Annotated in this window: 104 protein-coding genes, 1 tRNA gene and 2 pseudogenes (1 of these 107 running past the window's edge); 52 read left to right on the top strand and 55 right to left on the bottom strand. The window is 61.7% G+C overall.

Annotated elements, in window-relative coordinates; all coding sequences use genetic code 11:
* Positions 1–173, top strand: partial view of a M16 family metallopeptidase gene (locus tag FLO80_RS13600; protein ID WP_246156683.1) — the 3' portion only. Its footprint begins 1,201 nt before the window's first position; the window shows 173 of its 1,374 coding nt (coding positions 1,202–1,374); its start codon lies beyond the left edge, outside the window; the stop codon is at positions 171–173.
* A complete protein-coding gene (locus tag FLO80_RS13595) occupies positions 170–1,477 on the top strand; it encodes a M16 family metallopeptidase (protein ID WP_111368747.1) in 1,308 nt (435 codons plus the stop codon). Before FLO80_RS13600 ends, FLO80_RS13595 begins: the two co-directional genes overlap by 4 nt.
* Positions 1,478–1,808: 331 nt before the next feature.
* Here the strand turns inward: FLO80_RS13595 and FLO80_RS13590 are convergent, their stop codons facing one another.
* Positions 1,809–4,154 (bottom strand): aldehyde dehydrogenase family protein, encoded by a 2,346-nt coding sequence (locus FLO80_RS13590; RefSeq protein WP_111368746.1) that lies wholly within the window; start codon positions 4,152–4,154, stop codon positions 1,809–1,811.
* A gap of 5 nt (positions 4,155–4,159) precedes the next feature.
* Positions 4,160–5,149, bottom strand: coding sequence for a deoxyribose-phosphate aldolase (gene deoC / locus FLO80_RS13585; protein ID WP_111368745.1), 990 nt, complete (start codon positions 5,147–5,149; stop codon positions 4,160–4,162).
* Between the two features lie 174 nt (positions 5,150–5,323).
* Here deoC and FLO80_RS13580 point away from each other — a divergent pair, with 174 nt between their 5' ends.
* Genes FLO80_RS13580 through FLO80_RS13565 form a run of 4 tightly spaced genes read left to right on the top strand, consistent with a single transcriptional unit; the run spans position 5,324 to position 9,194 of the window.
* Positions 5,324–6,286 carry a metal ABC transporter solute-binding protein, Zn/Mn family gene (locus FLO80_RS13580; protein WP_111368744.1) on the top strand — a complete coding sequence of 321 codons (963 nt, stop codon included), beginning with the start codon at positions 5,324–5,326 and terminating at the stop codon, positions 6,284–6,286.
* Between the two features lie 13 nt (positions 6,287–6,299).
* Complete coding sequence (locus FLO80_RS13575; protein ID WP_111368743.1) at positions 6,300–7,097, top strand: metal ABC transporter ATP-binding protein; 798 nt, start codon at positions 6,300–6,302, stop codon at positions 7,095–7,097.
* A 1-nt stretch (position 7,098) separates the two neighbouring features.
* Positions 7,099–8,280, top strand: a complete 1,182-nt coding sequence (locus tag FLO80_RS13570) for a metal ABC transporter permease (protein ID WP_111368791.1) — start codon at positions 7,099–7,101, stop codon at positions 8,278–8,280.
* Positions 8,277–9,194, top strand: coding sequence for a metal ABC transporter permease (locus FLO80_RS13565; protein WP_111368742.1), 918 nt, complete (start codon positions 8,277–8,279; stop codon positions 9,192–9,194). The genes FLO80_RS13570 and FLO80_RS13565 overlap by 4 nt, the downstream gene beginning before the upstream one ends.
* Here FLO80_RS13565 and FLO80_RS13560 read toward each other — a convergent pair.
* On the bottom strand, positions 9,191–9,718 hold the full coding sequence (locus FLO80_RS13560; RefSeq protein ID WP_188078294.1) for a 2-dehydro-3-deoxygalactonokinase: 528 nt from the start codon (positions 9,716–9,718) through the stop codon (positions 9,191–9,193). The two genes, FLO80_RS13565 and FLO80_RS13560, sit on opposite strands and share 4 nt — an antisense overlap.
* Positions 9,719–9,764: 46 nt before the next feature.
* Complete coding sequence (locus FLO80_RS13555) at positions 9,765–10,688, bottom strand: DMT family transporter (protein WP_111368740.1); 924 nt, start codon at positions 10,686–10,688, stop codon at positions 9,765–9,767.
* A gap of 121 nt (positions 10,689–10,809) precedes the next feature.
* Here FLO80_RS13555 and FLO80_RS13550 point away from each other — a divergent pair, with 121 nt between their 5' ends.
* Positions 10,810–12,312, top strand: a complete 1,503-nt coding sequence (locus tag FLO80_RS13550; RefSeq protein ID WP_111368739.1) for a malonate--CoA ligase — start codon at positions 10,810–10,812, stop codon at positions 12,310–12,312.
* A 7-nt stretch (positions 12,313–12,319) separates the two neighbouring features.
* Here the strand turns inward: FLO80_RS13550 and FLO80_RS13545 are convergent, their stop codons facing one another.
* Together FLO80_RS13545 and FLO80_RS13540 are read right to left on the bottom strand one after the other, a co-directional pair.
* Entirely contained in the window at positions 12,320–13,021 is a 702-nt protein-coding gene (locus tag FLO80_RS13545; RefSeq protein ID WP_111368738.1) for a response regulator, read from the bottom strand.
* Positions 13,018–13,515 (bottom strand): MarR family winged helix-turn-helix transcriptional regulator, encoded by a 498-nt coding sequence (locus tag FLO80_RS13540; protein ID WP_111368737.1) that lies wholly within the window; start codon positions 13,513–13,515, stop codon positions 13,018–13,020. The genes FLO80_RS13545 and FLO80_RS13540 overlap by 4 nt, the downstream gene beginning before the upstream one ends.
* Before the next feature lie 170 nt (positions 13,516–13,685).
* Between FLO80_RS13540 and FLO80_RS13535 the strand changes: the two genes are divergently transcribed.
* Positions 13,686–14,552 carry a branched-chain amino acid aminotransferase gene (locus FLO80_RS13535; protein ID WP_111368736.1) on the top strand — a complete coding sequence of 289 codons (867 nt, stop codon included), beginning with the start codon at positions 13,686–13,688 and terminating at the stop codon, positions 14,550–14,552.
* Between the two features lie 198 nt (positions 14,553–14,750).
* On the opposite strand, the gene FLO80_RS13530 is transcribed toward FLO80_RS13535, so the two are convergent.
* The 5 genes from FLO80_RS13530 to FLO80_RS13510 all read right to left on the bottom strand — a co-directional run bounded on the left by FLO80_RS13530 (position 14,751) and on the right by FLO80_RS13510 (position 20,505).
* Complete coding sequence (locus tag FLO80_RS13530) at positions 14,751–15,545, bottom strand: SDR family NAD(P)-dependent oxidoreductase (protein WP_111368735.1); 795 nt, start codon at positions 15,543–15,545, stop codon at positions 14,751–14,753.
* Between the two features lie 16 nt (positions 15,546–15,561).
* Positions 15,562–16,476: an ABC transporter permease gene (locus tag FLO80_RS13525; protein WP_246156684.1), complete on the bottom strand. Its 915-nt coding sequence runs from the start codon at positions 16,474–16,476 to the stop codon at positions 15,562–15,564.
* A 356-nt stretch (positions 16,477–16,832) separates the two neighbouring features.
* On the bottom strand, positions 16,833–18,122 hold the full coding sequence (locus FLO80_RS13520) for an ABC transporter permease (protein WP_111368734.1): 1,290 nt from the start codon (positions 18,120–18,122) through the stop codon (positions 16,833–16,835).
* A 93-nt stretch (positions 18,123–18,215) separates the two neighbouring features.
* Positions 18,216–19,289, bottom strand: coding sequence for an ABC transporter substrate-binding protein (locus tag FLO80_RS13515; RefSeq protein ID WP_111368733.1), 1,074 nt, complete (start codon positions 19,287–19,289; stop codon positions 18,216–18,218).
* A 115-nt stretch (positions 19,290–19,404) separates the two neighbouring features.
* The gene (locus FLO80_RS13510; RefSeq protein WP_111368732.1) at positions 19,405–20,505 is read right to left on the bottom strand and encodes an ABC transporter ATP-binding protein; all 1,101 of its coding nucleotides are present in this window, start codon (positions 20,503–20,505) and stop codon (positions 19,405–19,407) included.
* A 261-nt stretch (positions 20,506–20,766) separates the two neighbouring features.
* On the opposite strand from FLO80_RS13510, the gene FLO80_RS13505 reads away from it, so the two are divergent.
* The gene (locus tag FLO80_RS13505; protein ID WP_246156682.1) at positions 20,767–21,951 is read left to right on the top strand and encodes a M24 family metallopeptidase; all 1,185 of its coding nucleotides are present in this window, start codon (positions 20,767–20,769) and stop codon (positions 21,949–21,951) included.
* A complete protein-coding gene (argE, locus tag FLO80_RS13500; protein ID WP_111368731.1) occupies positions 21,948–23,108 on the top strand; it encodes an acetylornithine deacetylase in 1,161 nt (386 codons plus the stop codon). The genes FLO80_RS13505 and argE overlap by 4 nt, the downstream gene beginning before the upstream one ends.
* Here the strand turns inward: argE and FLO80_RS13495 are convergent.
* The 3 genes from FLO80_RS13495 to FLO80_RS13485 form a co-directional block, all read right to left on the bottom strand.
* Positions 23,105–24,661 (bottom strand): class I adenylate-forming enzyme family protein, encoded by a 1,557-nt coding sequence (locus FLO80_RS13495; RefSeq protein ID WP_111368730.1) that lies wholly within the window; start codon positions 24,659–24,661, stop codon positions 23,105–23,107. The genes argE and FLO80_RS13495 overlap by 4 nt on opposite strands.
* A gap of 82 nt (positions 24,662–24,743) precedes the next feature.
* Entirely contained in the window at positions 24,744–26,141 is a 1,398-nt protein-coding gene (locus tag FLO80_RS13490; RefSeq protein WP_111368729.1) for an aspartate aminotransferase family protein, read from the bottom strand.
* Between the two features lie 75 nt (positions 26,142–26,216).
* Positions 26,217–26,942, bottom strand: a complete 726-nt coding sequence (locus tag FLO80_RS13485) for a GntR family transcriptional regulator (protein WP_111368784.1) — start codon at positions 26,940–26,942, stop codon at positions 26,217–26,219.
* A 144-nt stretch (positions 26,943–27,086) separates the two neighbouring features.
* On the opposite strand from FLO80_RS13485, the gene FLO80_RS13480 reads away from it, so the two are divergent.
* From FLO80_RS13480 to FLO80_RS13460, 5 genes are read left to right on the top strand one after another with little or no spacing between them, the layout of a single operon-like run.
* The gene (locus tag FLO80_RS13480; protein WP_111368728.1) at positions 27,087–28,172 is read left to right on the top strand and encodes a polyamine ABC transporter substrate-binding protein; all 1,086 of its coding nucleotides are present in this window, start codon (positions 27,087–27,089) and stop codon (positions 28,170–28,172) included.
* A 58-nt stretch (positions 28,173–28,230) separates the two neighbouring features.
* Complete coding sequence (locus FLO80_RS13475; RefSeq protein WP_111368727.1) at positions 28,231–29,355, top strand: ABC transporter ATP-binding protein; 1,125 nt, start codon at positions 28,231–28,233, stop codon at positions 29,353–29,355.
* 1 nt (position 29,356) lies between these two features.
* Positions 29,357–30,247 carry an ABC transporter permease subunit gene (locus FLO80_RS13470; RefSeq protein ID WP_111368726.1) on the top strand — a complete coding sequence of 297 codons (891 nt, stop codon included), beginning with the start codon at positions 29,357–29,359 and terminating at the stop codon, positions 30,245–30,247.
* Positions 30,244–31,059: an ABC transporter permease gene (locus tag FLO80_RS13465; RefSeq protein WP_111368725.1), complete on the top strand. Its 816-nt coding sequence runs from the start codon at positions 30,244–30,246 to the stop codon at positions 31,057–31,059. The genes FLO80_RS13470 and FLO80_RS13465 overlap by 4 nt, the downstream gene beginning before the upstream one ends.
* Positions 31,060–31,061: 2 nt before the next feature.
* Complete coding sequence (locus tag FLO80_RS13460; RefSeq protein ID WP_111368724.1) at positions 31,062–32,399, top strand: NAD(P)/FAD-dependent oxidoreductase; 1,338 nt, start codon at positions 31,062–31,064, stop codon at positions 32,397–32,399.
* Here the strand turns inward: FLO80_RS13460 and FLO80_RS13455 are convergent.
* Together FLO80_RS13455 and FLO80_RS13450 are read right to left on the bottom strand one after the other, a co-directional pair.
* On the bottom strand, positions 32,396–33,748 hold the full coding sequence (locus FLO80_RS13455) for an aminotransferase class III-fold pyridoxal phosphate-dependent enzyme (protein WP_111368723.1): 1,353 nt from the start codon (positions 33,746–33,748) through the stop codon (positions 32,396–32,398). The genes FLO80_RS13460 and FLO80_RS13455 overlap by 4 nt on opposite strands.
* A gap of 97 nt (positions 33,749–33,845) precedes the next feature.
* Complete coding sequence (locus tag FLO80_RS13450; protein ID WP_111368722.1) at positions 33,846–34,586, bottom strand: glutamine amidotransferase; 741 nt, start codon at positions 34,584–34,586, stop codon at positions 33,846–33,848.
* A gap of 250 nt (positions 34,587–34,836) precedes the next feature.
* On the opposite strand from FLO80_RS13450, the gene FLO80_RS13445 reads away from it, so the two are divergent.
* Both FLO80_RS13445 and lpxK read left to right on the top strand, forming a co-directional pair.
* Positions 34,837–36,024, top strand: coding sequence for a 3-deoxy-D-manno-octulosonic acid transferase (locus FLO80_RS13445; RefSeq protein ID WP_111368721.1), 1,188 nt, complete (start codon positions 34,837–34,839; stop codon positions 36,022–36,024).
* Positions 36,024–37,061: a tetraacyldisaccharide 4'-kinase gene (gene lpxK, locus FLO80_RS13440; protein ID WP_111368720.1), complete on the top strand. Its 1,038-nt coding sequence runs from the start codon at positions 36,024–36,026 to the stop codon at positions 37,059–37,061. Before FLO80_RS13445 ends, lpxK begins: the two co-directional genes overlap by 1 nt.
* 134 nt (positions 37,062–37,195) lie before the next feature.
* On the opposite strand, the gene FLO80_RS13435 is transcribed toward lpxK, so the two are convergent.
* From FLO80_RS13435 to FLO80_RS13425, 3 genes are read right to left on the bottom strand one after another with little or no spacing between them, the layout of a single operon-like run.
* Positions 37,196–38,311 (bottom strand): CaiB/BaiF CoA transferase family protein, encoded by a 1,116-nt coding sequence (locus FLO80_RS13435; protein ID WP_111368719.1) that lies wholly within the window; start codon positions 38,309–38,311, stop codon positions 37,196–37,198.
* Complete coding sequence (locus tag FLO80_RS13430; RefSeq protein WP_111368718.1) at positions 38,308–38,916, bottom strand: DsbA family protein; 609 nt, start codon at positions 38,914–38,916, stop codon at positions 38,308–38,310. The genes FLO80_RS13435 and FLO80_RS13430 overlap by 4 nt, the downstream gene beginning before the upstream one ends.
* Entirely contained in the window at positions 38,913–39,443 is a 531-nt protein-coding gene (locus FLO80_RS13425; RefSeq protein ID WP_111368717.1) for a DUF721 domain-containing protein, read from the bottom strand. Before FLO80_RS13425 ends, FLO80_RS13430 begins: the two co-directional genes overlap by 4 nt.
* An 81-nt stretch (positions 39,444–39,524) precedes the next feature.
* Here FLO80_RS13425 and FLO80_RS13420 point away from each other — a divergent pair, with 81 nt between their 5' ends.
* Positions 39,525–40,577, top strand: a complete 1,053-nt coding sequence (locus FLO80_RS13420; RefSeq protein WP_111368716.1) for an A/G-specific adenine glycosylase — start codon at positions 39,525–39,527, stop codon at positions 40,575–40,577.
* An 18-nt stretch (positions 40,578–40,595) separates the two neighbouring features.
* Positions 40,596–41,729 carry an alkane 1-monooxygenase gene (locus FLO80_RS13415; RefSeq protein WP_111368715.1) on the top strand — a complete coding sequence of 378 codons (1,134 nt, stop codon included), beginning with the start codon at positions 40,596–40,598 and terminating at the stop codon, positions 41,727–41,729.
* Between the two features lie 114 nt (positions 41,730–41,843).
* On the opposite strand, the gene FLO80_RS13410 is transcribed toward FLO80_RS13415, so the two are convergent.
* From FLO80_RS13410 to FLO80_RS13380, 7 genes are all read right to left on the bottom strand, one after another.
* Positions 41,844–43,010 carry a nucleotide sugar dehydrogenase gene (locus FLO80_RS13410; protein WP_111368781.1) on the bottom strand — a complete coding sequence of 389 codons (1,167 nt, stop codon included), beginning with the start codon at positions 43,008–43,010 and terminating at the stop codon, positions 41,844–41,846.
* 149 nt (positions 43,011–43,159) lie between these two features.
* A complete protein-coding gene (locus FLO80_RS13405; RefSeq protein ID WP_111368714.1) occupies positions 43,160–43,585 on the bottom strand; it encodes a DUF4376 domain-containing protein in 426 nt (141 codons plus the stop codon).
* Positions 43,582–43,902, bottom strand: coding sequence for a hypothetical protein (locus FLO80_RS13400; RefSeq protein ID WP_111368713.1), 321 nt, complete (start codon positions 43,900–43,902; stop codon positions 43,582–43,584). The genes FLO80_RS13405 and FLO80_RS13400 overlap by 4 nt, the downstream gene beginning before the upstream one ends.
* 13 nt (positions 43,903–43,915) lie before the next feature.
* Positions 43,916–45,001, bottom strand: a complete 1,086-nt coding sequence (locus FLO80_RS13395; protein ID WP_111368712.1) for a DUF2793 domain-containing protein — start codon at positions 44,999–45,001, stop codon at positions 43,916–43,918.
* 159 nt (positions 45,002–45,160) lie between these two features.
* Positions 45,161–46,639 (bottom strand): heme biosynthesis protein HemY, encoded by a 1,479-nt coding sequence (locus FLO80_RS13390; protein ID WP_111368711.1) that lies wholly within the window; start codon positions 46,637–46,639, stop codon positions 45,161–45,163.
* A gap of 4 nt (positions 46,640–46,643) precedes the next feature.
* Positions 46,644–47,948 (bottom strand): COG4223 family protein, encoded by a 1,305-nt coding sequence (locus FLO80_RS13385; protein WP_111368710.1) that lies wholly within the window; start codon positions 47,946–47,948, stop codon positions 46,644–46,646.
* 56 nt (positions 47,949–48,004) lie between these two features.
* Positions 48,005–48,736: a uroporphyrinogen-III synthase gene (locus tag FLO80_RS13380; RefSeq protein ID WP_111368709.1), complete on the bottom strand. Its 732-nt coding sequence runs from the start codon at positions 48,734–48,736 to the stop codon at positions 48,005–48,007.
* Between the two features lie 80 nt (positions 48,737–48,816).
* Here FLO80_RS13380 and tsaD point away from each other — a divergent pair, with 80 nt between their 5' ends.
* Genes tsaD through FLO80_RS13360 form a run of 4 tightly spaced genes read left to right on the top strand, consistent with a single transcriptional unit; the run spans position 48,817 to position 51,559 of the window.
* Positions 48,817–49,911, top strand: coding sequence for a tRNA (adenosine(37)-N6)-threonylcarbamoyltransferase complex transferase subunit TsaD (tsaD, locus tag FLO80_RS13375; RefSeq protein ID WP_111368708.1), 1,095 nt, complete (start codon positions 48,817–48,819; stop codon positions 49,909–49,911).
* A complete protein-coding gene (locus FLO80_RS13370; protein WP_111368707.1) occupies positions 49,908–50,870 on the top strand; it encodes an NAD(P)H-dependent glycerol-3-phosphate dehydrogenase in 963 nt (320 codons plus the stop codon). The genes tsaD and FLO80_RS13370 overlap by 4 nt, the downstream gene beginning before the upstream one ends.
* Positions 50,871–51,140 carry a YciI family protein gene (locus tag FLO80_RS13365; protein ID WP_111368706.1) on the top strand — a complete coding sequence of 90 codons (270 nt, stop codon included), beginning with the start codon at positions 50,871–50,873 and terminating at the stop codon, positions 51,138–51,140.
* Entirely contained in the window at positions 51,140–51,559 is a 420-nt protein-coding gene (locus FLO80_RS13360; protein WP_111368705.1) for an EVE domain-containing protein, read from the top strand. The genes FLO80_RS13365 and FLO80_RS13360 overlap by 1 nt, the downstream gene beginning before the upstream one ends.
* A 340-nt stretch (positions 51,560–51,899) precedes the next feature.
* Here the strand turns inward: FLO80_RS13360 and FLO80_RS13355 are convergent, their stop codons facing one another.
* From FLO80_RS13355 to FLO80_RS13340, 4 genes are all read right to left on the bottom strand, one after another.
* Positions 51,900–52,241, bottom strand: coding sequence for a DUF2853 family protein (locus FLO80_RS13355; protein WP_111368704.1), 342 nt, complete (start codon positions 52,239–52,241; stop codon positions 51,900–51,902).
* A gap of 160 nt (positions 52,242–52,401) precedes the next feature.
* The gene (locus FLO80_RS13350) at positions 52,402–53,367 is read right to left on the bottom strand and encodes a ketopantoate reductase family protein (protein ID WP_111368703.1); all 966 of its coding nucleotides are present in this window, start codon (positions 53,365–53,367) and stop codon (positions 52,402–52,404) included.
* A 67-nt stretch (positions 53,368–53,434) separates the two neighbouring features.
* Positions 53,435–54,829, bottom strand: a complete 1,395-nt coding sequence (gene ahcY / locus FLO80_RS13345; protein ID WP_149187079.1) for an adenosylhomocysteinase — start codon at positions 54,827–54,829, stop codon at positions 53,435–53,437.
* A 186-nt stretch (positions 54,830–55,015) separates the two neighbouring features.
* Positions 55,016–56,071: a hypothetical protein gene (locus FLO80_RS13340; protein WP_111368702.1), complete on the bottom strand. Its 1,056-nt coding sequence runs from the start codon at positions 56,069–56,071 to the stop codon at positions 55,016–55,018.
* Between the two features lie 170 nt (positions 56,072–56,241).
* Between FLO80_RS13340 and FLO80_RS13335 the strand changes: the two are divergent.
* Positions 56,242–56,607, top strand: a pseudogene (locus FLO80_RS13335) (hypothetical protein).
* Between the two features lie 25 nt (positions 56,608–56,632).
* Here the strand turns inward: FLO80_RS13335 and FLO80_RS13330 are convergent.
* Entirely contained in the window at positions 56,633–56,947 is a 315-nt protein-coding gene (locus FLO80_RS13330; RefSeq protein ID WP_111368701.1) for a hypothetical protein, read from the bottom strand.
* 297 nt (positions 56,948–57,244) lie between these two features.
* Entirely contained in the window at positions 57,245–57,580 is a 336-nt protein-coding gene (locus FLO80_RS13325; protein WP_111368700.1) for a hypothetical protein, read from the bottom strand.
* A 212-nt stretch (positions 57,581–57,792) separates the two neighbouring features.
* Here FLO80_RS13325 and FLO80_RS13320 point away from each other — a divergent pair, with 212 nt between their 5' ends.
* Positions 57,793–58,401: an HD domain-containing protein gene (locus FLO80_RS13320; protein WP_111368699.1), complete on the top strand. Its 609-nt coding sequence runs from the start codon at positions 57,793–57,795 to the stop codon at positions 58,399–58,401.
* Between the two features lie 352 nt (positions 58,402–58,753).
* On the opposite strand, the gene FLO80_RS13315 is transcribed toward FLO80_RS13320, so the two are convergent.
* A complete protein-coding gene (locus tag FLO80_RS13315) occupies positions 58,754–59,305 on the bottom strand; it encodes an ActR/PrrA/RegA family redox response regulator transcription factor (protein ID WP_111368698.1) in 552 nt (183 codons plus the stop codon).
* Positions 59,306–59,395: 90 nt separating this feature from the next.
* Complete coding sequence (locus FLO80_RS13310) at positions 59,396–60,025, bottom strand: SCO family protein (protein ID WP_111368778.1); 630 nt, start codon at positions 60,023–60,025, stop codon at positions 59,396–59,398.
* A gap of 98 nt (positions 60,026–60,123) precedes the next feature.
* On the opposite strand from FLO80_RS13310, the gene regB reads away from it, so the two are divergent.
* The 8 genes from regB to trxA all read left to right on the top strand — a co-directional run bounded on the left by regB (position 60,124) and on the right by trxA (position 72,107).
* Entirely contained in the window at positions 60,124–61,521 is a 1,398-nt protein-coding gene (gene regB, locus FLO80_RS13305) for a sensor histidine kinase RegB (protein ID WP_111368775.1), read from the top strand.
* A gap of 108 nt (positions 61,522–61,629) precedes the next feature.
* The gene (locus tag FLO80_RS13300) at positions 61,630–63,219 is read left to right on the top strand and encodes a PAS-domain containing protein (RefSeq protein ID WP_111368697.1); all 1,590 of its coding nucleotides are present in this window, start codon (positions 61,630–61,632) and stop codon (positions 63,217–63,219) included.
* A 41-nt stretch (positions 63,220–63,260) separates the two neighbouring features.
* A complete protein-coding gene (gene tsaE, locus FLO80_RS13295) occupies positions 63,261–63,743 on the top strand; it encodes a tRNA (adenosine(37)-N6)-threonylcarbamoyltransferase complex ATPase subunit type 1 TsaE (protein ID WP_111368696.1) in 483 nt (160 codons plus the stop codon).
* Positions 63,730–64,752 (top strand): aminoglycoside phosphotransferase family protein, encoded by a 1,023-nt coding sequence (locus FLO80_RS13290; RefSeq protein WP_111368695.1) that lies wholly within the window; start codon positions 63,730–63,732, stop codon positions 64,750–64,752. The genes tsaE and FLO80_RS13290 overlap by 14 nt, the downstream gene beginning before the upstream one ends.
* The gene (locus tag FLO80_RS13285; RefSeq protein ID WP_111368694.1) at positions 64,728–65,420 is read left to right on the top strand and encodes a nucleotidyltransferase family protein; all 693 of its coding nucleotides are present in this window, start codon (positions 64,728–64,730) and stop codon (positions 65,418–65,420) included. Before FLO80_RS13290 ends, FLO80_RS13285 begins: the two co-directional genes overlap by 25 nt.
* A complete protein-coding gene (gene addB, locus FLO80_RS13280) occupies positions 65,413–68,349 on the top strand; it encodes a double-strand break repair protein AddB (RefSeq protein WP_111368693.1) in 2,937 nt (978 codons plus the stop codon). Before FLO80_RS13285 ends, addB begins: the two co-directional genes overlap by 8 nt.
* Positions 68,346–71,726: a double-strand break repair helicase AddA gene (gene addA / locus FLO80_RS13275; protein WP_111368692.1), complete on the top strand. Its 3,381-nt coding sequence runs from the start codon at positions 68,346–68,348 to the stop codon at positions 71,724–71,726. Before addB ends, addA begins: the two co-directional genes overlap by 4 nt.
* A gap of 60 nt (positions 71,727–71,786) precedes the next feature.
* Positions 71,787–72,107 carry a thioredoxin gene (gene trxA, locus FLO80_RS13270; protein ID WP_111368691.1) on the top strand — a complete coding sequence of 107 codons (321 nt, stop codon included), beginning with the start codon at positions 71,787–71,789 and terminating at the stop codon, positions 72,105–72,107.
* A 202-nt stretch (positions 72,108–72,309) separates the two neighbouring features.
* Here trxA and FLO80_RS13265 read toward each other — a convergent pair whose 3' ends face one another.
* Positions 72,310–73,224, bottom strand: a complete 915-nt coding sequence (locus FLO80_RS13265; RefSeq protein WP_111368690.1) for a capsular polysaccharide export protein, LipB/KpsS family — start codon at positions 73,222–73,224, stop codon at positions 72,310–72,312.
* 99 nt (positions 73,225–73,323) lie between these two features.
* On the opposite strand from FLO80_RS13265, the gene hslV reads away from it, so the two are divergent.
* The 3 genes from hslV to FLO80_RS13250 are packed head-to-tail and all read left to right on the top strand — an operon-like array spanning position 73,324 to position 76,453.
* Positions 73,324–73,881: an ATP-dependent protease subunit HslV gene (gene hslV / locus FLO80_RS13260; protein WP_111368689.1), complete on the top strand. Its 558-nt coding sequence runs from the start codon at positions 73,324–73,326 to the stop codon at positions 73,879–73,881.
* Positions 73,878–75,185, top strand: a complete 1,308-nt coding sequence (hslU, locus tag FLO80_RS13255; protein WP_111368688.1) for an ATP-dependent protease ATPase subunit HslU — start codon at positions 73,878–73,880, stop codon at positions 75,183–75,185. The genes hslV and hslU overlap by 4 nt, the downstream gene beginning before the upstream one ends.
* A gap of 44 nt (positions 75,186–75,229) precedes the next feature.
* Positions 75,230–76,453: an MFS transporter gene (locus tag FLO80_RS13250; RefSeq protein WP_111368687.1), complete on the top strand. Its 1,224-nt coding sequence runs from the start codon at positions 75,230–75,232 to the stop codon at positions 76,451–76,453.
* Here FLO80_RS13250 and FLO80_RS13245 read toward each other — a convergent pair.
* From FLO80_RS13245 to FLO80_RS13235, 3 genes are read right to left on the bottom strand one after another with little or no spacing between them, the layout of a single operon-like run.
* A complete protein-coding gene (locus FLO80_RS13245; protein WP_111368686.1) occupies positions 76,436–77,011 on the bottom strand; it encodes a Smr/MutS family protein in 576 nt (191 codons plus the stop codon). The genes FLO80_RS13250 and FLO80_RS13245 overlap by 18 nt on opposite strands.
* Positions 77,008–78,042: a murein transglycosylase A gene (gene mltA, locus FLO80_RS13240; protein ID WP_111368685.1), complete on the bottom strand. Its 1,035-nt coding sequence runs from the start codon at positions 78,040–78,042 to the stop codon at positions 77,008–77,010. The genes FLO80_RS13245 and mltA overlap by 4 nt, the downstream gene beginning before the upstream one ends.
* Entirely contained in the window at positions 78,039–78,698 is a 660-nt protein-coding gene (locus FLO80_RS13235; protein WP_111368684.1) for a Tim44/TimA family putative adaptor protein, read from the bottom strand. Before FLO80_RS13235 ends, mltA begins: the two co-directional genes overlap by 4 nt.
* A 108-nt stretch (positions 78,699–78,806) precedes the next feature.
* Between FLO80_RS13235 and FLO80_RS13230 the strand changes: the two genes are divergently transcribed.
* Together FLO80_RS13230 and secB are read left to right on the top strand one after the other, a co-directional pair.
* The gene (locus FLO80_RS13230; RefSeq protein WP_111368683.1) at positions 78,807–79,292 is read left to right on the top strand and encodes an FxsA family protein; all 486 of its coding nucleotides are present in this window, start codon (positions 78,807–78,809) and stop codon (positions 79,290–79,292) included.
* A gap of 60 nt (positions 79,293–79,352) precedes the next feature.
* Positions 79,353–79,856 (top strand): protein-export chaperone SecB, encoded by a 504-nt coding sequence (gene secB, locus FLO80_RS13225; protein ID WP_111368682.1) that lies wholly within the window; start codon positions 79,353–79,355, stop codon positions 79,854–79,856.
* Between the two features lie 3 nt (positions 79,857–79,859).
* Here the strand turns inward: secB and dnaQ are convergent, their stop codons facing one another.
* Genes dnaQ through FLO80_RS13205 form a run of 4 tightly spaced genes read right to left on the bottom strand, consistent with a single transcriptional unit; the run spans position 79,860 to position 82,570 of the window.
* Complete coding sequence (gene dnaQ, locus FLO80_RS13220; protein ID WP_111368681.1) at positions 79,860–80,558, bottom strand: DNA polymerase III subunit epsilon; 699 nt, start codon at positions 80,556–80,558, stop codon at positions 79,860–79,862.
* Positions 80,551–81,144 carry a dephospho-CoA kinase gene (coaE, locus tag FLO80_RS13215; RefSeq protein ID WP_111368680.1) on the bottom strand — a complete coding sequence of 198 codons (594 nt, stop codon included), beginning with the start codon at positions 81,142–81,144 and terminating at the stop codon, positions 80,551–80,553. Before coaE ends, dnaQ begins: the two co-directional genes overlap by 8 nt.
* Positions 81,141–81,974: a shikimate dehydrogenase gene (locus FLO80_RS13210; RefSeq protein WP_111368679.1), complete on the bottom strand. Its 834-nt coding sequence runs from the start codon at positions 81,972–81,974 to the stop codon at positions 81,141–81,143. Before FLO80_RS13210 ends, coaE begins: the two co-directional genes overlap by 4 nt.
* Positions 81,971–82,570 carry a Maf family protein gene (locus tag FLO80_RS13205; protein WP_111368678.1) on the bottom strand — a complete coding sequence of 200 codons (600 nt, stop codon included), beginning with the start codon at positions 82,568–82,570 and terminating at the stop codon, positions 81,971–81,973. The genes FLO80_RS13210 and FLO80_RS13205 overlap by 4 nt, the downstream gene beginning before the upstream one ends.
* A 554-nt stretch (positions 82,571–83,124) precedes the next feature.
* On the opposite strand from FLO80_RS13205, the gene rho reads away from it, so the two are divergent.
* The 6 genes from rho to FLO80_RS13175 are packed head-to-tail and all read left to right on the top strand — an operon-like array spanning position 83,125 to position 89,929.
* Complete coding sequence (gene rho / locus FLO80_RS13200) at positions 83,125–84,396, top strand: transcription termination factor Rho (RefSeq protein WP_111368677.1); 1,272 nt, start codon at positions 83,125–83,127, stop codon at positions 84,394–84,396.
* A gap of 28 nt (positions 84,397–84,424) precedes the next feature.
* On the top strand, positions 84,425–85,720 hold the full coding sequence (gene mnmE / locus FLO80_RS13195) for a tRNA uridine-5-carboxymethylaminomethyl(34) synthesis GTPase MnmE (protein WP_111368676.1): 1,296 nt from the start codon (positions 84,425–84,427) through the stop codon (positions 85,718–85,720).
* 17 nt (positions 85,721–85,737) lie between these two features.
* Entirely contained in the window at positions 85,738–87,612 is a 1,875-nt protein-coding gene (gene mnmG / locus FLO80_RS13190; protein ID WP_111368773.1) for a tRNA uridine-5-carboxymethylaminomethyl(34) synthesis enzyme MnmG, read from the top strand.
* Complete coding sequence (rsmG, locus tag FLO80_RS13185; RefSeq protein ID WP_111368675.1) at positions 87,609–88,223, top strand: 16S rRNA (guanine(527)-N(7))-methyltransferase RsmG; 615 nt, start codon at positions 87,609–87,611, stop codon at positions 88,221–88,223. The genes mnmG and rsmG overlap by 4 nt, the downstream gene beginning before the upstream one ends.
* Positions 88,216–89,025, top strand: a complete 810-nt coding sequence (locus FLO80_RS13180; RefSeq protein ID WP_111368674.1) for a ParA family protein — start codon at positions 88,216–88,218, stop codon at positions 89,023–89,025. Before rsmG ends, FLO80_RS13180 begins: the two co-directional genes overlap by 8 nt.
* A 16-nt stretch (positions 89,026–89,041) precedes the next feature.
* Positions 89,042–89,929 carry a ParB/RepB/Spo0J family partition protein gene (locus FLO80_RS13175; protein WP_111368673.1) on the top strand — a complete coding sequence of 296 codons (888 nt, stop codon included), beginning with the start codon at positions 89,042–89,044 and terminating at the stop codon, positions 89,927–89,929.
* Here FLO80_RS13175 and FLO80_RS13170 read toward each other — a convergent pair.
* The 4 genes from FLO80_RS13170 to rph are packed head-to-tail and all read right to left on the bottom strand — an operon-like array spanning position 89,924 to position 92,748.
* Positions 89,924–90,277, bottom strand: a complete 354-nt coding sequence (locus tag FLO80_RS13170) for a YbaN family protein (protein WP_111368672.1) — start codon at positions 90,275–90,277, stop codon at positions 89,924–89,926. The two genes, FLO80_RS13175 and FLO80_RS13170, sit on opposite strands and share 6 nt — an antisense overlap.
* Before the next feature lie 3 nt (positions 90,278–90,280).
* On the bottom strand, positions 90,281–91,468 hold the full coding sequence (gene hemW, locus FLO80_RS13165) for a radical SAM family heme chaperone HemW (protein WP_111368671.1): 1,188 nt from the start codon (positions 91,466–91,468) through the stop codon (positions 90,281–90,283).
* Positions 91,431–92,039, bottom strand: coding sequence for an RdgB/HAM1 family non-canonical purine NTP pyrophosphatase (gene rdgB / locus FLO80_RS13160; protein WP_111368670.1), 609 nt, complete (start codon positions 92,037–92,039; stop codon positions 91,431–91,433). The genes hemW and rdgB overlap by 38 nt, the downstream gene beginning before the upstream one ends.
* Positions 92,032–92,748, bottom strand: coding sequence for a ribonuclease PH (gene rph, locus FLO80_RS13155; protein WP_111368771.1), 717 nt, complete (start codon positions 92,746–92,748; stop codon positions 92,032–92,034). The genes rdgB and rph overlap by 8 nt, the downstream gene beginning before the upstream one ends.
* Before the next feature lie 117 nt (positions 92,749–92,865).
* On the opposite strand from rph, the gene hrcA reads away from it, so the two are divergent.
* Together hrcA and FLO80_RS13145 are read left to right on the top strand one after the other, a co-directional pair.
* Complete coding sequence (gene hrcA, locus FLO80_RS13150; protein ID WP_111368669.1) at positions 92,866–93,936, top strand: heat-inducible transcriptional repressor HrcA; 1,071 nt, start codon at positions 92,866–92,868, stop codon at positions 93,934–93,936.
* Positions 93,937–93,944: 8 nt separating this feature from the next.
* Positions 93,945–94,508, top strand: coding sequence for a nucleotide exchange factor GrpE (locus FLO80_RS13145; RefSeq protein ID WP_111368668.1), 564 nt, complete (start codon positions 93,945–93,947; stop codon positions 94,506–94,508).
* Here the strand turns inward: FLO80_RS13145 and FLO80_RS13140 are convergent, their stop codons facing one another.
* The 6 genes from FLO80_RS13140 to FLO80_RS13115 all read right to left on the bottom strand — a co-directional run bounded on the left by FLO80_RS13140 (position 94,509) and on the right by FLO80_RS13115 (position 104,150).
* Positions 94,509–96,503: a hydantoinase/oxoprolinase N-terminal domain-containing protein gene (locus FLO80_RS13140; RefSeq protein WP_111368667.1), complete on the bottom strand. Its 1,995-nt coding sequence runs from the start codon at positions 96,501–96,503 to the stop codon at positions 94,509–94,511.
* Positions 96,500–97,525: a tRNA epoxyqueuosine(34) reductase QueG gene (queG, locus tag FLO80_RS13135; protein ID WP_111368666.1), complete on the bottom strand. Its 1,026-nt coding sequence runs from the start codon at positions 97,523–97,525 to the stop codon at positions 96,500–96,502. Before queG ends, FLO80_RS13140 begins: the two co-directional genes overlap by 4 nt.
* A 65-nt stretch (positions 97,526–97,590) precedes the next feature.
* Positions 97,591–98,256 (bottom strand): FtsZ-binding protein FzlA, encoded by a 666-nt coding sequence (gene fzlA / locus FLO80_RS13130; protein WP_111368665.1) that lies wholly within the window; start codon positions 98,254–98,256, stop codon positions 97,591–97,593.
* 56 nt (positions 98,257–98,312) lie between these two features.
* Positions 98,313–99,107, bottom strand: coding sequence for a monofunctional biosynthetic peptidoglycan transglycosylase (gene mtgA, locus FLO80_RS13125; protein WP_111368664.1), 795 nt, complete (start codon positions 99,105–99,107; stop codon positions 98,313–98,315).
* Between the two features lie 66 nt (positions 99,108–99,173).
* The gene (gene gltB / locus FLO80_RS13120; protein WP_111368663.1) at positions 99,174–103,712 is read right to left on the bottom strand and encodes a glutamate synthase large subunit; all 4,539 of its coding nucleotides are present in this window, start codon (positions 103,710–103,712) and stop codon (positions 99,174–99,176) included.
* Between the two features lie 3 nt (positions 103,713–103,715).
* The gene (locus FLO80_RS13115) at positions 103,716–104,150 is read right to left on the bottom strand and encodes a GFA family protein (protein WP_111368662.1); all 435 of its coding nucleotides are present in this window, start codon (positions 104,148–104,150) and stop codon (positions 103,716–103,718) included.
* Here FLO80_RS13115 and FLO80_RS23525 point away from each other — a divergent pair.
* Entirely contained in the window at positions 104,053–104,292 is a 240-nt protein-coding gene (locus FLO80_RS23525; RefSeq protein WP_439328721.1) for a hypothetical protein, read from the top strand. The two genes, FLO80_RS13115 and FLO80_RS23525, sit on opposite strands and share 98 nt — an antisense overlap.
* Here FLO80_RS23525 and FLO80_RS13110 read toward each other — a convergent pair.
* The gene (locus tag FLO80_RS13110) at positions 104,270–105,703 is read right to left on the bottom strand and encodes an NAD(P)-dependent oxidoreductase (protein WP_111368768.1); all 1,434 of its coding nucleotides are present in this window, start codon (positions 105,701–105,703) and stop codon (positions 104,270–104,272) included. The two genes, FLO80_RS23525 and FLO80_RS13110, sit on opposite strands and share 23 nt — an antisense overlap.
* A gap of 220 nt (positions 105,704–105,923) precedes the next feature.
* Between FLO80_RS13110 and FLO80_RS13105 the strand changes: the two genes are divergently transcribed.
* On the top strand, positions 105,924–106,730 hold the full coding sequence (locus FLO80_RS13105; protein WP_111368661.1) for an undecaprenyl-diphosphate phosphatase: 807 nt from the start codon (positions 105,924–105,926) through the stop codon (positions 106,728–106,730).
* Here the strand turns inward: FLO80_RS13105 and FLO80_RS13100 are convergent.
* A complete protein-coding gene (locus tag FLO80_RS13100; RefSeq protein ID WP_111368660.1) occupies positions 106,727–107,707 on the bottom strand; it encodes a complex I NDUFA9 subunit family protein in 981 nt (326 codons plus the stop codon). The two genes, FLO80_RS13105 and FLO80_RS13100, sit on opposite strands and share 4 nt — an antisense overlap.
* Before the next feature lie 143 nt (positions 107,708–107,850).
* On the opposite strand from FLO80_RS13100, the gene FLO80_RS13095 reads away from it, so the two are divergent.
* From FLO80_RS13095 to FLO80_RS13080, 4 genes are all read left to right on the top strand, one after another.
* A tRNA-Leu gene (locus FLO80_RS13095) sits at positions 107,851–107,937 on the top strand.
* A gap of 166 nt (positions 107,938–108,103) precedes the next feature.
* Entirely contained in the window at positions 108,104–109,294 is a 1,191-nt protein-coding gene (locus tag FLO80_RS13090) for a tyrosine-type recombinase/integrase (protein ID WP_111368659.1), read from the top strand.
* An 883-nt stretch (positions 109,295–110,177) separates the two neighbouring features.
* Complete coding sequence (locus FLO80_RS13085) at positions 110,178–111,653, top strand: hypothetical protein (protein ID WP_146611073.1); 1,476 nt, start codon at positions 110,178–110,180, stop codon at positions 111,651–111,653.
* A gap of 543 nt (positions 111,654–112,196) precedes the next feature.
* The gene (locus tag FLO80_RS13080; RefSeq protein ID WP_246156681.1) at positions 112,197–112,676 is read left to right on the top strand and encodes a toll/interleukin-1 receptor domain-containing protein; all 480 of its coding nucleotides are present in this window, start codon (positions 112,197–112,199) and stop codon (positions 112,674–112,676) included.
* On the opposite strand, the pseudogene FLO80_RS23520 reads toward FLO80_RS13080, so the two are convergent.
* Positions 112,673–113,080: pseudogene (locus FLO80_RS23520) on the bottom strand (poly-gamma-glutamate hydrolase family protein); the annotation flags it as partial. The gene FLO80_RS13080 and the pseudogene FLO80_RS23520 sit on opposite strands and share 4 nt — an antisense overlap.
* Between the last annotated feature and the right edge of the window lie 244 nt (positions 113,081–113,324).

The raw sequence follows: 113,324 nt of genomic DNA, 5'->3' as shown, positions 1-113,324 counted from the left end.
CGATGACACAGGGCCTGACCCTCGCGGATGTGCAGGCCTGGCCCGACATCCTGCAATCCGTCACCGAAGACGACATCCTTGCCGCCGCGCAAGAGGTGTTCGACCGCCGCCGCGCCGTCACCGGCTGGCTCGCCGCGCCATCCGATCCAGCGCAAGAGGAGATGATCCAGTGATCCGTTTCGCCATTGCCCTTGCCGCCACGCTTCTCCTTGCCCTTCCCGCCCGCGCCGGGGTGGAGATCAAGGAGGTCACATCGCCCGGCGGCATCACCGCCTGGCTGGTCGAGGAGCCGTCGATTCCCTTCGTCGCGCTCGAACTGCGCTTTCGCGGCGGCGGATCGCTCGACGCGCCAGACAAACGCGGCGCGACAAGCCTCATGACCGGCCTGCTCGAAGAGGGGGCGGGCGAGATGGACGCACGGGAATTTGCCCGCGCCACCGAACGGCTGGCCGCCTCGTTCCGCTATGACGTGAGTGACGACGCGGTGAGCATTTCCGCCAAGTTCCTGACCGAAACCCGCGACGAGGCCATCGCGCTCTTGCGCGAAAGCCTGATCGCGCCGCGATTCGATCCCGACGCCATCGACCGGGTGCGCGGGCAGATGCTCTCGTCGATCCGCTCGGACGAGAAAGACCCCCGCGCCATCGCCGGGCGGGTTTTCGATGCGGCTGTCTATGGCGACCACCCCTATGGCACGCCGCTTGACGGCACGGTTGACAGCGTCTCCACCCTCACGCGCGACGACCTCATCGCGGCGCATCGCGGCGCGCTGGCCCGTGACAGGCTCCATGTCAGCGCCGTGGGCGACATCACCGCCGATGAGTTGGGCACACTGCTCGACCGGCTGCTGGGCGATCTGCCCGAGGTCGGCGCCGACCTGCCCGGGCCCGCCGCCCCGCGGTTCGACGGCGGGGTCGAGGTGGTCGATTTCGACACGCCGCAATCGGTGGTGCAGTTCGCGCAGCCGGGAATCGACTTCGACCATCCCGACTATTTCGCGGCCTACATCCTCAACCACATTCTCGGCGGTGGCGGGTTCGAATCGCGGCTGATGAGCGAGATCAGGGAAAAGCGCGGCCTGACCTATGGCATCTATTCCTATCTCGTCGACAAGGATCAGGCCGATCTCTGGATGGGCTCGGTCGCCTCGTCCAATGACCGCGTGGCCGAGGCCATCGAGGCGGTGCGCGCCGAATGGACCCGCGCCCGCGATGCGGGCGTGACGGCGGAAGAACTCGACCGGGCCAAGACCTATCTCACCGGCTCCTATCCGCTGCGCTTTGACGGCAACGGCCCGATCGCCCGGATCATGGTGGCGATGCAGATGTCGGGCATGCCCATCGACTATATCGCGACCCGCAACGACCGGGTGAACGCCGTCACGCTCGAAGACGTGAACCGCGTGGCGCGCGAACGGATCGACCCCGAGCGGCTCAGCTTTGTCGTCGTCGGACGCCCGCAGGGGCTGTCGAACTGACGGACGAGGAGTTGCGCCGACTGCGTCGTCGCGGCGGGGCCTCGCTTGCGCTCGGCCCATGCGGCCGATGGACCCGTGCCAAGGGTCTTGCGCCGGGCCATGGGGCGATCGGGGATTGAGTATTTTTCCCAAGAAAGAGCAGGCGGGTCTTGTCGTTTGAAAGGTGGCAGCGCGCGCCGCGTTAACCGATTTTCCGGCGGGTTTTTCTGCAATGCGGCGGTGTACGCCCGACAGCCGGGCCGCAGCCGGGAATCACCCCCCTGATTTCGCGGCCCGCCCCGGCGTTAACCCTGCGGGACGGTGGTCTGGACCAAGCTTGGCAAGCGGGTGTTCACGCGCCGTAAGGCACCCAGATCGTCTTGACCTCGGTCGCCGCCTCGAGAAAGTCGCGGCCCTCGCCCTCGGCCAAAAACCAGTCTCTGACAAGGCCATTATTGACCCATGTGCGCTTGAGATTGCCCGCGCTCTCGCGTTCGATGACCTCCGAGATACCCGAGGACGAAAACGACCAGACCGCATCCACATCCATATGCGCCGCCATCACCGGGGCCAGTGTGCCGTGTTTTCCGGTCAGGATATTAACCACCCCACCAGGCAGGTCAGACGTGTCGAGAACCTGGTAAAAATCCGCATAAACAAGGGGATAAGGCTCGCTCGCCAGCATCACGACGCGGTTGCCCATGGCGATTGCGGGCCCCATCATCGACACCATTCCCAAAAGCGGCGCCTCATCGGGGCAAATGGCGCCGATCACCCCCACCGGCGCGCGCATCGCCAAGGCAATCCCCCGGATCGGCACCCCACGCGCCTGCCCGTCGAACTTGTCCGCCCAGGCGGCATAGGTAAAGAGCCGCCGGATGCTGGCCTCGACCTCTTTTTCGCCGCTGCGGCCACCCTTCATCTCGTTGATCTTATGGGCGAAATCATCCGCCCGCGCCGACAGATTCTCGGCCATGTAATAAAGGATCTGCGCCCTTTGATGACCGCTCGTCCGGCCCCAGGCCCCGGCGCCACGCGCGGCTTCGACCGCGTTGCGCAGGTCCTTGCGGTTGGCCTCGGGCACCTGTCCCAACAGCTTGCCCCGGGGGCTGAACACGGCGCGTGAGTATCCGCCATCGGGCCGCGCCTGCTTGCCGCCAATATAGAGTTTCGGCGTGCGGTCGATCCCCTCGGCCGGGCCATTTTCCCCCGTGTTAGGCTCGATTCCGGCGAGCTGACGCGTGCGCCCCACGGGCCGCGTATAGGCCCGCAACCCTTCCCAGCCACCTTCGCGGCCAAAGCCACTCTCACGCACACCGCCAAACCCCGCGGCGGCGTCGAACATGTTGCTCCCGTTGACCCAGATGACCCCCGCCTCGATCCTCGGCGCAATGTCGAGGGCAAGGTTCAGGTTCTCGCTCCAGACACTCGCTGCCAATCCGTATCTTGTGTTGTTGGCAAGCTGCACCGCCTCATCCGGTGTGCGGAACGTGGTCGAGACCAGCACCGGGCCGAAAATCTCTTCCTGCATCAGGCGGTGCGATGGTGCCAGCCCGGTGATCAGCGTCGGCGGATAGAAGCACCCGCTCTCGGGCAGGTCGGTCGCGACACTGAACCGCTCGCCCTCCGTGCAACCCTCGACCATCTCGGAGATCGCCCGCACCTGCACCGGATCGACGATCGCGCCCACGTCGATGCATTTGTCGAGCGGATTGCCGATGCGCAGGCTCTGCATCCGCGCCCTGAGCTTGTCATGAAACCGCTCGGCAACCCCCTCCTGCACCAGAAGGCGCGACCCGGCACAGCAGACCTGTCCCTGGTTGAACCAGATCGCATCGACCAGCCCCTCGATCGCTGAGTCGAGGTCGGCATCCTCGAACACCACATAGGGGCTCTTGCCACCCAGTTCGAGCGTGAGCGCCTTGCCACTCCCCGCGGTCGCCTGCCTGATCCTGCGGCCCACCTCGGTCGAGCCGGTAAAGGCCACCTTGTCGACATCCGGATGGGTCACGATCATCTCGCCCACCGCGCCATCGCCGGTGACGATATTGACGACCCCCTTGGGCAGACCCGCCTGGCGGCACAGATCTGCAAAGAGAAGCGCCGTGAGCGACGTGTATTCCGCCGGTTTCAACACCACCGTGTTGCCCATTGCCAATGCCGGCGCCACCTTCCAGGCCAGCATCAGCAGCGGGAAGTTCCACGGGATCACCTGACCGCAGACGCCCACCGGCTCGCGGTCGGGCAATTCGCTCTCCATCAGTTGCGCCATACCCGCGTGATAATAGAAATGCCGCTGCACGAGGGGCAGGTCGATGTCGCGGCTCTCGCGGATCGGTTTGCCGTTATCAAGCGTCTCTAACACGGCGCAAAGCCGTGCATTGCGTTGCAGGATGCGGGCAATGGCATAGAGATGTTTCGCGCGCCCGTGCCCACCGAGCCGCGCCCATTTGCCTTGCGCCTTGCGGGCGGCTTCGACGGCCGTATCCACATCCGCCTGCGTCGCCTGGGTGAGCGTCGCCAATGTCTCGCCATTGGCCGGGTTCCTTGACAGGAACCCCTCGTCTGGCGACGTAAAATCCCCGTCGATGAAATGGCCGAACCGGTCGCCCTGATCGACCAGCCATGCAAAGGCTTCCGACGCATCTTCGGGGGCGGGGCCATAGTTCATGGTCTCGAAAATCTCTTTCACGCTCATGCCCTTTACCCCATCGGATGCCGGTAACCGGCAGAATAGGCGCCGGTCACGTGATGTTCCAGTTGCCGTTCGATATCGCCCAACAGGCTCGATGCGCCGAATCGGAACAGGTCGGGCGAAAGCCACGGGTTCCCCAGTTCCTCCTTGATCAGCATGAGATAGCTCAGCGCGTCCTTGGCCTTGCTGATCCCACCGGCGGGTTTATAGCCCACGCGATAGCCTGTTTCGTCGAAATAATCCCTGATCGCGCGGATCATGACCAATGAAACCGGCAGCGTCGCGTTCACCGCTTCCTTGCCGGTCGAGGTCTTGATGAAATCCGCCCCCGCCATCATCGCGACCAGCGAGGCGCGCGCCACGTTGCGCAGAGTTCCCAACTCTCCGGTGGCGAGGATCGCCTTGAGATGGGCCGGGCCGCACGCCGCGCGAAAGGCGCGGATCTCTTCGTAAAGCGCCTCCCAGTTCCCGGTGAGCACATGACGCCGCGAAATCACGATGTCGATCTCTTCGGCCCCGGCCTTCACGCTCTCCTCGATCTCGGCCAGCCGCAGGTGAAACGGCGAAAGCCCGGCCGGAAACCCGGTCGAGACCGCGGCAACCGGAATGCCCGACCCCTCCAGCGCCGCGCGCGCGGGCGCGATCATGTCGTGATAGACACAAACCGCACCCACGCGCAGCCCCTTCATCCCCAACGCGTCGAGCAGATCGGCCCGAACCGGCTGTCGTGCCTTGGCGGCAAGCCTGCGCACGCGGCCCTCGGTATCGTCACCTGCAAGCGTGGTCAGGTCGATGCAGGTGATTGCCTTGCAAAGCCACGCCGCCTGATAATTCTTTTTCACCGTCCGCCGCCCGGGAAACGTCGCCACCCGCCGCTCGATGGCCGGGCGGTTGGCCTGCACACGCATCACCCGATCGAGGTCCAGCTCCATGCCCGCATTGCGCGCCTCGGTCGTCTGGGGAAGCCCGGCCACGGGCGTTCGTATCTCGGTCTGCATCTCTCTCCCTCGCTTGCACGGGCAAGGTCTCATGCGGCCGGGGCCAAGGCAAGCGCCACATATCCGCCCCGATCGCGATCTTCCGCCATTTTTGAGAATGATTTGCAAAAGCATTGACATTCCTGAGAACGACTCGCATATTGCCCTGGTCAACCCGATCCAGATGAGGCTTCAATGAGTTTTTCCAGACGAGCGGCGCTCGGATTGATTGCAGGGGCAGGCGCATTGCCCCATGTCGCCGGGGCTGCCAGCGCCCGGCCCAGCGTCGTCGCCACCACCGGCATGATCGCCGATACCGCCCACCGCATCGGCGGTGACCTGATCGAGGTCCACGCGCTGATGGGGCCGGGCGTCGATCCGCATTCCTATCGCCAGACCCGAAGCGATATCGTCGCCCTCACCCGGGCCGACCTGATCCTGCGCCACGGGCTCTATCTCGAAGCACAGCTTGAAGAATTGTTCGCGCGTCTTGCCACCCGTTCCACTCTGGTCGCCGTGGGCGAGGCAACGCCGCCCGAAATGCTGATCGCGCATCCCGATTACGACAACAAGTTCGACCCGCATATCTGGATGGTTCCCGAGCTTTGGACCTATGCATCGCGCGCCATCCGCGACGCGCTGATCGCGCTCCTGCCCTCGGAGGCCGAAGCGGTTGCCGCCCGGGCCGACGCGTTCCTGAACGACATCGCCCAACTTGACATCTATGCCCGCAAGACGCTGGCCAGCGTTCCGCCGCCCGCCCGCGTGCTGCTGACCGCGCATGACGCGTTCGGCTATTTCGGTCGCGCCTACGGGTTCGAGGTGATCGGCATTCAGGGCATCTCGACCGAGTCCGAAGCCGGGCTGAACCGCATCGGCGCGCTGGTCGAAATGCTCGTATCCCGCGGGATCAGTGCCGTTTTCGTCGAAAGCTCGGTCTCGGATCGCAATGTCCGCGCCCTGATCGAAGGTGCCGGCGCGCAGGGTCACGAGGTGCGCATCGGCGGCGAGCTTTATTCGGATGCAATGGGGCCGGATGGCAGCTATGAAGGCACCTATATCGGCATGATCGACCATAACGTCACAACCATCGCCGCCGCGCTGGGCGGCAATGTGCCCTCCCGTGGCATGAACGGGCGTCTGGCACAGGCAAGCTGAGGAAAGGGCCGCAATGCAACTCGGACTGGCTGCACAGGATGGCAGGATCGTCGCATCCGATGATGGCCTGACTGCGCCGCTCGCGGTGCGTGGCCTGACCGTGACCTATGGCGAAAAGCCCGCGCTCTTCGCGCTTGATGCGACATTTGACGCGGGCGCGATGAGCGCGATCATCGGCCCGAACGGGGCCGGGAAATCGACCCTCCTGAAGGCGGTCCTCGGCATGGTGACGCCAGTTTCCGGCACTGTTCACGCCTATGGCCAACCAGTCAGGGAGGTGCTTGACCGCATCGCCTATGTCCCGCAACGCGCCACGGTCGATTGGGATTTTCCGACCCGCGTGATCGACGTGGTGCTCATGGGAATGGCGCGTGAACTGGGGCTGTTGCGCCGCGTCCGACAGGATCACCGCGACCGCGCCATGGCCTGTCTTGTCCGGGTCGGGATGGAACATTTCGCCGAACGCCAGATCGGCCAGCTTTCGGGCGGTCAGCAACAGCGCGTCTTTCTCGCCCGTGCGCTGGCGCAAGGGGCCGATCTCTACCTGCTCGACGAACCCTTTGCCGGGGTGGATGCCGCCACCGAAAAGGCCATCGTCGCGGTTCTCAAATCGCTGCGCGACTCGGGCCGCACCGTGGTCGTCGTCCATCACGACCTTGCCACCGTCTCGACCTATTTCGAGCGCGCGCTCCTGATCAACACCACCCGCGTCGCCGAAGGCCCGGTTGCCACCGTGCTCACACCCGAAACGCTTCAGGCCACCTATGGCGGGCGCCTCGCCCACGCGCAACTGGCGCAGATCCTCGGCTGAGATGTGGGGGTTGGGGTATAATGCCGCCCTCGTGGCGACCGGCGCGGGGCTCTTGGGGGCGGCCGCGGGCATCACCGGCACCTTTCTGGTTCTGCGCAAACGTGCGCTGGTGTCCGACGCCATTGCCCATGCCACCCTGCCCGGCATCGCGCTGGCCTTTCTCGTCATGGTGGCATTTGGCGGCGAGGGTCGCAGCCTTGCCGGATTGCTCTTCGGGTCGGCGCTGTCGGCATGGCTCGGCCTGCTCTGTGTCGGCTGGCTCACCCATGCCACGCGGCTGAGCGAGGATGCCGCCATCGGCGCTGTGCTCTCGGTTTTCTTCGGTTTCGGAATCCTGCTTCTGACCGTGATCCAGTCCCTGAACGTGGGGCGGCAGGCCGGGCTCGAAACCTTCCTGCTCGGTTCCACGGCGGGGATGCTCTATTCCGACGCGCTGACCATCGCGGTCGGTGGCGGGCTGGCCACGCTGGCCGCGCTGGTGCTGCGTCGCCCGATGCTGACCGCCGCCTTCGATCCGGGTTACGCGGTCGCGACGGGGCTCGATGTCCGCCGGGTCGACCTTGCGATGATGGGGCTGATCATGGCTGTCACCGTGATCGGGATCAAGATCGTGGGCCTCGTGCTCATCGTGGCGATGGTTATCCTGCCCCCGGTCACCGCCCGGTTCTGGAGTAACCGGGTCGACCGCGTGGTTCTGATCGCCGGGGTCATGGGCGGGCTGACCGGCCTTCTGGGGGCGTTGATCTCGGCGTCGGCGCCGAACCTGCCCACCGGCCCGATCATCGTGCTGACCGGCAGCGCGGGCTTTTTCGTTTCCCTTATGATCGCCCCGCGGCGCGGGGTTCTGGCGGCCCTTCTGGCCCGGCACCGCTATCAGCGCCGGGTGCACCTGCGACAGGGGCTTCTGGCCCTCGCCCATGGCCATCCGGTCTATGAGCGCTTTACCCTGCGGCTCCTGTCCCGCGCGGGGCTTGCCAATCCCGACGGCACCGCCACCGACAAGGGGCGCGCCGCCGCCGCGCGTGCGCTGCTCGATGAAAGCCGCTGGCAGATCCTGCGCGCAGATCCCGCGCAAGAGATCGCTGCCTCCCATTACGACGGCTTGCGCCCCATCGAGACCGTGCTCACCCCCGACCAGATCGCACAGATCGACACCCGCCTCGCCCCGAGGCCGCTGACATGATCGGGGCCGAGTTCGTCGCCCTGTCGCTGCCGCCGATCCTGATCGGATGCCTGGCCGCCATTGCCTGTGCCATCCCGGGCAATTTCCTGCTGCTCAGGCGACAGGCCCTGATCGGCGACGCGATTTCGCACGTGGTTCTGCCCGGGATCGTGATCGGCTTCCTGGTAAGCCGCCAGGTCTCGACATGGCCGATGATGCTGGGCGCGGGTGGCGCGGCCCTCGTCGCCGTCCTGCTGATCGAGGTGGTTCGCCGCGCGGGCAAGCTCGAACCCGGCGCCGCGATGGGGGTTGTGTTCAGCACCATGTTCGCAGGTGGCGTTCTGCTTCTCGAACAATCCGACACCTCGTCGGTGCATCTCGACGTGCAGCATGCGCTTTACGGCAATCTCGAAAGCCTGATCTGGCTCGACGCGACGGGCTGGGCCTCGCTCTTCGACATGCAGGCGCTGGCCGGGTTGCCGCCCGAGCTGCCGCGCATGGCCATCACCTGCCTGATCGTCACCGGCGTGACCGCCCTGCTCTGGCGCCCGCTCAAGCTCTCGACCTTCGACGAAGGCTTTGCCCGCGCGCTCGGCCTGCCGGTGCGCGCACTGAGCCTCGCGCTGGTCATTATGGCCGCGATGGCGGCCGTGGCAGCCTTCGACGCCGTGGGCTCGATCATCGTGATCGCGATGTTCATCTGCCCACCCGCCGCCGCGCGGCTGATGACCGATCGGCTGGGTCAACAGGTCGGGCTGAGCGTGGTCTTTGCCGCGATTTCCGCCGTAACGGGCTATGTTCTCGCCGGGTATGGGCCGCTCTGGCTCGGCTTTGACAACTCGGTCAGCGCGGCAGGCATGATCGCCACCATGTCGGGCCTCATCCTCGCGCTGGCAGCAGGCTTCGGCCCGCGCCGCGCACCCCGCATCGCCTAGAGCGCCCTGCGCCCCGCGTCCTCCATCGCCGCGCGCCCGACCCGCTCCACCGGCACGCCCTGCGCCCCGAGCGCATTGGCATAGCCGTCGGCCAGCCCGTCATCGCCCATCACGATCACCTGCTGACCCAACCAGTAGGGCCGCGCCGCCGCCATCTCGGCACCCAGCAGATGGCCCAGCAATGCGTCTCTATCCCCGCCCAATTCGGCCGAATCAAGCTGTTGGGCCAACCGCTCGGGCCGCGTCATCGTATCGGCCAATGCGTCGGCATCGGCCCGCTCACCCGCGTCCAGCGCATGGGCCAGCCGGGCGGTCAGGAAGGACTGGAAACTCACGATCTCGCCCGCGCTCAGATGCACCCAGTGGCTGCGCAGCCCCGGCAGACAGATCACCCCGTCCCAGTTCGGATGCGCCACTGCATGACCCGCCACCGCCATCCGCGCATCCGCATCAAGCCGCCCGCGCGGTTTGTCCTGCACCACATCCCCGGACCCAAGCGCCGGGCAAGGCACCTTGTCTGACATCTGCATACCCCCCAATTCAGTCTCTGTTCAGGCCCAAACCCGCCGTTTACCCTTGCGGCGTCATGGTCTTGCGCGCGCGGTTGCGTTCGATCCCCAGCCGGTGTTCGCGGATGATGATGATCACCCCGGCCAGCATCACGATCGCCGCCCCGACCAGCATCACACCGGTCGGCACCTCGGAAAAGACGAAATACCCGATCAGAAGCGCAAAGATCATCGAGGCATAATCGAACGGCGCCACGACGCTCGCATCCGCATAACGATAGGCCGAGGTCAGGAAAATCTGCCCCAGCCCGCCCACAAGCCCGATCAGGACCAGCAGCACCGCCTCTGTTCCCGTCGGCACCACCCAGCCGAAGGGCAGCGTCAAGAGCGCAAGCACGCTCGATGTGAGCGAGAAGAAGAACACGATCGCAGATGTCTGCTCGGTCTGGACCAGCTTGCGCACATAGATCTGCGCCAGCGCGGCACAGCCCGCCCCGGCCAGAACCACCATCGCCCCAAGGGCCTGCGTGGTCTCGACCGTATCGCCCGCAAAGGCCGTCAAACGTGGCGACAGCACGATCAACACCCCGACAAGGCCCAGCGCCACCGCGCCCAGCCGGAACAGCCCCACCTGCTCATTGAGAAACATCGCCGCGAAGATCACCGTAAGCAACGGCGCGGCATATCCGATCGCCGTCACCTCGGGCAGCGGCAGAAGCGCAAGCCCGGTGAACATCAGCCCCATGGCCGTCGTCCCGACGAACCCGCGCCAGAAATGCCCCATCGGCGATTTGACCTGCAACCCGGTGCGCAGATCGCCCCGCATCCAGAGCCACCCGAGAATCACCGGAATCGCAAAGAACGAGCGAAAGAACACCGCCTGGCCCGCCGGAACATGATGCGCCGTCGCCTTGACGAGTGCGGCCATGATGACGAAAGTCACCACTGCCAGCAGTTTCAGCACTATACCCTTGATCGGATTCATGTCGTCCGCGCCCGTTTTTTCCGACGCTCACCCTTACGACCCCCGGCGCAAAGATCAATCCGCCCTTGAAAATACCCGCTATGCACCGCAGGAAAGCCAGACCAATCCGAGGACCACACCCATGTATGACGCAAACCATCTCGCCCATCACCTTGCCACCCATCTGCCCGAGAGCCGTGACAAGGTTTTTGCCACGCGCCCGGGGCTTTCGGATGTCAGCTATGGCGCGCTGTTTGATGGGGCCGAACGGCTGGCTGCGCGGTTGATCGAGGCCGGTCTGGCACCCGGCGACCGGGTTGCCGTCCAGGTCGAGAAAAGCATCGAGGCGGTGCAGCTTTATGTCGGCACGGTGCTGGCCGGTGGCGTCTTCCTGCCGCTCAACACCGCCTATACCGCGGCGGAGGTGGAATATTTCCTGTCGGATGCCACCCCCTCGGTGGTGGTTTGCGACCCCGCGCGCGCGGCCGAGATCGCGCCGCTCTCGGGGCAGGCGCGGCTTTTCACCCTCGATGGCGCGGGGCAGGGCAGCCTCACCGCCGATCTGCCCGACGCGCCCGGTTTTGCGCCCGTGCCGCGCGGGGCCGATGATCTCGCGGCGATCCTCTACACCTCGGGCACGACGGGCCGCTCAAAGGGCGCGATGCTCAGCCACGACAACCTGTCATCGAACTCGCAAACGCTGCGTGATACCTGGCGCTTTACCCCCGATGACGTGCTGATCCACGCGCTGCCGATCTTTCACACGCATGGGCTTTTCGTCGCCACCAACGTGGCTCTTCTCGCCGGGGCATCGACCGTGTTCCTGCCCAAATTCGACGCGGGCGCAATCCTTGACGCGATGCCGCGCGCCACGTCGCTCATGGGCGTGCCCACCTTCTATACCCGCCTTCTCGACGATCCGCGTCTCAACCGTGAAACAGTCTCTAACATGCGGCTTTTCATCTCCGGCTCGGCCCCGCTTCTCGTCGATACCCACGAGAAATGGGAGGAACGGACCGGTCATCACATCCTCGAACGCTATGGCATGACCGAAACCAACATGAACACCTCGAACCCCTATGACGGCGAACGCCGCGCCGGCACGGTGGGCTTTCCCCTGCCCGGGGTCGAACTGCGCATCGCGGATGACGGTCGCGAGGTCGCCACCGGCGAGATCGGCATGATCGAGGTGCGCGGCCCCAATGTGTTCAAGGGCTATTGGCAGATGCCCGAGAAAACCGCTGAAGAGCTGCGCCCCGATGGCTGGTTCATCACCGGCGATCTCGGGATGCGCGACGAAGACGGCTACGTGAGCATTGTCGGGCGCGGCAAGGATCTGATCATTTCCGGCGGGTTCAACGTCTACCCGAAGGAGATAGAGAGCCTGATCGACGATATCCCGGGGGTCCTGGAATCCGCCGTGATCGGCGTGCCCCATCCCGACTTCGGCGAGGCGGTCGTCGCGGTGATCGTGAAACAGCGCGAGTCCCTCTCGCTTGGGGATATCACCGCCGCAACAGGCTCTAACCTGGCCAAATTCAAGCAGCCCAAGCATTACGAATTCGTCGCCGAACTGCCCAGGAACACCATGGGCAAGGTGCAGAAAAAGGCGCTGCGCGAAACCTACGCCGAGCTTTTCACCTGATCCGCGATCAATCCGGCGACAGCATGTAACCCGCCCCGCGCACCGTCTGAAGGTAACGCGGCTGTTTCGGGTCCACCTCGATCTTGCGCCGCAACCGCGTGATCTGCACGTCGACCGCGCGTTCCTGCGCCTGCCCGCCATCGCGGCCCAGATCCTCGACCAGTTTCATCCGGCTCACCGCCTCGTTCGGCGTGGCGGCAAAGATGCGCATCAACTGGCTCTCGGTCGCCGTCAGCCGGATTGGCGCCCCGTCGCGCCACAGCTCTCCGCGCTCGATGTCATAGCGGATCGCCCCGAGGTTGAGAACTTTCGGCCCGGGCAGTTCGTCCTGCGTCTCCGGCATCCGCCGCAGAATCGCGTTGATCCTCAGCAAAAGCTCCTTGGGTTCGAACGGCTTGGCGAGGTAATCGTCGGCCCCGGCCTCGAGCCCGGCAATCCTGTCCTCGGTCTCGCCCTTAGCCGTCAGCAGGAGTATCGGCGTTTGCGACGTTTCGCGCAGGCTCCGGGTCAACGCGATGCCCGTCTCGCCCGGCATCATCACGTCCATCACGATCAGATCGAAATCGAGCCCCGCAAGGATACGCCTCGCATGCGCCGCATCCCGCGCCGACGTGACAAGAAACCCGTGACGGCTCAGGAATTTCTGCAACAGCGTGCGGATGCGCTCATCGTCATCCACGATCAGAAGATGTGGCTCGAATTCCGTCATGCACCCTTCTCCCTCAGGGCGTGATAGCGCCGTCGCATCTCGGGGTCCATCATCGCTTCGAGAACAGTGCGAAACCCTGCCACCGCCTGTGGTCCGGCCTGGCGGAACGCCGCGCGCATCCGCGCCCGCTGCGCATCGCTCAGCCGCTGTTCCAGCGCCTGCCCGGCCTCGGTCAGATAGAGATGCCGCTCGCGCCGGTCGGACGTGCCGACCTTGCTTTCCACCAGGCCGTCCTCGACCAGCGTGCGCAGGACGCGGTTGAGCGACTGCTTGGTCACGCCCAGGATTTCTAAAAGGTTGTTCACCGTCGTTCCCGGCGCCCGCGCGATGAAATGGAGCGCCCGGTGATGGGCGCGGCCATAGGCCATCGTGGCCAGGATACGATCCGGGTCGGCGGTGAACCCGCGATAGGCAAAGAACATCGCCTCGATCCCCTGCCGCAACTGCTCGTCGGTCAGAAACAAAAGCGTTTCACCGCCCGCACTCTCTGACATGGCACCCCCCTCAATCACAAATCGCCTGAATTTTCCCCACAATAAGTCAGCTTTATTGACATTCCAAGAAGCAACTGTTAGCGAATCGCAGTTTTTGCGTAATTTTATGCCCGAAACGGACGTAATGCGCGCAACAAATGAAAAGCTCGGATTGTGAAGGAGTAGGTTAAATGACGGGCTATGATGATCGTGACGGCAAGATCTGGATGGATGGCAAATTGGTCGACTGGCGCGCGGCCAACGTGCATATCCTGTCCCACGCTTTGCATTACGCCTCGTCCGTATTCGAGGGGGAACGCTGCTATGACGGCAAGATCTTCCTCTCGCGCAAGCATTCCGAGCGGCTCCTGAACTCGGGCAATCTGCTCGACATGCCGATCCCCTATTCGGTGGACGAGATCGAGGCCGCCAAACAGGCGGTCGTCGCGGCCAACGGGTTGACCAACGCCTATGTCCGGGCCGTCGCATGGCGCGGCGCGGGCGAGGACATGGGCGTTTCATCCGCCCGCAACCCGGTCCGCATGGCGGTCGCGGCGTGGGAATGGGGCGACTATTACGGCGATGCCAAGATGAAGGGCGCGAAACTCGACGTGGCGAAATGGAAACGCCCCAGCCCCGAAACCATCCCCACCGCCGCCAAGGCCGCCGGGCTCTACATGATCTGCACCATGTCGAAACACGTGGCCGAGGCCAAGGGCTGCTCGGACGCGATGTTCCTCGATTATCGCGGCTACGTGGCCGAGGCGACGGGCGCCAACATCTTCTTCGTCCGCGACGGCGAGGTCCACACCCCCCTGACCGACGCCATCCTCAACGGCCTGACCCGCCAGACCGTGATCGGCATGCTCAAGGATCGGCAGGTCAAGGTGCATGAACGCCATATCGAACCTTCCGAGCTTGAAAGCATGGAACAATGCTGGCTCACCGGCTCCGCCGCCGAGGTCACTCCCGTCGGCCAGATCGGCGACTGGAATTTCGAGGTCGGCGCCCTGACCAAGGACATCGCGCAGGGGTATGAAAAGGTGGTGCGGAGTTAGGGCGAGTTGCGTCTAACGGGATTCGGCTGAGAGCCACCGAAAGGGCAGCGCCCACCCCATGGGGCGGGCGTGAATCGCCCACCGTACGGGCAATTAACCTAATGCGGCGTTAACCTTTGCGTTTCACCCGGCAGCCGGGCAGCAGCCGGGAATCATACGCTTATCACCCCCCGGTTTTCGCCGTTTCGGCGGCGTTTACTATTTCGCGTTGGCGCCCTTGTAGATGCGCTGCAACTTGGCCATTCCACCGATCCAGCGGTCGTAATTCTCGACCTTATTGCGCATGTATTGCGCGACCTCCTCATGCGGCAGAACAAGGAAGGTTTCGGCCCGTATCGCATCAAGCGTTTTCTCCGCAACCTCTTGAGTGGAAAGGATTCCATCCGCCGTTGCCGGGTTCTCGCCCGTGCCGCGCACCATCGCGGTATCGACCCCTTGCGGGCACAGAACACTGACGCGGATATTGTCATCCTTGTGGCCCAGCGCCAGCGCCTCGGCAAAGCCCACGGCGGCATGTTTCGTCACCCCGTAAACCGCTGATCCCACTTGATTAAGAAGCCCCGCGGCGCTTGCAGTATGCATGAAATACCCACCCCCCCGCGCCTTCATTTTCGGGATCAGATGGCGCGCGGCGTGGACATGCGCCATGACATTCACCGCCCAGGCCTTGTTCCAAGCATCCGTGCTGGCGAACGCGATATTATCAAAGGATTCATCGAGGCCGGTGAGAATGCCAGCATTCGAACACATGAGGTCAATCGGCCCGATATCCGTCTCGACCTTGTCGATCATGCCTTCGACTTGATGCTGGTCGCCCACATCACAGGCAATCGCCGTGCCATCCACCATGTCCGCGGTCTCCGCCGCGCCGTCGATATCAAGGTCCACCGCCACCACATGCCGCGCCCCCGCATCCTTCAACGCAACACAAAGCGCCCGCCCGATGCCTTGGGCCGCGCCGGTGACAACGGCGATTTTACCTTCAATTTCCAATGGCTTACCCTCCCTTTTAGTGGGGGGTAACCCCCCTGAGACGCTCCGACCGCCGCCGCAAAAGCTCGACCGTGGTCAAGAGCAGGATCGAAATCACGACCAGGATCGTTGCCACCGACAGGATCGCCGGGCTGATCTGTTCGCGGATTCCGTTCCACATTTGCCGAGGGATGGTCTGCTCGTCCAGAGCGCCGACGAAAAGAACCACCACAACTTCGTCAAATGACGTAACGAAAGCGAACAGCGCACCCGAAACGACCCCGGGCAGGATCAACGGCATCTGCACCCGCCGAAAGGTCGCAACCGGATCGGCCCCAAGGCTCGCCGCCGCACGTGTAAGCGAATGATCGAACCCCACGAGCGTCGCGGTCACCGTGATGATCACGAAGGGAATCCCCAGCGTGGCATGGGCCAGAACAACCCCGAAATAGGGAATGCCCCAGGTGTGGATACCGACCTTGGAGTAGAAAAAGAACAGCCCCGTCGCCACGATGATGATCGGCACGATCATCGGCGAAATCAGGATCGCCATGATCGCGCGGCGATAGGGCATTTCCGAACGGCTCAGCCCCAGCGCGGCGATGGTGCCCAGCGTGGTGGCGAGGATCGTTGCGAAAAACCCGATGATGATCGAGTTCTTGGCCGCGTTGATCCAGTTCGCATTGGCCCATGCATCGGCCCACCAACTCATGTCGCGCGGGGCGTCCGGTTCCAGCATCCCGAAGGTCAAAAGCAGGTCGTACCACCGCGCTGAATACCCATCGGGATCAAAGGCCAGCATCTTTTCGGTAAAGGTGAAATAGGGTTCGACGTTAAAGCTCAGCGGGATAATGACCAGGATCGGCGCGATCAGGAAAACGAAGATGACCGCACAGATGATCAGATAGGTATAATGCCATAGAATTTCGTTCGAACTCAGATAGTTGGGCAAGCCATCACGATAATGGCGATAGTGAATCCAGAACACGAAATGCGCGATCAGAACCGACAGAATGGCCCCGGCAATCGCCATGCCGACCCCACCGGCAAACAGCCCCAGAACCAGGCCCATCGCACCCAGCACGATCATCGCGGTCCGCTTGGTGTCAAAGACCGACACCAGAACGAACGCCACACCCGCCGCCACCGCGCTGGTCACCAGCATGGCGGTCGCAGCCTCGATCAAGCCGGACGCCCGGGCGTTCATCACGACAAGGACGACAAAGGCCGACAAAAGCGCAAAGAGGGACAGGGAGAAACGGAACGACGCCGTTGCCTGGTTTTTCGAGAGCTCGGTGTTCATCGCGGTCATCCCAGTTTCAGGTTGTCGATACCGACAAGACGGTCATAGAGCCAATAGAGGATCAGAACCCCGCCCAGCAAAAGCGCCGCCAATGCCGCCGCAAGCGACCAGTTGAGCGAGTTCTGCATGTGGAAGGCGATCAGGTTTGAAATCAACTGCCCGCTGGCGCCACCGACAAGGGCGGGGGTGATGTAGTAACCGACCGACAGGATAAAGACCAACAACGCCCCGGCCCCGATCCCCGGGATCGTCTGTGGAAAATAGATCCGCCAGAACGCGGTCCAACTCGTCGCGCCAAGACTGCGCGCGGCCCGCACATAGGACGGGTTGATCGGTCGCATCACCGAATAAAGCGGCAGGACCATGAAGGGCAGCAGGATATGCGTCATCGCAACCACCGTTCCGATCTGGTTGTACATCATCTGAAGCCGGTTCTCGTCACCCAGCAATCCCACGCCGACAAGCGCATCGTTGATCACCCCTTGAGACTGGAGCAGCACCATCCAGCTCGTCGTGCGCACCAGCAACGATGTCCAGAACGGCAACAGGACAAGGATCATCAACAGGTTCGAATAGCGCAACGGCAACGTGGCCAGAAGATGCGCAACCGGATAGCCCAGCGCGAAGGTAAGGAAGGTGATCAGGACCGACAGGAAAAGGGTGCGCTGAAACAGCGTGACATATACTTGGCGGTTCTGCGCAACGCTCGTGATGTCACCATCCGGGCTTTTCGTCAGGTCAATCGCCGCAAGATAGAAATTCATCGTATAGGCGGACGACGCGTCACGCATCACACGCCAGAGCGCAGGATCGGTCCAATCCTCGTCGAGGTCGATAAAGGCTTCCTTGAAAGGCGGCTCGAGTTTGTTGGCGTTGCGGGCGGCCTTGGTGAACATCGACCGGGTGCCCGAACGTTCATAGTTGATGCGCGTTCCGGCCGAGCCCGCTGCACGCAATTCCCGAAGGGTCTTCATGTCCTCGGCCAGCGCCGCGAAGGCAGCCTCGTCAGGTTCGGTTCCGGCCGGGTTCTGGTCGAACCACTCCTTGATATTCACCATGATCGGGGTTCGTTCGCCTGACCCGATTTCCGTGTGCATGGTGAAGCCTTCGTTATAGACCGACTGATGCAGCATCTGCGCAATCGGCGTCACGAAGGTGATCAGGATAAAGGCCAAAAGCGGCAAAACGAGCAGGAACGCTCGGTGCCGTGCTCTTCTCTCTGCCCGCGCCAAGGCGGATTTGAGGGGTTTGCCGTCTGCGGTTGTCAGCAGTTGATTGGCCGTTGCGTCGCTCATCGGTGCCGTCATCCTGTCTGGTGATGGGCGGGCCGGTATCGCCCCGCCCTCTGGTCATGCGGCCCGGGCCTCACGCCCGGGCCGAAGGCCGCCTCAGTTAGCCAGCCAGGCGTTGAAACGCTCGTTCAGCTCCGCATCCTTGTCGACCCAGAACTCGAAGTTGTTGACCAGCGCGTTCTCAAGGTTCGCGGCGGCGGTGGGCATATGCGGTCCCATCTGCGTTTTACCGTCCATGAACAGGCCAACCAGCTCACCCGAGGACTTCCGCGCCGGACCATACGAGATCCACGATGCCTGATCGGCAAGACGCTGGGTATCGGTCGAGAAGGCGATGAACTTCATCGCGTTGTCCTTGTTCGGTGCGCCCTTGGGCACCACGAACAGGTCGAAATCAAGGATCTGACCGTCCCAGACCACTTCAAGCGGCTGGTTCTCGGCCACGGCGGCGTTGAAGATACGACCGTTATACGCGGTTGCCATCACCACTTCGCCATCGGCCAGAAGTTGCGGCGGCTGCGCGCCGGCTTCCCACCAGACGATATCGTCCTTGATGCGGTCGAGCACGGCAAAGGCGCGGTCCACACCCTCGGGCGTGTCGAGCACGTCGTAGACTTCTCCGGCCGGAACGCCATCCGCCATCAGCGCCATCTCAAGCGTCGCCTTGGCCGATTTGCGCACACCGCGTTTGCCGGGGAACTTCTCGGTATCGAAGAAATCACCGATGGTTGTGGGGGTGCCGTCAACATTGCTGCTGTTATAGGCATAGATCGTCGACCACACGATGCTGCCCACCGCGCAATCCTGCAAAGCGCCCTCGATGAAATCTTCGGTCGCCGGGGTGCCGTCGGGTGCTGCCGGAAGCATGCTCAGGTCGATCGGTTCGATCAGCCCCTCGTCACACAGGCGCACAGCGTCCGAGAATTCCACGTCGGCCACGTCGATCGAGACATTGCCGGCCTCGACCTGTGCCTTGATCGGTGTTGCCGGGTTGTCGGCATCGACCGAGTTGATCTTGATGCCGGTCTCGGCAGTGAACGGTTTGTGATAGGCTTCGACTTGGGATTTCGTATAGGCACCGCCCCACGACATCACGGTAACTTCCTGCGCCTGGGCGCCAAGCGCCACGCCGGAAAGGGCCGTCGCCATTAGTACAGATTTGAGCTTCATTCGCATTTCTCCCTAGTTGACCCGTTTCGTTTTTCCAGGACCCCGTTCCGGGTTCAACGGATTGGCCCATACTGTTGCCCCGGGCTTTGGACGACCCGGAACTGTCACGTTATCGTCAGGCGTCAAGCGCCCGGCAATCCTCGGGCAGCCAGCCGATTTCTATATGCTCACCGGGCTGTAGCCGTTTCTGATCGGGCGCATTCCGGGTCTTGACAACGAACTCGTCATTCCCGGCGACCCGCAGCCGCGTGCGGAAGATATCGCCCATGTAGATAAACTCAAGAACTTCGGCCTTGAGCGTGTGGGCCCCTTCCTGAAGGCGGGCCTTGTTGAATTCCACCCGCTCGGGACGAATGGAAACGCGCGTGCGTTCGCCCGCCTTGCTCACATTGACAGGATTGCAGTCGATCACTTCGCCTTCGTCAAGCTGAACCAGCGCGACACCGTTCTTGATCTCTTTGACAACACCTTCCAGCGTATTGTTTTCACCGATGAACTGGGCCACGAAGCTGTTCATCGGCTCCTCGTAAAGCTTGTCCGGCGTGTCAAGCTGCTGGATGACGCCGTCGTCGAAAACCGCCACCCTGTCGGACATGGTTAGTGCCTCGGTCTGATCGTGCGTCACATAGACCACGGTAATTCCGAGACTATGGGCCAGGTGGGTGATCTCGAACTGCATTTTCTCGCGCAATTGCTTGTCAAGCGCGCCCAGGGGCTCATCCATCAGGACAAGCTCCGGCTCGAACACCAGCGCGCGGGCCAAGGCGACCCGTTGCTGCTGACCGCCGGAAAGCTGTGCTGGCCGCCGCTTTCCGAAACTGCCCATCTCGACCATCTCAAGGGCGCGCTTGACCTTGGCCTCGCGGTCGGATTTGCCGATACTGCGCACCTCAAGAGGGAAAGACAGGTTCTCCTCGATCGTCATGTGCGGGAACAGCGCATAATTCTGAAAAACCATGCCGATCCCGCGCTTGTGCGGTGGAATGTTGTTGATGGATTTGCCACCCAACCTGATATCGCCATGCGTTGCCGTCTCGAACCCGGCCAGCATCATGAGGCACGTGGTCTTGCCCGATCCCGAAGGCCCGAGCATCGTGAGAAATTCACCCCTGGGCATGGTTAGATTGAGGTCTTTGACGACGAGCGTTTCGCCATCGTAACTTTTCTGCACGCGATCAAATTCAACGAACGCATCCGAAGTCTGCGAAGCTGCCAATTTCGGCTCCCTGTTGTTTTTCCGGCTCTTGCCGTTTGTTGACTCGTATGTAAAGCGGGTCACACACGCGTTTGCAACTGCTTTGCGAATTTTTACGGCGATTCGTGCCTTCTTGCTTAAAAACGGGCGCTTTTTCCGGCCCTTGTGCGAAGATTGGTGTCGGGTTGCCCGCGTCGGCGCAAGCGCCCGGCTGGTCGTAATTGAAAGGGCCAAAACACGTTCTCCGTGTTTAATGCGCCCATGCAAATGAAGGAGATGGTCATGACAAGGAACGCGACCGCGTTTTCCGAAACGGAATACCTACGCCGGTTGAACAAGACACGCGCGGCCATGTCCGAACAGGGCATTGACGTCCTGTTTGTCGAAGATCCCTCTAACATGGCGTGGCTGACAGGCTATGACGGCTGGTCCTTCTATGTGCATCAGGGTGTCATCCTGACTCACGAGGGCGAACCGCTCTGGTGGGGCAGAAACATGGATGCCAACGGCGCGCGCCGCACGGCCTGGCTCTCGAATGACAGCCTGCGGCCCTATGGCGATGAATACGTGCAATCGACCACGCATCACCCGATGCAACACCTCGCCGCCCTGCTCGCCGAACTGGGTTATGAAACCGCCCGCATCGGCGTTGAGATGGAAAACTATTACTTCTCGGCCAAGGCTTATACGACCCTTGTGGAATGCCTGCCAAAGGCGCAAATCGTCGATGCGACGGCGCTTGTGAACTGGCAGCGAGCGGTCAAATCCGACGAGGAGCTCGGCTTCATGCGCCGCGCTGCACGCATCGCGGAAAAGATGATCGACGGTGCGATCGAACGCGCCGAACCCGGGTTGCGCAAGAACGAACTGGTGGCGGAAATCTATGGCGATGCACTGCGAGGCGTGGGCGACGATTGGGGGGATTACCCGGCCATCGTTCCGATGTGTCCGTCGGGTGCCGATGCGTCGGCTCCGCATCTGACATGGGACGGCAACACGCTAAAAACCGGGGAATGCACCTTTTTCGAGCTGGCCGGCGTTTACCGCCGGTATCATACGCCGTTCTGCCGGACCATCTTCCTCGGCACACCGCCGGATGACATGAAACGCGCCGAGGCGGCGCTGGTCGAGGGCTTGGAGGCCGGTCTTGAAGTCGCGCGCGCAGGCAACCGTGCACGTGATATAGCGAATGCTCTGGCAGGACCACTGGAGCGCGCGGGAATCGAACGCGGCGCGCGTTGCGGCTATCCCATCGGTCTGTCCTATCCGCCGGACTGGGGCGAACGCACCATTTCGCTCCGCGCCGCGGATGAAACCGTGCTTGAACCGGGCATGACCTTTCACTTCATGCCGGGGATCTGGGCGCCGACCTGGGGCCTTGAAATCACGGAGTCGATCCTGATCCGCGAGAGCGGCCCAGCCGAAGCCTTCTGCGACCGCCCCCGTCAGATGTTCGTGAAGCCATGACAAATCTTGCTCGTACCAAGGACATATTACGCGACCTCATTTCCTTTCCGACCGTGTCCACCGACAGCAATCTGGACATGATCCAGCATATGGGTGCGCTCTTGTATGATATCGGCGCGAGCGTTGATATCTATGCCGACGACACCGGGACCAAGGCGAACCTGTTCGCCACGATCGGGCCGGACAGAGATGGCGGAATCCTTCTGTCAGGTCATTCGGACGTCGTGCCCGTGGCCGATCAGGATTGGCGATCCGATCCGTTCCAGCTTTACGAGGCGGATGGCAAACTGTTTGGGCGCGGCACCTGCGACATGAAGGGTTTCATCGCCGCAACGCTTGCCATGGCGCCGGAATTTGCGCGCCTCAACCTGTCTCGTCCGATCCATTTCGCCTTTACCCATGACGAGGAAACAGGGTGTATCGGTGCGCAGTCACTGGTTACGGAACTCAAGGCGCGCGGGATCAAGCCCGGGATTGCGATTATCGGCGAACCGACAATGATGAAGATCATCGAGGGCCACAAGGGATGCTGTGAATACACCACCCGCTTCACCGGGCTCGAAGGTCACGGATCGGCCCCGGATCGTGGCGTGAATGCCGCGGAATACGCGGTGCGCTATGTCTCCCGCTTGTTGGAAATCCGAGAAGAGCTGAAACACCGCGCACCGGGTAGCAGCCGCTTTGACCCGCCATGGACCACGCTCAATATCGGGCGCGTCACGGGCGGGGTTGCGCATAACGTGATCGTCGGCAAATCCGAGGTGGAATGGGAGTTTCGACCGGTTCAATCCGACGACTACAGTTATGTAACATCCGAAATCGCGCGCTATGCCGAGAACGTGCTGTTGCCAGCCATGCGCGCCGTGTGTCCCGATGCGTCGATCGAAACCGAAACCATCGGCGAGGTGACGGGGCTGGACCCCATGCCCGAGAACGAAGCGCGTGATCTTGTTGCCGGGTTGACCGGTGAGAATGACGCCGATGTCGTGGCTTTCGGAACGGAAGCAGGGATTTTCCAGTCAATGGGCCTGTCGGTGGTGGTCTGTGGCCCGGGTTCGATCGAGCAAGCCCACAAACCCGATGAGTTCATTTCGCTCGATCAGCTTTCCGCCTGTCTCGGCATGCTCAAAGGGTTGGGCCGCAAAGCTGCGGCCTAACCGAGGAATTCCTTGCGCAGATCGCGTTTGAGGATCTTTCCGATCTCGCTACGCGGAAGTGTTTCGCGCACGCACACGTCATATAGCCTTTGGCTCTTGCCGAGCCTCGCATTTGCCGCGTCAAGGATATCCTGCGGGGATCTGGTCGCGTTTTCGCGCAGAACGACGAAACCCACCGGCGTTTCACCCCACTGCTCCGAAGGGACGCCGACCACGGCGGCATCGGTAACGTCCGCATCGCCCAACAGAACTAGTTCCAGATCATTGGCATAGATGTTCAACCCACCGGAAATGATCATGTCCTTCTTTCGATCGCTGAGCACCAGAAACCCGTCGTCATCAAACGATCCCATATCGCCCGAGCGGAAGAACACGTTGCCCTTCCCGTCGCGCCAGATCGTGTCTTCGGTCAGATCATCGCGCCCGAAATACCCCGCCATCATCGCGCCCGAACGGCCACAAATCTCGCCGATCTCGCCGGGGGCGACCTCGTTTCCATCCTCGTCGACAAGACGGAATTCGACGCCCGGCCCGGGTTGACCCACGGTATGGAGCTTGTCGGGGTACTCATGCGCGGCCAGAACGCTGGTTCCGCCACCCTCGGTCAGGCCGTAATACTCGGTCAGGCCACCGGGAAAACGCGCCAGCACGTCGCGCTTGATATCCGAGCGCAACGGGGCCGAGGTGGAAAACTTGGCCTGCATGGAAGACAGGTCAAAATTGCCGAAATCGGGATGCTCCATGATCCGCTTGTATTGAACCGGCACAAGCATCGTATGCGTGATCTTCTCGCGCTCGACAGTTTCGAGATAGCGCAAGACGTCGAACTTGCGCATCAGATGCACGCAAGACCCACCCGCCAGCGTGGGCAGGAACGCCACGATTGTCGTATTGGAATAAAGCGGCGTCGAAAGCAGCGTCCGCGCATTGTCCACATAGCCGGCGGATTCGATCCGCTCCATCTGGACTGCACGCATATAGTGATTGTGAAGAATGCCCTTGGGCGTGCCCGTGGTGCCGGATGAGTAAATCAGGTTGAACGCGTCCTTCATGCCGATGGATACCATCGGATCGGACGTTGTGCCTTGGTCGCGAAACTCCGTGTATCGGGTCCAGCCGTCTTCGTGGAAATCCAACGCAATCCGGATTGCATTCAGTTCAGGCAGAAATGGCTGTGCCAATGTCTGATATTGATTCGACAGGAAAAAAACATTGGGCGTGCAATCCGCGATCATCTTTTCCAGTGCTTCGGATGACGCCATCGTGGACAGCGGCACCAAGCAGGCCCCGGCCCGGATCGTTCCAAGGAAGATTTCGGCGAAAGCAGCCGAGTTTTCCGACAGGATCGCGACCCGATCGCCCTTTTCGACACCGAGTGCGCGCAATTGGTTGGCGACCTGATTGATGCGGCGATCAAGCTCGCGCCATGTCAGGCGCGTTTCGCCCTCGACCAACGCCTCCCTGTCCGCGTTACGCGATGCCGCGTCGCGGATCATGTCCACGACGGTTTTCGTGGGCTTGATCTCGGGCGTACCCGGTTCAAACTCGATCATCTATTCCCTCCCGCGCCTGCGCGAGAGGGATGCTCAAATCATTCCAGCCGCATTGGCAAGCGGAACGCTACGTTCCAAAGGCTCAGCTTGCCGCCACCATGAGCCCATCTTTCGTGGCTTGGGCCAGACATTCGTCGAGGGCGCGTGATGCCCGTTCGATCAAAGCGTCTATTTCGCTCTTGCTGATAACCAGCGGTGGGGAAATGATCATCCGGTCACCAACATGGCGCATAACCAGATTGTTGGCAAAGCACCGCTCGCGACAGATCAGGCCGATCGTTCCCGGATCTGACGCGAATCTTGCGCGCGACGCCTTGTCCGGCGTCAGGGCGATCGACCCCATCATGCCGACGATCCGGGCTTCGCCCACGAGCGGGTGATCGGCCAGGGCCTCCCATTTTTGCTTGAGATAAGGGGCGGTTTCGGCCCCACAGGTTTCGACGATCTTCTCTTCGTCGAGTATCCGCAGATTTTCCAGCGCGACCGCCGCGGCGACAGGATGACCCGAATAAGTATAGCCGTGATTGAACTCACATGCGCCGATCACCTCGGCCACTTCGTCGCAAACGATCGAGCCGCCAATCGGCGCGTATCCCGATGACAGGCCCTTTGCGATGGTCATGATATGCGGGCGGATGCCCATCGTCTGGCTGCCGAACCATTGTCCGGTGCGGCCAAAACCGCAAATGACCTCGTCGGCAATCAACAGGATTTCGTATTTGTCACAGATGCGCTGAATCTCGGGCCAATAGGTCTCGGGCGGCACGATCACGCCGCCGGCCCCCTGGACCGGCTCGGCGATGAAGGCCGCAACCTTGTCTTCGCCGAGTTCAAGAATCGCCTCTTCGAGCGCACGAGCGCGGGCCAGACCGAATTCTTCCGGGCTCATGTCACCGCCTTCGGCCCACCAGTTGGGCTGGTCGATATGGTGGATACCGGGGATCGGCAGGCCGCCCTGCGCATGCATGGGCGTCATCCCGCCAAGCGACGCCCCGCCCATGGTCGAACCATGATACGCGTTCTTGCGGCTGATGATGATCTGCTTTTCGGGCTTTCCTTTCTGGGCCCAGTAAGTGCGCACCATGCGCATATTGGTATCGTTGGCTTCGGACCCTGATCCGGCAAAGAACACATGGTTCAGATCGCCGGGCGCCAGCTCGGCCAGGCGGTTGGCAAGGGCAATCGCGGGAACATGTGTCGTTTGAAAGAAGGTATTGTAGTAGGGAAGCTCTCGCATCTGTCGGGCCGCAACCTCGGCCAGCTCTTCGCGCCCGTAGCCGATATTGACGCACCACAGGCCCGCCATCGCATCAAGGATTTCGTTGCCTTCACTATCCGTCAGCGTCACGCCATTGGCCCGGGTGATCACGCGGACACCCTTTTCGGCAAGTTCGTTGCCCGCGGTAAACGGGTGCATGTGATGCGCAGCATCCAGCGCTTGAAGTTCTTTCGTCGGCATGTGGTTTGAGATCTGGATCATCGGAAGGCCTCGTGAATGGAGAATACAACATGGACCGGACCATGCCCGGTGAGCTGCAGTCAGAATATGATCAAATTACGGGGTGTCAATCGAATCGTATGGCAACGGATCTGATTCGGCGATCGCTTGACGGACCTGCTCCATACCCTGAATCACGTCTCCGCGCATTGCTTCTGCGGCGGCAAGCGCATCTCTTGCCCTCAGTGCCTCCAACGCCTCTTTGTGTCGGTCCGGCAGATTCTGCGTACCCAGCCGACCACAGACCACCCGCAGGGACGGCCCATAACGCAACCAAAGCCCATCAGCCAAAGAGGACAGGATCGGGGCGTCTGCCAGGGCGTATAATGTCTTGTGAAAACGATAATTTTCTTCGAGATAGGCGCGCAGATTTCCGTTCAGGATAGCCTGATCAAGGCGCATGTCGATCCGGGCGAGATCTTCAACGTCCGCCGCCGATCCACGCTGTGCCGCGCGCAGCACCAGCTCGGTTTCGATTGCCTGGCGGGCGTATATAATTTCATCAATATTTCCGACACTTAAGTTCGGAACACTGACTCGCCTGTTGCCACTTGAAACCAATGCCCCTTCTGCGATCAACCGGCGGATCGCCTCTCGCACAGGTGTCATGCCGGCATTGAGCATAGCGGTCAGACCCTGGATCGTGACCGGCTGTCCCGGTGCAAGCTCTCCGAACAGAATCGTCTCGCGCAACTGCCTGTAAACCAGCTCATGCGCCGGAAGTGGCGGCGGCATGCGCTCCGTCGCTGAACTTTTCCCAGATTGATCCGCCAAGTTTTTCATCATCGGTGAGGGGGCACTTTCGTCATGGAGCCGATTTCGACAAGGTTACAGGTAGCAAAACGAAATTGCCATGTTGCATGATGGGAAAAAAGTTGATCAAATCTTGCAGCAAGAGGCATATGACCTCAACCAAGGGAGACTGAAATGAAAAACCATCTGCTCACCGCCGCCGCTTCGCTGGCTCTTCTCGCGGGTATGGCCACCGCGGAAGAAGTGCGAGTCTACAACTGGTCAGATTACATTGACGAGGATCTGCTCACCAAGTTTCAGGAAGAGACCGGGATCAACCTGATCTATGACGTCTTTGACAGCAACGAGGTTCTGGAGACCAAGATGCTTGCTGGTGGATCGGGTTATGACGTCGTGGTGCCGTCCGGAACCTTCCTTCAACGCCAGATCACGGCGGGCGCTTTCCAGAAACTCGACATGTCCAAACTGCCCAATATCGAAAACATGTGGGACGTGGTCGAAAAGCGGACCGAGCAATATGACCCGGATAACGCCTATTCGATCAACTACATGTGGGGCACGACCGGGCTCGGTGTGAATGTTGGCAAGGTCAAGGAGGTTCTCGGCGACGACGCTCCGCTCAACTCGCTCTCACTTGTCTTCGATCCCGCGAACATGGAAAAGCTGGCCGAATGTGGCGTGCATTTCCTCGACGCGCCCGCCGAGATGATCCCGGCGGCGTTGAAGTACATCGGGGAAGACCCCAACAGCCATGACCCGGATGTGATTGCCAAGGCCGAGGGCGTGTTCGCACCGGTGCGGCCCTACATCCAGAAATTCCACAGCTCGGAATACATCAACGCGCTGGCCAACGGAAACATCTGTGTGGCGGTCGGCTGGTCGGGGGATATCCTCCAGGCGCGTGATCGTGCGGACGAGGCCGGCAATGACGTCGAGATCGTTTATAACGCACCAGTTGAAGGGGCCCAGATGTGGTTTGACCAGATGGCCATTCCCGTGGATGCGCCCAATCCGGACGGGGCGCACAAGTTCCTGAACTTCATCATGGATGCCGAGAACATGGCGGCCGCGTCGAACTATGTCTACTATGCCAACGGCAACAAGGCATCGCAGGAATATCTCCTGGAGGATGTGATTGGTGATCCAGCGATCTATCCCGACGAGGCAACTCTCGAAAACCTGTTCACGACGACACCCTATGACGCACGGGTGCAACGGGTCGTGACGCGCCTCTGGACCAAGATCAAGTCCGGCACCTGATCAACCAGATCAGGCCCGCACCATTGCCGGTGCGGGCCTTTTTTCAAAGGAGTGGCCGATGGCGCAGACCGTGTTCGAGCCTTGGGAAGACCCCGATCAGAAACCGCTCATCCAGTTTCGCAATGTGACCAAGCGCTTTGGGGCTTTCACCGCGATCGACAATCTGTCTCTTGATATATTCGAGCGCGAATTCTTTGCCCTCCTGGGCCCGTCCGGCTGTGGCAAGACGACGATGATGCGGATGCTTGCAGGGTTCGAGGCCGTGAGCGAAGGGGCAATCTACCTGTCCGGTCAAGACATCGGTCCGGTGCCGCCCAACAAGCGCGCTGTGAACATGATGTTCCAGTCTTACGCGCTTTTTCCGCACCTTTCGATCTGGGACAACATTGCCTTTGGCCTGAAGCGCGACCGACTGCCCAAGAACGCGATCGGGGACCGCGTGTCCGAGATGCTCAAGCTGACCCGGCTGGAAAAGTTCGCCCACCGCAAACCGCACCAGATTTCCGGTGGTCAGCGCCAGCGCGTTGCGCTTGCCCGGTCGTTGGCCAAGGCGCCCAAGCTGCTCTTGCTCGATGAACCCCTCGGGGCACTCGACAAGAAACTGCGGCAGGACACGCAGTTCGAGTTGATGGACATCCAGGAAAAGACCGGCACGACCTTCGTGATCGTGACCCACGACCAGGAAGAGGCGATGACCGTGGCAAGCCGCGTCGCGGTGATGGACGAAGGCCGCCTGATTCAGGTCGATACCCCCGCGCGGATCTATGAAACGCCGACTTCCGTCTATGTTGCCGACTTCATCGGCGACGTGAACATCATCGAGGGTCACGGCACGAAATCCGGTGACGGCTATGACGTCACATTTGCCGAAGGCCAGCCGGTGCTGCATGCGAAAACATCAAGGGATCTCGGTTCTGCCGGGAAATGCTATCTCGCCATTCGCCCCGAGAAGGTCTCGATTTCGGCCGAGAAACCCGAGGGCAAGACAAATCTCGTCAAAGGGGCGATCCTCGACATTGCCTATCTGGGCAATCTTTCGACCTATCACGTGAAACTTGCCTCGGGCCAGATCATCAAGGCGCAGACGGCCAACACCCGCCGCATCGCACGCCGGGACCTGACCTGGGAGGATGAGGTCTGGCTCAGTTGGACCGAAACCGCCGCCGTTGTTCTGGAGTCCTGAGATGCGGCGGCTGGTTCTCATCGCGGTTCCCTATCTCTGGCTGCTGGCGCTGTTCCTGATCCCGTTTCTGATCGTTCTGAAAATCTCGCTTTCGGACACGGCACTTGCGATCCCCCCCTATACGCCGACGCTCGACCTCGGTGCCGGATGGGCCGGGGTGAAAGCGTTTTTCACAGGGCTGGATTTTGAAAATTTCTGGTTTCTGACCACGGACGAGCTCTACTGGAAAGCCTATCTTTCGAGCCTGCAGATCGCCTTGTTGTCAACCATCATGACGCTGATGGTCGGCTATCCCATTGCCTATGGCATGGCGCAGGCACGCGACGAATGGCGCCCAACGCTGATGTTGTTGGTCATCCTGCCATTCTGGACCAGCTTTCTGATCCGCGTTTATGCGTGGATGGGCATCCTGAGTCGTGAGGGTCTGCTCAACCAGTTCCTGCTCTGGACCGGTGTGACCAACGAACCGCTGACAATCCTCAATACCGACACGGCGGTCTATATCGGGATTGTCTATACCTATCTGCCGTTCATGGTTCTGCCGATCTATGCCGCGCTTGAAAAGCTTGACGAGTCGCTACTCGAAGCGGCCGAGGATCTGGGCTGTTCGCGCGCGTCGGCCTTCTGGCTCGTGACCGTGCCACTTTCCAAAAGCGGAATCATCGCCGGGTGCTTTCTCGTCTTCATCCCTGCCTTGGGCGAATTCGTCATCCCGTCGCTTCTTGGCGGATCTCAGACGCTGATGATCGGCAAGGTGCTGTGGGAGGAGTTCTTCAACAATCGCGACTGGCCGGTTGCATCGGCTGTGGCGGTCATCCTGCTGTTGATCCTGATCATCCCGATCATCCTGTTCCAGCGCAATGAGCAAAAGCAACGGGAGGCAGAGGGATGAGGCGGTTCACCTGGTTCAACGCGACATCGCTGACCTTGGGCTTTGCGTTCCTTTACATCCCGATGATCATCCTGATCATCTACAGCTTCAACGCGTCCAAGCTCGTCACGGTCTGGGCCGGGTTCAGCACCAGGTGGTATGGCGAGCTTTTGCAGAACGAGGCGTTTCTGAGCGCGGCCTGGGTCACGATCAAGGTGGCGGTGGCGTCGTCAACCATCGCCACGGTGCTGGGAACGATGGCCGCCTATATCCTGATCCGGGGCGGCCGGTTCTGGGGGCGGACGCTGTTTTCGGGGATGATCTATGCACCACTGGTCATGCCCGAGGTGATTACCGGTCTTTCCCTATTGCTGCTGTTCATCGGAATCGGGCTTGACCGGGGCATCCTCACGATCGTTCTGGCGCACACGACCTTTTCGATGTGCTTCGTCTCGGTCGTCGTATCCTCAAGGTTGGTCAACTTCGATCGCTCGCTGGAAGAGGCGGCGCTCGATCTGGGGTGCTCGCCATTCGAGGCGTTTCGCCTTGTCACGCTGCCGATCATCGCCCCGGCGGTGATTTCCGGCTGGCTTCTGGCCTTCACGCTGTCGCTTGACGATCTGGTGATCGCATCCTTTACCGCCGGGCCTTCGGCCACGACCCTGCCGATCAAGATATTCTCGTCCATCCGACTCGGGGTCAGCCCCGAAATCAACGCGCTTTCGACGATTCTGATCGTGATTGTCACGATCGGGGTCATCACGGCATCGCTGGTGTCAAAACGGGCGAGTCTCAGGATGCAGGCCGAAGAGCGGGCCGCCGTGCGAAACTGAACATGAAACGCATCTTTCCGCCCTTTGCCTATTCCGATACCCGGATCGACGACTGCTACTGGGCCGAAGCCGTGCCGGAAACCATGCTGAGGCGCCCGGCACTCAAGGGCGATCTCAGGGCCGATGTTGTCATCATCGGGGCCGGGTTCACCGGGCTTGGCGCCGCCCTGTCACTGGCCGAGGTCGGGGTGCAGGTGCGGGTGCTCGACCTGCACTATCCGGGGTGGGGGGCGTCGGGCCGCAATGGCGGGTTCTGTTGCCTTGGCGGCAGCAAGCTTTCCGATGCAAAGCTCGACCGGACGTTTGGCAAACCCGCGCGGCTGGAATGGCGCGGGGCGGAACGCGCGGCGATCCACCATGTCGATACGCTGTTGCGCAAGCATGGGATCGAGGCCGACCGCCACTCGAATGGTGAGACACTTCTTGCACATCGCCCGTCACTGGCCCGGTTCGAGAACGATGTCGTGCAAATCGAAGAGAATTACGGCGTCACACCCGAGATCATCCCCGCGACAAATCTTGCGGCGCATGGATTGAATGGCGGGTTTCATGGCGGGCTATCACTGCCCATCGGCTTCGCCCTGCATCCGCGCAAATACCTCGCCGGGCTATTGCAGGCCGCAGAAACGGCCGGGGCGGTGGTTCATGGCGACAGCCCGGTTTTCCGGATCACCAGACAGGCCGACGGTTGGCGCATCGAGACGGATCAGGGGGCCATTACCTGTGACAAGGTGATCCTCGCCACCAATGGCTATTCGAGCGAAGACCTGCCCGAATGGATGGCGGCGCGCTATATGCCCGCGCAATCGAGCGTGATCGTGACCCGCCCGATGAGCGATGCGGAACTGGCCGCACAGGGCTGGACCTCGCACCAGATGGCCTTTGATACGCGCAGGTTGCTGCATTACTTCCGCCTGATGCCGGACAATCGGTTCCTGTTCGGAATGCGTGGGGGGCTGCGCGCCTCGGCAGCATCGGACGATGCGATCCGGCGGCTGATCCGGCGTGATTTCGAGACGATGTTCCCGGCATGGAAGCATGTCGAGACACCGCATTACTGGAGCGGGATGGTCTGTCTTTCCCCCTCGCTTGCACCATATTGTGGCGAAGTGCCGGAGATGCCGGGGGTTTATGCCGGTTTTGCCTATCACGGCAACGGTGTCGCCATGGGCAGCTACACCGGCGCGCGGCTTGCCGATCTGGTTCTGGAACGGACGGATGACGCCCCGATCCCGGCGGTCATGCAAAGACCGCCCGGGCGGTTTGGCCTCGGGCGGTTCAGGCGGGCGCTCATGTTCGCGGCCTATGCCGGTTTCCGGTTGCGCGACCGGTTTGCCTAGACGGTCGAGAACCCTGCATCCAGCGCGTCGAGAATCGTCTGCACCTCGCCTTCGGTGATGGTCAGGGGCGGCGACATCAGGACGTTATGCGCACCCAGCCGCACCATTGCCCCGGCCTCGTAGGTGGTCTTGTGGATGCCCTTCATGGTGGCCATGTCCATCGGGGTCTTGGCCGCCTTGTCGCTCACGATCTCGATCCCGGTCATCAGGCCGTGACCGCCGCGCACATCGCCGATGATGTCGTGCTTCTCGGCCAGTTTGAGCACCCCCTCGTAGAGCTGTTTGCCCCGCGCGGCGGCGTTGGTCTTGGTGTCGAGTCGCAGGGTCTCGGAAATGCAGGCCGTCACCGCCGCGGCCCCCACCGGGTGCGCGGAATAGGTATAGCCGTGATAGATCGCGCCTTCGCCGGTGGTGTCGCTCTCAAAGACATCCGCGACCTTCTCGCTCATCAGGGCGGCGCCCACGGGGAAATAGCCCGAGGTAATGCCCTTCGCCGTCGACATCATGTCGGGTTTCACGCCCCAATGGCGCGCGCCGGTCCAGTCTCCGGTGCGACCGAAACCGGTGATCACCTCGTCCGAGATCATCAGGATGCCGTGACGGTCACAGATGTCGCGCATCAGCGGCATGAAGGTTTCGCCGGGCACGATCACGCCGCCTGCGCCCTGAATCGGCTCCATGATGAAGGCGGCGATGGTGTTCGCGCCCTGAAAGGCGATCTCGTCTTCCATCGCCTGCGCGATGAACTGGGCCAGCTTTGCGGGGTCGGTTTCGTTGAACGGGTTGCGATAGGTATAGGGCGACGGCAGGTGATAGCAGCCGGGCAGGAGAGGTTCATAGTTGATGCGGAACCGGTTGTTGCCATTGACCGAGGCACCGCCGAAATGGGTGCCGTGATAGCCCTTTTTCAGGCTCAGGAACTTGGTGCGCGTCGGCTCTCCACGCAGACGGTGATACTGGCGGGCAAGGCGCAGCGTGGTTTCCACCGAATCCGAGCCGCCCGAGGTGAAGAAGCACCGCGCCATGCCGTCCTCGGCAAAGAAGTCACGCACGGCATAGGAGGCTTCGATCGCGGTCGGGTTGGTCGACCCTGCGAAGGCCGAATAATAGGGCAGGTCATAGAGTTGCTTGGCGATCGCCTCTTTCACCACGTCGTTGGAATAGCCAAGGTTCACACACCACAGGCCCCCCACCGCGTCGACGACGCGACGCCCGTCGATATCGGTGATATGCGATCCGTCGGCGCCCTTGATGATCGTGGGCGGATTCTCGAGGCTGTCCGCAGGATGACCCATCGGATGCCAGAGGTGGCGGGCATTGTTTTCCTTGAGAAAATTGTCGTCCTTCATTGGAATCGCTCCCTGCGGTTTAGGCGTTGAATTTGATCAAAACCTAGCATGTGCCGGAACGTAGTCCAAGCCCGCGCGCGGCCGTGTCATGTCGGTTTCAGGCACGGCTATACCGGGCGACGAAATTGCGCAGGACACGCTCGGGCGCGTGGACATCGACAGTGCGGCACATGGCGATCAGATTGTCGGCCTCTTCGGGCGGAAAGTAGCCGCGATGCCGATAGATCTTGATCCGCACCTCGAACCCGGAACTGTCGGCCTCGGGGTGGAACTGGGTGGCATAGACGTTTTCGCCGTGTCGGATCATCTGGAACGGGCAATTGGGCGAACTCACCAGGTGGGTGCATCCGGGCGGCAGATCCTGCACGGCTTCCTTGTGGCCGACGAATGCCTGAAAATGCGCGGGCATTCCGGCGCAGACCGGATCGGCGCGACCCTCGGGTGTCAGGCTGCAATCCGAGATGCCGACATCTTCGCCAAACCGCGCCTTGCTGACCTCTCCACCCAGGTGCGCGCCAAGGATTCCAATGCCATAGCAGCATCCGAGATAGGGGAAATCGCGCGCCGTGATCTCGGGCATGAGCGACATGACGGCGTATTCGATCCGCGCTTCGACCGGGGATTTCGCTTCGGGCGGGTCACTGACGCAGCCCGGGCCGCCGCCCACGATCACGCCGGAATACCCGTCGAGACCGAGCCCCGGCGGCAGTGCCTCCTGATCCAGCCGGATGCGATGCGCATCCGCTTCACCAAGCCCGCTCTTGCGCAGGATGGCCTTGAACTCATCGTCCGAAGCCTCGGTTTCGGGGCGCAATTGCAGGATCAGGAACGGCTTCATCGGGGTCTCCTTGATCCATGTGGTTTGACCTGCGGGATGGTCTGCGTCAAGGTGGCACAAGGTTGGGCCCCCGCTTGACCGCACCCGGCAAACCCCTAGTCTTATTGCGAAACCGAGCGACCGAGGCACACCGATGGTCCCCATTCCTGTATCCTTGACCGCGTGGCCAAAGTTTTCGGGTTGCCGAGCCAGAAAGGTCTGAGACGTGCCTCTGCGATCACTTGGACGTTCGTTATCCCTGGGGGCCTATATGGCCTATGCGGGGAAGGGGCAGAAAACCGACAATGCCGTTGTGCAGGACAGGCCGGACGGGCCATTGATCTGGGGCCATGCGACGTCGCCCTCTCGGGCGGCGGCATTGTTGCAGCTTGGGGCGCGGCTGCGTGCGCAACGCGCCGATTTCAACCTCTTGCTCACCACGCCGACACCTGATCCGTCACCCGATCATTTGCACCGTGGCGACATCTGGCAAGTCCTGCCAGAGGACACGACCGCGGCGACTGCACGTTTTCTCGATCATTGGCGGCCCGATATCGGGCTATGGACCGGTGGGTATTTTCGGCCCGTATTGATCGAACAGGCGAAGCGCCGCGAATTGCCGATGATCCTGATCGATGCGTGTGAAGAAGGGTTTAACGCCCCGCACCAGCGCTGGCTGCCGGAAATTCTGCGCTCCAATCTCGAATCATTCGACAGCATCTTTGCCCGGTCGGGCACGGCGGCACAGAAACTGCGTCGTCTGGGTGTGGCGGAAGAGGCCCTGACCGTGACAGGCCCTTTGCAGGAAGGCGGGAACGCCTTGCCATGCAACGAGTCGGAGCGCGAGGAAATGGCCCGCATCCTGGCCGGGCGGCCCGTATGGCTGGCCGCGATGGCGCAGCCGGAAGAGGTGCCCACGATCCTTGAGGCGCATCGGATGTCGAGCCGGATGGCGCATCGGCAACTTCTGATCCTCGTGCCGGATGACGAAACGAGGGGGCCGGAGTTCCGCACATTGCTTGACGAGCAGGGTTTTGCCCCGGCCATCCGGTCGGCGGGCGAGAAGCCCAACGAGGGCACACAGGTTCTGCTCGCAGATACGCGGGGCGAGATGGGGCTTTGGTATCGCCTCGCGCCGGTGAGCTTCATGGCCAGTTCGCTGGTTCCCGGGTTTGGCGGGCGCAATCCGTTCGAGCCTGCCGCGCTGGGTTCTGCCATTCTTTACGGGCCGAATGTGAGCCGCTATCGGGCCGCCTATACGCGCTTTACCAATGCGGGCGCGGCGATAAGTATCAAGGATTCCACGACATTGTCGGCGGCACTGCATCAGCTCGCCGCGCCGGACCGGGTGGCACAGATGGCCGCCGCAGGTTGGGAGGTCGCGTCCGAGGGGGCCGAGGCGACGGACCGGATCATTGACCTGTTGCAGGACATGCTCGACCTCATGGAGGCCGGGTGATGCGAGCGCCGGGGTTCTGGTTTCATCCGCCCGAGCGTCCGGGTTGGCAAGCGCGGGTGCTGGCGCCATTGGGCTGGCTTTACGGGCGGGCGACAGCATGGCGGCTGGGGCGGGGAAACCCGGGCGATCCGGGCCTGCCGGTGATCTGTGTCGGGAACCTCAATGCCGGGGGGACAGGCAAGACGCCGACGGTGATCGCGCTGGCCGGTAGATTGCGGGATCGCGGGCTGAAACCGCACGTTGTTTCAAAGGGTTACGGTGGCCAACTCGTGGGGCCCGTGCAGGTGGACGAGCGGGCGCATCGGGCGGATGAGACGGGGGATGAGCCGCTGCTTCTGGCGGCGTTCCTGCCAACCTGGGTCGCCAAGGACCGGGTGGCGGGGGCGCGGGCGGCGAAGGCGGCGGGGGCGGATCTGGTGATTCTCGATGATGGGTTCCAGAACCCACTGATCCGAAAGGATATTTCCCTGATCGTGGTGGATGCGGCCAAAGGGTTCGGCAACGGGCGTTGCCTGCCTGCCGGGCCGTTGCGCGAACCGGTGGCACAGGGCATGAAACGGGCCGATGCGGTGATTTCCATCGGTTCCGAGGAAAGCCAGAAGTCATTTGAAAAACAATGGCTTATGGACATTCTCCGCCCGCGGATCAAGGGGCACCTGGCGCCGTTGGAAATGGGCATGGACTGGGCCGGGCAACGCTGTCTGGCCTTCGCGGGAATCGGGCATCCGGAAAAGTTCTTTGCCACACTGCGCGGACTTGGCGCGGATGTGGTCGGCGAAGTGGCGCTCAGCGATCACCAACCGCTGACCAAGGCAATTCTCAACAGATTGGAATCGCAAGCGAAATCACTGAATGCGCAGCTTGTCACCACCGAGAAGGACGCGGTGCGGCTGGCTCCCGAAGACCGGTTCAGGGTGCTGACCTTGCCGGTTCGATTGCAGATCGAGGACTGGCAGGTGCTGGATGATCTTGTGGATCGGTTAACGCTGCGCTCCGATAGGTTAACGCAGGTCGCAACACCCGAAAACGGGGGGTGATTTGCGTATGACTCCCGGCTGCTGCCCGGCTGCCGGGTTGTGTTAACCTTTTGGTCACGAGATCGGTTAACGCCGCGTGCGGCGATGCAAATTCCGGCGTGACGGGCACAGACTTATCGCATGCCCGGAGCACCCTAACCGTTGTCCTGCCCCAGTTTCGGGCTGGGCCGATGTAGGGCCAGTTCGGCATCCGAAAACTTGAACGGCGCGCGCACACCCGGGATGCCATCAAGCTCGATCTGCATGCCGCGTGCCTGCACCTGCGGGTCGGCGAAAACCTCGGACATGTCGTTGATCGGCCCGGCGGGAATGCCCTTGTCCTCGCAGCCCCTGAGCAGGTCGGCCTTGGTCCATTTCCGGGTTTCGGCCATCAGGTTTTCGATCATCTCGAGGCGGTTCTCGACCCGGTCGGAATTGCGCAGGAATTTCGGATCTTCGGCCATCCAGCCGAGCCCGAGTAGCCCGCACAGGCGCTGATATTGCGCATCGTTGCCGGTGGCGATGATGATGTAACCGTCGGCGCAGTCGAACACCTGGTAGGGGGTGAGGTTGGGGTGATAATTGCCCGTCCGCCCCGGCGGCGTGCCGGTGGCGAGGTAATTGAGCGACTGGTTGGCCATCGCCGCGACGGCACAATCGAGCAGCGACATATCCACATGCTGCCCACGCCCGGTGGTCGCGCGCTGATGCAGCGCGGCGAGGATGCCGGAGACGGAATAAAGCCCGGTGAAGAGATCGGTGATCGCCACGCCCGCGCGCTGCGGCTGGCCGTCGGGATCGCCGGTGATCGACATGAAGCCCGACATGCCCTGGATGATATAGTCATAACCCGCACGGTGGGCATAAGGCCCGTCCTGTCCGAAACCCGTGATCGAGCAATAGATGAGGCGCGGGTTGATCTCTTTGACCGTCTCGTAATCGAGCCCGTATTTGGCGAGCCCCCCGACCTTGAAATTCTCGATCAGGATATCGGCCCCGGCGATCACCTCGCGCAGCCGGGCGAGATCGTCCTCGTTGCGGAAATCGACCGTGATGGACGCCTTGCCGCGGTTGCAGGAGTGGAAATAGGCCGCGGTGCGATCCCCATCCCGCTCGATGAAGGGCGGGCCCCACTGGCGGGTGTCGTCGCCTTGCAGTGCTTCAACCTTGATCACCTCGGCGCCGAGGTCAGAAAGCGTCTGACCGGCCCAGGGGCCGGCCAGGATACGGGCGAGTTCAACGACCTTGAGGCCGGCAAGCGGTGCGCTCATTCTTCGCCCAGCTCCTCGTCGAGGATGGTCTTGATCTCGGAATAGGCCATATTCGAATATTTCGTGCCGTTGATCACGAGGCTGGGGGTGGAATTGATATCGTCGGCCTTGCGGTTCTCCTCGAACCAGTTGACGAGCACCGTTGCCTTGTCGGCGTCCGAAAGACAGGCTTCGATCCGGTCTTCGTCAAGCCCGGCAACCTTGCCTAGGCGGCGCAGGTTGCCCGCGACCTGCACCGGATCGTTGGAATTGAGCCATTCCTTCTGTTTCTCGTAGAGCAGCCCGGTCACGCCGAAGAACCGCGATTCCTCGCAGCGGGCCAGCATCGAGGCCCAGAGGCCGATGCGGTCGAAATAGACATCGCGATAGACGAAGCGGATCTTGCCGGTGTCGATATAGTCGGCCTTGATCTCCTTGAACTGGTTCTGGTGGAAGGACGCGCAATGCGGGCAGGTGAACGAGGCATATTCGATGAGCGTCACCGCCGCGTCCTCGGGGCCCATGGTCATTTCGATAACGGCCGCGTCTTCCTCGGCGGTCTGGGCGATGGCCGGTGTCTGCCACGCGAGGATGGCGGCAAGCGTCAATGCGAGAATTCGGATCATGTGTCGGGCCCTTTCTGGCGTTTGGGTCTGGATAGAACGTTTTGCGCAAGAGCTTCAAGCGCTTGACGCAGGCTGGGGTCGGTCACGCCCTGTGCCGCCGTGGCGGCGGCGCGGGTCAGGGCGGGGTCGGCGGTGGCGGGTTTGGCGGCTTTGGGGCGGTGATCGAAGCTGACTTGCCCCTCGGCAAAACCGGTCGCGTGGGTCTGTGTCACCCGCACCCGCGCAATGGCGTTATAGCCGTAGGCGGCGTTGACCCGCTCGCGGATCTGCTCTTTCTGCATCTCGAGCAGCGGCGCCTGCGCGCCCGTGGTCAAGAGCGAGAGCGTCGCCCCGAACCCGCCACGGCCATACGACACCTCGACCGGGCGGGAGATGGCGGCGACCTCGTCCCCCGCGATTTCCGCCCAATGGGTCAGGATGCGCGACACGGCAAAGCCGCGCGATTCGCCCGCCTTGCGGATATCGCCCTGCAAGAGCGAGGACGCGCGGGTAAAGCCCTTGCCATATGGTGTCTTGCGCGGTGTGATCCTTGCCTCCCTTGGTTCCGGGCCAATTTAGTGGCAGGAGAGAGGGGCGAACAGGGGTTATCGGTGCAGGGGGGATAAAACTTGCGTGACGGGGTGGACGGCAGGGCAGGCGCGCTTCTGGCGTGGTATGATGCCCATGCGCGCGATCTGCCCTGGCGGGTGCCGCCGGGGCGCGCGGACCGGCCCGATCCCTATCGGGTCTGGCTGTCCGAGGTGATGTTGCAACAGACCACCGTTGCGGCGGTCAGGGGCTATTTCGAGCGGTTCACGACGCGCTGGCCCACGGTCGCGGCGCTGGCCGCGGCAGACGATGCCGACGTGATGGGCGAATGGGCGGGGCTGGGATATTATGCCCGCGCCCGGAACCTTTTGAAATGCGCGCGCGTGGTGGCCGGGATGGGCGGATTTCCGCAGACGCGGGCGGGATTGCAGGAGTTGCCCGGCATCGGCCCCTATACGGCGGCCGCAATCGCAGCGATCGCATTCGATGCGCCCGAGGTGGTGGTCGATGGCAATGTCGAGCGGGTCATGGCGCGGATGTTCAGGATCGAAACGCCGCTGCCCCGCGCCAAGCCCGAGATCCGCGAGAAAGCCGCATCGCTCACGCCCGATGCGCGCCCCGGGGATTATGCACAGGCGGTGATGGACTTGGGTGCGACGATCTGCACGCCGAAAAGCCCGGCCTGCGGGATCTGCCCGTGGATGGATCATTGCCGCGCGCGGGCCGCGGGCATGGCGGCGGAACTGCCGAAAAAAGAGCCTAAAAAGGCCAAACCGACCCGGTATGGCATCGCCTATGTCGGGCGGCGGGCGGATGGGGCATGGCTTCTGGAGCGGCGGCCCGAGAGGGGGCTCTTGGGCGGAATGCTGGGCTGGCCCGGCGCGGAATGGGGCGAGGTGGCGCAAGAGGCCCCGCCCGCTGCGGCGATTTGGCGCGACATCGGGGTCGAGGCACGCCACACATTCACCCATTTCCATCTCTATCTTGGTATTCGGACCGCCACATTGCCGATGGATTGCGTGCCGGAAAGGGGCGAATTCGTCTCGCGCCACGATTTTCGACCCTCCGACCTGCCCACGGTGATGCGCAAGGTGTTTGACCTTGCCCGGGATGCGTTCGAGACTGTGGAATAATCCGCCAGAGGACTTGCCATGATCACCGCCGAGACCATCGCCCGCCCAAAGCTGTTCCTGCCGTTCTGGATGACTTATCTTCTCGTGCCCGTTGCCTGGATCAGCGCGGTTTACGGCGGGTGGAGCGTGATCTTGTTGCCGCTCCTGGCGTGGTGGGTGTTCTCGGGGCTCGACGGGCTTTTGGGGCTGAACAGGGAAAACGCCGACACCGATATCGGCGAAGATGCGCTTTACTGGTATCGGATGGGCGTCATGCTCTGGGTGCCGGTGCAGTTCGTCACGCTTTACGGCATCCTGTGGTATGTCACCGCGTCGGGGCACCTGGGCTGGATCGAGCTTCTGGTGCTCTTCGCCTCGCTCGGGGTGATCAGTGGCACAGTGGGCATCGTTTACGCCCACGAGCTGCTGCACCAGCGCAACAGGCTCGAACGCTGGCTTGGCGACATCCTTTTGGCGATGGTGCTTTATTCGCATTTCCGCACCGAACACCTGTTGGTGCATCACCCCTATGTGGGCACGCCGCGCGACACGGTGACGGCGCGCTACAACGAGAATTTCCACCGCTATTTTGCCCGCGTGCTGCGCGAGGGGCTCAAATCGGCCTTTCGCGCGGAAAAGGAGAAGTTGGCGAAAAAGAACCTGCCCTGGACCGACGCGCGCAACCCGTTCTGGCGGTACTGGGCGTTGCAGGGGCTGGCGCTGGCGCTGGCGCTCTATCTCGGGGGCTGGCTCGGGCTGGTCCTGTTCCTCGTGCAGGCGCTGAGCGCCGTGTGGCAGTTGGAGCTGACCAACTATGTCGAGCATTACGGCCTGACGCGCAAACATCTGGGCGATGGCAAGTATGAGCATGTGAAACCGCATCATTCGTGGAATGCGGCGCACAAGGCGACCAACTGGCTCCTGATCAACCTGCAACGCCATTCGGATCACCATTACAAGCCCGACCGGCGCTTTCCCCTGTTGCAGAACTATTCCGAGGCACAGGCCCCGCAACTGCCCTATGGCTATCCGATCATGACGCTGTTCGCGTTGTGGCCCCGCAAGTGGCGGCAGGTGATGAACCCGCGCGTCGCGCGCTGGCGCGAGATGTATTACCCCGAGATCACCGACTGGAAACCCTATAACAAGCACCAGACCCCGATGCCGCGTTAAGGCGTTTCGGGAAATACCCGGTCACAAAGCAACGCAAATGTCCCGAGAGCGCGAAGCGCGGCAGGGTATTTGCGATCCAACCTTTTCCCGAAACAGCTATGGGGCTGTTTCGGCTCAATCCGATCCGAACAGGTCGCGGGTGAATATCTTCTCGGCGACATCCGACAGATCCGGCGTGGCGCGGTTGGCGAGGATGATGTCGGCACGGGCCTTGAAAGAGGCAAGATCGCGCGTCACTTCCGAGCCGAAAAACGTGTCCTCCTCAAGCGCCGGCTCGTAGACGATGACCGGGATGCCCTTGGCCTTGATCCGTTTCATGATCCCCTGAACCGAGCTTTGGCGGAAATTGTCCGAACCCTGCTTCATCACCAGCCGGTAAATGCCCACACAGGACGGGTTCATTTTCACGATCCGCTCGGCGATGAAATCCTTGCGGGTGCTGTTCGCATCCACGATGGCCCGGATCAGGTTTTGCGGCACGCTGGAATAATTGGCCAGCAACTGCTTGGAATCCTTGGGCAGGCAATAGCCGCCATATCCGAAAGAGGGATTGTTGTAATGGGTGCCGATCCGCGGGTCGAGCCCGACACCGTCGATGATCTGGCGCGTATTCAGCCCGAGGCTGAGCGCATAGCTGTCGAGCTCGTTGAAAAAGGCCACCCGCATCGCAAGAAAGGTATTGGCGAAAAGCTTGATCGCCTCGGCCTCCGACGGATCGGTCAGCAGCACCTGCACATCCTCGCTCAGCGCGCCCTGTCTGAGCAGATCGGCAAAGCGCCGGCCCCGCTCCGAGCGTTCGCCCACCACGATCCGGCTGGGATAGAGGTTGTCATGAAGCGCGCGCCCCTCGCGCAGGAATTCGGGGCTGAAAATGACCTGCGTCGTGCCCAGTTTCTCCGCCAGGCCGACCGTATAGCCGACCGGGACCGTTGACTTGAGAACGATCGTCGCCGTCGGATTGATCCGTGTGACGGTGCGTATCACGTCCTCGACACTTGTCGTGTCAAAGAAATTGGTTTCGGGGTCATAATTCGTGGGCGTGGCGACGATCACGAAATCGGCGTCGGCAAATGCAACATCCGGATCGGTCGTCGGCGTCAGGTCAAGCGACTCGTTGGCGAGGTAATGTTCGATCTCCGGGTCCATGATCGGGGACTGACGCGCGCTCAGCATCGCGATACGCTCTGCGTCGATGTCGAATGCGCGAACACGATTGGCGCGGGCCAGCAAGACGGCATTGGACAGGCCGACATATCCCATGCCGGCGACGGTGATCCTGATTTCGGGCATGAAAAGTGACTCTTTGACAAGGACCGGGCAGCATAAATCGCCGCCCCTGTTGTCGTCCTTTTAACGCGCGGACCGCATGCTCACAATTGAACTATCGCCCCGGGTAACGTCAAACAGCCACTTTTCCACCGGCGTCGCGGTTAACCGGCGCGCATCAACACCTCATATGCGTCGTCAAAAGCCTTCGCGACATCAACATCCAACAGGTCCCCGCCGAGGCTTTCCATGTGCGCCGCAACCCGGCGTTCGGTTGCAAAACACCGCTGGACATGATCCGCCACCGCCTGCGCAATCGTGAGGATCTGGTCCGCCGTCAATTCCACCCAACCGGTTTCAAGTTTCCAATCGACCGGCTCCGTGAGCAGACCCGCCTCGATCGACTGGACAGAGGCGGCGATCTGGGCCTGGCTCTCGCGCGAGGTATTCACCCGCATGCCACCCTCAAGGCTGATCCCACCGGTTTCCCGCTTCCATCGCAGATCCGCCAGCTTGGCGAATGTTTCCGCCCGGCGCCGGGCCTGCTTGGTCTCGGGCGTGATCAATTGGCTGAGGTCGATATTGCTCATTCGACTGGTTCCACTTCCATGACGCTATGGGCGGGCAGGTCGATCGGCCCGTCCCCGGTGACGGTGATCGGCACGGGAAACAGCGCCCCCTGCGACGCGTCGGCCCCGTGCGGCAGGATCAGGGTCAGGTGCAGATCGCCGCTCACACGCTCGATATCCGAGACCAGCCATTCACAGGCCACGGCATCACGCGGCAGGGTCGCCCCCTCGGGAATGCCCGAGAAATCGAACGCCTCGCCGTTGATGGTCAGGGTGTCGCCCGTTTTACAGAGCATCAGCCGATCATCGCGGCGCATGGGGGAAAAGGTCAGCTTCATGATGTTATCCTCCTTAGAACCAGCGGCCTGCTGCCATTGCTCGCACCGTCCGCCCGGTGATCGAGGCCGGGCCGAACACGGTGATCCGGGCGATGCTGGCCCCGGTGATACGAAACGATCCCCAATGGGTGTTGCTGTTGGCCATCGAGGTAACACTGCCTGCAATTGTCTCGACTCCACCTCCAAACGTGGCTGGAAAGCTCCATTCAAAGTCGGCACTGCGGTAGAGCGAGCCAGTCAGGGTCGTTATATCCACGCCACCGAAGTCGGGGCTGACGCAGATTTGCGTGCCGTCGGCAAAGCGAACATACTCACCGTTGGCATTCGATCCGCGCTCGATCACTGCACCGGTCGGGGTGCCACCCGCCTCACTGACCGCGCCGAGAAGATTCCCGCGACCATAGGCATAATCCGCCCGTGCCAACCGCCCCACCGTGGTGTCGGTCTCCGATTGCTGAACGGCCGCACCCGAGGCAATGCCCGTCCCGTTGTCAAAGCCGAGGGCATCCACCCACGACACCCCGTCGGGCGACACCTTGATCGACCAGTCGTTGGTGCCCGCCAGCCCCATCTCGGCATGCCCGGTCCAGTTTGACTGGAACACAAGCGATGCCGTGTCGCCCGGCGCGGCCTTGTTGACCTTCAGTTGATGCCCCGACCCATCGTGGCTGAGCAGGCTGGCATCCGAGGCCACCGCCAGCCTGTTGGTCGCATCGGCGGTCGCGTTGACGCCAAGCCGCTCCATGTTGTCGAGATGGTCGAAGATGGCCTGCCACTGCCCGTCGCGCCAGACCCGCAACTCCTGCTCGCCCACGCCCCACGCGCGCCACCCGTCCCGCGGGGTCAGGAACAGCCACTGATCGCCGCTCCAATAGGCCAGTTCATGCCCGTGCCCGGCCCAGGCCCCCGTCGGGCTGCTGCCCAGCCCGTGAATGTCGCCGGGCGTGGGCAGTTCCGGCGGCGCCGTGTCGGCAAAGCCTTGCAGGCCAAGCTGCGTCACCGCGTCCAGACGCTGAAGCGCCTCGTTATGGGTGACGTCTTTCTGGGCCTGGGACGGCTGAAGATAGGGCAGTTCAACCCGTGGCGAAGAGTGCGGCATCTGACTTTCCCGATTTCCGTGAAGCTGTGCAGTTAAGACAGCGACCGGTCTATCGCCGCGGGGTAAAGCGTTCCTCACGCCGCGGTTCGGGGGATTCAGATTTTCTTAACCACTCGACCCAAGGCGGGCAGCGCATCCTGACACCGCAGGCGCGCATCCTTACTTGTTCTCCCGCTCCGGGGCCGGCTCGTGCAGAACATCCTCGGCGTCGATGATCTCGGACTCGTCGGTGGGCTCCTCGTCACGCTCCGTGTCATCCTCGATCGCGCCCACGATCAGCGGCAGCATCTCCGTCCCCGCCGGCATCGTCACCTGCGATTGCGGCGGCGCGGTCCAGCTCAGCGTATCGAGCGCATCGCAGTTTTCGCAGACCGGCACCCATTCGGCGTGGATGTGGTGGCACTTGTCGCAGACCCATTGCGGCCCGCGCGGTGCGTTGAGCGCCCGGGCCAGCCAGCCCTTGACCACCGCATCCGACCCGCCCTCGCCACGCTCGATGGCGGCCATGATGGTGAACACCCGCGCATCCGGGTCACGCTCGGGCAAATCGCCCAGCTCGCGCCGTGCCTGCGGAAAATCCTCGGCCGCGATATTGAGCTCGGCCAGCAACAGCCGGGTTTCGCGGTGGTCCGGCTGAATTTTCGTCAGCTTGGCAAACCGCTTGAGCCGCTCGGCCGGCGTCTCGTCCGGCGCAATCCCGGCAAAGGCGGCGGCAAGGTCCGGATGCGGCGCGGCCTCCCACGCCTTCTTGATCACCCGCACCGCATAACGTGGCTTGCCCTCGTCTATATACATCCGCGCCGCCATCACCGCCGCCGGAACCAGGTCGGGCGACAGCTTGTTGGCCGCGATCGCCGCCTCGCGCGCCTCGATCGAGGCGCCCTCTTCGATCACGCCCTTGGCTTCCTGCAACGCCAGAACCGCCTCGCGGCGCTTGTGCACGTCGCGCGGCAATGTGCCGTGGCGCCGCTTGGCGGCCAGCGTTTCGCGCGCGCCCTTCCAATCCGCCGACCCGGCCTGAAGCCCCAGCAGGATGTCCTGCGTCTCCGCGTGGCTCGGCTTCAACGCAAAGGCCGACCGCGCCAGCTTGAGCGCCATGTCGGTGTCACCCTCGGCCAGCTTCTGTTTCATGATGCCACGCACCCCGACAAACCGCGTCGAATCGTGCTTCAAAAGCCGCTTGTAAACCTGCTCGGCCTTTTTCGCGTCGCCCGTCATCTCGGCCGCCTGCGCGGTCAGAAGGTTGGTCAGTTCCGGCTTGCGCAGGTATTTCTCGGCCTTCCCGGCCTTGCTCATGGCGAGTTTTCCCTCGCCCGAGGCCAGCGCCAGCATCCCCTGCGCCAGCGCGTCATACCCCTTGCGCTCGCGGTTGCGGTCGAACCAGCGCGACAGCGCCGTCTCATCCCCGTTGAGGAATTTCAGCAGCGCGATCAGCAACCCAAAGAGCCGCAGGAACAGCCAGACGGCGAGGATCACCAACAGCGCCGCAATGACCGACATCAACGGGCTGAGCGTGATCTCCTGCCCGGCAAAGGCGATCCGCACACCGCCCTCCATTTCGAGCAGATACCCCGCACCCAATGTCGCCACGGCAACAAGGACAACGAAAAGAACAATCTTGATAAGCGACCACAGCATTCCGTTATCCCCGGTTCAAATCCAGATCCGCGCTCAGCGCCTCGGCGGCGGCGACTGCCTCCGCCCGCACCTGCGCCCGATCCATCCAGCCCGACATCGCCGCCCGCGCGGCTTCGGGCAGGGTGTCGATCTCGGCCATCGCGTCGATAAGCCGGCCCTCTTTCACCGCCGCCTCGGCCCGGCTCAGGATCGCATCGGCATCGTCGCCCTCGCGCGGCTCAAGCGAGCGAACCCCCAACTGGCCGCGCAGGAACGACCCGAACCCGCCGTCTTCGTCCTTGCGCGCCGCGGTCAGCGCCGCGCGCGCCGCCTCGGGAAAGGCAGCGGCCAGATCGGTCATCCTGTCCACGCCCGCATCCGCAACCCCGGCCAGTTCCGGCGGAAGATCGACCCCCAGCCGGGCCAGATCCTCGCCCGCCTCGGCGAAACTCGTCCCGGTGTCGAGCGCGGTCAGAATCCGCGTCATCGCCGCCCGCGTCGCCGCCTCCTGCGCGGTCATCTCGGCGCTGGCCTCTTTCTGCGCGGCTTCGGCCAAAAGCTCCTCGATCTCGGCGCGCTGCGTGGCCATCGCGTCCTGCACGGCCTGCAACTCGCGCTCATAGGCGGCAACCGCCTCGGGCGATGCGCCCTCGGTAATGGGCCGCTGTTCGAGATCGTTCACCCGCGCCTCAAGCCTCGAAAGACCCTCGGCCAGTTCATCAACCCGCCCGCCCAGCGCATCAAGCGCGCCTTGTGCGCCCTCAAGCTCGTCAAGCCGCGCCTCGATCGGGCCAAGATCGGGCTCGGCCCCCTGCAACGCCGCGATCTCCTGCGCCTGATCGTCAAGCCGGGCGCTCACCTGCGCCTCGAACCCGTCATCGCCGCCCAACCCCGGCCAGACCTCGGGCAGGATATAAAACGCCGCGCCAAACCCGATCGCCGCCGCCACGATCCCGCCCAGAAGCAACGGGATGAAACCGCCCTTGCGGATCACCACCGGCTCGGGCTGGGCTGCTTGTGTTGCGCTGGCCACCTCGGCGCCGCCCCACGGGGCCGCATCGACTTGCTCCGTTTCGTCCCGATCCGGCGCTTGCGCGACCTCTTCGGCCTCATTCGCTCCACCCGCTTCGCTCACGTCCTCTTGCGGCGCGGGCGTGTCGTCCGTGTCGGCAATTCCGGTGGCTGACTCCTCGGGCGATCCGTCCCGGGCCACGACATCGGGCCGCCCGGGCACCAGCGCAACCACGTCCTCGATCGCAGCCCTGAGTTTGTCGGCGTCAACTTCCCGCCCGGTTTCCGGTTCTTTCTTCGGTTTCGATGTCTTTGCCACCTGGTACCACCTTCCCGAATCTCGACGTGTAAAAACTCAGCTCGATCCAAACGACCTTACTTGTCACCCCGCCCGGCCTCAAGCCGCCGCGCTGCGTCGAACAGTCCTTGCACCGTCTCGACCATCGCTTGCCCATCCGGCCGCGCGGCGATGCTCAGTTCAGAGGCGCCAACATCGCCCAGCGCATCGCGCACCGCCCCGCTCATCGCCGCGATGAAAAGCGGCGCGCGCGTGGCACGGTTCACCGGGCATTCGCCCGCAAACTGCCGCGCTGTCCGGGGCGAGAAAAGGGGAACAACCACCGGCGCCTCACCTTGCAACAGCGATTGCGCCTCCGGGCCAAGCGGCTGTGTCACCTGGTCGTAAACCACGACCGCGCGCGTCTCGCGCCCCGCTTTGGTCAGGATCGCCGCCAGATCGGCAATGGCATGCTTGCCGCGCAGATGCACGAACGGCCCCGTCTCGCCGCTCTCCAGAATGGCCGCGATCAACGCCTTTGCATCGCCACTGGCCGAGCGCGGCGCAAATCCCGCCTCCGCGGCGGCCTCTGCCGTGGCATCCCCCACGCACCAGCACGCGCGCCCCGCATGGCCACCCGCGCGCAAGAATCCCTCGACCCCGCGCGGCGAGGTAAAGATCGCAACGCCTCCGGGCAGATCCGCCATCACCCATTCGATCCGCAACAGCGGCGATTGCACGATCCGAACCTCGCCCAGCCGCGCACGCAGCGCGTCGGCAAAGCGCCGGGCGGCGGCGGCAGGGCGGGTCAAAAGGATCACGGGTTGCATCACGGGCCACCACGGGCAAACTTGTTATTGGCGCTTGACCGGTGTTACCTGCCGCCAAGGGGCCATGCAACGGAAACACCATGAGCGACACGCTGACCATCCTCGGCATCGAAAGCAGTTGCGACGACACCGCCGCGGCGCTGGTCCGTGGCGTGCCCGGCACCGTGCATATCCTGTCATCGGTGATCTACGGCCAGGCCGAACTGCACGCCGATTTTGGCGGCGTGGTGCCCGAAATCGCCGCCCGCGCCCATGCCGAGCGGGTCGATACCTGCGTGAAAGAGGCCCTGTTCCAGGCCGATCTGGCGCTTTCCGATGTCGATGCCATCGCCGTCACCGCCGGGCCGGGGCTCATCGGTGGCGTGCTTTCGGGTGTCATGTGCGCCAAGGGTCTGGCCGCCGGTGCAGGCAAACCGCTCGTCGGCGTCAATCACCTCGCGGGCCACGCGCTCACCCCGCGCCTGACCGACGAGATCGCCTATCCCTATCTCATGCTGCTGGTCTCGGGCGGGCATTGCCAGTTTCTCCTGACGCGCGGGCATGGTGATTTCTCGCGCCTTGGCGGCACCATCGACGACGCCCCCGGCGAAGCCTTCGACAAGACCGCCCGCCTTCTCGGCCTGCCCCAACCCGGCGGTCCCGCGGTTCAGGCCGAGGCCGCACATGGCAACCCCACCCGCTTCCGCTTCCCCCGCCCGCTGCTGGATCGGCCCGGTTGCGACCTCTCGTTCTCGGGGTTGAAAACCGCGCTCCTGCGCGCCCGCGATGCGATTGTCACCGACAAGGGCGGCCTCACCCGGCAGGACCGCGCCGACCTCTGCGCCTCTTTCCAGGCCGCCGTGGTCGATGTGCTGGCCGAGAAAACCGCCCGCGCGCTGACGCTCTACCTCGCGGAGAACCCCGCCTCGCCGGTCCTCGCCGTGGCCGGGGGGGTTGCCGCGAATAGCGCCATTCGGGCAAGGTTAGAGACGCTTTCCGCCGATCACGCCATCCGTTTCCTCGCCCCGCCATTGGCGCTTTGCACCGACAACGCGGCGATGATCGCCTATGCCGGGCTCGAACGCTTTGCCGCGGGCGAACAGGACGATATGACATTGGCCGCCCGCCCGCGCTGGCCGCTCGACGCAAATCTTCCGGCCCTTCTGGGCTCGGGCAAGAAAGGAGCAAAGGCATGATCGCAATCCTCGGATCGGGTGCGTTCGGCACCGCGCTGGCTATCTCGCTCGCACAGAACGGCGGCGACATCCTGCTCTGGGCGCAAGACCCCGACCATGTCGCCGAGATGCGCAACACGCGGCAGAACACCCGGCGCCTGCCCGGACCGCGCCTGCCCGACAACATCCTTCTGACCGACGATATCGGCGCGCTTCCCGCTGACATCCCCGCGCTCATCTCGGTCCCGATGCAGACCCTGCGCGGCTTTCTCGACGACCACGGCGCAACGCTCGGCGCACGCCCTTTCGTCGCCTGCTGCAAGGGGATCGACCTTGAAACCCATCTCGGCCCGGCCGAGACCATCGCCCGCCACGCCCCCGATGCGCTGCCCGCCATCCTCACCGGCCCCAGCTTTGCCACCGACATCGCCACCGGCCTGCCCACCGCGCTCACGCTGGCCTGCGCCGACGACGATGCCGGAAAGACCCTGCAACAGTCCCTGACAACGCCCAACCTGCGCATCTATCGCAGCACCGACACCACCGGCGCCGAGCTGGGCGGCGCGCTCAAGAACGTCATCGCCATCGCCTGTGGCGCCTCGATCGGTCTCGGGCTGGGCGACAGCGCCCGCGCCGCGCTGATGACCCGCGGCTTTGCCGAGATGCAGCGCCTCGCCCTCAAGCGCGGCGCCCGTCCCGAAACCCTGATGGGGCTTTCGGGATTCGGCGACCTGGCGCTCACTTGCACCTCGGAACTTTCGCGCAACTATCGCCATGGCCTCGCGCTTGGCCGCGGCGAAGACGTCGATCCCATGATCACCGTCGAAGGTGTCGCCACCGCCCGCGCCGTCACCGAATGGGCCGCCGAACTGGCGATCGACATGCCGATCTGCGCCACCGTCGCCGATCTCTGCGCCGGCCACCTCAGCGCCGCAGAGGCCCTGCAAACCCTGCTGTCCAGACCGCTCAAGGAGGAATAGATGCTCGTCGCTCTCATCGCCCGGGACATGCCCGGCAAGATCGAACTGCGCCGCGAAAACCGCGCCGCCCATCTCGATTATATCGAGGAAACCGGCCTCGTGGCCCAGGCCGGGCCGCTTATCGTCGATGGCGAAATGGCCGGCTCGCTGGTGATCCTCGATGTCGAGACCATGGAACAGGCCAAGGACTGGGCCGACAACGACCCCTATGCCAAGGCCGGGCTGTTCGAGTCCGTCAACCTGATCGAATGGAAGAAGGTGATCGGCTGATGCGTTACTGGCTTTTCAAATCCGAACCGAACACCTGGGGCTGGGATGACCAGGTCGCCCGCGGCGACAAGGGCGAGGAATGGGATGGTGTGCGCAACTACCAGGCCCGCAATTTCATGCGCGAGATGGTGCCCGGTGATCGCGGTTTCTTCTACCACTCGGTCAACGAGAAACGCGTCATGGGCATTGTCGAAATCATCGCCGAGGCCCACCCGGACAGCACCACCGACGATCCGCGCTGGGAATGCGTCGACATCAAGGCGCTGTCCCCGCTGCCCCGCCCCGTCACGCTCGACGAGATCAAGACCGATCCCCGCCTTGCCGACATGGTGCTGGTGAAAAACTCCCGCCTCTCGGTGCAACCCGTCACCCCCGAGGAATGGCGCATCATCTGCGCGCTGGGCGGAATGGAGGACTGACACCCGGCTTCATCTTGCCCAAAATACTCCCGCCGGAGGCGTCCACCCTCGAAACACAGCCCCGGAACATGAACGGAGGGCCCCGGCACGACCAGAACCCTCCGTCTCCCCACGTGCTCCCTACTCACCACACGCGACTTATGAAACTGGGTCCGGCCATCCTGACACGGGCAAGTTTGAAACTAGCGCGCCAGCCCGACTCGGGCAAACGCCAAATGCGCGGAATTTGGTTCAAATGCGGACTGCCCGTGGCGTGCCCGCACACCCTCCGAACCCGGCGACGTCGCACTGAAACGCCCGCCTCCCGTCCGGGGCGCGGGCGTTCGGCCTTGGCCGGGGCTCAGTTGTAAACCGATTCCTTGCCGAAATGCTTGACCAGCATGTAATAGACCACGGCGCGATACTTGTTGCGCTCCGACTGGCCATAGGTGTCCAGCGCCGATTTGATCGCGTCCATCAGTTGCGGCCCATCGGCCAGACCCAGCTTCTTGATCAGGAAATTGTCCTTGACGGTTTCAAGCTCGCTCTCCTGCGTTGCCGCCACGGTCGAGGCATCGGCATTATAGATCGCCGGGCCACATCCGATCGTGACCTTTGTCAAAAGGTCCATGTCCGGCGTCATGCCGCATTTGGTCCTGAGATCTTCCGCATATCTTGCGATCAGCTCGTCGCGTTTACCCATCTCTAGTCTCCACCTGTCTGAGTTAACAAAAGCTCCTGTCGGCGCCGTTGAAAAGACTAGCGCGTGAGTCTGCGCGCTCAAAGGGAAAACTTGCCGGGGATTCCCCATGCCGGGAAATCCGCCGGCAAAGGCGTCGCGGGCACGCCGTCACCTCGGATTCTCAGCCGACAAAGCGGCGCAGATCGTCCAGCGTCATCGACCCGGGCGCCGCCCCCTTGCGCGCCAAAGCCGCGCCCAGCCGCGTCATCGCGTCATTCATCGGCGTCGAAACACCCGCGATCCGCCCCAAAAGCGCGATTTCACCGTTGAGGTAATCGGTCTCGACCGACCCCGCGCCCCGGGCAAGGCTCTGCACGGTCGAACCGCCGATATTCTCGATCCCCTCGATCGTGCCGAACCGCATCAACTCCTTGCGCCGCGGGTCGCTCTCGCTCAGGTCGACCGGCGCGATCCCGTGCGCGGCATAGACCGCCTTGGCCTCATCCTTGAGCGCCGCACCGATCTCGCCGGTATCCGCGCCCCGGCCCAGCGCCGCCTGCGTGATATTGCCAAGGTTGAGCAACAGCTTGCCATATTTGCTGTTCATCACGTCGTCGAGAACAAAGGGCGTGATCATGCTGCCCTCGAACGCCGCCGCCAGCCGCGCGTCATCCGCGTCATTGCCCTCGGGATAGCGCCCGATATCGAACATGCCGAATTGCGGCTCGCACCACGCGGCCACGTCCCCCGGCGCCAACAGCCCCGCGGGAAGCATCACCGTGATCCCATGCACATTGGGAAAGACGCGCAGCGCGATCCGCTCGTTCGCCACGCCGTTCTGCACGCAAAAGATCGGCTGCTTCCACACCCCCGCCTCGCGCAACGCCTCAAGTGCGGGGGCGGTGTCTTGCGTCTTCATGCAAAGAAGGATCGCATCATCCGCGCGAAAGTCGATTTCCGCGGGATCAGAGACACATTCGAACCGCACCGCCCGGTCGAACACGGGCGAACGCACACGCAGCCCTTGCGCGCGGATCGCCTCCAATTGTGCCCCGCGGGCGATACCGATCACCTCCTGCCCGTTCTCGACCAGCGCGGCGGCCACCGCCCCGCCAACCGCACCCACGCCATAGATGATCACCCGCATCGCATATCCTCCAAATGAAAAGGCCCCGGTATTCCGGGGCCTATCGTGATCGTCCCTGAAGCGGGATTCAATACCGGTAATGTTCGGGCTTGAACGGCCCTTCCGGGCTCACCCCGATATAGTCCGCCTGTTCCTTGCTCAGGTTCGACAGCTTCACGCCGATCCGGTCGAGATGCAGCCGCGCGACCTTTTCATCGAGGTGCTTGGGCAGAACATAGACCTCGTTCTCGTAAGCCTCGCCCCGGGTGAACAGTTCGATCTGCGCCAGCACCTGGTTGGTGAAGCTGGCCGACATCACGAAACTCGGGTGCCCGGTCGCGTTGCCGAGATTGAGCAGGCGCCCTTCGGACAGCAGGATGATCCGGTTGCCGCCCGACATCTCGATCATGTCCACCTGGTCCTTGATGTTGGTCCACTTGTGGTTCTTCAGAGCGGCAACCTGGATCTCGTTGTCGAAATGGCCGATATTGCCGACGATCGCCATGTCCTTCATCTCGCGCATATGCTCGATGCGGATCACGTCCTTGTTGCCGGTGGTGGTGATGAAGATGTCGGCGCTCGACACCACGTCTTCGAGCCGCACCACCTCGAACCCGTCCATCGCCGCCTGAAGCGCGCAGATCGGATCGACCTCGGTCACCTTCACCCGCGCACCGGCACCGCGCAAGCTTGCGGCCGAGCCTTTGCCCACGTCGCCATAACCGCAGACCACGGCCACCTTGCCCGCCATCATGGTGTCGGTGGCCCGCCGGATACCGTCCACAAGGCTCTCCTTGCAGCCATACTTGTTGTCGAATTTCGACTTGGTGACGCTGTCATTCACGTTGATCGCCGGGAACGGCAAATGCCCCTTTTCCATCATCTGGTAAAGACGATGCACCCCGGTCGTGGTTTCCTCGGTCACGCCCTGGATCATGTGACGCTGCTTGATGAACCAGCCCGGGCTTTCCGCCATGCGCTTGCGGATCTGCGCGAACAGCGCCTCTTCCTCCTCGGATGTCGGCACGGCGATCAGATCTTCCTCGCCCTCCTCGACCCGCGCACCCATCAGGATGTAAAGCGTCGCATCGCCCCCGTCATCGAGGATCATGTTGGCGCCGCCCTCCTCGAAGTGAAAGATCCGGTCGGCATAATCCCAGTATTCCGGCAGCGTCTCGCCCTTGATCGCGAAAACCGGCGTGCCGCCCGCGGCAATCGCCGCCGCCGCGTGGTCCTGCGTCGAAAAGATGTTGCACGACGCCCAGCGCACATCCGCACCCAGCTCCACCAGCGTCTCGATCAACACCGCCGTCTGGATCGTCATGTGCAGGCTGCCCGCGATCCGCGCACCCTTGAGCGGCTTTTGCGCGCCATATTCCGCGCGCAGGGACATCAGCCCCGGCATCTCGGTCTCGGCAATCGCGATTTCCTTGCGGCCATACTCGGCCAGGTCAATATCCTTGACAATATAGTCGGTTGTCATCCGGGGGCTCCTTGCCAACAGGTTTTGCAAGGCAGATAGCATTCACCCCCCGCAGGGGCAATGCGGGTTCACCCCGCCAAGCCTGCCATGCTCGTATCATTGCGATGGTACTATGACCATGAAACATGCCGGCGAGGCATCAAAGCCGAGTGCCGACGATTGGTGCGGGATTTAGGGGAACCCTTATCAGCGTACAAATTCATAATGCAGCATTGTGCTGGGGTTCAGTACATTGGCCGCTCCCGCGAAGTTGAAAGCTGTTCTCTCCATCTTGATGACGTTGCGCTTCTCAAGATCCCACAGGATCGGCATCAGATTGGTGTTGTATTCAAGTCGCCACGACCACCACGCCGCGTTCTCATCGACCGAGTTCAGATCGCCTTCTACAGCACGATTTCCGATAGCTTCAAAGAATGCGTCATCCTTCGCATTACGGCGTGCAAGAAGCTCTTCGTTGCGTTGCCAACCGACCGGCTCAAAATGCACGACCGTCACAGGGTTTGGGATCTGGCGCAGCTGCTCGAAGAGAGCGGGGTTGATCTGATCGACCTGTTCGATCGAGTGCGATGTAAACAGCAGGATGTGCCCCTTCTGCTTGGACAGGAACGACACATTGGGATCTCGGTAATCGAAATAGAAGGCCCGATAGTTCATGGCGGGTTCGCGATTGGCCAAGTACTTGGCGGTGATCATGCCGCTACGTGTGTATTCCCCTCCATAGTAGATCTTTTTACGCGACCGCGTCGCACCGTGAAGCAGATAAAGCTGAAAAATATTCGGCGACCAACCACTTCCAAGTTCCATGATCGCAGTGGTGTCGGGACGGATCAATTCACCCAAGTAACGAATCGGGCTCGCTGCATTTACTGTGTATTGATTCGCTGCGACCTGCGGGCTGTAGAAGCTGTCAGACAGCTCAAGCCCCGCGCGTTCCATGATCTTTTCACCAATCGGGCGGGCGATGTCACGCGTCTGGTAAAAGCGGCTAGGTTCACGCCGGTCGATCCGAAGTTCGCGCAGATTGGCGAGCAGTGAACTGAGGTGATCATCGGGTCGGTTCTTCACCAGCTTCTTCGCCCGGACGAGGATGTTGTTCCAGCCTTTTTCTTGGCTGGCTTTGGGCCGCGAGCGGCCTTTGATCGAAGTGGGCGTGAACTGTCCCTCTGCGGTTGCCACCGGATCAGCTACCGTTGGCGATTCCTTTTTCGCTTCTTTCGAAGGGTTCTTGGTGCGTGTGCTCATAAAATCACCTCAAGTATGAAACCATGTGATCAACATTGCCCGTCTGGAATGCCATTTTTCTTATATTCACCCAACCTCGCCTTTAGTTCAAGTGCTTGGGTTCAGAACCTATTAATCGGTTTGAAGCGGTGGTGCCAGCGGGATTCAAGCGCCCGAACCGCAGGGGCATGATAAGCAATCTTTTCTGGCTGACCGACAAGCAAATGGCGCGTCTTGAGCGGAGTAATCTTCATAAATCGCAACGGTTTGCGCTGGCGCGATGCACCCGAGGAGTATGGGCCTGCCATCGGCGGACCGGTTGCTGGCAGGCCCGGCTATGACGCGGACTGGTTCCGCGAAGTCCTCAAAAACCATGGGATCAAGCCATGTACCCCCGACCGGAGGCCCAGGGGGAAGCCCGTCAAATACGACAAGCGCCGCTACAGGATCGAGATCATGTTCGGTCGCCTGACAGGCTGGAGGCGCGTTGTGACAGGTGCCCGAAGGTCTTTCTCTCCGTCGCCGCTCTCGCCGCAACCGTCATGTTCTGGCTTTGAAAATCAATGATTCTGGAACCTAAACCTACCCGCCCACGCCGCCGGGCTTGGCCGGGTCCGGCCCCCGCCAATGTTGCCCCGTGGCCAGGATACAGCTGATCCCGTTGGGGCGGGTCACGAACACCGTGAAGCTCCCGGTTTCCTCCGAGGCCCAGATTTCAATCAATCGTTGCGGGCTTTGCAAACCGCCACCGGCAAGATGTTCCTTGTGGCGCTCTTCCAGCCGGGTCACCAGCACGTCGCGCGGCAGGCAGGCCGCGATCTGTGCAAGCGCGGGCGACGGCGGCGCAAGCGCGGCGGCGCCAAAGATGATCGCTGCGGAAAACAGTCGTTTGAACATGGTATTTCTCCTTGATGCGGGGCGCGATATGCGCCTGTTTTCATACACTTGGATGTGTATCGCGGCGGATCGACTCCACTTCGCGCGCAGCAACGGCACAGCCGCCCGGGCAGATCACCGCTGCCCGGCAGATGATTTTCCTGTGAAATATCCGCCGGGAGGGGCCACCCTCTCAACCGGCATCGGGCGAATCCGAATTCGCCACCATACACCCTCAAATATGGGGTCTATGACCCGCATCTTCAAAGAAACGCGCTACACAAGCCTGTGCGCGCCGCGTGTACGCGGGCCGCTGGATCAGCTTTCGATCCCGGCCTGTTCCGGCGTCATCGCACGCGTCTCGAACCAGTTGGTCCCCGTCGCCAGGATACAGGCTATCCCGTCGGCCCCGGTCAGGATCACGGTAAAACTGCCCGTCTCGGGCGAGGCCCAGATCTCGACCACCGCGTCGCCCGCCCCGGACTCATCCAGCCCGGCATCGTTCAACCCGCCACCGGTCAGCCGCTCGGCATAGTCGCGCTCCAGCCGCTGCACCACCTGTTCGCGCGCGGCACAATCGCCCGCCTGCGCCGGGATCGCGGTCAGCACCGCGCCCACCGCCAGACCAGCGGCCACAATCCGTTTGAAAAGCATGGGTCTGCTCCTTTCCCACCGCCTCGATCCAACAAGACGCGCGATCAGAGAGAGAAGTCCCGCGCGCCGGTCCTGTCTTGGCAATCACGCGATCACGCTCGCCGGTTCCCCGGTCTTGTCGCGCGACGTGGCAGCAGGTAATCCCAATGCGTTCATCCTGCGCACCAAATATGGCAGAAATGGGGCGCACCTTGTGGGAGTAGACAGGCAAAATGGCACGCGGCCCCAATCCGAAACCGCCCCGCGCATGGCAGCGCATGTTGTCCGGTCGGCGGCTCGACCTGCTCGATCCCACACCGATGGATATCGAGATCGAGGACATCGCCCACGGCCTTGCCTTCGTCGCCCGCTGGAACGGGCAGACCAAGGGCGACTGGCCCTATTCCGTGGCCGAGCATTCGCTGCTGGTCGAGACGATTTTCGCAAGGTTAGAGCCGAAATCGCCCCCCAAATGGCGCCTTGCCGCGCTGTTGCACGATGCGCCGGAATACGTGATCGGCGACATGATTTCCCCGGTCAAATCCGCCGTCGGCCCGAGCTATGGCGCGCTCGATGACCGGCTTGCCGCCGCGATCCACATCCGCTTTGGCCTGCCCGCCATCGTCCCCGCGACGGTCAAGAAAAAGATCAAGGCCGCCGACCGGGTTTCCGCCTGGATGGAGGCCACCCAGATCGCCGGTTTCACCGTGAAAGAGGCCGACAGGTTTTTCGGCAAACCACGCCCCGAGCTGACCCACGGCCTCGACATCCACCTGCGCCCACCCCGCGAGGTGCGCGAGGATTTCACCGCACGGCACGCAGCACTTCTGGCCGAGGTTTAGGGGCGGATCGCAGCAGACCGGATTCGCCCGGGGCCGGACGAAAGGGCAGCACAGGGCCGCGGTCGGGTGCTCACAACATCGGCGCGGGGCTCTTTATCTTGCGACGCCATCCTCAGACCAGACCGGCGCGCATCCCCTCAAAAGCACCCGGCCGGGGGGCGGCCGTGTGCTGCCCGGGCGGCTTCGCCGCTGTTTCCGGGCGGGGGCATCTCTGCACGAGTTCCTGCCCCTGCACCGCGCGCCGGGTTAACCTCTGGCCCTGCCCGAAAACCCCATTTCACCCGGCAGCCGGATGTCAGCCGGGGAGCACGCGCAAGTCACCCCCCCCGATTCGCACGGATTTGGGCAAAGGTTAACGCGGGCTGCGTTTGGCGAGGATTCGCTGAAGCGTGCGGCGATGCATGTTGAGCCGCCGCGCCGTTTCGCTCACGTTACGGTCGCACAGCTCATAGACCCGCTGGATATGCTCCCACCGCACCCGGTCGGCGCTCATCGGGTTGTCGGGCGGCGGCGGCAATTCATCCGCCGGGGTCAAGAGGGCCGTGACGATATCCTTGGCATCGGCGGGTTTCGACAGGTAATCGGTCGCCCCGATCTTGACCGCCGCCACCGCCGTTGCAATCGCGCCATAGCCGGTGAGAACGACAACCCGGCAGTCGGGACGCTTCTCGCGCAACACCTCGACCACGTCGAGTCCGTTGCCATCCTCAAGCCGCAAATCGCAGACCGCATAGGCCGGGGGCCGCGCCGTCGCGATCGCCTTGCCCGCGGCAACCGAATCCGCCATTTCCACTTCGAATCCCCGCTTCTCCATCGCTTTCGCAAGGCGGCGCAGGAACGGCTCGTCGTCATCGACAATCAACAGCGACCTGTCGTCGCCGAGGTCCAGTTGATCTTCGGCCAAGGGGGGTCCTCCTTATCACGCGCCTCAGCCTTGTTTAGGGTGCTATGGTGCACCCGTCAAACACCTGACGCGGGCAATGCAATGCCGCCCTCAACGCTGATCGAGGAAACACCCCACCTGATCGGCCAGTTGTCCGGGCGTCAGGTCGCGGCGGAAGAACTCGATGAACCCTTCTTCGGGAAAGACCAGGTAGGAAAAGGTCGAGTGGTCGAGAAGGTAATATTCCTCGTCGCCCGACTCGGGTTCATGCTTCTTGAAATAGGTGCGATAGGCTTGGCTCGCCGTGCGCACCTGTTCCATGCTCCCGGTCAGGCCAACCATACGCGGATGCAAACGATCGGTGAAATCCTGCAAGATCTCGGGCGTGTCGCGATCGGGGTCGACCGAGATGAAAACCGGCTTCACGATCTTGCCACGGTCCTCCAGGATCTCGACCGCCTCGGCATTGCGCGAAGCATCCAGCGGACAGACATCCGGGCAGAAGGTATAACCGAAGTAAATCAGTGACGGCTCGTCGATAAATTCCGCGCTGGTCACGGTTTTCCCGGTCTCGTCAACAAGGGTGAACGGCCCGCCGATGGCCCCCGAGCCCCCGGCCACCTGGCCCACGCGACATTGCGCATATTTTTCCGCCTCGTCGCGACTCATCGTGATGAACACCATGCCGAGTATGACCAGCACAACCGCCACCACGGCACCGAAAGCATAGTATTTCGTCATGGATTCATCCTTTGCATCGCTTGCAGCCCGCCATTGAACGGCGCGCATGTCACATCTATCAAGCTGGAGGAGACATGCAACGGGACGAAGGCGCGCAGATGACGGATACCGGTTTCGGACTGATCGGAGCGCGCCAGCGTGGCAACTGGGTTCGGTTGCGCACCATCATCTGGCTGCGCTGGGCTGCGATCGTGGGGCAGATCACGGCGCTTGTCGTGGCCCAGTATTTCTACGCGCTGCAGATCGAGGTGGGGCTGTTTTACCTCGTTGTCGGCCTGTCGATCATCGCCAATCTCGTCGCGATGTTCATCTTTCCCGAGAACAAGCGCCTCAGCGAGCGTGAAAATCTGCTGATGGTTCTCTTCGACCTGCTGCAACTGGCCGCGCTGCTTTATCTGACCGGCGGGCTCAACAACCCGTTCTCGCTCCTGATCGTGGGGCCGGTCACCGTGTCGGCCGCGGCGCTCTCGGCGCGCAGCACGGTGTTTCTCGGGGCCGTGGCCATTCTTGTCGTCTCGGTTCTCGCCTTCTTTCACATGCCGCTCAGAACCGATGCGGATATCGTGCTTCGCATCGGCGAACTTTTCGTCTTTGGCAACTGGGCGGCCATCGTCATCGCCATCGTGTTCCTGTCGGTCTATGCCCGCTGGATCGCCTCCGAGGTGCACACCATGTCCGAGGCGCTTCAGGCCACGCAAATGGCACTCGCCCGCGAACAGAAACTTTCCGATCTCAGCGGGGTCGTCGCGGCGGCAGCGCATGAGCTCGGCACGCCCCTGGCAACGATCAAGCTCACCTCGTCCGAGTTGATGGAGGATTTCGCCGACAATCCCGACGCGCTCGAAGATATCCAGCTCATCAACCATCAGGCCGACCGCTGCCGTGATATCCTGCGCTCGATGGGCCGCGCGGGCAAGGATGACCTCTACATGCATCACGCCCCCGTCTCCGCGGTGATCGAAGAGGCGGCGACCCCGCATCTCGACCGCGGCAAGGCCATTCATTTCGAGACCATGCCCGGCATCGACACCGAATGGCCCCAGCCGACAATCCCCCGCCGCCCCGAGATCGTCCACGGGCTGCGCAACCTGATCCAGAACGCGGTGGATTTCGCCCACGGTCATGTCTGGGTCGAGACCGGATGGACAGACGACAAGATCACGATCCGCATTCAGGACGACGGGCCGGGGTTTCCAGCGCACCTGATCGGGCGGATCGGTGATCCCTTCATGCGTGACCGGCGTGGCGCATCGGAACGAAACGCACGCCCCGCCTACGAAGGTATGGGGCTGGGCCTCTTCATCGCCAAGACGCTTCTCGAACGCACCGGCGCCGAGCTTTCCTTTGCCAATGGTCCGAATATCCAAGACCCCGCTGCCGACGACCGTGGCCGCTGCGGGGCCCTGATCGAGGTGTCATGGCCGCTCAATCGCCTTGATGCCCGCTTTGGTGAAAGTCGAATGCCGGTCGGGGCCAACCGCCCGTTCGACTCCTGATCGCGATCATGGTGTGACTCCGTCGCACCCCGGGCGGTCTTTACCAATCATTAATCATTAACACCCACCTTGGCCGAGGCGGCAACGCTTGGCAAAGGGGAGAGCGCAATGGCCGGTTTGGGGCTTTGGGGAATCGCGGCCCTGGTGGCGATCTGCACCGTGGCGGCAGGGTTGGCGCTCGCGCTTTTCGCCTTGCTTGAGCGGCGCGGCACAGGGCGGCCAAACCATGCCGCGCCCGATCCGGTTGCTTTTCTCTTCGACGGTGAACAACTCGATCACGCCAGCGAAGCCGCGCAAACGATCCTCGCCCGCACACAACTTGATGGCGATCCGACCGATCCCTTTTCCGACATGTCCTGGAACAAGGTATCGCGCATTCTGCGACCCCGCTTTCCCGATCTGCCCCGCAGCGCCGCGCAGGCCCTGCAAAAGGCGCCCTGCACGATCCCGGCCGACAACCCGCAGGATCATGCCCGTCTCGACCTTGTCGCGATCGGCGGAAAACTCAGCGTCGCGATCATGGGAGAAGCGCCGCCCTGTGCATCCGACCACCACCTGACCATCATTCAGACCAGCGAATTGCGTGCCGTCGCGCGGGCGGCCAACCTCTTTCCCTATCCGATCTGGATCAGCCGCACAGATGGTCAGGTCATCTGGGCCAACGCCGCGCATGCCAAGCTCACGAACAATCCGCGCCTCTTGTCGGAGCAGGGTCAGGGCATCCTCTCGACCCTCGATCTCGACATTCCCGAAACCAGCGACGAAACCAGCCAGCGCGTGGCGGTCGAAACCGGCGATCCCGATCGGGCCGACTGGTTCAGCGTGACCAAGATGCGCTCGGGCCAGAACGGGTTTCTCAACTTTGCCATCGACATCAACCCGGTGGTCGAGGCCGAAATCGCCCAGCACCGTTTCGTTCAGACCCTGACCAAGACATTCGCGCAATTGTCCACCGGACTCGCCATTTTCGACCGCGACCGTCAACTGGCGCTGTTCAACCCCGCCCTGATCGACCTGACCGCGCTGCCCGCCGAATTCCTTTCGGCCCGCCCCGACCTGCAATCCTTTTTCGACCGCCTGCGCGACAACCGCATGATGCCCGAACCCAAGAACTATGCCAGTTGGCGTCAGCATATCGCCGATCTCGTGGTTGCCGCCAGCGACGGGCGCTATCACGAAACGTGGTCGCTGCCCTCGGGGCTGACCTATCGCGTGACCGGGCGGCCCCATCCCGACGGCGCCATCGCCATCCTGATCGAGGATATCAGCGCCGAAATGTCCCTCACGCGCCGGTTCCGGTCGCAACTCGACCTCGGTCAGGCGGTGATCGACACGCTCGACGAGGGGATCGTCGCATTTTCCCCGACCGGCGCGCTGACCCTTTCCAACACCGCCTTCTGCACGATGTGGAAACTCGACCCCGAGAGCAGCTTTGCCGAAATGACCGCACAGGACGCCACCCGCCACATGCGCGCGATGTGCACAAAGACCGACTTCTGGACCGATCTGCGCGAATTCCTGCCCCGTGCGTTCGATCGTCACGTCTGGTTCACCGACATTCGCATGAAAGACGGAACGCCCATCGAATGCCGCGTGGCCCCGATCTCCGGCGGTGAAACACTGGTGAGTTTTCGCCTGCGCCCGGTGTTGCAGGGCGCCGACGCATCCGCAAACGTCATATCCGCGCCGCCGGGCTGAAACAGGCTTGCAGGGGGCGCAGGGGGCGTTACTCTCGCGCCATGCCGCAGCAGCCCTGTCACATCACCCTCACCTCGCCCGACGCCACTGCCCGCATGGCCGCCGCGCTGGCGCCGCTGCTCAGGGGCGGGGATGTCCTTTTGCTCGCGGGCGGGATCGGCGCGGGCAAGACCCATTTCGCCCGCGCGCTGATCCAGTCGCTTCTGCCCGTCCCCGAAGACGTGCCCTCGCCCACCTTCACCCTTGTTCAGGTCTATGACACGCCGGAATTCGAGATCTGGCACAGCGATCTCTATCGCCTCTCGCACCCGGACGAGGTCGTGGAACTGGGTCTGCCCGATGCTTTCGAATCGGCGCTCTGCCTTGTTGAGTGGCCCGACCGGCTCGGCGATCTGGCCCCGCTATCGGCGCTCTCGCTCGATTTTGCCCTCGATGCGGCCGAAGAGACCCGACATCTCACGATGAACTGGACCGCCCCCGAATGGGACTCCCGTCTCGAAGGGATTCTCGATGCCGTCGCGTGATGCGCTCGTCGCGGGTTTCCTGGCCAGAACCGACTGGGCCGGGGCCACCATCGCACCGCTTGCGGGCGACGCCTCGAACCGCCGTTACCTGCGCCTGTCGCACCCTGAACACGGCCCCGCCGTCCTGATGGATGCCCCGCCTGCAAAGGGCGAGGACGTGCGCCCCTTCACCCGCATCGCCCGGCATCTGTCATCCTTGGGGCTCTCCGCCCCCGCGATCCTCGCCGAGGACGAGGCCAACGGCTTTCTGCTCCTCGAAGATTTGGGCGATAATCTCTTTGCCCGCACCATTCCCCGCGATCCCGCCCTTGAATGCCCACTCTACGAGGCCGCGACCGATGTGCTGCTGACCCTCCACACGGCCCCCCTGCCACCCGGTCTTGCCCCCTATGCGCCGCAACTCATGGCCGATCTGGCCGCGCTCGCCTTCGACTGGTATCTCGCCCATGCCCGCGCGCCAGACCCGGGCGCACGCGCCGATTTCCTCGCTGCCTTCCTGCCGCTTCTGGAACGTCACGCCGACGATCAAACCGTCCTGATCCAGCGCGATTACCACGCCGAGAACCTGCTCTGGCTGCCATCGCGCCATGGCCCGGCCCGCGTCGGCCTGCTCGATTTCCAGGACGCGATGACCGGCCATCCCGCCTATGATCTCGTCTCGCTTCTGCAAGACGCCCGCCGCGACGTTCCCCCGGACATCGAACAGGCGATGGTTGCCCGCTATATCGCCGCGTCTGGCCAGAACAGGGACGCATTCGAAACCGCCTACCACCTCCTCGGCGCACAGCGAAATCTGCGAATTCTGGGTGTTTTCGCCCGGCTCTGCATCCGCGACGGCAAGACCCACTACGTCGATCTCATCCCCCGCGTCTGGGGCCTCCTGCAACGCGATCTTGCCCATCCCGCGCTGGCCCCCGTGGCGCCCCTCTTGCGCACGGCGCTGCCCGAACCCACCCCCGAAACGCTCCGGACCCTCAAGGAAAAATGCGCGACCATCCCGACGCCATAATGCTTTTCGCGGCCGGATTCGGCACCCGCATGGGCGCGCTCACCGCCGAGCGGCCCAAGCCGATGATCCGCGTTTCCGGCCGTCCGCTGATCGACCACGCGCTGAGCCTCGTGGCGCCGATGAACCTCGCCCGCGTGGTGGCCAACCTGCATTACCGTCCCGAACCCCTCATCGAGCATCTCGACGGGCGCGGCATCGCCTTTTCGCATGAAACCCCCGACATCCTCGACACCGGCGGCGGGCTGCGCCACGCGCTGCCGCTTCTGGGGTCCGGGCCGGTCTTCACCATGAACACCGATGCGGTCTGGCGCGGACCCAACCCGCTTTCGCTTCTGGCAGGGGCGTGGAACCCGGACGAGATGGACGCGCTCCTCATCTGCGTGCCCCGCGCCCGCGCCATCGGCCACGCAGGCGAGGGTGATTTCCTGCTCGACGACACCGGCCGCATCGCCCGTGGCCCGGGCCATGTCTATGGCGGCGTGCAGATCATCAAGACCGACCTGCTGCACGACATCCCCGACCGCGTCTTCTCGCTCAACCTTCTGTGGGACCGCATGGCCGGGACCGACCGCCTCTTCGGCCTGCCCTATCCCGGCAAATGGTGCGACGTGGGCCATCCCGAGGGCATCGCACTGGCCGAACGGATGCTGGAGGATAGCGATGTTTGACCCCACGGATGCCCCCCGCGTCTTTGCCTGCCCCCCCGGCGCCGATTTCCCCCGCGCACTGGTCGAGGGCCTGCGCGCGCATTACGCCGACCAACCGCCCGAGGCGCTGGCCCGTGTGCATCTCATCGTCAACACGCGCCGCATGGCCCGCCGCATCCATCTGCTCTTTGACGACGGGCCGCCGCTCCTTTTGCCGCGCCTGTCGCTTGTCACCGATCTGGGCGAACTCAGCGCGCTGGACGAGATCCCGCCCCCCGTATCACCCCTGCGGCGGCGGCTCGAACTCATCCCGCTGATCTCGCGTTTTCTCGACACGAATCCGGGTTTCGCCCCCCGGTCCGCGCTCTATGACCTCGCCGACAGCCTCGCCGCGTTCATGGCCGAAATGCAGGGCGAAGGCGTCTCCCCCGAGGCCATCTCCCGGCTCGATGTCAGCGACCAATCCGGCCACTGGGCGCGCACGGTGAATTTCCTCTCCATCGTGCAGCATTATTTCGACGATACCGGCGAAACACCTGATACCGAGGCCCGCCAGCGCCTGATCGTCGAGCGCCTCATCGCGCGCTGGGCCGAATCCCCCCCCGCCGATCCGGTGATCGTCGCCGGGTCCACCGGGTCGCGCGGCACGACCCAACGCCTGATGCAGGCGGTGGCCCGCTTGCCGCGCGGCGCGCTCGTCCTGCCCGGCTTCGATTTCGACATGCCCGCCGATCTCTGGGGCACACTCGATGATCCGATGCTCTCCGAGGATCACCCGCAATACCGCTTTCACGCGCTGATGCAGGGCCTTGGAACCGACGCCTCCGAGATCCGCCCATGGCCCGGGGCGGAAGCCCCCAACCCCGCGCGCAACCGTCTGGTCTCGCTCGCGCTGCGCCCCGCACCCGTCACCGATCAATGGCTGCGCGACGGCCCGGCGCTGGGCGATCTGCGCCCCGCAACCGACAACATGACCCTGATCGAGGCCCCAACCCAACGGCACGAGGCGCTGGCCATCGCGCTCCGCCTGCGCGACGCCGCCGAAAAGGGCGAGACCGCCGCACTCATCACCCCCGACCGGGGCCTCACCCGTCAGGTCGCCGCCGCGCTCGACCGCTGGAACATCCTGCCCGACGACAGCGCGGGCGAGCCGCTCCAGCTTTCGGCCATCGGGCGGCTGATGCGCCATATTGCCGGGCTGTTCGAGGCCCGGCTCACCGCCGATGCGCTCCTGACCCTGCTCAAACACCCGCTCACCCACGGCGCCAAGGGTCGCGGCGATCACCTGCGCTTCACCCGCGATCTCGAACTTCACATCCGCCGCAACGGCCCGCCTTACCCGGATGCCGAGGCGATCATGAATTGGGCCACCGCCCGCAAGAGCCGCGACGCCGATGCCTGGGCCGCGTGGGTGGCCGAAACCTTCACCACCCATCACAGCCCGCAGGAAATGCCCATTTCCGCAAGGTTAGAGACGCATCTTGCCCTTCTGAACCGCACGATTCAAGGCCATGATCCCACCGCTACGCCCCACCCATGGGCCGAGGCGGACGGGCGCGCCGCCAAACAGGTGATCGACGCCTTTCTCGACGCCGCCCCCCATGGCGGCACGCTGAACGCGCGCGATTATGCCGATCTCTTCGGCGCGGTCCTTGGGGGCGCCGACGTGCGCAAGGTCGAAACCCCGCATCCGCAGATCCTCATCTGGGGCACGCTCGAAGCCCGGGTGCAAGGCGCCGACCTCCTGATCCTCGCCGGGCTCAACGATGGCACATGGCCCGAGGTTCCCAACCCCGACCCGTGGCTCAACCGGGCGCTGCGCCACAAGGCCGGGCTCTTGCTGCCCGAGCGGCGCATCGGCCTCTCCGCCCATGATTTCCAACAGGCCATCGCCGCACCCGAGGTCTGGCTTACCCGCTCGACCCGCTCGGACGATGCCGAAACCGTGGTGTCGCGCTGGCTCAACCGCTTGCAGAACCTGCTCGCCGGTCTGCCGGAGCAGGGCGGCGCCGACGCGCTCAGATCCATGCACGATCGCGGCGCGCACTGGCTCGCACTCGCCGACGCGCTCGAAGATCCCGGCGCCCCCAATCCCCGGCCCCGGCCCGCACCCAAACCGCCCGCCGATGCGCGTCCGCGCCAGCTTTCCGTGACCGAGATCAAGACGCTCATTCGCGATCCCTACGCGGTCTATGCGCGCCATGTCCTCGGGCTGCGACCGCTCGACCCGCTGATGCGCCTGCCCGATGCGCTGATCCGTGGCATCGTCACCCATGCGGTGATGGAGCGTTTCATCCGCGACACCGCGAACACCCCCGAGGCCCGCACCCGCGAAACCCTCATGACCACGGCGCGCGAGGTGTTCGAGGCGACCCTGCCATGGCCCGCCGAACGCCTGATCTGGCTGGCGCGGCTCGAACGGGTGGTCAATGGCTTTCTGGCCGACGAAGAGGCCCGCCGCGCCAATGCCGATCCCGTCGGGTTCGAGGCACGGGGCAAGATCACCTTCGACGATATCGGTTTCACCCTCAAGGGCACCGCCGACCGGATCGACCGCGACACATCCGGCGCCCTCCTGATCTATGACTACAAGACCGGCAGCGTTCCCGGGAAGGACGAGCAGAAACATTTCGACAAGCAGCTCATACTAGAGACGATCATGGCCGAACAGGGCGGTTTCACCGACATTCCTGCCGCGCCGGTCGCGGGTGCCTGTTACATCGGCCTCGGCTCTTCGCCCGGTCAGGTCGCCGCCCCGCTCGCCGAGATTTCTCTGGCCGAGTTCACGACCGAGTTCCGCCGCCTCATAACCTGCTATCTCTCCCCGGATCAGGGATTCCTGTCGCGCCGCGCGATGTTCGAAACCACCCAGACCGGCAATTACGATCAGCTCGCCCGCTTCGGCGAATGGGACATCACCGAAAAACCATCGCCCGAGGTGCTGAAATGACCGCCCCCGACGACGCCACGCTGGCCCAGATCGAGGCCGCCCGCCCCGACCGCTCCACATGGCTTTCTGCCAATGCCGGATCGGGCAAGACCCGCGTGCTCACCGACCGGGTGGCGCGGCTCCTACTGGATGAGGTCGCTCCCCAGAACATTCTCTGCCTCACTTACACCAAGGCCGCCGCCTCCGAGATGCAGAACCGGCTGTTTGACCGGCTCGGGGCATGGGCCATGCTGCCCGATGAAATGCTGCGGGGCGAGCTTCAGAAGCTGGGCATTTCAGGGGTTGTTACACCCGACAAGCTTGAGGATGCCCGCCGCCTCTTTGCCCAGGCCATCGAAACGCCGGGCGGGCTCAAGATCCAGACGATTCACGCCTTCTGCTCCTCGATCCTGCGCCGCTTCCCGCTCGAAGCCGGGGTCACGCCCCGCTTTACCGAGATGGACGACCACGCCGCCCGGCTCCTGCGCGCCGATATCGTCGAGAGCATGGCCCAAGGCCCCGACCGCCCCGTCGTCGCCGATCTCGCCCGGCACCTGAGCGGCGATCTCGACAAGCTGACCGGCGAAATCGTCTCTAACGCCGCCAAATTCGCCGATACGCTCTCCCATGAAGACGCCTTTGCCCTGTTCGACCTCCCGCCGGGTTTCTCCGAATCCGAGCTCACCGCATCGGCCTTCAACGGCGATGAGCCCGCCATTCTCAAGGCGCTCCTCCCCGCCCTCGCAGCGGGCAGCGTCAATGACGTCAAGGCGCATGACAGGCTCGCACCCTTGCGCGACGTCTCCCTTGCCGCGCTGCCCCTGCTGGAAAACGTGTTTCTCACTGGTGAAAAAGCTAGCTCACCCTTCACGGCCAAGATCGACGCCTTTCCCACCAAGGCCACCCGCGACCGGCTCGATCCCGACATACTCGACGCGCTCAATGCATTCATGCAGCGGGTCGAGGATGCCCGCGCAAATCGCATCGCCCTCGCCGCCGCCCGCAAGACGCTTGCCCTGCACGGCTTCGCCCGCGCCTTTCTCACCCGCTACGAAAAGGAAAAACAGGCGCGCGGCTGGCTCGATTTCGACGATCTCATCCTCAAGACCCTAGCGCTCCTGACCGATGACCGCGTCGCCGCCTGGGTGCTTTACCGGCTCGATGGCGGGATCGACCATATCCTCGTCGACGAGGCACAGGACACCTCGCCCGTGCAATGGAGCGTCATCGAGCGCCTCGCCCAGGAATTCACCAGCGGCCAGGGCGCCCGCGCCGACATCTCCCGCACGATTTTCGTGGTCGGCGACAAGAAACAGTCGATCTATTCCTTTCAAGGCGCCGACCCGCGCGAATTCGACCGCATGCGGGCCGAGTTCGACACCCGCCTCGCCCTGACCAATTCACCGCTCGAGAACCGGATGCTGGCCTGGTCCTTCCGCTCGTCCCGCGCTGTGCTCTCGCTTGTCGATGAAGCCTTCAAGGGGCGCGAGGCCGCGGGCTTTACCGCCGCGGAAACCCACAAGACCTTTTTCGACGCCCTTCCCGGCCGGGTCGATCTCTGGCCGCATATCGAAAAAACCGGCAAGCCCGAGCGCCCCAACTGGGACGACCCGGTTGACCTCGCAGGCCCCAATCACCACAGCACCCGGCTGGCCAGCGCGGTGGCGCGCCAGATCCGGCAGATGATCGACCAGAAGACACCGATTCCGCAGGATCAGAGCCACATGCGCCCGGTTCACGCCGGGGATTTCCTGATCCTTGTGCAGCGCCGTTCGCCGCTCTTTCACGCCATCATCCGCGAATGCAAATCGCAGGGCCTGCCCATCGCCGGGGCCGACCGGCTGCGCATCGGCGGCGAGTTGGCCGTGCGCGACATCGCCGCCCTCCTGCAATTCCTCGCCACGCCCGAGGATGACCTGGCCCTGGCCACCGTGCTGAAATCACCGATCTTCGACTGGTCCGAACAAGCGCTCTTTACCCTCGCCCATGGTCGCCCCGGCTACCTGTGGGAGGCGCTCAGGAACAGCACGGACCACCCCGAAACCCTCGCCGTTCTCGACGATCTGCGCTATTGGGCCGACTTCCTGCGCCCCTATGACCTCATCGAACGGCTGCTCACCCGCCATGACGGGCGCCGCCGCCTGCTCTCCCGCCTCGGCACCGAGGCCGAAGATGGCATCGACGCGCTTTTGCAACAGGCACTGGCCTATGAAGGTCAATCCGTGCCCTCGCTCACCGGTTTCCTGACCTGGATGGAAACCGAGGATATCGAGATCAAGCGCCAGCAGGACAGCGAAGGTGGCCGCATCCGGGTGATGACCGTGCACGGCGCCAAGGGGCTTGAATCCCCCATCGTGATCCTGCCCGATACCGGCCAGCGGATCGAACGCATCCGCAACGAGATCGTCACCAATGACGGCCCTCCGCTTTGGAAAACCCTTGCCGCCGAAACCCCGCCCACCCTGCGCGACGCGCTCGATCATCAACGCGAGCGTGACCGGCAGGAACGCGACCGCCTGCTTTACGTCGCCATGACAAGGGCCGAGAAATGGCTGATCGTCGCCGCGGCGGGCGAATTGGGCAAGGACGAGCAAAGCTGGTATGACCAGATCCGCCTCGCGATGGAGGGGATGGGCGCCGCCCCGCATCATTTCGATCTCGGCGAGGGGCTTGGCGATACCCCCGGCCTCCGCCTCGAACATGGCATCTGGGCCGGATCAGAGACGAAATCCGACCCAGCGCCGCCATCGCCACCACCCGCGATTCCCGATCACTTCCGCCGCCCCGCACCGATCCCCGATCCGCGCCCGGCCGCGCTCGCCCCTTCCGACCTCCCGGGCAACAAGGCGCTTCCGGGCGAGGCCGGACTCGATGAAGACGCGGCCAAGCAACGCGGGCGACAGGTTCACCGCCTGCTGGAATTCCTGCCCGGCCACCCCCCGGATCACTGGGCCGGGATCGCCGCCAAACTCTTGGCGAACGGTCCCGACGCGGCCGAGGGCGACGCGCTTGCCCTGCTCCTGGCCGAGGCGCGCAATGTGCTCACCAAGCCCGGCCTTGCGCCGATCTTCTCGCCCGACGCGCTGACCGAGGTGCCGGTTTCCGCCGCCCTTCCTGAACTCGATGGCCGCCGCATGCATGGCATCATCGACCGGCTGCTGATCGGGCCCGACGAAATCCTCGCCGTCGATTTCAAGACCAACGCCAGCATCCCCGACACCCCCGGGGCCGTGCCCGATGCGTTGTTGCGACAGATGGGCGCCTATGCCTCCGCGCTGGCGCAGATCTACCCCGGCAAAACCGTCGCAACGGCCCTGCTCTGGACCCGCAACGCCACCCTCATGCGGCTGCCTCATGATCTTGTGATTGGCACCTTGCGCGACACCCGGATAGCTTGACGCTCCCCGCCGCCGCCCATAGGGTTCAGGCCAAGCAATCCCGATACAGGAGAACCGCAAATGGCAACCGTTGCTGTCACCGACGACACCTTTGACGCCGAGGTCAAGAATTCCGACCTTCCCGTCGTGGTCGATTTCTGGGCCGAATGGTGTGGCCCCTGCAAGATGATCGGCCCCGCCCTCGAAGAGCTGTCCGAGGAAATGCAAGGCAAGGTCAAGATCGTGAAGGTCGATGTCGATCAGAACCCGAATTCCCCCGCCTCGATGGGCGTGCGCGGCATTCCCGCGCTGTTCATCTTCAAGGACGGGCAGGTCGTGTCGAACATCGCCGGCGCCAAGCCCAAGGCCGCGCTGCAAAGCTGGATCGAAGAGTCGATCTGATCCGCGCCGCGGAACAACCGACTTGTCCTAGCCCCGCCGGATACGCCGCGCGGGGCTTTTTCATGGCGCGCCGCACCGTTCATCGCACGGTGCATTAACTTAACGCCCGTTAACCACTTGGCGAATCCGACGGCAGCCGGGGAACAGCCGGGAGTCATACGCATATCACCCCCCATTTTCGGCCACTCGGCGCCGTTAACCTTTACACCGGCCAGCCGTGATCGCGCAGCCTCCGGGCGATCTTTTCCTCCGCCTCGGGACGGCCCGCATTGATCGTCATCTTTTGCCAGAACCACCACAGGTAACCCTCGAAATCGGGGGCATGATCGGGTGCCCGGCGAAGCGCCTCTTCCACGCCAATCTCCCGTGTTTTCAAGGCGATATGGTGGAAATCCGCCCGCCCGAACAACACCAGGGGCCGCGCATGGAAAAGCCCCATGAAGCCCACGCTTGAATTCTGCGTCACCACATAGGCGGCCCCGGGCAAAAGCACCTCCATTCCACCCGTCCGAATACCCAGGTTCGAATGGATTTGCGTCAGCTTTTCAAGGGCTTGCATCTCTGCCCGCGAATACGCCTCGTTCGGGTGCAACCCCGCCACCACAGGCCTTTCCCGCTCATGCCGCAGCACCGCGCGCAGCATCTCGACCGGCGTGCAGGACTGAAACGACCGCTGCTCCAACAACCGCCCCTGCAAGGCAATGTAAACATAGCCCTTTTCGCCGGTGTCGGGCCACGCCCCAAACAGCCTCCTGCGCCAGAACCCGGCAAACCGCGCCGCCTCCTGTCGCGGCACGTCATCCTCGTCAAACACGCTCCACGCCACGTCGAAATCCCAGCGTTTTTCCGTCCGCTCGATCGACCAGAACGGATAGCAATAGGCCCGCCGCACCGTCACCCCCCGCCCATGCGTCGGCGGCTCCATGTGAAACAGCGCAAACCCCGGTCTTGCAAGGGATTTTTCCCGCTCCTCCGGCCCATTTCCATAGTAGAAAACCTCGAAATCCGCCGCCCGGACCACATCCGCAACCTTGCCCAGGAAGTTGTGCTCCCCCGCCTCCGCGCTCTCTTTCAGGCCGGGTTCGAGATAGAAGCTCAGGATGCGGGGCTCGCTCATGGCCCAGAGGCTAGGATGCCGCCACCGCGCGGGCAAGCCCGACCCTTGTGCCTCGGGTCCATGGGCTCCATATAGGCCCCCAGTGACAGGAGGCGACACATGGCAGACGATCAATTCCCCGGCTGGCACGGCACCACGATCATCGGCGTCAAGAAAGGCGGCGAGGTGGTGATCGCAGGCGATGGGCAGGTCTCGTTCGGACAGACCGTGATCAAGGGCTCGGCCCGCAAGGTGCGCCGCCTTTCGCCCGGCGGTTTCGATGTCGTCGCGGGCTTCGCGGGGTCCACGGCCGACGCGTTTACCCTTTTGGAACGCCTTGAGTCCAAACTCGAAGCCACGCCCGGGCAACTTGCCCGCGCATCCGTCGAATTGGCAAAGGACTGGCGCACCGACAAATACCTGCAAAAGCTCGAAGCGATGCTGATCGTCACCGATGGCGCCGATATTTTCGTCATCACCGGCGCAGGCGACGTTCTCGAACCCGAACATGACGTCACCGCCATCGGCTCCGGCGGCAATTACGCCCTCGCCGCCGCCCGCGCGATGATGGACACCGACCACTCCGCCGAGGAGATCGCCCGCCGCGCCATGGCTATCGCGGCGGATATCTGCGTTTACACCAATGGCAACCTGACGGTGGAGAAAATCTCGAAATGACCGACCTCACCCCCCGCGAAATCGTCTCGGAACTCGACCGTTTCATCATCGGGCAAAAGGATGCCAAGCGTGCCGTCGCCGTCGCCCTGCGAAGCCGTTGGCGGCGCAAGCAGCTCTCCGATGACCTGCGCGACGAGGTGTATCCCAAGAACATCCTGATGATCGGCCCCACCGGCGTCGGCAAGACCGAGATCAGCCGCCGCCTCGCCAAGCTCGCCCGCGCGCCCTTCATCAAGGTCGAAGCCACCAAGTTCACCGAGGTCGGTTATGTCGGCCGTGATGTCGAACAGATCATCCGCGACCTGGTCGATTCCGCCATAGCCATGACGCGCGAGCAAATGCGCGAAGACGTGAAATCCAGGGCCCACCACGCCGCCGAAGAACGTGTCTTGCGCGCCATCGCCGGTGAAGACGCCCGAGAGGGCACGCTTGAAATGTTCCGCAAGAAGCTCAAATCGGGCGAGCTTGACGACACGGTGATCGAGCTCGACCTCGCCGACAATTCCAACCCGATGGGCATGATGGACATTCCCGGCCAGCCCGGCAGCCAGATGGGGATGATGAATCTCGGCGATCTCTTCGGCAAGGCATTCGGCGGGCGCACCGTGCGGCGCAAGACCACCGTGGCCGAAAGCTATGGCCTGCTGATCAGCGAGGAAGCCGACAAACTCCTCGATGATGAAACCGTGAACAAGGCCGCGCTGGAAGCGGTCGAGCAGAACGGCATCGTCTTTCTTGACGAGATCGACAAGGTCACCACCCGGCAGGACGCCCGCGGCGGCGACGTATCCCGCGAAGGGGTACAGCGCGATCTGCTGCCGCTCATCGAAGGCACCAGCGTTTCCACGAAATACGGCGCCGTCAAAACCGACCATATCCTCTTTATCGCGTCAGGGGCCTTTCACATCGCGAAACCCTCGGACCTCCTGCCCGAGTTGCAGGGCCGCCTGCCGATCCGAGTCGAATTGCGGGCACTGACCGAAGAGGATTTCGTGCGCATTCTCACCGAAACCGACAACGCGCTGACCCGGCAGTATACCGCCCTCATGGCCACCGAGTCGGTCGAGGTAGAATTCACCCAGGAGGGTATCGCGGCCCTGGCCAAGATCGCAGCTGACGTGAACCAATCCGTCGAGAATATCGGCGCGCGTCGCCTCTACACGGTGATGGAACGGGTCTTTGAAGAGATTTCCTTCACCGCCCCGGATCGCGCAGGCGAAGCCGTCGTCGTCAACGCCGACTTTGTCGAGGCAAACCTCGGCGAATTGACACGGTCGACCGATCTGAGCCGTTACGTCCTCTAGTTTTTGCTCTTCCCTTCCGCGGGGAAACCGGAAACAGATGGCCCATGTCCACGCTGCGTTTCCTCCGCGACAATTTGCCTTGGCTGTCGGCCGGGATGTTGCTCACCTTCATGTCCGGCCCCGGGCAGACCTTTTTCATCTCGATCTTCGCAGGCCACATCCGCGAGGAATTCGGCCTCACGCATGGTCAATGGGGCACCATTTACACCCTTGGAACCGGCGCATCGGCTATCCTGATGGTCTGGGCCGGCGGGTTGACCGACCGGTTTCGGGTGCGGGCTCTAGGCGCGGTGGTTCTGGTGCTGACAGCCTCGGCCTGTCTTTTCATGGCCAGCGTTCGGGCCGCATGGCTTTTGCCATTCGTCATCTTCGCGTTGCGTTTTACCGGGCAAGGCATGACCAGCCACCTTGCCGTTGTCGCCATGTCCCGCTGGTTCATCGCCACGCGCGGGCGCGCGCTTTCCATCGCCACGCTTGGGTTCACCCTTGGCGAGGCTGTCTTGCCCGTGACCTTCGTCGCGCTCATGGCCCTTTTCGATTGGCGGCTTCTATGGGTTCTGGCGGCCGGAATCGCCATCGCCGCCATTCCGGTCTTGCTCCTGCTTCTGCGGCAGGAGCGCACTCCACAAAGCTTTGCGCAATCAGACTCGACATTGGGGATGCAGGGCCGACACTGGACCAGGAACCAGGCGCTGCGGCATTTTCTGTTCTGGTTCATGGTTCCCGCCATGCTCGGCCCCGCCGCCTTCAACACAGCGTTCTTCTTCCATCAGGTCCATTACGCCGAGATCAAGGGGCTCGCCCATATCGAGCTGGTGTCGCTCTTCCCGATCTATACCGGGCTCAGCGTCATTTCGATGATGATCGGTGGGGCGCTGCTCGATCGTCTGGGCACCGCTCGCTTGATGCCATTCACGCAACTGCCGATCATTATAGGATTTCTTTGTTATTCCATTGCACCCGGCTTGGGGATGACCCTGCTGGGCCTGCTTTTCATGGCCATGACCACCGGCGCCATGATGACCGTGCCCAATGCGTTCTGGGCCGAATTCTACGGCACGCGGTATATCGGGTCGGTCAAGGCAATGATTGCCGCGGTGATGGTCTTCGGCTCGGCCATTGGCCCCGGGATCACCGGGTTGGGGATTGATGCCGGGCTGGGCATTGAAACCCAGTTCCTGATCATCGCGAGCTACTTCCTGTTCACGACCCTCATGATGATCATCGGTGTCGGGCGTGCGCGGGCGCTGTTATCGGTGTCGGCGTAAATAAACGTAGTAGGCCCCGCCACCGCCATGACTTGAATGGGCTTCTGCCACCTGCAAGACCGCCTGCGCCAGCGGCGGCACAGACAGCCAATGCGGCACTTGGTGGCGCAACACGCCGTAACGCACCGGAATGGGACCGCCCTCATCGCGGTGTTTTCCCTTGCCGGTGATGACCAGAACCAGCCGCTTGCCATCGGCCTGTGCCTTGAGGATGAAGGATATCAACCTGGGATGCGCCCGCTCTGTCGTCATGCCGTGCAGGTCCAGCCTGGCCTCCGGCGACAGCTTCCCGCGTTTGAGGCGTTGATGCGTCTTGCGATCCATCCGCAGCGGGGTGGTCGAAACCGGGCTGGATGACGGTGCAGAAAGATCATGGACCACCGGGGCTGTGGTGTTGGTTTGGCCCATTTCGAACGGGGCAACGGGCCGGGCCTTCTTTGACTTGGGGCGCGGCAACGATGCCTCATGCCCCTTGCGCCCGGAATCAAGCCGGTCGGTGGTGTCCGCAACCCGGCGCCACAGTTCGATTTCATCCGGTCTCAGCCGTCTTCGCGTCATTCAAAACCCACCGGCAACATCGCATAGGCGCGCTGGATCGGGAGCAGCGCAATCATGCGCCCCGGGTCTCTGAGTTTCCCGGCCATCTGACCGGCGGCTTTACCAGTGCCGAAAAATATATCTGCTCGCTGTGCGCCTTTGATCGCCGAACCGGTATCCTGTGCCACCATCAGGCGACGCAGCGGGTCTTTGCCGTCTTTCTCAATCCAGACCGGAGCCCCCAGCGGAATAAACGCCGGGTCAACCGCGACACTGCGCATCGCCGTGATCGAACGGTTCATCGCACCCAAAGGCCCCCGTTCGGATGGCACATGATTCACGGTCCGGAAAAAGACATAAGAGTCATTATGCTGCAAAAGCTCTTCACCCTCGACCGGGTTTCGTCGCACCCAGTTCTTGATGACCTCTGCACTGACCTGATGCGCTTCGTAGATGCCGCGCCGGACCAGTTCGATACCGACCGAGCGGTAATCATGGCCGTTCGATCCGCCATACCCCACCCGAACCGACCGTCCGTCCGTAAGGCGGATTCGACCCGATCCCTGGATCTGGAGAAAGAACAGCTCGACCGGGTCATCAACCCACGCGATCTCCAAACCGCGGCCCTTCATTTCATCGCCGGTTTCGATTTTACGACGGGAAAGCCATTGTGGCGCAGTACGTGCTTCGGGCGGCATTCGATAAACCGGGTAACGAAAGCGCTCCGTGGGTGACGTGCTGCCACGCAATTCGGGCTCAAAATATCCCGTGAAAAGCGGGTCCTTGCCGTCTTCGATCATCACCGGGCGAAAGAACAGTTCGAAGAATGCCTTGGCATCGGTCTGATCGCCCGCCAACGCACAAAGCGCCTGCCAATCAGGGTCTTTCATGTCTCCGCAAGTGTCACGAAAAACAGTCAGTGCCGCGTTATGATCGTCCTCGGCCCAGCCATCAAGATCGTCGAAGTCAAGAATCGTATAATGCGTTTCCGCCGCCGCCGGGCCTGACATCATCAGCCCCACAAACGCCGCGGCGAGAACGGCACGGGTCATTCGCCCGTGGCGACAAGATGCCAGTTGGGATCGTCTGAACCGAACACCCGCTCGAAGGTCCAGACATCCTTCTGACGTTTGATCTTGCCGTCCTTGCCTTCAATGACCTCGCCCGCGTTGTCACGCACGACATAGGTCAGCTCGCCAATGAATTTCACGGTGATCTCGGCAGATTTCGTCTCATCGTCAAGCGTGGCATCAACCAATGACAGCTCTCGTACGCCGACGAACTCGGCGTCGATCGTAAGGCCCTTTTTCTCGCGCGCCTCGACCACTTCGGCGAAGGCGTCATAGACATCTTCGGCCAGGAAAGGCTTGACCTGGGCAAGGTCGCCACGCTCGAATGCCATCAGAATCATCTCGTAGGCCCCGCGTGCACCCTGAAGGAACTGTGCCACGCTGAAGGATGACTCTATCGCTTTCATCCCGCTCAATGCCTCTGCCGCCGGGCTGCCTTCGGGCACATGGTCGATAATATCATGGTCGGGGCCGCCTTCGATGACTTCGAAGTTGCGGCGCGCATTGGTTTCACCCGCGGACCGTTGCGCCGGAGGGGCTTCATAACCATCACGGGTCCCCAGCACGGATTTGAGCCGCAGGATCAGGAACACGGCAATGCCGGCCAGAACCAGAAGCTGAAGGATCGGTGAATTCATCTGAACCTCTCGGACGTCATGACATGGAAACGGGCGTATTCTGCACTTATGTAAGGGACTGGCGTGATCAAGTCCATCATGCCTTCGTGCCCTAAGGAGATTGTGAAAATGTGGCTGCTCTTGGCGTTTATCGCTGTTCCCCTGATCGAAATCGCCCTGTTCATCGAGATTGGCGGTGCAATCGGTCTGGTCTATACGCTTGTCATCGTGGTTCTGACCGCAATTCTGGGAACATGGCTGGTTCGAACTCAGGGGCGGATGGCACTCGGACAGCTGGAACAGGCCTTTTCGGAAAGGCGTGATCCCACCGAACCCTTGGCCCATGGGGCGATGATCCTGTTTTCCGGCGCGCTTCTCCTGACACCGGGGTTTTTCACGGATGCCCTTGGCTTTGCCCTGCTCATTCCGGGTTTCCGACGCGCGGCCTTCCGCTGGTTGCGGTCCCGTGTTCGGGTGACGCATTTCTCATCCTCGGTCCCGCCCCAGGAACCAAACCCCCATCGACAGGACGAGTCGGTGATTGATGCTGATTATGTCGATCTCGATCCACCCAGGAAACCAACGCATGACTCGTCTGGCTGGACTAAGCATTGAGGGTTTCATTTCGTCCTGTTAAAGGACGGGTAAGTTCAACACTCGCTCAGGAGATGACAGATGGCCGATACCGGCAACGGGGCCGCTGCACAGGCGCCACAAGTCCAATTGAATATCCAGAACCAATTCGTTCGTGACCTGTCCTTTGAGAATATTCTCGCTCAAAAGGGTGCGACAGGCGAGGTTCAGCCTGACGTCAAGGTTCAGGTCAACCTCGATGCGCGGAAACGCGAATCTGAAAAACAGTACGAAGTGTCGATCAAGCTCAATGTCGAGTCCGTCGACAAGCCGAACCCCGACACAAAGATCTTCCTGATGGAGGTCGATTATGTCGGCCTGTTCCATATCGACGGCGTGCCGGACGAGCAATTGCATCCGTTCTTGCTGATCGAATGCCCGCGGCTGCTCTTTCCGTTCCTGCGTCGCGTTGTGTCCGATGTGACCCGGGATGGCGGCTTTCCGCCGCTCAACCTCGACAATATCGACTTCATGAAACTCTATCGACAGGAAGTGGCGCGTCGCTCGGCCCAACAGGGCGAAGGCGAAGGGGCGACGACCTCCTGATCTTCAGTTCAGCTTGTTCCAGATTGCGCCGTCGCCCATCGCCTCGACAAAGGCTCTGTGGGCGGCGGCTTCTTCATTCGTGACGCGGGACCCGAGAGGGTTTGGGCGTGGTTTCGGTCTCCACGTCTCCTGATCGCTTTGGCCAACGCGGTCGTTTCTATCCTCGACGACGTTCAGCGCAAAATCCGGCTGCCGCCCGCCGATCAGTTCAAGATAGACCTCGGCGAGAATTTCACTGTCAAGCAAGGCCCCATGCAGTGTTCGCGCAGAATTGTCGATGTTGAAACGGCGACACAGCGCATCCAGCGAGGCCGGTGACCCCGGGAACCTGCTGCGTGCGATGGCCAACGTATCAATCGCCTGATCCCATGGCAGCTTTGGCAGGTTGAGCCAACCCAACTCGGCATTCAGGAACTTCATATCGAAGGCGGCATTATGGATGACGAGTTTGGCATCGCCCACGAAATCAAGGAACGCTTGGGCAATTTCCGCAAAGACCGGTTTGTCGCGCAGGAATTCCTCACCCAACCCATGAACCTCGAACGCCTCTTGCGGCACGTCGCGCTCCGGGTTGATATATTGATGATAGGTGTTTCCGGTCGGCATGTGGTTAAATAGTTCGACCGCCCCAATCTCGACGATCCGGTCGCCCTGTTGAGGGTCAAACCCCGTGGTTTCGGTATCCAGAACGATTTCACGCATCACCCAACCTCTTGCGAATATCGGCAATCACATTCTGCACCTGGGCCCGGGCATGCTCAACCGTGTCAGTAATGATCACGTAATCGGCTTTGGCTCGCTTTTCGGTATCCGGAACCTGTTTCGACAGGATCGCCTCAAACTGCGCCTCTGTCATCGTACCACGCTCAAGAACCCGGGCGCGTTGTGTTTCGGCGTCGATGGACGCAACTGCCACCGCGTCGACCCGGGTGTTTCCGCCGGTCTCGAACAGAAGTGGAATATCAAGAACGACAATGTCCGATCCTGACCGGGCAATAAAAGCGGCCCTGTCCTCGCCCACCAATGGATGCACGATGGATTCGATCCGGCGCAATGCATTCTCGTCCCGGGAAATGATCTCCTTGAGGGCAGCTCGCGAAACCTCTCCATTCACGATCGCTTCGGGAAAGGCCGCGCCCATCGGGCCAACTGCCGCACCGCCTTTCGAATACAAACGATGCACCGCGGCATCAGCATCCCAGACATCGCAGCCGGCTTCGGCAAAAAGCTTGGCCGTGGTTGATTTGCCCATCCCGATTGAACCGGTCAATCCAAGCCGGAAACTCATCTGAGTACCGCCGCGCGCGTTGCATTGTCCACCTCGGGTCGCTGGCCAAACCACCGCTCAAAGGCCGGCACGGCCTGATGCAAGAGCATGCCCAGACCATCAACCGTTACACAGCCCATCTCGCGCGCCGTGCGTAACAACCGCGTTTCAAGCGGATTATAGACCAGATCGGTGACGACTGCGTGCTTTTGCAATCCATCGAGGGGCACCCTCATCTCGGATTTCCCCAACATGCCAAGCGATGTCGTGTTCACGACCGTGGTGGCATCTTCAAGGATGTTGCCCGCCTTGACCCAGTCAACGACCGTTAACCGTTTGCCGAAATCCTCGACCAGTTTCTCGGCCCGAACCTTGGTCCGGTTCGTGACAAAGATCTCGGGCACACCCACATCAATCAGGGATGCTACAACCGCCCGCGCCGCGCCTCCCGCACCAAAGACAACGACCGGGCCAGCCTTGGGGTTCCAGTCGGGCGCACCCTGTCGAAGGTTCTCGATAAACCCATACCCATCGGTATTATCAGCGTGGATTTTTCCATCTCTCCGAAATATCAAGGTATTGGCCGCCCCGATCAGCGTTGCACGATCGGTGACCAGATCAGCCATTTCCATGACTCTCTGCTTGTGCGGGATGGTCACGTTGATACCGACAAAACCCATTTTTGGCAGAGTCCTCAGCACCGCCTCCAGATCATCGCTCGCGACATCCATCGGGATATAATACCCGCTCAGCCCGTAAGTTCGGAGCCAATGCGTATGAAGCTGTGGTGATTTCGAATGCGCAATCGGCGACCCTATCACACCGGTCAGGGGTATCCGCTCTGTTGTCATGTCTCGAGATCTCCGCTTGCATTGAGATAAGCCAGTAATTCCAAAAGGGGCAATCCAAGAACGCTGAAATAGTCCCCATCGATACGTGAAAACAACCGCACACCCTCTTCTTCAAGCGTGTAGGCTCCAACGGCATGACGGATGCTGTCCCAGTTCCGCTCAACGTATTCGTCAAGATAGGCATCGCTGAAGGCCCGCATTTCAAGCCGCACCTGACCGATATGACGCCAGATCGGACTTGCCTGATGACAGATGACCGCTGCGGAAAGCAAGCGATGGCGTTCTCCCCGCAACCTGGCTAGCTGCGCACGGGCTGTTTCGGGACAGTTCGGTTTGGAAAGAATCTCACCATCATGTTCCAGTACCTGATCGCAGCCAATAACCAGAGCATCACGATATTTTTTACTTATTTTCAATGACTTATGCTCTGCCAACGCGTCAGAAACATCGCGGGGAGACGCGCCCTCCTGCAGTAGCGCAGCCTTGATCGAGTCTTCATCGATTCGCGGAACGACAACATCAAACGGGACATGCGCGTTGTTTAAAAGCGCCTGCCGGATATTGGAGCCAGAAGCGAGGATGATAGGACGCGGCATGTGGATATCCCGGTGGAGATGATAACAAAGTCTTAAAGGACCATTTGGGGAAATTCCAACTCCCAGATGCGCCGCTGTCGGACCCGCCTCGCCCCGCCTTTCTCTGCCATTTTTATACGGCTGTGGGTTTGGATAACTGTTCCTTGTGGGAAAGCCCTTATCTCAGCTCAGGTCATAGATTTTATCCACAGGCCGGTTTGCACAAGGTAAGTCTATGAAAAGCAACAAAACAAGGCGATCCATGAATGCTGCCGCCTGGTCAGAAAGTTTTCTCAACAGGCTTGCCCACAAGTGGCCCACGCATGGGATTTTTCTGTGAACAGGATTTTATCCACATGAACGCCTCTTCCTACTAAATCATCAAATCTTTTTTTATACTTTATTAATATTAGGTTGCCATGCCACTGGCTCAGGGTCACCCTTGGTCAATCCGTGATGAGTTGACTTCGAGAACGACAAGGCCTATCCATCCGCAAGCCTGCCCGTCCGGGCAAGGAATCTTCCAACTGCAACGTGAGTATGCGCCGGTCAGCCGGTCAATCTTAGGTATTTACATGACATCTGAACATATTTCTCTCTCCGAGCTCAAGGCGAACAGCCCCAAGGAATTGGTCGACATGGCCGAGGAGCTGGAGATTGAGAACGCCTCGACCATGCGCAAAGGCGAGATCATGTTCTCGATCCTCAAGGAGCGGGCCGAGGAAGGATGGGAGATTTCCGGGGACGGGGTTCTCGAAGTCTTGCAAGACGGTTTCGGGTTTCTGCGCTCGCTTGAGGCAAACTATCTGCCTGGCCCGGACGACATTTATGTGTCTCCCGAAACGATCCGAAAGTTTTCGCTGCGCACTGGCGACACGGTTGAGGGCAAGCTGGTCCAGCCCGAAGACAATGAGCGTTACTTCGTCCTGACCGACGTAAGCCGCATCAATTTCGAAGACCCAGAACGGGCCCGGCACAAGATTGCATTCGACAACCTGACACCGCTCTATCCGGACGAGCGGCTCAAGATGGAGATCGAAGATCCTACGATCAAGGATCGGTCGGCCCGCATCATCGACCTTGTCGCACCAATCGGCAAAGGTCAGCGGTGTTTGATCGTTGCTCCGCCAAGAACGGGGAAAACGGTTCTCCTCCAGAATATCGCCCATTCGATCGAACAGAACCATCCGGAGTGCTATCTGATCGTGTTGCTGATCGACGAGCGCCCGGAAGAAGTGACCGACATGCAGCGGAACGTGAAGGGCGAAGTTATTTCGTCGACGTTCGACGAGCCGGCGACGCGACACGTTGCCGTGGCCGAGATGGTAATCGAAAAGGCCAAGCGGCTTATCGAGCATAAACGCGATGTTGTTATCCTGCTGGATTCAATCACCCGCCTGGGCCGGGCCTACAATACGACTGTTCCAAGCTCCGGCAAGGTTTTGACAGGCGGCGTGGACGCCAATGCCCTGCAACGCCCCAAGCGGTTCTTCGGGGCGGCCCGGAATATCGAAGAAGGCGGTTCGCTGACCATCATCGCAACTGCACTGATCGACACCGGCAGCCGGATGGACGAGGTTATCTTTGAAGAATTCAAGGGAACCGGCAATTCCGAGCTTGTTCTCGACCGCAAGGTTTCGGACAAGCGTGTCTTCCCGGCGATGGATATTCTCAAATCCGGCACACGCAAGGAAGAACTTCTTGTCGATCCAAAGGATCTCTCCAAGACGTTCGTGCTTCGACGTATCCTCAATCCCATGGGCACCACGGATGCTATCGAATTCCTTATCGGTAAGCTCAAGCAAACAAAGACAAATGCCGATTTCTTCGACTCGATGAACGGCTGAAAAAGCGCGGTTTGGCGCAGTATTGGACATGGACACGATCTTCGCCCTTGCAAGCGCCCCCGGAAAATCCGGGGTTGCGGTGATCCGCGTGTCCGGACCCTTGGCCACGAAGGCCTGTATCGACCTGACCGGAGGGTTACCCGACCCTCGCGTGGCGTCGCTGCGCCTGATCAAAAATCGCAAGGATCAAAGGCTTGATGAAGGTCTGGTCCTCTGGTTTCCGCAAAAGCAGAGCTTTACCGGCGAGGATGTGGTTGAGTTTCAAACCCATGGATCAAGCGCCGTTGTGTCGGTTATCTTGCGTGAACTGAGTGGCATCGAGGGGTTGCGCGGGGCGGAGCCTGGAGAATTCACGCGCCGGGCACTTGAGAATGAGCGACTTGATCTTGCCCAGGTCGAAGGGCTTGCCGATCTGATCGAGGCCGAAACCGAAGCGCAAAGGCGGCAAGCACTGAGAGTTTTATCGGGTGACTTGGGTAAACGCGCCGATACCTGGCGACAGGATTTGATTCGCACCGCCGCCCTTCTCGAAGCGACCATCGATTTCGCGGACGAGGATGTGCCTGTTGACGTGCGGCCCGAGGTGACAGATCTCTTGGGCAAAACGCGCATGGCTCTCTTCAAAGAGGCGAAAGGTGTGGAATCGGCCGAGCGAGTGCGAACCGGTTTCGAGGTTGCGATTCTCGGAGCGCCGAACACCGGTAAATCGACTTTGCTGAACACCTTGGCCGGGCGCGAAGCGGCGATCACATCCGAGATCGCAGGAACGACTCGGGATGTGATCGAAGTGCGGATGGACCTTGGCGGATTGCCGGTTACTCTGCTCGATACCGCTGGCCTTCGGGAAACCGAAGACAAGGTCGAGAACATTGGAATCACACGCGCGCGCGATCGGGCAAACCACGCCGACCTACGTGTTTTTCTTCGGGAATCAGAGCAGGTAGAGTTACCGCGAGAGATCGAGATTCGGGATGGTGATATCGTTCTCCTGGCAAAGGCCGATCTAAGGGGCAACAGCAGCGGGGGCGTTTCCGGTCTGACAGGGGAAGGCGTGGATGATCTCGTGACCCGGATCACCAACACACTTGCCGAACGTGCGGGCTTAACCGGAATCGCGACGCGCGAACGGCATCGCGTCGCGATTGAAAAAACGATTGCGGCCCTGGACGAGGCGGCAAGGCAGCTTGAACTCGGTGAGGACCGCACCGATATCGCGGCAGAAGAGCTTCGCAGTGGGGTCCGCGCGCTTGACGCTCTCGTTGGTCGTGTGGATGTTGAGAATATTCTGGATGAGATCTTTTCAAGCTTCTGCATTGGAAAGTGACCGCGGAAAGAACAGGGGTGTTTCACGTGAAACATGATTTTGACGTCATAGTTGTCGGAGGCGGACACGCCGGAACGGAGGCCGCTCACGCATCGGCCCGTATGGGCGTTCGCGTTGCCCTCGTAACGCTCCGGCGCGAAGATATTGGTGTCATGTCCTGCAATCCTGCCATCGGTGGTTTGGGCAAGGGACATCTTGTCCGCGAAATTGACGCCATGGATGGTGTCATGGGGCGCATTGCCGATCTGGCTGGCATCCAGTTTCGACTGCTTAACCGCCGCAAGGGTCCGGCGGTGCAGGGCCCGCGCGCGCAGGCAGATCGTGCGATCTATCGACGAGAGATGCTGGCCGCCACGGTTGCACAGGATAACTTGACCATTATCGAAGGCGAAACCGCTGACTTCATCATGTCGGGCGATCGCGTCGTCGGGGTCCGCCTGGCCGATGACAGCGAGATTTCTGCCCCCGCCGTGATCTTGACAACAGGAACATTCCTGCGCGGCGTCATCCATATCGGAGATCAATCTCGGCCCGGGGGGCGTATGGGGGACCGGCCGTCGGTAAAGCTGGCGGAGCGGCTCGATAGCTTCGCGATCTCGCTTGGCCGCTTGAAAACCGGAACACCGCCCCGGCTGGACGGAAGAACGATCAACTGGGATATTCTGGACGAGCAGCGCGGCGACGACGCGCCAACGATGTTTTCCTTCCTCTCCAGGACCCCGACCGCACGTCAAATCTCATGTGCGATCACCCATACCAATGAAAAAACACATGAAATCATCGCTGCCAACCTTGCGCGATCTGCAATGTATGGCGGTCATATCGAAGGGGTTGGCCCGCGTTATTGCCCTTCCATAGAGGATAAGATCGTTCGTTTTGCCGACAAGACATCGCATCAGATTTTCCTCGAACCGGAGGGGCTCGAGGATCATACGGTCTATCCCAACGGAATTTCCACATCGCTTCCGCCCGAGGTTCAGGAGGAATATGTGAAATCGATCCGTGGACTGGAAGAGGCAACCATTCTTCAACCGGGGTATGCAATCGAATATGATTATGTCGATCCGCGCGCCCTGGATGCCACGTTGGCGTTGAAGTCGGTCCCGGGCCTGTATTTGGCCGGTCAGATCAACGGCACCACCGGATATGAAGAGGCCGCGGCACAGGGGCTTGTCGCAGGGCTGAACGCGGCCCTGTTCTCTCAGGGGCGCGACCCGGAAGAGTTCAGCCGCTCGGAGAGTTATATCGGGGTCATGGTTGATGATCTCATCACCCGCGGGGTGGCAGAGCCCTATAGAATGTTCACCTCCCGGGCCGAGTTTCGTCTTGCCTTGCGCGCGGATAATGCCGATCAGCGTTTGACGCCGAAAGCGATTGCGCTTGGCGCGGTGTCGGAACGGCGAAGGGTAGCGTTCGAAGAAAAGTCGGAAAAGCTCGCTCGTGGTCGGGCCATGCTGGACGCGAAAAGCTGGACACCGAACCAGTTGAGCGAAACAGGCATACCGATGAGCAAGGATGGCACCCGCCGAAACGGTATGGCGGTCTTGGCTCTACCCGATGTTTCGTTTGACAACCTTATTGCGTTGGCGCCGAGTTTTTCCGAGATCGAGCCCGAGATTCAGGAGCAGTTGGAGAAAGAAGCGCTTTACGTAAATTATATCGAACGCCAGAAGCGCGATGTCGAGGCGATGAAGCGCGATGAGGGGCATGTAATCCCGCCTGATTTTGAGTTTGACGGCATCTCCGGGCTGTCGACCGAATTGAAAACCAAGCTTTCGGCTGTGCGCCCGTCAAACCTCGCCCAAGCTGGTCGCGTCGACGGAATGACACCGGCGGGGCTTGCACTTTTGCTGGTCAAGCTTCGGCAGGGCAAGCGGGAGAGATCTGCGTGACCACCGGGACCGCTCGACCGGATGTTTCACGTGAAACGCTCGACAGGCTGGAAATCTTTGTCGGGCTTCTGGAAAAATGGAATCCAAGGATCAACCTGGTTGCGCGGTCCACGCTCGCTGATCTCTGGACTCGCCATATTCGGGATTCTCTTCAGGTGATGCGTTGCGTCGATGGCGAGATCGACCATTGGGCTGATTTTGGCAGCGGCGGCGGATTTCCTGGCCTGATCGTTGCCATTTGCGCCAAGGAGCTTGGTTGTCCGCATCGGGTTACGCTTGTCGAAAGCGACACGCGCAAGGCCACGTTCCTTCGCACCGTCCTTCGCGAAGCCGACGTGGCGGGGCATGTGATTCCGGAGCGAATTGAAGAAGTTGCACCACTCAAAGCCAATGTGATATCCGCGCGCGCTCTTGCCGATCTTTCGCGCCTTTTTGCACTCGCAAGCCCGCACCTTTCCGATGACGGCTTTTGTCTTTTCCCAAAAGGTGCAAACTGGAGATCCGAGGTTCAAACCGCGCGCAATTCGTGGCAGTTTACGTATGATACAATCCCGAGCGTGACCGAATCCAACGCTGTCATTCTGAAAATCAAAGGGCTCTCACGTGTCTGACTCAATCCGGCCACCTGGCCCGAAGATCATCGCAGTGGCCAATCAGAAAGGTGGCGTTGGTAAAACGACAACCACCATAAACCTTGGGGCAGCACTGGCCGAGACGGGACAGAAGGTTCTTGTCGTTGATCTCGATCCGCAAGGCAACGCATCCACCGGGCTGGGGATCGAGGGTGAGGCGCGGCGATATACAACCTATGATCTGCTGCTTGACGACATTCCTCTTACCGAGGTCATTCTCGACACCGAAACCCGGAATCTTCGTATCGTGCCCGCGACGGTCGATCTCAGCTCTGCGGATATCGAGCTGATCTCGAATGAAAAGCGAAGCTTTCTTTTGCATGATGCCTTGCGACAACCGGCAATGAATTCCTTTGGCTTCGATTTCATCCTGATTGATTGCCCGCCTTCGCTGAACATGCTGACCATCAACGCGATGGTTGCCGCGCATTCGGTACTTGTGCCGCTTCAAAGCGAGTTTTTCGCGCTGGAGGGGTTGTCACAACTTATGATCACGCTGCGCGAAGTCCGGCAATCGGCCAATCCTGCATTGCGGATCGAGGGTGTTGTTCTGACCATGTATGATGGGCGCAACCGCCTGTCACAACAGGTTGAAGCGGATGCGCGTGACAATCTGGGCGAGCTGGTGTTCAGAACGGTTATCCCGCGCAATGTCCGGGTCAGCGAGGCGCCGTCCTATTCGATGCCCGTGCTTAGCTATGATAGCGACTCCAAGGGTGCCCAAGCCTATCGTAATCTGGCGCATGAGATCCTGGGCAATAACAACCGCGCAGCGGCATAATCAGAGGGACCAGAGAATGGCTGAAAAGAAACGCGGTCTGGGCCGGGGGCTCTCGGCGCTCATGGCGGATGTGAACAACGATGCGCCGGCATCAGCCGCAGATTCGTCTTCGCGTCGCCCCGAACAACATTTGCCAATCGAAAACGTCGCACCAAACCCGGATCAGCCACGTCGAAATTTTGACGGTGACAAGCTTCGGGACCTGGCGGAATCGATTCGCGAGAAGGGCATTATTCAACCATTGATTGTGCGGCCTGATCCGGCTGACACTGATAGGTTCCAGATCGTCGCGGGCGAACGCCGCTGGCGCGCGGCACAGATTGCGCAACTGCACGAAGTTCCTGTTATCATTCGGGAATTCGACGATACCGAGGTTCTTGAAGTTGCAATTATCGAGAATATCCAACGTGCTGATCTCAATCCCGTCGAAGAGGCCGCGGGTTATCGCCAGCTGATCGAGCGATTCGGCCATACACAGGATCAACTCGCCAAGGCGCTGGGCAAAAGCCGTTCCCATATCGCCAACCAGATGCGGTTGTTAAGCTTGCCGCAGGACGTCATCGATTTTCTCGAAAAGGATCGGCTGTCTGCCGGGCACGCCCGCGCCCTGATCACATCGGATGACCCTTCGGCCCTTGCACGTGTTGTCGTGGCCAAGGGGCTTTCGGTGCGCGAGACGGAAAAGCTGGTCAAGAAGGGGGCTGCGCCGAAAACCCAGAAATCAGGTGCGCGCCAGCCCGCCGAGAAAGATGCCGATACTGTCGCGCTCGAAGGCGATCTTTCGGCCAATCTCGGTATGAAGGTGACGGTCAACCACGACACGGGCCAGGAATCGGGTCAGGTCACGATCCGCTACACGTCGCTTGACGATCTGGACGAGCTTTGCCGCAAACTCACCCTATGAATTGGGGCGCGTCCAGATGAAGATCAGCACGAGACAAAGAACCGCCCCCTGAATCCCGAGGATAAGCGGCCTCAGCCCAAGCACCAGGGACAACCCGAAAACTGCGGCAATCGACAGCGTCGCAACTCGTTTGACCCGCGGATTGATCGCCCCGCTGGTTTGCCAGTCCACGATGGCCGGACCGAACTGGGGGTGCGATAACAGCCAGTTGTGCATCCGCTCGGATGAGCGCGCAAAGAAGAACGCGGCAAGCAGCATGAATGGCACGGTCGGAACTAGGGGCAAAACCGCACCGATCAGGCCCAGCAGCACGCATAGCAATCCCAGACCGGCCCACAGATAGCGCATGTCTTATCCTGACAGAAACTCTTTGATAACCGCATTCAACACCATGCGACCACCTTCTGTCACCCTGACAATCTGTCCTTCGCGCTTAATCATCCCGATTGTTTCAAGGTGGTTCAAAACCTGGGCATCCGGCGCTTCCCCGCAAAGCCGGGTATAGCGTTCGAGGTCCACGCCCTCGCGCAGGCGCAACCCCATCATCAGGAATTCCTCGGCCTGATCCCTTGGCGATACTGCGCGGCAAAGGTTCTCACCATTGCCCGCTTCGGCCATGTTCAACCACGCGCCGGGCATCAGCGGCGTTTCGGTGGCAAAACGCTCGCCCCCGATTGTCACCCGCCCGTGCGCCCCGGGGCCGATTCCGATATAATCCCCGTACCGCCAATAGATCAGATTGTGCCGCGATTCAGACCCGGCTCGCGCATGGTTGGAAACCTCATAGGCACCAAGGCCCGCATCCTCGCAAATGGCCTGCGTTGCCTGGTACATGTCGGCCGACAGATCCTCGTCCGGCAGACCCTTCAATCGACCCCGGTCATATCGGTCGCCAAAGGCGGTTCCGGGCTCGATGGTCAATTGATAGAGCGACAGGTGATCCACAGCGAGCGCCAGCGCCTGTTTCAACTCGGCCTTCCACCCGATCAGGGTCTGGTCCTGGCGGGCATAGATCAAATCGAAACTGACCCGATCGAACTGTCCCCGCGCGACGTCAAAGGCAGAAAGGGCTTCCTTGACCGAATGCAATCGCCCAAGCCGCCGCAGATCGTCATCGTTCAGGGCCTGAACCCCCATCGAGACACGGTTGACGCCAGCCTGCGCATACCCCCGGAACCGCCCGGCTTCGACCGAACCGGGATTGGCCTCCAGCGTGACCTCGAAATCGTTGCGCACGGGCCAATGGTGGCGGATGCGTTCCATCACCGCCGCCACGGTTTCCGGTGCCATAAGGCTGGGCGTGCCGCCGCCAAAAAAGACCGAGGTCAAGACCCGTTCAGGCAGCCGTTCGGCGTACCGGTCCAGTTCACTCAAATAGGCTCTAACCCAGCGGGATTCGTCGATTTCCGCGGCCACGTGGCTGTTGAAGTCGCAATAGGGGCATTTCGAGGCGCAGAACGGCCAGTGGATATAGATCCCGAAGCCCCCGTTGCGCCAATCCTCAGCCAAAACAGCCCTGCACCAGTTGCCGGAACGCATCGGCACGGTGGCTCATCGCATCCTTGCGCTTGGGGTCCATTTCGCCAAAGGTCTCGCTTTCCCCATCGGGGAGGAAGATCGGGTCGAACCCGAAACCGTTCGCGCCCCGCATCGGCCACACGACCTGCCCTTCGACGCGACCCTCGAAAACCTCGTCATGCCCGTCGGGCCAGGCAAGGCAAAGCGTGCAGACAAACGCCGCCTTGCGCGGATACGGCGCGCTTTTCTCTTCGAGCAGGTTCCAGACCTTTTCCATCGCCATGGCAAAATCGCGGCCCTGCGGCGTTTCGGCCCAATCGGCGGTATAGACACCCGGCGCTCCATCCAGGGCTGCCACCATGATTCCGCTGTCATCGGAAAGGGCGGGCAGACCGGTTGCCCGGGCGGCGAAATGCGCCTTGATCCGGGCGTTTCCGGCAAAATTGTCCTCGGTCTCGTCCGGCTCATCCAACCCGTGTTCGGCGGCCGATCCGACATGAACGCCAAACGGCTCTAACAAGGCGGAAATCTCGCGCAACTTGCCCGCATTATGCGTTGCAATCACCAGCTCGGAATCGTCAAACCTACGCACTGGCTGCCGCTTTCTGCATTGCCGCCAACTCGCCCACGCCGGTCTCGGCCAGTTCCATCAACGCATCCATCTGTTCGCGCGTGAATGTTGCGCCCTCGGCGCTCATCTGCACCTCGATCAGACGCCCATTGCCCAGCATCACGAAATTGCCGTCGACGCCCGCCTCGCTGTCCTCGGGATAATCGAGGTCAAGCACCGGCTGCCCGGCATAGATACCACAAGACACCGCCGCCACCGGCTCGATCAGCGGGTCGGAAATCACGTCGCCTGCCTTCATCAACGTGTTGACCGCCAGTCGCAGCGCGACCCAGCCCCCGGTGATCGACGCGCAGCGTGTGCCGCCGTCGGCCTGAATCACGTCACAATCGACCGTGATCTGCCGTTCACCCAACGCGACGCGATCGACACCGGCCCGAAGCGAACGCCCGATCAGGCGCTGGATCTCGACGGTCCGACCGCCCTGCTTGCCCGCGGTCGCCTCACGCCGCATCCGGCTGGTGGTCGAGCGCGGCAACATCCCGTATTCCGCCGTCACCCAGCCAAGCCCGGTTCCTTTCACAAACGGTGGCACACGATCCTCGATTGTGGCGGTGCACAGAACATGGGTATCACCCACGCGGATCATGCACGACCCTTCTGCGTGCTTTGTCACGCCAGTCTCGATTGAAACCGGGCGCATTTCACTTAAGTCTCTACCTGAGGGTCGCATCATCATTCCTTTTTCCGTTGGTCCCGGGATACAGGCGGCCCGATACAAAGCGCAACCCCGATTGACCATTTCTGATCTGACACCTTAAATGCACCTCGCCCTGATCGGATCGACATCATGAAAGACAGCAGCAAGCTTCTCGAAGAACTCAACGCCCGCTCACGCGAGGTGTTTCGCCGCGTTGTCGAATCCTATCTCGAAACCGGCGATCCCGTGGGCTCGCGCACCCTCACCCGCACGATGAGCGAAAAGGTCAGTGCGGCGACTGTCCGCAACGTGATGCAGGACCTCGAATTCCTCGGCCTGCTCGATAGCCCGCATGTCTCGGCCGGCCGCATCCCCACCCAGACCGGGCTGCGCATGTTCGTCGATGGCCTGCTCGAAGTTGCCGATCTTCAGAATGATGACCGCCAGAAACTCGATGAAACGCTGGGAAGCAATTCGGGCGACGTCAACTCGATGCTCGACCGGATCGGTTCGGCCCTGTCCGGGGTCACGCGCGGTGCCTCGCTCGTCCTTGCGCCGAAAACCGAGGCCCCGATCAAGCATATCGAGTTTGTATCGCTCGCCCATGATCGCGCCCTCGTGGTCCTGGTCTATGCCGATGGGCATGTCGAGAACCGGATTTTCTCTCCGCCCCCCGGCATCACTCCAAGCGCCATGCGCGAGGCTGCGAATTTCCTCAACGCCATCATCGAGGGGCGCACCCTCTCCGAGGTGAACACCGTGATGCGCGCCGAAATCGAATCACGCCGCCGCGAGATCGACAAGCTGGCGCATGATCTGGTGGAAAGCGGGCTTGCCGTCTGGGACGGGCAGGGTGAAACCAACGAACGCCTGATCGTCCGCGGCCGCTCGCATCTTCTCTCGGGAGAAGAGGAAGAAAGCGGTCTCGACCGCATCAAAACGCTCTTTGATGACCTGGAACGCAAACGCGACATCGCCGAATTTCTCGAACTGACCGAAGAAGGCGAAGGCGTGCGCATTTTTATCGGCTCCGAGAACAAACTTTTCTCACTTTCGGGTTCCTCTTTGGTGGTGTCTCCATATATGAACGCTGATCGTAAGATCATCGGAGCGGTGGGCGTCATCGGCCCCACGCGGCTCAACTACGGACGCATCGTTCCGATCGTCGACTACACGGCACAACTGGTCGGACGCCTGATTTCCGACCGAACTCAGAGGTGAGTAGACACATGGCAGAGCGCAAGGAAGAAGAGTTTCTCGACGACATCACAACCGCCGAGACCGAAGAGCTGGCCGAGGATATGGCCGACATCGACCCGGTCGAGGCCGAGCTTGATGCCCTGCGCAGCGAACGTGACGCGCTCAAGGATAAATTCATGCGCGCGCTTGCCGATGCCGAGAATGCCCGCAAGCGCGGTGACAAAATGCGCCGTGACGCCGAACAATACGGCGGCTCGAAACTCGCCCGCGACATGCTGCCGGTTTATGACAACATGAAACGCGCTCTCGAAGCCGTCACCGACGAACAGCGCGAGATGTCGACAGCCCTTATCGAGGGGATCGAACTCACCATGCGCGAACTTCTCAACGTGTTCAGCAAACACGGGATCACGGTCATATCGCCCCAGGTGGGCGACCGGTTCGACCCGCAGATCCACGAGGCGATGTTCGAGGCCCCGGTGCCTGGCACCAATGCTGGCGACATCATTCAGGTCTCGACCGAAGGGTTCATGCTGCATGACCGTTTGCTGCGCCCCGCGCAGGTCGGCGTGTCCTCCACGCCCAAATCCTGATCACCGTGCGATTCGTGGCCGCCCCGTCGCTTCGACGGTGATCTCGGCCTCTATGAAAACGTCTCGGCTCTCGACCTGGCTGTGCCTGATGTCTCTTGCCCGGCGGATCTCGATGTCGTCTGCCCCGGCGGCCACGGCATCCGCCCGCACTCCGATGACCAGCTCTTCTTCAAGCGCGGCCATCGCGGCCTCGGCTGTGCGGTAATCCCGTGGCCCATGCCCGCCATGTGTCCGGAAACGCCCGTCCTCGGGGCACGTCACCGTTCCCGACCGCCGCACCGTGACCCGCCCCACGACCGCACCGATCGCGTTGGCCACCCCGCCATCGGCGGGCAGGATCATCTCGCACCCAAGCTTGGTGCCAACCGCCGGGTAATAGCTGCGCGCCGACGCCCCGAGGCCGACCACCGGGATATTCAACCCCGCTTCCACCCGTAAAAGCCCCTGATGGCGTTCCAAACCCCGTTGCATCAGGACATGCCGCGCAAGCTGCTCATGGCCCGGCCCAAAACCCGGATCATTCGCCAAACACGTCTCTAACAAGGCCCAAACAGTCTGTTGTGTCAATTGATCGATGATCATTCGGGCCATGGGTTCCGGCCCCGCCGTCAACGCTTCACCCGCCCCTGTCCGCTTGCGCGCAAACAGCCCAAGCGCCAGCCGTGCCGCCTGTCCGTCCCATTCGCTCAACAACCCCAATTCGTGGCTGGCATCAGATGGCGTCACGCCCGCAAACTGGATGATCCCCCGATCGCGAAGCCGGGCGAGCGCCTGTCGTTCCATCCGCGTGCGCAGGATTGCCCCCACCGGGTGAACGTGCGTGATCCGAGCCAGAACCCCGCTTTCCCGCACCGACAGGCCGTGAATGTCTGCACCCTCGACTCGCCGCAGAAACACTGCGTCGAACTCGCCCGGCGTGGTCACGCGCTGCTGTTCTTCCAGAACGGGCAACACGATCTCGGGCGCCTCCATCGCCAGAAGGCTTATCGGAATCACCCGTCGTGGCCCCAATTCCACCGCGCCAGCAAGCCCCTCACCGGCAAATCGCACTTCGCTGTCACCGCCCAACCCGGTCGTGCGCATGGCCACGGCCTCGACCATGGTGCGAAACCCGCCCACCTGTGCGCCGTCCGGGTCGATCTCCGGCTTGCCATTTCGCAGCAGGGCAACATCCGTGGTCGTTCCGCCGATATCCGACACCAGCGCGTCGCGCGCCCCGGTCAGCCACCCGGCCCCCACGATCGACGCCGCCGACCCGCTCAGGATCGTCTCGATCGGTTTCTCCCGCGCCACCGCCGCGGAAATGAGCGCCCCATCCCCCCGCACCACCATCAGGGGCGCATCAATACCCATCTCGCCCAGCTTCGCCTCGGCCCGCGCGATCAGCCGGGTGATCATCCCGATCAACCGCGCGTTCAACACCGCCGTCAATGCGCGTTTCGGCCCGTTCAACCGTGCGGACAAGTGATGCGAACAGGACACCGGCTTGCCCGTGTGGGCCCGTATCATCTCCGCCGCCGCGTTCTCATGCTCCGGGTTGCGGGTCGCGAACTGGCCCGCCACGGCAAAGCCAGACACATCGGAAACAGTCTCTAACCACGCCGAAAGCACGTCACGATCAAGCGTAGCGCGCGCCACCCCTGCATGATCATGCCCACCGCCCAGCATCAACGCCGGATCGCCGTTCAGCGCCAGCCCAAGCCCGTTGCGGTCCATGTCGGCTCCCGAAAACCCGATATAGACCAGACCCACGCGTCCGCCCTGACCCTCGACCAGAGCATTGGTCGCCAATGTCGTCGAAAGCGCGGCCAGGCCCACCTCGCCCGGCTGTGCGCCCGATATGACCAGAACCTCGGCCACCGCCTTGCCGATCCCCTCGGCCAGGTCGTGCCGCGTGGTCAGCGCCTTGGCGCGCGCCACCACCTCGCGCTCATCGCGGATCAGGACGGCATCGGTATAGGTGCCGCCCGTGTCCACCCCCAGAAGCAGGCTCATCCCCGCAATCTCCCCAAGGCCCAGTGCGCGGCATCCGCGACCACCGGTTCTTCATCATCGACCAGCGCCTCTGCCACGGGAATCAGCCCGGGATCGCCCGAATTTCCGACCGCATAAAGCACGTTCCTGACAAACCGCCCCCGCCCGATCCGCTTGATCGGCGACCCGCTGAATTTCTGCCGGAATTGCGCATCGTCCAGCCGCGCCAATTCCGCCAATGGCGGCGCGATCAGATCCTCGCGCGCATGATATTTGACTTCGTGTGCGGCCACGGCGAACTTGTTCCACGGGCAAGCCGCCAGGCAATCGTCACAGCCGTAAATCCGGTTGCCCAGCATCGGCCGCAACTCTTCATCCACCGGCCCTTTATGCTCGATCGTCAGGTAGGAAATGCAACGTCGCGCATCGATCTTGTAGGGCGCCGGAAAGGCATTCGTGGGGCAGGCATCCAGACAGGCCCGGCACGATCCGCAATGATCCACCTCGCGCGTATCGGTGGGCAGGTCCAGCGTGGTAAAGATCGAGCCGATAAAGAACCAGCTTCCCAATTCCCGGCTCACAAGGTTGGTATGCTTGCCTTGCCAACCCAGTCCCGCCGCCTGCCCGAGCGGTTTTTCCGGCACCGGCGCGGTGTCGACAAAAACCTTCAACTCGCCCCCCGCCTCTTCGATGAGCCACCGTGCCACCCGCTTGAGCCGTTTCTTGAGCACGTCATGATAATCCCGGTTTCGGGCATAAATCGACACTGTTCCCGCATGATCCGGCGCTGGCTCGACCTCCCCCCCGCCGTAATTCTCGGCCAGAACGATCACGGATCGCGCCTCGGGCCAAAGCGTTGCCGGATCGCCGCGCCAATGCACCCGCTCGGCCAGCCATCCCATGCTGCCGTGATACCCCTCGGCCAGGAATCCGCGCAGATTGCCCATCACGTGCGGTACATCCCATGGCCGACAGACCCGCGCCGCCGCAAACCCTTCGGCCTGCGCCTGCTTCACAAGACGGGTTTTGAGATCGTCACCCATGCTTCATCTTGCCCGAAATACTCCGGGGAGTGTGAGGGGCTGGCCCCTCATTCCGACACAGAGGTTCAGAAATCCAGATCGGCATAATGCGCCGGCGGTGGAAACCCGGGCACCTGATCGGCAAGGATTCCGCGGAACGCGGGGCGCGACTTGATCTTGGCATACCAGTCCTTGACCGCCTCGCTCCGATTCCAATCCACGTCCGAGATATAGTCCAGCGCCGACAGGTGCGCGGCCGCCGCGAAATCCGCCAGCGTCATCACGTCCCCCGCCAGCCACCGCCGCTGATCCAGCAGCCAGGTCATGTAGTCGAGATGATACTTGATCTTCTGCGATCCGGTCTTGACGTTCTTCGAATCCGGATACCCCTGTTTCATCACCTTCTTGTTGACCCGCTCGTAAACGAGGTTCGAGGTCACTTCCCGGTGAAACTTGTCATCGAACCACCCGACCAGCCGCCGCACTTCGAACCGCCCCACCGGGTCTTTCGGCAAAAGCGGCACGTCGGGCCGGGTCTCTTCGAGATACTCGCAGATCGCTGCACTTTCCGACAAAGTCATGCCGTCGATTTTCAACACCGGCACCTTGCCCGCCGGATTGCGGCGCAGGAAATCCGGGTCCTGCTCCCAATAGCGTTCCTCGATCAGCTCGCATTCGATCTTCTTTTCCGCAAGGCTCAGGCGGACCTTGCGGCAGAATGGGGAAAGCGGAACGTGATAAAGCGTGGCCATGGCTCAGGTCTGGGTTGTGAAAGTCACACCCTCAATGCCGGTTTGCCGCGGGATTTTCAATCCTCGAAACAACTTGCGCGCCCATCCCGGCGGATTGTCTCCGCGCCGTCCTGGATCGCCGCGGCCCGACGCGCAAGCCTTTGTGACGGCTGGGCTGCCGAGCGTGTCTTGGGACTGGGCAGAACTGCTGCCAGCCGCGCCGCCTGAACTGGGCTCATGTTGCCGGGAGCGACGCCGAAATAATGCTGGGCCGCGGCATCGACGCCGAACACGCCCTCGTCGAACTCCGCGACGTTGAGATAAACCTCGATGATCCGTCGCTTTGACCACATCGCTTCCACGACCGGCGTGATCACCGCCTCCAGCGCCTTGCGGGTCCAGTTGCGCCCCTGCCAGAGATAGACATTCTTCACCACCTGCTGGCTGAGGGTCGAGGCCCCCCGCCCCGATCCCTCTTCGAGCGCGGCGCGGATCGCCTCCATGTCAAAGCCCCAGTGCAGGCAGAAATTGGCATCCTCCGCCGCCACGACCGACCGTGCCATCACCGGCGCAACCGCACTGAGCGGCACCCAGCTATGATCGACCGTCCCGCCCAGCCGCCGCGCTTCGAATCGCATGTAAGGGGTCTGGCCCGGGTTCATCACCGAATACCAGGCGACACCCCCCAGAACCACGATCGCCGCGACCAGAACCAGCCGCACAAGCCATTTTCGCAACCACCGATAGGGCGCAAGCGCCCGTTCGGCCCATGTGCCGCGTTTCGGGGATTTCCCGCTGGATTTCGCTTTGCGTGCCACGCCCCAGCTATAGGCGGTTTCAGGCCCGAGAAAAAGCGGCTTGCACACAGGCATCCCGGCCCGATCCGTCGGCCCTCGATGCCAACGGATCACTCACCGGGGGTTCGGCGAAAACAGGCCCTATTCCGCCGGAATCGCACCTTTTTCCTCGCTCAGCGGATGCTCGATCTTGTCGAGCATTTCCTTGGGACAGATCTGGAGGAAATGACCTCGCTCCATATCCCAATGCTGAAGGATATCGGCGGCCTTGCGGCTTCCGGTCTCGGCAAGGTGACGCTCGATCAATCCTTTCAACTCCTGTTCCCAATGGGCCACCGTCACCGGGCATGTGACCAGAGTCTCCGTGTTCATCAGTTTCTGCGCCTCACCCTGCGGATCATAGAGATAGGCCATGCCGCCGGTCATCCCCGCACCGAAATTGGCCCCGATCGAGCCAAGGATCACGGCAATGCCGCCGGTCATGTATTCGCATCCGTTCGATCCACAGCCCTCGACCACCACTTTCGCACCCGAGTTGCGCACGGCAAACCGTTCACCGGCGCGGCCTGCGGCAAAAAGATGACCGTCGGTCGCCCCGTAAAGCACCGTGTTGCCGATGATCGTGTTCTCGCTCGCCACCAGCGGGCTTGCCATCGGCGGGCGTACAACGATCATGCCCCCCGAAAGACCCTTCCCGACATAGTCGTTGGCGTCTCCGCTCACCTCGATCTTGAGGCCCGGCGCGGCGAACGCACCCAGCGATTGCCCCGCCGACCCGGTCAGCTTGATGGTCAGGTGGTCGGGCTGCAGCGCGTTGCGCATCCCAAAATTGCGCACGATATGCGACGAGACCCGCGTGCCCACCGTCCGGTGCGTGTTCTGCACCGCATAGGAAAGCTGCATCTTCTCGCCGTCTTCGAGGAATCGCTTGGCATCGCGCACGATCTCGGCATCCAGCGTCGCGGGCACCTTGTTGCGCTTCTTCTCGCGGTTGTAAACGATGTCCTTGGCCCCATCCACGGTGATCAACAGCGGGTTGAGGTCGAGATCGTCAAGATGATCCGCACCCCGGCTCACCTGGCTCAAAAGATCCGCACGCCCGATGACATCGTCAAGGCTGCGCGCGCCGATGCTGGCCAGGATCTCGCGCACCTCTTGCGCATAGAAGGTGATCAGGTTCACCACCTTTTCCGCGCTTCCGGTGAACTTGGCCCGCAGGTCGTCATCCTGCGTGCAGACACCAACCGGGCAGGTGTTCGACTGGCACTGACGCACCATGATACACCCCATCGCGATAAGCGCGGCGGTGCCGATGCCGTATTCCTCGGCCCCCATCATCGCCGCCATCACGATATCGCGCCCGGTGCGCAGGCCACCATCGGTGCGCAGCGTCACCCGCTCGCGCAGCTTGTTCATCGACAGAACCTGATGCGCCTCGGTCAGGCCCATTTCCCATGGCAGGCCCGCATACTTGATGGATGTTGCCGGGCTCGCCCCGGTGCCGCCATTGTGGCCCGAGATCAGGATGACATCGGCCTTGGCCTTGGCCACACCGGCGGCAATCGTGCCCACGCCCGAGCTTGAAACAAGCTTGACCGTCACCTTGGCGCGCGGGTTGATCTGCTTGAGATCATAGATCAGCTGCGCTAGGTCCTCGATGCTGTAAATGTCGTGATGCGGCGGCGGGCTGATCAGCGTCACACCCTTGGTCGAATGGCGCAGCCGCGCAATCAGGTCGGTAACCTTCATCCCCGGAAGCTGCCCACCTTCGCCGGGCTTGGCTCCCTGCGCGACCTTGATTTCAAGTTCCTCGCACTGGTTGAGGTATTCCGCCGTCACGCCGAACCGCCCCGATGCCACCTGCTTGATCTTGGCACTCGGGTTGTCGCCATTGGGTTCAGGCACGAAATGCGCCGGGTCTTCGCCACCCTCGCCGCTGTCCGATTTTGCGCCGATCCGGTTCATCGCCACGTTGAGGGTCTTGTGCGCCTCGGGGCTGAGCGCGCCAAGGCTCATCCCCGGTGTCACGAACCGCTTGCGGATCGCGGTGATGCTCTCGACCTCCTCGATCGGCAGCGGATTGCCCAGCGGCTTGATCGCCAGCAGGTCGCGCAGGTGAATCGGCGGGTTGGCCTGCATCGCCTTTGAATACTGCTTCCACAGTTCGTAAGACGCCTTGTTGCACGCCATCTGCATCAGGTGCATCGTCTGTGCCCCCCATGCATGGGTCTCGCCCGTCTTGCGCGCCTTGTAGAACCCGCCGATGGGTAGAACGTCCCGACCCATGTGCCAGCCCTGCCGGTGCACGTCTTCGATCTTCTTCTGAATGCCCGACACACCGATCCCGCTGATCCGGCTGGTCATGCCGGGGAAATACTCGGCGCACATCGCCCGGCTCAACCCCACCGCCTCGAAGTTGAGACCCCCGCGATAGGACGAGATCACGCTGATCCCCATCTTGGCCATGATCTTCAAAAGCCCCTGGTCGATCGCCTCGCGATAGCGCGCGACATTCTCGGTCAGGCTGCCGTCCAACAGGCCCCGCGCGATCCGGTCGGCAATCGAATCCTCGGCGAGGTAGGGGTTCACCACCGTCGCGCCCGCACTCACCAGCACGGCGAAATAATGCGGGTCGATGCACTCGGCGGTCCGTATGTTGAGCGAACAGAAGGTCCTGAGCCCCTTGGCGGTCAGCCCCGAATGCACCGCGCTCGTCGCGAGGATCATCGGCATCGGCACGCGGTCCGGCCCCTGGTGTTCGTCGCTCAGAACCAGGTGCCCGGCCCCGCTGCGCACCGCGTCCTCGGCTTCGGCGCGGATGCGCTCCAACGCATCGCGCAGCGCGGTCTCGCTTCCGCCCGCCGGAAAGGTGCAGTCGATCTCGACCAGGTCCGCGTTGAACAGCGTGGTCAGTTCGGCCCATTGCGCATTGCCCACGAACGGGCTCTCCAGCACGATGATCTCGGTCTGCGCGCTGCTTTCATCGAGCACGTTCTTGAGGTTCCCGAACCGCGTCTTGAGGCTCATCACCCGGTATTCCCGCAAGCTGTCGATCGGCGGGTTCGTCACCTGGCTGAAATTCTGCCGAAAGAAATGGCTCAGCGGCCGGTATTTCGTCGACAGGACCGCGCTGGGCGTGTCGTCGCCCATGCTGGCCAGCGCCTCCTTGCCATCCTCGGCCATCGGCGCAAGGATCTGCTCCAGCTCTTCGAGCGTATAGCCCGCCGCGATCTGCCGCTTGCGCAGCTCCTCCCCGGCAAAGAGCGGTTTTTCCTCGACCCCCCCAAGCCGTTCTTCCAACTCGGTGATCTTGCCGACCCACTCGCCAAAGGGCTGTGCCGCCGCCAGCTTGTCCTTGATCTCGGTGTCGTGGAAAAGTCGGCCCTCCTTCATGTCCACGGCCAGCAACTGACCGGGGCCAAGCGCGCCCTTTTCCACCACGCGCGATTCGTCCACCGGCACCATGCCCGCCTCGGACCCGGCGATCAGCATCCCGTCGCCCGTCACGACAAAGCGCATCGGCCGCAGCCCGTTCCGGTCAAGCCCGGCACAGACCCAGCGCCCGTCCGTCATGGCCAGCGCCGCAGGCCCGTCCCACGGCTCCATCACGCTGTTGCAATAGGAATACATGTCCATCCACGCCTGCGGCAGCTCGACCGCCTGCTTGGACCAGGATTCCGGCACCAGCATGGTCTTGGCCATCGGCGCGTTGCGCCCGGCACGCACCAGAACCTCGAACACCGCATCGAGCGCGGCCGAATCCGACGACCCGGCCTGGATGATCGGTTTGATATCCTCGGCAAGATCGCCAAATGTCGACGACGCCATGCGGATTTCATGGCTCTTCATCCAGTTGACATTGCCCTTGAGCGTGTTGATCTCGCCGTTATGCGCCAGCATGCGGAACGGTTGCGCCAGCCACCATTGTGGAAAGGTGTTGGTGCTGTAACGCTGATGATAAAGCGCATAAGAGCTCTCGAACCGCTCATCCAGCAGATCGGGATAGAACTCGGCCACCTGCTCGGCCAGCATCATCCCCTTGTAGATGATCGACCGGCAGGACAGCGAACAGATGTAAAGCCCGTGAATCCCGGCGGCCATTGCCGCCTTCTCGATCCGGCGGCGCACCACGTAAAGCTCGCGCTCGAATGTCACCTGGTCCACGCCCTTGGTGTTCGAGATGATGATCTGCTCGATCTCGGGCCGGGTCGCGTTGGCCTTTTCGCCAAGGCACTCGATATCCACCGGCACGTGCCGCCAGCCATAGATGTAATAGCCCATGCGCAGAACCTCGGTTTCCACGATGGTCCGGCAGGTCTCCTGCGCGCCGAAATTCGTGCGCGGCAGGAACACCTGACCCACCGCGATCAACTCGTCCTTGCGCGGCTCGTGCCCGGTGCGGCGGATCTGGTCGTAAAAGAACGGCACCGGGATTTGCAGGTGAATGCCCGCCCCGTCGCCGGTCTTGCCATCCGCATCCACCGCGCCGCGGTGCCACACCGCCTTGAGCGCGGCAATCCCGGCCTCGACGACCTTGCGGCTGGGTTTGCCGTCGAGGTTGACGACAAGACCCACACCACAGGACGAATGCTCGTCCTCCTCGCGGTACATTCCGTGCTCGGCCAGATCGGCGCGCTTGGTTTCTTCGGCCCTGGCCCAATCGGCGTCATAGATGGTCATGGCTCAGTTCCTTTCATTCACGTGCGAATTTTTCGCTTCGTATTCGTCTTCGGTTGCCCGTTCGTGATTGCCCGCAAGCGAAACACAGGCCATCGCCCGATCCGTGTAGATCTCGGATCTCAAGGGCCAACCCGCGGCAGCATCGAACAGACCGGGCATCAAGTCATAGGGCGCGTCCGCGCTGTCCGTGTTGCGCATCCAGAGATGCGACCCACAGCGCGGACAAAAGGCGCGCTCGGCAAATGCCGAAGAGGCGTATCGTGCGACCTCGCCGCGAACCCCGACCGTCCCGGGCTTCGCTTCAAAGCACAGGAACACCCCGCCGGACCAGCGCTGGCACATGCGGCAATGGCAGGCGCCGACGCTTGGGTCATGCGCATCCGTGACCGTGATGGTCACCGATCCGCAAAGGCATTTTCCCGTCATTTCTCGCGTCATCGCGATTCACACTTTCTTCATCGAATACGTCAGCATGTCTGAAACTTTAACTTTCTTCGGCGTTTTACCCGGCAGCCGGGGAGCAGCCGGGGGGTGCGCGCATGTCACCCCCCGGTTTTTCACTCCGCCGCGATTTTCTTAACGCCGTTCAGCCGGGTCAGGATCGCATCGGCACAGTCGCGCCCGTCGCGGATCGCCCAGACGACAAGGCTCGCCCCGCGCACGATATCACCCACCGCGTAAACGCCCTCCAGATCGGTCTCGCCGCTGCCATATTGCGCTTTGATCGTGCCCCATCCGGTCACGGTCAGTTCCGGCTGATCCCACAGCGCGGGCAGGTCTTCGGGCTCGAACCCGAGCGCCTTGATCACAAGGTCGGCGCTTTCGGTATAGTCCGCACCCTCGATCACCTCGGGGCTTTGCCGCCCCGTCGCATCGGGCACGCCAAGCCGCATCCTCTGGACCATCACGCCGCTGACCGGGTCGCCCTTGAATCCCTTGGGCGCGGCCAGCCATTCAAAGATCACGCCTTCTTCCTCGGCGTTCTTCACTTCGCGCTGGCTGCCCGGCATGTTGGCCCGGTCCCGGCGATAGAGGCATTTCACGCTCTCCGCGCCCTGTCGGACGGCGGTGCGCACGCAATCCATCGCCGTGTCGCCACCGCCGATCACGATCACCTTCTTGCCCTCGGCGTTCAATTCGCCGCTGTCGAAATCCGGCACGCTGTCGCCAAAGCCCAGACGGTTCGAGGTGGTCAGGTAATCAATCGCCCTCACGATGCCCTTGGCCCCGGCACCCGGCCCCGGCAATTCGCGGCTCTTGTAAACACCGGTGGCGATGATCACCGCATCATGTGTTGCGCGGATCTCCTCGAACGAGATGTCGTCGCCCACGTTACAGTTGAGCCGGAAACCAACGCCGCCCTGTTCGAGCTGCTCCATCCGGCGCATCACCACGTCCTTTTCCAGCTTGAACCCCGGAATCCCATAGGTCATGAGCCCGCCACCCCGGTCATAGCGATCATAGACCGTGACTTGAACGCCGGCCCGGCGCAGGTGGTCGGCGGCGGCCAGCCCTCCGGGCCCGGCGCCGATGATGCCCACGCTTTCGGGCCGTTCATTCGCCGGGGCGATGGGCTGCACCCAGCCCTCTTCCCACGCCGTATCGGTGATGTATTTCTCGACCGCGCCGATCGTCACCGTGCCATGGCCCGATTGCTCGATCACGCAATTGCCCTCGCAGAGCCGGTCCTGCGGGCAGATGCGGCCGCAGATCTCGGGGAATGTGTTGGTCACCTGGCTCAACTCATAGGCTTCACGCAGCCGCCCTTCGGCGGTCATGCGCAGCCAGTCGGGGATGTTGTTGTGCAGCGGGCAATGGGTCTGACAATAGGGCACGCCGCACTGGCTGCACCGCCCGGCCTGCTCCTTGGCCTTCTCGTCCGCGTACTCGGCATAAATCTCGTGGAAATCCTTGCGGCGCAGATTGGGCACACGCTTTTCGGGCATGTCCCGTCCGACGGTCACGAATTTCAGCATCGGTTGCTTTGCCACGGCGATCATCTCCGCAAGTTTTTCCAGTGAACCGCTGCTTAATACATCGCACGGTGAAAGAAAAGTCAGTAATAGTGACCTAAATGAAGAGATTTTAGCGCGGCGCGAAATTAATTTTGAAAAACATGCTCTTTTTGAGACCGAAGCGGACCTAACTGTTCCCTTCCCCTTTGCCTGCCCCCCCATTATAGCTGGCGGGAAAGACGCCAAAGCCGAGCATATGCCCCTTTTTCACCTGATTCTCGTCGCCTTGATCCAAGGCATCACCGAATTCCTGCCAGTGTCATCCTCGGGCCATCTCATCCTCTTGCCGCAACTCACCGGCATGAACGATCAGGGCCAGGTGATCGACGTCGCCGTGCATGTCGGCACGCTCTTCGCGGTCATTCTCTTTTTCTGGCGCGATGTGCGCATGGGCCTCGCAGGCATTCCGCGCATGCTCACCGGCCGGATCGACACGCCCGGCTCGCGGCTCGCCTTCCTGCTTCTGATCGCCACGATCCCCGCCATCCTGCTCGGCCTGATCCTCAAGCTCACCGGCCTGAGCGATGCCATGCGCTCGATGACTGTAATCGGCTGGACCATGCTGATTTTCGGCCTGTTCCTGTGGTGGGCTGACCAGACCGGAGAGACCACGAAAACCGATGCCGACTGGAGCATTTCCGACGCCATCAAGATGGGCCTCTGGCAGGCCGTTGCGCTTATCCCCGGCACATCACGCTCGGGGATCTGCATCACGGCGGGGCGCATGATGGGTTATGCCCGTCACGACGCTGCGAAAATCGCGATGCTGATGTCGATCCCCACGATCTTCGCCTCCGGCGCGCTACTCGGCTACGAGGTTGCCAGCACCGCCAACATGGCCGCCGCCCGCGACGGCGCCATCGCGGCGCTTTTAGCATTCGTTGCGGCTCTTCTCGCGCTCGGGTTCATGATGCGCCTGCTGCGCACCATCAGCTTCACACCCTACGTGATCTACCGGGCGCTGCTCGGGGCCGCTCTTCTTGCCCTGGCCTACTCGACCTAAACCTTGAGATTCTTGGCAGAATCGCGGATCGCATCATACTGTCCGGACGGGCGGAACCGCCACAGGTAACTGTCGATTACCGCCTCGACAGCGACGGGCTCGATCCCCAGGTCGGCAAACCCCTTGACCCCGTCGGCCACCACGTTGTCGCTGCCCAACTGCCGCGCCTGATCGCGCGTCAAAAGGCCATTTCCGATCAACCCGAAGCTGGCGATCTCGACCATGTCGAACCCCCACGCCATCAACCGCCCGATCCACATCGGCAGGTTCACCACCAACCGTCGCTTGTGGATCGTCTCCAGCATCACGCCAACCCAGCCCCGCAGGCTTTTCACCTCGGGCCCGCCCAATTCGAAAATGCCTTCGGCCTTGCCCTCGACACCGATCGCGGCCGCACGCGCCACGTCGCTCACATAAACGGGCTGGAACCTTGTCTCGCCCCCGAACAGCGGCAGAATGGGGCCAAAACGACTCATCCCGGCAAACCGGTTGAAAAACCCGTCCTCGGCGCCGAACACCACCGACGGGCGCAGGATCATCGCATTCGGCATATGGCGCAGCACGCCTTCCTCTCCGGCGCGCTTGGTTCGGGCATAATCGCTCGCCTGGTCACGATCCGCACCAAGCGCCGAGATATGCACCATTCGCGCGATGCCCTGCTCCGCCGCGATGCGCGCGATCCGCTCGGCCCCTTCGGCCTGAACCGCGTCGAAATTGTTGCGCCCCCGCGCGTCGAACGTGCCGACACAATTCACCACCGCATCCGCGCCCTGCATCACGGCGGCAACGCTCGCATCGTCTCGGATGTTGCACAGGACCGGCTCAACCTGGCCGGGCACGCCATAGGGCTTGACGAACATCGCCTCGTTGGGCCGCCGCACGGCCACGCGAACCCGCCAGCCTTTTGCTGCCAGTTGCTGGACGATATACCGCCCGACGAACCCCGATCCGCCATAAATGGTGAGAAGCTTCGACATGGCGCCCTCCGGTCTTGCAAGATGTCGGTTTTTCCTACCGCCCGGTGGCGCGCTGGACAAGGCAAAACGGCCACCAACGCTTTTGCAGGAAAACCGATTGACAGTTTTCGGGCCGCGGTCTAAACGCCTGCCTCACGACACCTGCCCAGGTGGCGGAATTGGTAGACGCGCTAGCTTCAGGTGCTAGTGTCCGTAAGGACGTGGAGGTTCGAGTCCTCTCCTGGGCACCATTTCTTCCAAACATAGATGCACATAACGCCCCAAAAACATTGAGTTTTTGGATGCTTTTCGGGTATCATCCTGAACATTGTGGAACACTGTACCCCACCCGATACCCCACCTTTTTGGGGTACCAAACTGGGGTACCGGGATCCGGTTTGGGAGGTGATACCCCACATGGCGCTTTCGGACGCAAAAGTGAGAACCGCCAAGGCCTTAGACAAGCCCTACAAGATTTATGATTCTTTGGGCTTGTTCGTTCTGGTGAAGCCAAACGGGTCGAAACTCTGGCGGCAGAAATACCAGTTGGCAGGGAAAGAACGCACGATCACCCATGGGTCATACCCCAATGTCTCGCTCAGAGAAGCAAGGGCAAAGCGGGATGCAATCCGTGACCAACTCGCCAGCGGGCAAGATCCGGCGGTGCAACGGCGCCTCGATCAGATCGAAGCAGAAACCCAGGCTCGCAACACCTTTCATTTGGTGGCAGAAGAGTACCTGCAGATGGCTTATGACCGAGAGCTGGCCGATGCGACCATTCGCAAGAAGATCTGGCACATCCACACACTGGCCGAAGAACTTCATCATCGGCCGATCCGAGACATAACGGCCGCTGAGGTTCTGCACCTACTGAAACGGGTCGAACGCAGTGGAAGGAGGGAAACCGCGAAGAAGCTACGCGGCACCCTCGCCGGCGTGTTCCGCCACGCGGTGGTCACGTTGCGAGCTGACAATGACCCCACCGAGACCATCAAAGGCTCGCTGCTTCCGGTGAAGGTCACCAACCGGGCAGCTATCACGGACGTGAAGACGTTCGGGCAGTTTCTGCGTGACCTCGACGAGTACACCGGCGCCGGAGTGATCAAGGACGCCATCCTGTACCAAATTCTCACCATGACCCGCCCGGGAGAGGTGCGAGGCGCCAAACAACAAGAGTTCGACCTTGAGAAGCGTAGCTGGCGCATTCCCGCCGATCGCATGAAGATGCGCAGGGACCACATCATCCCTTTATCTGATCAGGCGCTGGAACTGGTCAAGCGAAACTGGATTGATGTCGAGGGGGTGGAATTGATCTTCCCGTCTCTCAATTCGAACCGAAAATGGCTGTCCGAGAATGCTTTTAACTCTGCCATCCGCCGTATGGGATATGCAAAGGAAGAAGTGACCGCCCACGGCTTCCGCGCCACTGCCAGCACAATCCTCAACAACCGAGGTTTCGACCCCGACGTGATTGAAGCGGCGCTGGCGCATCAGGACAAGGATGCCATTCGTCGGGCCTACAATCGTGCGACCTATTGGGATCAGCGGGTGGAATTGATGCAGGCTTGGGCGGATCTGCTGGATGGGTTCCGAACTGACAACATTTAGTCAGTGGGCCGAAGGTTTGTACCATCATGGCACCCGAAGGCTTTGTTGGATTGCAAATCCGTGTACACCGGTTCGATTCCGGTACTCGCCTCCAAATAAAATCAATAGCTTAGTAGATATCGAGAAATGCACGAGGGCGGTCTAGTCTCTTTTTAGTCACATAGATCGGGTGATTCCACGAAGCGTAGCAATGTTCATCGATGGACCAGCCATCCGCGACGACTGAGAATGCATCGACGGATATATACCGATGCAAGACAAGGTGTGTTGTGAAGCCCTGCTTGACGCTGGTGAAACGGGGGCTCAATCAGCATGAAGTGGCGCAAATCACGCCTCCGGAGTTGCTCTATTGACACAGGTGCGAGTTAATGGTTCAACCTTGTCCCCATAACCTTTTCGTAGCTGGCTTGGTTGTAAATGACAGACAATCAGCTCTTTAGGGGAAAACATGGGAAATATGGACAAATCTAGCAAATGGAAGGCTGCGCAAGATCGCGTGCGCGAAAAGGCACGGTTTCTTGCAATCCACCCAGAATGCAACGGCAAAGTCGGCGCTCTTCTCTCGACTGTTACGTCGTGCGAAGAGTCTGGCCTGAGACCGCCTCGCGTAAATCTCGAAGCGGCACATCTCCATGTATTCGGCGGAGAAGGGCGACGGCCATGCGAGTGGTGTCAACGTAATTTCTCAATCACCATACGGCAAGACGCAAAGATCTTCGACCGAGAACCGGCACCGCACTCAGGATTCGAGTGCTGACTCCAGATTTGGTGTTGAACAGTTATCCCACAGGTTGTAGCTAGTATGCTTCCTGTGGGATTTTTTTTGGGGGGGTAGACTTTCTTGCGAACAGTTGGTTTCGTAATACTTGGTGCATCCGGATATATGGCCGATCGGAATGCACTGCCTTGCCTCGCTGAACTAAAACAATGCGTTGAGCATGAGGACATTGCGATTGAGCTGCTTTGCGCGGTCGATCCGATGTTATTCAGCAAAAAATTGGATGTATCAATCAAGAGTCGTGCCGCTCTAAGACGACACATGGAGCAACTCAACAAATGCATCTTTGATATAACTGCGGAAATCGCGATTGACGAGCTTGCAGATAGCGTTGCAAATAGAGCAGCGGCACTAGATCTTGTGATTTTTTACGACGGAACACCTACTCGGTTTCATGAAAGAAACTTGCAATTAGTTTCTGACTTTCAAGAGTTCGAATTCTATTACTTTGGCGAGAAGCCGATATTTACGGATGTATCCTCATTTGACGCGTTCTCCAGTAATCCAAACATTCTGAAGCCATATTATTGTGATTTTATTGAAACCCGAAACCCAGCGGTCCTTGCGATAAGTAAATTCATTGAAGAAACTGGTTTTCAAATCTCCTCTGCAGACTTTTGGCGTGCAGGTAGTAGCGGCTTAAAACACCTAGTCGGCCATACTCAGTCTGGCGTAGAGGGCGGCGCCTTTCTCGATAAGATGCCTCATGATCTCTCAATTCTGAATCGGTTGCTTTCGAATGACTCCATTCAAAGCCACATATTAAACGATGCCAGGATTCTATCGCTAATTCCGTGGAAGAACAGAGATAGCGGTGAGTTTGAGCTTCTTGCCGCCCAAGGAGGTGACACACTGTCGGCACAAGATATCTTCCTCAACTTCAGGGATGATGTAAATGGCAGCCGTCAGACTCTGCCAGCTGACGGTCAATTATTCGCTGACTATTCGGTTCGAACGGCCTCAGGCCGTAGCGTTGCATGCACATTTCTCGCGAGCTGGATCGGCTATTGCGGCTACGCGGGCCGAAAATACGAACACCCTGAAGAAACCAGATTTATTGAACGTCTCAACGCGCTGAATATTGACCCTGAATCCTGGATTTTCAGCGAATTGTTTCACGGCAATGACGAACAACGGAACCTCTCGTGCCGGGAGACTCAGGCTCGGATAGTTATTCTAGAAGGCTTCATCGGCGACAGAATGCATCTCATTGTTGCCAACCTTATTCATGCGGAGGAAAATAAAGAGCTAGATAGGCTGCCAATTGACCGGTGGGTTAATATCTATGAGTTGAATGAGGTTGGAAAAGTCAAATCGGTAAAGGAACTTCCTTTGAAAGTTGCTCCCACCTACGCGGAACAAAAGAAGAGCGACCTAAAAAACGTCTTTCGCGAAGTAATTTATGATGCGCTTGGTGTCGAGGCCGCCGTCGGAGTGGGTAAAGAAGCAGTTGATATTGTGCACGGCATGCTCTTGAAGGCACACGACTATGCGTACTTAAATGCAGATGCCAGCGATCTCTTGGTGGATGCCAAATTAGAGGCTGATCATTTGGCGGTGCGTAGAGCTATAATTTGGTAACCTAGACTACCTCTGTATAGTCATGAAAGTCTCGGTTCAGTAGTGCCATGAGTTTCGTATGTGGATCAATATCATCATCAGCTATAGCAGTTCGGCCTCTATCCCGCTCTGGTGCACCACACAGGAGGACTTTGCCCGAATGACAAAACCAGCGCTCAACTGAGCGCTGGTTTTGGTTCGGCCAAGTGCTTTCAAGCAACTCCGCTTTTAGCCATATTTTGCAAAGACCTCCTAGGAGGCCGAACCGCTACAAGTCATTTGGAGTGTAGGTCGGCATAGGTTTAGCGCTTGAGAAGCGCTGCGCTACAAGGTATAGTTGGCACTATGGCAAGATGCACAGCACCAGTACGTGGACATCGTTCAGCAGCCGCAGCGGCGGCATGTCCGGCTTGTGGCGGTCGCTCACGTGGTTATCGCAGCTATGGAGGTTCCAGTTCGTACCCATCCTACCCCTCATCGTACACACCTTCGGTAAGTAGTGGGCGCGGTGGCGGTGGACGCGGCAGTAGCAAGCCAAGGTGGTCTCCTGCGGGATCGTCGGCGATGTACACACCAACCGAGGTGCGAGCGCTCACGCCAGTCCGCGAAAATGTCGAGAGGCGAGCGTCTCAGACTGAGCTCCGAGATGTCTTTCTTTGTCACGCTTGGGATGACCGGAAAGGTGCTGCTAAAGAGCTACATGATCTGCTTGAAACGCAGGGTGTCTCGGTTTGGTTTAGCGAAAAGGACGTCCCTCTTGGTTCGGCATTGCTTCGCGAGATCGACCGCGGACTGGCAAAGTCGAGAATTGGGATTGTGTTGGTAACGCCAGCGTTTCTAGACCGCCTAAACGCGGAAGGTATCGCCGACAAAGAGCTCTCGGTGCTCCTTGCGCGAGAGCTACTCGTTCCTGTCGTTCACGATACAACATATGAAGCTCTACGCAACGTTAGCCCCATGCTTGCTTCAAGAAGCGGCTTGAGTACTGCCGAAGAACTTATGTTGGATGTAGCCACAAAGCTCGTCGAGCTAGTCAACGTCTAAGTTGGCACTTGATATTCTACCAGTGCCGCCTGTATAGCCCCGATAAATTCTTTACGTTCCTGCGGTGTCTTGAGAAAAGATTGACGCATGTCCCAGGGGAGCTCTATCTGAACCCCGCGCCCGGATTTTCCTCGGTTACAGATATTGAAGCGATTGGTTGCAGGGAACTTATGGCCAGAGGCAAGACAACGACATCCTGCTCGGATGAGGTGACCTTGGACAATTTTCAAAAGACGGTGATCAAGGCCGCCCAGCAATATTAGGTCCGCGCCCTCGCCATTCCTACACCCGTGGATACCGACCACCGTCTGAGCTCCGGCGACAACCTCCATTGCCCGCGGTTCATCAAACCGGGTGGAGGTAATGTGTAGACTTCGACGCTCTGCGCCCTCTTTGTGTTCGTTGAAGCAATAAAAGTGTCAATCGGCATCCAAAGCTGACCCCCTATCGGCATTCAAAATTGACCCCTTTGAGCTGAGCAGGCCCGGCGCTGCGTAGCCCTTGCGGATTTCAAAATTACCGGACAGCGATTTCGCTAAATCCCGGACAGCCATTTCAGTAATTCCCGGACAGTTCGGGCACGGCTGATTATCTGCCTGCGATCATGTTTCTGTTTTGAGTGTTTCGGTATTTTCGCTGGGGGTCAAG

The organism is Aquicoccus porphyridii (assembly GCF_008369105.1).
GTDB lineage: Bacteria > Pseudomonadota > Alphaproteobacteria > Rhodobacterales > Rhodobacteraceae > Aquicoccus > Aquicoccus porphyridii.
This window is presented reverse-complemented; position numbering and strand designations above follow the sequence as displayed.

What these genes read in the sequence shown, in the direction of transcription:
- FLO80_RS13590 (WP_111368746.1), bottom strand. Translation starts at nt 4,154, where the DNA reads ATGAGCGTGAAAGAGATTTTCGAGACCATGAACTATGGCCCCGCCCCC.
- deoC (WP_111368745.1), bottom strand. Translation starts at nt 5,149, where the DNA reads ATGCAGACCGAGATACGAACGCCCGTGGCCGGGCTTCCCCAGACGACC.
- FLO80_RS13580 (WP_111368744.1), top strand. Translation starts at nt 5,324, where the DNA reads ATGAGTTTTTCCAGACGAGCGGCGCTCGGATTGATTGCAGGGGCAGGC.
- FLO80_RS13575 (WP_111368743.1), top strand. Translation starts at nt 6,300, where the DNA reads ATGCAACTCGGACTGGCTGCACAGGATGGCAGGATCGTCGCATCCGAT.
- FLO80_RS13570 (WP_111368791.1), top strand. Translation starts at nt 7,099, where the DNA reads ATGTGGGGGTTGGGGTATAATGCCGCCCTCGTGGCGACCGGCGCGGGG.
- FLO80_RS13565 (WP_111368742.1), top strand. Translation starts at nt 8,277, where the DNA reads ATGATCGGGGCCGAGTTCGTCGCCCTGTCGCTGCCGCCGATCCTGATC.
- FLO80_RS13560 (WP_188078294.1), bottom strand. Translation starts at nt 9,718, where the DNA reads ATGTCAGACAAGGTGCCTTGCCCGGCGCTTGGGTCCGGGGATGTGGTG.
- FLO80_RS13555 (WP_111368740.1), bottom strand. Translation starts at nt 10,688, where the DNA reads ATGAATCCGATCAAGGGTATAGTGCTGAAACTGCTGGCAGTGGTGACT.
- FLO80_RS13550 (WP_111368739.1), top strand. Translation starts at nt 10,810, where the DNA reads ATGTATGACGCAAACCATCTCGCCCATCACCTTGCCACCCATCTGCCC.
- FLO80_RS13545 (WP_111368738.1), bottom strand. Translation starts at nt 13,021, where the DNA reads ATGACGGAATTCGAGCCACATCTTCTGATCGTGGATGACGATGAGCGC.
- FLO80_RS13540 (WP_111368737.1), bottom strand. Translation starts at nt 13,515, where the DNA reads ATGTCAGAGAGTGCGGGCGGTGAAACGCTTTTGTTTCTGACCGACGAG.
- FLO80_RS13535 (WP_111368736.1), top strand. Translation starts at nt 13,686, where the DNA reads ATGACGGGCTATGATGATCGTGACGGCAAGATCTGGATGGATGGCAAA.
- FLO80_RS13520 (WP_111368734.1), bottom strand. Translation starts at nt 18,122, where the DNA reads ATGAGCGACGCAACGGCCAATCAACTGCTGACAACCGCAGACGGCAAA.
- FLO80_RS13515 (WP_111368733.1), bottom strand. Translation starts at nt 19,289, where the DNA reads ATGAAGCTCAAATCTGTACTAATGGCGACGGCCCTTTCCGGCGTGGCG.
- FLO80_RS13505 (WP_246156682.1), top strand. Translation starts at nt 20,767, where the DNA reads ATGACAAGGAACGCGACCGCGTTTTCCGAAACGGAATACCTACGCCGG.
- argE (WP_111368731.1), top strand. Translation starts at nt 21,948, where the DNA reads ATGACAAATCTTGCTCGTACCAAGGACATATTACGCGACCTCATTTCC.
- FLO80_RS13495 (WP_111368730.1), bottom strand. Translation starts at nt 24,661, where the DNA reads ATGATCGAGTTTGAACCGGGTACGCCCGAGATCAAGCCCACGAAAACC.
- FLO80_RS13490 (WP_111368729.1), bottom strand. Translation starts at nt 26,141, where the DNA reads ATGATCCAGATCTCAAACCACATGCCGACGAAAGAACTTCAAGCGCTG.
- FLO80_RS13485 (WP_111368784.1), bottom strand. Translation starts at nt 26,942, where the DNA reads ATGAAAAACTTGGCGGATCAATCTGGGAAAAGTTCAGCGACGGAGCGC.
- FLO80_RS13480 (WP_111368728.1), top strand. Translation starts at nt 27,087, where the DNA reads ATGAAAAACCATCTGCTCACCGCCGCCGCTTCGCTGGCTCTTCTCGCG.
- FLO80_RS13475 (WP_111368727.1), top strand. Translation starts at nt 28,231, where the DNA reads ATGGCGCAGACCGTGTTCGAGCCTTGGGAAGACCCCGATCAGAAACCG.
- FLO80_RS13470 (WP_111368726.1), top strand. Translation starts at nt 29,357, where the DNA reads ATGCGGCGGCTGGTTCTCATCGCGGTTCCCTATCTCTGGCTGCTGGCG.
- FLO80_RS13465 (WP_111368725.1), top strand. Translation starts at nt 30,244, where the DNA reads ATGAGGCGGTTCACCTGGTTCAACGCGACATCGCTGACCTTGGGCTTT.
- FLO80_RS13460 (WP_111368724.1), top strand. Translation starts at nt 31,062, where the DNA reads ATGAAACGCATCTTTCCGCCCTTTGCCTATTCCGATACCCGGATCGAC.
- FLO80_RS13455 (WP_111368723.1), bottom strand. Translation starts at nt 33,748, where the DNA reads ATGAAGGACGACAATTTTCTCAAGGAAAACAATGCCCGCCACCTCTGG.
- FLO80_RS13450 (WP_111368722.1), bottom strand. Translation starts at nt 34,586, where the DNA reads ATGAAGCCGTTCCTGATCCTGCAATTGCGCCCCGAAACCGAGGCTTCG.
- FLO80_RS13445 (WP_111368721.1), top strand. Translation starts at nt 34,837, where the DNA reads ATGGCCTATGCGGGGAAGGGGCAGAAAACCGACAATGCCGTTGTGCAG.
- lpxK (WP_111368720.1), top strand. Translation starts at nt 36,024, where the DNA reads ATGCGAGCGCCGGGGTTCTGGTTTCATCCGCCCGAGCGTCCGGGTTGG.
- FLO80_RS13435 (WP_111368719.1), bottom strand. Translation starts at nt 38,311, where the DNA reads ATGAGCGCACCGCTTGCCGGCCTCAAGGTCGTTGAACTCGCCCGTATC.
- FLO80_RS13430 (WP_111368718.1), bottom strand. Translation starts at nt 38,916, where the DNA reads ATGATCCGAATTCTCGCATTGACGCTTGCCGCCATCCTCGCGTGGCAG.
- FLO80_RS13415 (WP_111368715.1), top strand. Translation starts at nt 40,596, where the DNA reads ATGATCACCGCCGAGACCATCGCCCGCCCAAAGCTGTTCCTGCCGTTC.
- FLO80_RS13405 (WP_111368714.1), bottom strand. Translation starts at nt 43,585, where the DNA reads ATGAGCAATATCGACCTCAGCCAATTGATCACGCCCGAGACCAAGCAG.
- FLO80_RS13400 (WP_111368713.1), bottom strand. Translation starts at nt 43,902, where the DNA reads ATGAAGCTGACCTTTTCCCCCATGCGCCGCGATGATCGGCTGATGCTC.
- FLO80_RS13395 (WP_111368712.1), bottom strand. Translation starts at nt 45,001, where the DNA reads ATGCCGCACTCTTCGCCACGGGTTGAACTGCCCTATCTTCAGCCGTCC.
- FLO80_RS13390 (WP_111368711.1), bottom strand. Translation starts at nt 46,639, where the DNA reads ATGCTGTGGTCGCTTATCAAGATTGTTCTTTTCGTTGTCCTTGTTGCC.
- FLO80_RS13380 (WP_111368709.1), bottom strand. Translation starts at nt 48,736, where the DNA reads ATGCAACCCGTGATCCTTTTGACCCGCCCTGCCGCCGCCGCCCGGCGC.
- tsaD (WP_111368708.1), top strand. Translation starts at nt 48,817, where the DNA reads ATGAGCGACACGCTGACCATCCTCGGCATCGAAAGCAGTTGCGACGAC.
- FLO80_RS13370 (WP_111368707.1), top strand. Translation starts at nt 49,908, where the DNA reads ATGATCGCAATCCTCGGATCGGGTGCGTTCGGCACCGCGCTGGCTATC.
- FLO80_RS13365 (WP_111368706.1), top strand. Translation starts at nt 50,871, where the DNA reads ATGCTCGTCGCTCTCATCGCCCGGGACATGCCCGGCAAGATCGAACTG.
- FLO80_RS13360 (WP_111368705.1), top strand. Translation starts at nt 51,140, where the DNA reads ATGCGTTACTGGCTTTTCAAATCCGAACCGAACACCTGGGGCTGGGAT.
- FLO80_RS13355 (WP_111368704.1), bottom strand. Translation starts at nt 52,241, where the DNA reads ATGGGTAAACGCGACGAGCTGATCGCAAGATATGCGGAAGATCTCAGG.
- FLO80_RS13350 (WP_111368703.1), bottom strand. Translation starts at nt 53,367, where the DNA reads ATGCGGGTGATCATCTATGGCGTGGGTGCGGTTGGCGGGGCGGTGGCC.
- ahcY (WP_149187079.1), bottom strand. Translation starts at nt 54,829, where the DNA reads ATGACAACCGACTATATTGTCAAGGATATTGACCTGGCCGAGTATGGC.
- FLO80_RS13340 (WP_111368702.1), bottom strand. Translation starts at nt 56,071, where the DNA reads ATGAGCACACGCACCAAGAACCCTTCGAAAGAAGCGAAAAAGGAATCG.
- FLO80_RS13330 (WP_111368701.1), bottom strand. Translation starts at nt 56,947, where the DNA reads ATGTTCAAACGACTGTTTTCCGCAGCGATCATCTTTGGCGCCGCCGCG.
- FLO80_RS13325 (WP_111368700.1), bottom strand. Translation starts at nt 57,580, where the DNA reads ATGCTTTTCAAACGGATTGTGGCCGCTGGTCTGGCGGTGGGCGCGGTG.
- FLO80_RS13320 (WP_111368699.1), top strand. Translation starts at nt 57,793, where the DNA reads ATGGCACGCGGCCCCAATCCGAAACCGCCCCGCGCATGGCAGCGCATG.
- FLO80_RS13310 (WP_111368778.1), bottom strand. Translation starts at nt 60,025, where the DNA reads ATGACGAAATACTATGCTTTCGGTGCCGTGGTGGCGGTTGTGCTGGTC.
- regB (WP_111368775.1), top strand. Translation starts at nt 60,124, where the DNA reads ATGACGGATACCGGTTTCGGACTGATCGGAGCGCGCCAGCGTGGCAAC.
- FLO80_RS13300 (WP_111368697.1), top strand. Translation starts at nt 61,630, where the DNA reads ATGGCCGGTTTGGGGCTTTGGGGAATCGCGGCCCTGGTGGCGATCTGC.
- tsaE (WP_111368696.1), top strand. Translation starts at nt 63,261, where the DNA reads ATGCCGCAGCAGCCCTGTCACATCACCCTCACCTCGCCCGACGCCACT.
- FLO80_RS13290 (WP_111368695.1), top strand. Translation starts at nt 63,730, where the DNA reads ATGCCGTCGCGTGATGCGCTCGTCGCGGGTTTCCTGGCCAGAACCGAC.
- FLO80_RS13285 (WP_111368694.1), top strand. Translation starts at nt 64,728, where the DNA reads ATGCGCGACCATCCCGACGCCATAATGCTTTTCGCGGCCGGATTCGGC.
- addB (WP_111368693.1), top strand. Translation starts at nt 65,413, where the DNA reads ATGTTTGACCCCACGGATGCCCCCCGCGTCTTTGCCTGCCCCCCCGGC.
- addA (WP_111368692.1), top strand. Translation starts at nt 68,346, where the DNA reads ATGACCGCCCCCGACGACGCCACGCTGGCCCAGATCGAGGCCGCCCGC.
- trxA (WP_111368691.1), top strand. Translation starts at nt 71,787, where the DNA reads ATGGCAACCGTTGCTGTCACCGACGACACCTTTGACGCCGAGGTCAAG.
- FLO80_RS13265 (WP_111368690.1), bottom strand. Translation starts at nt 73,224, where the DNA reads ATGAGCGAGCCCCGCATCCTGAGCTTCTATCTCGAACCCGGCCTGAAA.
- hslV (WP_111368689.1), top strand. Translation starts at nt 73,324, where the DNA reads ATGGCAGACGATCAATTCCCCGGCTGGCACGGCACCACGATCATCGGC.
- hslU (WP_111368688.1), top strand. Translation starts at nt 73,878, where the DNA reads ATGACCGACCTCACCCCCCGCGAAATCGTCTCGGAACTCGACCGTTTC.
- FLO80_RS13250 (WP_111368687.1), top strand. Translation starts at nt 75,230, where the DNA reads ATGTCCACGCTGCGTTTCCTCCGCGACAATTTGCCTTGGCTGTCGGCC.
- FLO80_RS13245 (WP_111368686.1), bottom strand. Translation starts at nt 77,011, where the DNA reads ATGACGCGAAGACGGCTGAGACCGGATGAAATCGAACTGTGGCGCCGG.
- mltA (WP_111368685.1), bottom strand. Translation starts at nt 78,042, where the DNA reads ATGACCCGTGCCGTTCTCGCCGCGGCGTTTGTGGGGCTGATGATGTCA.
- FLO80_RS13235 (WP_111368684.1), bottom strand. Translation starts at nt 78,698, where the DNA reads ATGAATTCACCGATCCTTCAGCTTCTGGTTCTGGCCGGCATTGCCGTG.
- FLO80_RS13230 (WP_111368683.1), top strand. Translation starts at nt 78,807, where the DNA reads ATGTGGCTGCTCTTGGCGTTTATCGCTGTTCCCCTGATCGAAATCGCC.
- secB (WP_111368682.1), top strand. Translation starts at nt 79,353, where the DNA reads ATGGCCGATACCGGCAACGGGGCCGCTGCACAGGCGCCACAAGTCCAA.
- dnaQ (WP_111368681.1), bottom strand. Translation starts at nt 80,558, where the DNA reads ATGCGTGAAATCGTTCTGGATACCGAAACCACGGGGTTTGACCCTCAA.
- coaE (WP_111368680.1), bottom strand. Translation starts at nt 81,144, where the DNA reads ATGAGTTTCCGGCTTGGATTGACCGGTTCAATCGGGATGGGCAAATCA.
- FLO80_RS13210 (WP_111368679.1), bottom strand. Translation starts at nt 81,974, where the DNA reads ATGACAACAGAGCGGATACCCCTGACCGGTGTGATAGGGTCGCCGATT.
- FLO80_RS13205 (WP_111368678.1), bottom strand. Translation starts at nt 82,570, where the DNA reads ATGCCGCGTCCTATCATCCTCGCTTCTGGCTCCAATATCCGGCAGGCG.
- rho (WP_111368677.1), top strand. Translation starts at nt 83,125, where the DNA reads ATGACATCTGAACATATTTCTCTCTCCGAGCTCAAGGCGAACAGCCCC.
- mnmE (WP_111368676.1), top strand. Translation starts at nt 84,425, where the DNA reads ATGGACACGATCTTCGCCCTTGCAAGCGCCCCCGGAAAATCCGGGGTT.
- FLO80_RS13175 (WP_111368673.1), top strand. Translation starts at nt 89,042, where the DNA reads ATGGCTGAAAAGAAACGCGGTCTGGGCCGGGGGCTCTCGGCGCTCATG.
- FLO80_RS13170 (WP_111368672.1), bottom strand. Translation starts at nt 90,277, where the DNA reads ATGCGCTATCTGTGGGCCGGTCTGGGATTGCTATGCGTGCTGCTGGGC.
- hemW (WP_111368671.1), bottom strand. Translation starts at nt 91,468, where the DNA reads ATGCGTTCCGGCAACTGGTGCAGGGCTGTTTTGGCTGAGGATTGGCGC.
- rph (WP_111368771.1), bottom strand. Translation starts at nt 92,748, where the DNA reads ATGCGACCCTCAGGTAGAGACTTAAGTGAAATGCGCCCGGTTTCAATC.
- hrcA (WP_111368669.1), top strand. Translation starts at nt 92,866, where the DNA reads ATGAAAGACAGCAGCAAGCTTCTCGAAGAACTCAACGCCCGCTCACGC.
- FLO80_RS13145 (WP_111368668.1), top strand. Translation starts at nt 93,945, where the DNA reads ATGGCAGAGCGCAAGGAAGAAGAGTTTCTCGACGACATCACAACCGCC.
- FLO80_RS13140 (WP_111368667.1), bottom strand. Translation starts at nt 96,503, where the DNA reads ATGAGCCTGCTTCTGGGGGTGGACACGGGCGGCACCTATACCGATGCC.
- queG (WP_111368666.1), bottom strand. Translation starts at nt 97,525, where the DNA reads ATGGGTGACGATCTCAAAACCCGTCTTGTGAAGCAGGCGCAGGCCGAA.
- fzlA (WP_111368665.1), bottom strand. Translation starts at nt 98,256, where the DNA reads ATGGCCACGCTTTATCACGTTCCGCTTTCCCCATTCTGCCGCAAGGTC.
- mtgA (WP_111368664.1), bottom strand. Translation starts at nt 99,107, where the DNA reads ATGCCTGTGTGCAAGCCGCTTTTTCTCGGGCCTGAAACCGCCTATAGC.
- gltB (WP_111368663.1), bottom strand. Translation starts at nt 103,712, where the DNA reads ATGACCATCTATGACGCCGATTGGGCCAGGGCCGAAGAAACCAAGCGC.
- FLO80_RS23525 (WP_439328721.1), top strand. Translation starts at nt 104,053, where the DNA reads ATGCGGCAATGGCAGGCGCCGACGCTTGGGTCATGCGCATCCGTGACC.
- FLO80_RS13115 (WP_111368662.1), bottom strand. Translation starts at nt 104,150, where the DNA reads ATGACGCGAGAAATGACGGGAAAATGCCTTTGCGGATCGGTGACCATC.
- FLO80_RS13105 (WP_111368661.1), top strand. Translation starts at nt 105,924, where the DNA reads ATGCCCCTTTTTCACCTGATTCTCGTCGCCTTGATCCAAGGCATCACC.
- FLO80_RS13100 (WP_111368660.1), bottom strand. Translation starts at nt 107,707, where the DNA reads ATGTCGAAGCTTCTCACCATTTATGGCGGATCGGGGTTCGTCGGGCGG.
- FLO80_RS13090 (WP_111368659.1), top strand. Translation starts at nt 108,104, where the DNA reads ATGGCGCTTTCGGACGCAAAAGTGAGAACCGCCAAGGCCTTAGACAAG.
- FLO80_RS13085 (WP_146611073.1), top strand. Translation starts at nt 110,178, where the DNA reads ATGGCCGATCGGAATGCACTGCCTTGCCTCGCTGAACTAAAACAATGC.
- FLO80_RS13080 (WP_246156681.1), top strand. Translation starts at nt 112,197, where the DNA reads ATGTACACACCAACCGAGGTGCGAGCGCTCACGCCAGTCCGCGAAAAT.